We start from the raw sequence: 115,343 nt of genomic DNA, 5'->3' as shown, positions 1-115,343 counted from the left end.
CTCCAGCAGGAGCTCGTACGCCCCGTCCACCGTCGTCGGGGTGGCACCGGGCGGCGGCCACTCGGTCAGACCGGCGGCCGGCAGGCCCGAGCCGCTGACCAGGGTGCCTTCCGCGTGCCGCGTCCAGAGCGGCTCGGTGGAGTTCTCGTCGCGGGAGTGGATGGTGACCGTACGGCGCCCGGATCCGTCGTCCGCGCCGAGCCAGACCTGTACGGCGGCTCCGCCGTGCTCGGGCAGGATCAGCGGGGCGTGCAGGGTGAGTTCCTCGACCGCGTCGCAGCCGACCTGGTCGCCGGCCCGGATGGCGAGCTCGACGAAGCCGGTGCCCGGGAAGAGGATGCTGCCGAGGACGTCGTGGTCGGCCAGCCAGGGCTGGGCGTCGACCGAGAGCCGTCCGGTCAGGACGACCTCGCCGGAGTCCGCGGAGGCGATCGCCGCGCTCAGCAGCGGGTGTCCGACCGTCTCCAGACCCGCGGAGCCGAGGCCGGGGCCTTCGCCGGTCGTGGCCTCCAGCCAGTACCGCTGCTGCTGGAAGGCGTACGTCGGCAGATCGGCCCAGCGGTCCTCGGTGGCACCGAAGTAGGCGGCCCAGTCGACGGGGATGCCCTGGTTGTGGGTGCGGCCGACGGCCGCGAGCAGCTCGCGGGCCTCGGGCCGCCCGCGGCGCAGCGTGGAGATGAAGGCGGTGCCCTCGACGTCGCCTACGGTCGCACTCGCCAGCGCCGTCAGGATCGCGTCCGGGCCGAGCTCGACGTACGTCTCGACGCCGCGGTCCTGGAGGTACCGGACGGTGTCGGAGAAGCGGACGGCCTCGCGCAGGTGGCGGGTCCAGTAGTCGGGGGTGCCCCAGTCCTCACTGATCTCGCCGTGGACCCCGGCGACGACCGGGATCCGGGCGGGCGCGTAGGTCACGGACTCGGCGACGGCGCGGAACTCGGCGAGGGCCGGGTCCATGAGGGGGGAGTGGAAGGCGTGCGAGACCCGCAGCCGGGTCGTCTTGCGGCCCTGCTCGGTGAAGGCGGCCCGGATGGCCTCGACGGCTTCCTCCGTGCCCGAGACCACGATGGAACGCGGGCTGTTGATCGCCGCGATCCCGACCACATCGGAGACGTACGGAAGGACTTCCTCCTCGGTGGCTTCGACGGCGGCCATGGCCCCGCCGGCCGGGAGCGCCTGCATGAGGCGGCCGCGCGCGGTGACCAGGCGGGCGGCGTCCTCCAGCGAGAGGACCCCGGCGGCGTGCGCCGCGGTGATCTCGCCGATGGAGTGCCCGGCCAGGAAGTCGGGCCGCACGCCCCAGGACTCCACCAGCCGGAACAGCGCCGTCTCGATCGCGAAGAGCGCCGGCTGGGTGAACGCCGTGCTGTTCAGCAGCTCCTCGTCCTCGGCGGACTCGCCCCACATCACCTCGTACAGCGGCCGGTCCAGGTGCTCGTCCAGCGCCGCGACCACCGCGTCGAGAGCCTCGGCGAACACCGGGAACGCCGCGTGCAGCTCACGCCCCATCCCCAGGCGCTGCGCGCCCTGGCCCGTGAACAGGAAGGCCGACTTGCCCTCCCGTGCCTGGCCCTGCACCACACCCGCGGCACCACCGCCCTCGGCGAGGGCGGTCAGGCCCGCGAGGAGCTCCTCGCGGTTCTCGCCGATGACGACGGCCCGCTCGTTCAGCCGGGCGCGCCGGGTGGCCAGCGCGCGCCCGGTGACGGCGAGGTCCGCGTCGTCCAAGGTCTCCAGGTGCGTGATCAGCCGCGCCGCCTGCGCGCGCAGCGCCTGCGCCGACCTGCCGGTCAGCGCCCAGGGCACCAGCCCCGGCACGAAGGCGGGGGCCGCGTCCTGCGGCTCGGTCTCCGCCTCGTCCTCGGTCTCGGCGGGCGCCTCCTCGACGATGACGTGGGCGTTGGTGCCGCTGAGGCCGAAGGAGGAGATGCCGGCCCGGCGCGGGCGCTCCCCCGCCGGCCAGGCGACCGGCTCGGTGAGCAGCTTGACGTTGCCGGCCGTCCAGTCGACGTGCGGGGTGGGCTCGTCGATGTGCAGGGTCTTGGGCAGGACCCCGTGGTGGATCGCCTGCACCATCTTGATGACGCCGGCGACGCCGGCCGCGGCCTGGGTGTGGCCGAGGTTGGACTTGAGGGAGCCGAGCCACAGCGGCTTGTCCGCGTCGCGGTCCTGCCCGTAGGTGGCGAGCAGCGCCTGCGCCTCGATCGGGTCGCCGAGGGTGGTGCCCGTGCCGTGGGCCTCCACGACGTCGACGTCGGCCGTCGTGAGGCCGGCGTTCTCGAGCGCGCTGCGGATCACGCGGCGCTGCGAGGGGCCGTTGGGGGCGGTGAGGCCGTTGGAGGCGCCGTCCTGGTTGACGGCGGAGCCGCGCAGGACGGCCAGCACCTGGTGGCCGTTGCGGCGGGCGTCGGAGAGGCGCTCCAGCAGGAGTACGCCGACGCCCTCCGACCAGCCGGTGCCGTCGGTGGCCGCGGCGAAGGACTTGCAGCGGCCGTCCTTGGCAAGGCCGCGCTGGCGGCTGAACTCGACGAAGACCTCGGGGGTGGACATGACGGCGACGCCGCCGGCCAGGGCGAGGGTGCACTCCCCCGCTCGCAGCGCCTGCGCCGCGAGGTGCATGGCGACGAGGGAGGAGGAGCAGGCGGTGTCGAGGGTCACGGACGGGCCCTCGAAGCCGAAGGCGTACGAGACGCGGCCGGAGGCGATGGAGCCCGTCGCGCTGTTGTACGCGTAGTCGTGGTACATCATCCCGGAGTAGACGCCGGTCCGGCTGCCCTTGAGGGTGTGCGGGTCGATGCCGGCCCGCTCGAACACCTCCCAGGAGGCCTCCAGCAGCAGGCGCTGCTGCGGGTCCATGATCAGCGCCTCGTTGGGGCTGATCGAGAAGAGGGCGGGGTCGAAGCGGTCCGCGTCGTGCAGGAACCCGCCCTTGTTGACGTACGTGGTGTTGGGGCGCTCGCCCTCGGGGTCGTACAGGCCCTCGACGTCCCAGCCGCGGTTGACCGGGAACTCCGAGACGCCGTCGCGTCCCTCCTCGACGAGCTGCCACAGGCTTTCGGGAGAATCCACCCCGCCCGGGAAGCGGCAGCTCATGGCGACGATGGCGATCGGCTCGCGCGCGGCGGCCGACAGGTTGCGGTTCTGCGTCCGCAGCCGGGCGGTCTCCTTCATGGATGCCCGGAGTGCGTCGAGCAGTTTCTGGTCAGAATTGGACATCGGCTTCTCACATTCCCTGTATCGCGTCGTCCAGCCCGAGACCGTCGAGCGCCATGTTGATCAAGCTCTCGGCGTCCATGTCGTCGATCGCCTCTTCCTCCGCGGCGACCGCCTTGGACTCCGTGGTGTGCGTGCGTCCGTCGGCGAGTTCGAGGAGCGTGTCCACCAGGCCCAGTTCGCGCAGGCGGGCCATGGGGACGGTCTGCAGCAGGCGGCGGATCCTGCCTTCGTCGGAGTCGGGGTCGAGATCGGAGCCCGCCCCGGCGTCCCCTTCCCTCGGCCGGAGTTCCTCGGCGAAGTGCTCGGCGAGGGACTGGGAGTTGGGGTAGTCGAAGACGAGCGTGGCCGGCAGTCGCAGTCCGGTGGCCTCGGCGAGGCTGTTGCGGAATTCGACGGCGGACAGCGAATCGAATCCGAGCTCCTTGAACTCGCGGCTCTTGCCGATGGACGCCGCTCCCGAGTGGCCGAGGATCGCGGCCGCGTGGGCCCGTACGAGATCGACCAGCTCGTCGGTGCGGGCGGCCTCCGACAGGCCGGACATCCGGCGCCGGAACGCCGCGACGTCGACCGTGGAGGCGGAGTCCGCGCGGCGGCGGGAGCGGGCGGGCACCAGGCTCCGGAACAGGTCCGGGAGGTCGGTGGCGCTCCGCATCGCCTTGGTGTTCAGCAGGATCGTCACGAGGGCGGGTGCGCCGAGGGCGTGGGCCGCGTCGAACACCTCGGTGCCCGCGCCGGCCGTCAGCGGCTCGATGCCGATCCGGCTCATGCGGCCGCTGTCGGCGGCGGCCAGCTCGCCGGCCATGCCGCCGCCGGCCTCCTGCGCCGCCCACGGTCCCCAGGCGAGGGACTGGGCGGGCAGACCCTGTGCGTTCCGGTACGCCGCGAGGGCGTCGAGGAAGGCGTTGGCGGCCGCGTAGTTGGCCTGGCCCGGGTTGCCGAGGATGCCCGCGACCGAGGAGAAGAGGATGAACGCGGCCAGGTCCAGGCCCGCGGTCAGCTCGTGCAGGTGCAGCGCGGCGTCGACCTTGGGCCGAAGGACCGCGCCCACGCGCTGCGGCGTCAGCGAGCCGAGGACGCCGTCGTCCAGGACGCCGGCCATGTGGATGACGCCCGTGAGCGGGTGGGCGGCCGGGATGTCCGCGAGGAGCGCGGCGAGGGCCTCCCGGTCGGAGGTGTCGCACGCGGCGATCTCCGCCTCGGCGCCGAGCGCCGCGAGTTCCGCGACGAGTTCGGCCGCGCCCTCGGCCGCCGGGCCGCGGCGGCTCGTCAGCAGCAGGCGGCGCACACCGCGCTCGGTGATCAGGTGCCGGGCGAAGAGCCGGCCCAGCATGCCCGTACCGCCGGTGATCAGCACCGTGCCGCCGGCGGCGAACTCCGTGCGCTCGGCCGCTTCGGCCTCCGCCGCCCGTACCAGGCGCGGGGCGTGGACGGTCGCGGACCGCAGCGCGACCTGCGGTTCGCCCGAGGCCACCGCGAGGGCGGCGTCCGCGAGGTCCGAGGCGTCCGCCGCGTCCGTGTCGAGGAGGACGACGCGGCCGGGGTTCTCCGACTGCGAGGTCTTCACCAGGCCCCAGACCGCGGCGCCGGCCAGGTCGGCCACCGTCTCGTCCGCCACGGCGACGGCGCCGCGGGTGCGGACGACGAGGGTCGAGCCCTCGAAGCGCTCCTCGGCCAGCCAGCTCTGGAGGACCTCCAGGGCCCGGCCGACGGCGGTGTGCACGGCGGCGGCGTCCGTACCGGCGGGCGCGTCCCAGACGACGGTGTCCGCGACCGTGCCCTCGCCGATCGACTGCCACGGGGCCACGGACCGGCCGTCGGCCGCCGCGGGCTGCGTCTGCGTCTGCGTCTGCTGCTGCGTCTGCCAGTCGATGCGGAACAGGGCGTCCCGGACCACCGAGCGGCCCTCGGCGGCCAGTTGGTCGGCCGCCAGCGGGCGCAGCATCAGGGAGGCGAGCGAGGCCACGGGGACGCCCGAGGCGTCCGCGAGGTCGACCGCGACCGAGCCCTCGCCGCGGGCGGAGACCCGTACCCGCAGGCCGGTGGCTCCCTCCGCGGAGAGCGAGACGCCGGAGAGGGCGAACGGCAGGGCCGCCTCCCCGCCGGTCACCCCGGACAGCGCGACCGGGTGCAGCGCCGCGTCGAGCAGCGCGGGGTGGAGGCCGTAGCCGTCCGGCTCCACGCCGTCGGGCAGGGCCACCTCGGCGTACACGTCCTCGCCGGAGCGCCAGGCGGCCCGCATGCCCTGGAACACGGGCCCGTAGGCGAGGCCCGCCTCGGCCACGTCGGCGTAGAACCCGTCGAGGTCGACCGGCTCGGCTCCGGCGGGCGGCCAGGCCGTCGCGTCGAAGGGGCGTACGGGCTCCGCGGCGGCGGCGCTGAGCGTGCCCACCGCGTGCCGGATCCAGGGCAGGTCCTCGTCCTCGCCGCGGGAGAAGAAGGTCACCGGGCGCCGGCCGGCCTCGTCGGGGGCGCCGACGGAGACCCGTACGGCGACTCCGCCGTGCTGCGGGAGCACGAGCGGCGCCTCCAGCGTGAGTTCGTCCACGGCGGGGCAGCCGATCCGGTCACCCGCCTGGACGGCCAGCTCGATGAAGCCGGTGCCGGGGAAGAGCACGGTCTCGCCGACCTTGTGGTCGGCCAGCCAGGGCTGGGCGGAGACGGCGAGGCGGCCGGTGAGCACGATCCCGTCCGTCTCGGGCGCGGAGATCACCGCGCCGAGCAGCGGGTGGTCGACGGTCGAGAGGCCGAGGGAGGTGGCGTCGCCGCCGCCCTGGCCGTCCAGGATCCAGAACCGCCGGCGCTGGAAGGCGTACGTCGGCAGGTCGACGCGGCGGGCGGCGGTGCCGGCGTAGTACGTCTGCCAGTCGATGCGCGAGCCCGAGGCGTGCAGCTGGGCCAGCGCGCTGAGCAGGGTGCGGGACTCGGGGCGGTTCTTGCGCAGGACCGGTTCGATGACCAGGTCCTGCCCGGGGGCGGACTCGCCGTCGAGGGTCGTACGGGTCAGGGCGGTCAGGACGGCGTCGGGGCCCAGCTCGACGAAGCGGGTGACGCCCAGGCCGTGCAGGTGCTGCACGGTGTCGGAGAAGCGGACGGCCTCGCGCAGGTGGCGGGTCCAGTAGTCCGGGGTCCCCCAGTCCTCGCTGATCTCGCCGTGGACCCCGGAGACCACCGGGATCTTCGGCTGGTGGTACGTCACGTTCTCGGCGACCAGGTGGAACTCGGCCAGGACCGGGTCCATGAGCGGCGAGTGGAAGGCGTGCGAGACGCGCAGGCGGGTGGTCTTGCGGCCGAGTCCGGTGAAGACGGCGGCGATCGCGTCGACCGCCTCCTCCTCGCCGGAGACCACGATCGAGCGCGGGCTGTTGATCGCGGCGATCCCGACCGTGTCGCCCAGGTGCGGCAGGACCTCCTCCTCGGTGGCTTCGACGGCGGCCATGGCGCCGCCCTCGGGCAGGGCCTGCATGAGGCGGCCGCGGGCGGCCACGAGGCGGGCCGCGTCCTCCAGGGAGAGGACCCCGGCCGCGTGGGCGGCGGTGATCTCGCCGATGGAGTGTCCGGCCAGGAAGGCCGGGCGGACGCCCCAGGACTCGGTGAGCCTGAAGAGGGCCGTCTCGATCGCGAAGAGCGCCGGCTGGGTGTAGGCGGTGCTGTTCAGCAGCGCCTCGTCCTCGGCGGACTCGCCCCACATCACCTCGTACAGCGGGGTGTCGAGGTAGGCGTCGAGTGCGGCGACCACCTCGTCGAGGGCCTTGGCGAACACCGGGAAGGCGGCGTGCAGTTCACGCCCCATGCCCAGGCGCTGCGCGCCCTGGCCGGTGAACAGGAAGGCCGGCTTGCCGTCCCGTACCGCGCCGCGGACCGCGCCGGCGCCGGTGAGGGTGGTGGCGGGCGCGCCCTCGGCCAGCGCGGACAGTCCGGCCAGCAGCTCCTGGCGGCTCCCGGCGACCACCGCGGCGCGGTGCTCGTGCGGGGTGCGGGAGGTGGCGGCCGAGTAGGCCAGGTCGGTCAGGGAGAGCTCCGCGTCCTCGGTGACGTGGGCGTGCAGGCGCTCGGCCTGCTCGGCGAGGGCCTGCGGGCTGCGGGCCGACAGCACGACCGGTACGAGGGGCAGTTCGCGCGGCTCACCGGCCGGGGTGGCGGCCGCGGGTGCCTCTTCGAGGATGACGTGGGCGTTGGTGCCGCTGAGGCCGAAGGAGGAGATGCCCGCGCGGCGCGGGCGGCCGGCCCGGGCGGGCCAGGCGACGGGCTCCTGGAGCAGCTTGACGTTGCCCGCCTCCCAGTCGACGTGCGGGGTGGGCTCGTCGATGTGCAGGGTCTTGGGCATCAGCCCGTGGCGCAGGGCCTGGACCATCTTGATGACGCCGCCGACGCCCGCCGCGGCCTGGGCGTGTCCGATGTTCGACTTGAGGGAGCCGAGCCACAGCGGCTCGTCCTCGGCGCGGTCCTGGCCGTAGGTGGCGAGGACGGCCTGGGCCTCGATCGGGTCGCCGAGGGTGGTGCCGGTGCCGTGCGCCTCCAGGACGTCGACGTCGGCGGTGGTCAGTCCGGCGCTTTCCAGGGCGGCGCGGATGACGCGCTGCTGGGAGGGGCCGTTGGGGGCGGTGAGCCCGTTGGAGGCGCCGTCCTGGTTGACGGCGGAGCCGCGTACGACGGCCAGCACCCGGTGGCCGTTGGCGCGGGCGTCCGAGAGGCGCTCGACGACGAGCACGCCGACGCCCTCCGACCAGGCGGCGCCGTCGGCGGCGCCCGCGAAGGACTTGCAGCGGCCGTCCCTGGCCATGCCCTTCTGGCGGCTGAACTCGACGAAGACCTCGGGGTCGGACATCACGGTGACGCCGCCGGCCAGGGCGAGGGTGCACTCGCCGGCGCGCAGGGCCTGGATGGCCAGGTGCAGGGAGACGAGGGAGGAGGAGCAGGCGGTGTCGACCGTCATGGACGGGCCTTCGACGCCGAGGACGTAGGAGACCCGGCCCGAGGCGATGCCGCCGGTGGACGCGTTGTGCGCGTAGTCGTGGTACATCATCCCGGAGTAGACGCCGGTCCTGCTGCCCTTGAGGGGGCGCGGGTCGATGCCGGCGTCCTCGAAGGCCTCCCAGGAGGCCTCCAGCAGCAGGCGCTGCTGCGGGTCCATGATCAGCGCCTCGTTCGGGCTGATCCCGAAGAAGTCGGGGTCGAAGTCGCCCGCGTCGTGGAGGAATCCGCCCCGGGCCACGTAGCTGGTGTCGGGGCGGGCGCCGGTCGGGTCGTAGATGCGGGCCAGGTCCCAGCCGCGGTCCTGCGGGAAGTCGGAGATGGCGTCGACGCCGTCGGCGACGGCCTGCCACAGGCCCGCGGGGGAGGTGATGCCGCCGGGGTAGCGGCAGGCCATGCCGACGATGGCGACGAGGTCGTCCTCGGCGGTCTTGGCCGCGGCCTTGCGGGCGGCGGGCTGCGGGGCCGCCGGCAGCCCGGACACCTCGGTGAGCAGGTGGCGGGCCAGGGCCAGGGGGTTCGGGTAGTCGAAGACGATGGTGGCGGGCAGGCGCAGGCCGGTGGCCTCGGCGAGCCCGTTGCGGAACTCGACGGCGCGCAGGGAGTCGAAGCCGAGCTCCTTGAACGCCCGCTCCGGCTCGATGGCCTGGGTGGAGCTGAAGCCCAGTACGTCGGCGACCTGGCTCAGCACCAGCTCGACGAGCACCTCCTCGCGGTCGGCCTCGGGGAGGGAGGCCAGCCGCTGCTGGAGGGCGCCGGCCTCGATCCGCCCGCCGGCCTTGCGGCGGGCGGAGACCGGGGCGAGGGAGCGGAACACCTCGCGGGCGCTCGCGCCCTGGGCGCGGATCGCGCCGAGGTCCAGCTTGACGGGGACGAGCGTGGCGTCGCCCGCGGCGCGTGCGGCGTCGAAGAGGGCGACGCCCTCGTCGGAGGAGATCGGGTAGACGCCGCCCTGCGAGATGCGGGAGCGCTCGGCGTCCGTGAGGGCGCCGGTCATGGCGCTGGCCTCGCCCCAGAAGCCCCAGGCGAGGGACTGGGCGGGCAGGCCGTGCGCCCGGCGGTGGGCGGCGAGGCCGTCCAGGAAGGCGTTGGCGGCCGCGTAGTTGGCCTGTCCGGGGTTGCCGAGGATTCCGGCGACGGAGGAGAAGAGGACGAAGGCCGCGAGGTCGGCGCCGGCGGTGAGCTCGTGCAGGTTGAGGGCCGCGTCGACCTTGGGGCGCAGGACGGCGTCGAGGCGCTCGGGGGTGAGCGAGCCGAGGATGCCGTCGTCGAGGACGCCGGCGAGGTGCACGACCCCGGTGAGGGGGTGCTCGGCCGGTACGGCGGCCAGCAGGGCGGCCAGCGCGTCCCGGTCGGCGGCGTCGCAGGCGGCGATCTCGACGTGCGCGCCCAGTTCCGTGAGCTCGGCGGCGAGTTCCGCGGCGCCCGCGGCCCCGGGGCCGCTGCGGCTCGTCAGCAGGAGGCGGCCGACGCCGTGTCCGGTGATCAGGTGCCGGGCGAAGAGCCGGCCCAGCATGCCCGTGCCGCCGGTGAGCAGGACGGTGCCGTCCGCGGCGAACGCGGGGGCCTCCTCGTCCCCGGTGGCGGCGGAGCGGACCAGGCGCGGGGCGTACGCGATGCCGTCGCGGACGGCGATCTGGGACTCTCCGGCGGCGTAGGCGGTGAGCACGTCGGCTTCGGTGGCGGCGTCGGCCAGGACGATGCGGCCCGGGTTCTCGGACTGGGCCGACTTGACCAGGCCCCATACGGTGGCGCCGGCCAGGTCGGTGACGTCCTCCCCGGCTCGGGCGGCGACGGCGCCGCGCGTGCGGACGACCAGGACCGATCCGGCGTGCCTCTCGTCGGCGAGCCACTCCCGGGCGACGGAGAGGGCGGCGTGCGCGGCGTCGCGGGCGTCCTCGGCGCCGGTGCCGGCGGGGGCGTCCCACAGGACCACGTCGGCGGGTTCTGCGTCCTCGGAGCGTGCCGCCTCCCACGTCGTGAGCGAGGCCTCGGCGGTGGCCGCCGGGAGCGCCTGCCAGTCGATGCGGAACAGGGCGTCCCGGGTGACGGAGCGTTCCTGGGCGAGCCGGTCGTCGGTGAGCGGCCGCAGGACGAGGGAGTCCACCGAGGCGACGGGCTGCCCGGCGGAGTCGGCCAGGTCGACGGCGACCTCGCCGTCCCCGAGCGCGCTGACCCGGACGCGGACGGCGGATGCGCCCTCGGCGGCGAGGGTGACCCCGGACCAGGCGAAGGGCAGGGCCGCCCCGTCGCCGGTGACGCCGGTCAGCGCGACGGTGTGCAGGGCGGCGTCGAGCAGGGCCGGGTGGAGTCCGTAGGCGGAGCCGTCGGCGGAGTCGGGCAGGGCGGCCTCGGCGTACACGTCCTCGCCCAGGCGCCAGGCGGCGGCCAGGCCGCGGAACGCGGGCCCGTAGTTCAGGCCCTCCGCGGCGACGTTCTCGTAGAAGCCCTCGAGGTCGACGGGCTCGGCGCCGGCGGGCGGCCACACGGTGGTGTCGAAGGAACGGGCGGGGGCGGCGCCGCGGCCGAGGGTGCCGACCGCGTGCCGGGTCCAGGACAGGCCGGTGTCCTCGCCGCGCGAGTGGACGGTCACCGCCCGGCGGCCGGCCGGGTCGGGCGCGTCGACGGTGACCCGTACGGCGGCTCCGCCGCGTGCGGGCAGCACCAGCGGGGCCTCCAGGGTCAGTTCCTCGACGGTGGTGCAGCCGGCCCGGTCGCCGGCCAGGACGGCCAGTTCGACGAAGCCGGTGCCGGGGAAGAAGACCTGCTCGCCGACCCGGTGGTCGCCGAGCCAGCCGTGGGTGGCGGTGGAGAGGCGGCCGGTGAGCGTGAAGCCCTCGCTGTCGGGCGCGGTGACGACGGCGCCGAGCAGCGGGTGGCCGGCCGGGTCGAGGCCGGCGGCCTCGACGTCGCCCGCGGCGGCGGGGGCCGGCGCCCAGTAGTGCTCGCGCTGGAAGGCGTACGTCGGCAGGTCGACGGGGCGGGCGGGGGCGGCGGCGTGGAAGAGGCTCCAGTCGACGGGCGCGCCCGCCACCCAGGCCTCGGCCAGCGAGGTGGCGAACCGCTCGATGCCGCCTTCGCCGCGGCGCAGCGAGCCGACGGGTGCGGCGCTGACGCCGACGGCGGAGACGGTCTCGGCGAGGCCGACGAGCAGGCCGGGGTGGGGGCTGGCCTCGACGAAGACGGTGAAGCCGTCGTCGAGCAGGGCGCGGGTGGTCTCCTCGAACAGGACGGTCTGGCGCAGGTTGCGGTACCAGTAGTCGGCGTCGAGGGTGGCGGTGTCGACGGGGGCGCCGACGACGGTGGAGTAGAAGGAGACGTCGGCGGAGCGCGGGGTCACCCCGGCGAGGGCGGCGCGGACCTCGTCGCGGATCTCCTCGACGAAGACGGAGTGCGAGGCGTAGTCGACGGGGATCTTGCGGGCCTGGACCCCTTCGGCCTCCAGGTGGGCGTACAGCTCGTCGAGGTTCTCGGGGTGGCCGCAGACGACCACCGAGGTGGGGCTGTTGACGACGGCGAGCTGGAGGCGTCCGTCCCAGCGGGCGATGAGCTCGCGGACCTCGGCGGAGGGCAGGCGGACGGACATCATGCCGCCGCGGCCGGCCAGCCCGGTACGGATGATCTTGCTGCGGAGGGCGACGACGCGGGCGCCGTCCTCCAGGGACAGGGCGCCGGCCACGGTGGCCGCCGCGATCTCGCCCTGGGAGTGGCCGACGACGGCGGCCGGCTCCACGCCGAAGGAGCGCCACAGCTCGGCCAGCGAGACCATGACGGCCCACAGCACCGGCTGGACCACGTCGACCTCGTCGTACGTGGGGGCGCCGGGCTCACCGCGTACGACGTCGATGAGGTTCCAGTCGGTGAACTGCGCGAGGGCCTCGGCGCACTCCCCCATCCGCGCGGCGAACACCGGCGAGGAGTCGAGCAGTTCGACGGCCATGCCGATCCACTGCGAGCCCTGGCCGGGGAAGACGAAGGCGACCTGCGGGGAGCCGGAGGCCGTGCCGCGGACCAGGTGCGGGGCCTTGCCGCCGTCGGCGAGCGCGTCGAGCCCGGCCAGCAGGGCGTCCCGGTCGCCGCCGAGCACGACGGCGCGGTGGTCGAAGGCGGTCCGGCGGGTGATCAGGGCGTGGCCGATGTCGCGCGGGTCCTCGTCGGCGGCCTGCTCGCGGACGAAGGACGCCAGCTTGGCGGCCTGTCCGCGCAGGGCCTGGGCGCCGCGCGCGGAGACCGCGTACGGCAGGACCGGGGAGGTGACGGCCGGGGCCGCGGGGGTCTCGGGGACTTCCTCCGCGGCGGCCGGCTCCGGCGCCTCCTGGAGGATGACGTGGGCGTTGGTGCCGCTGAGGCCGAACGCGGAGACGCCCGCGGTCCGCACGTGGTCCTCGGCCTTCGGCCAGGGCAGCGCCTCGGTGAGCAGCTCGACGTGTCCGGCGTTCCAGTCGACGTGGCTGGAGGGCTCGGAGACGTGCAGGGTGCGCGGCATCAGCCCGTTGCGCATCGCCATGACGGTCTTGATGACGCCGCCGACGCCGGCCGCGCCCTGGGCGTGGCCGATGTTCGACTTGAACGAGCCCAGCCGCAGCGGCCGCTGGGCGGTGTGGTCCTGGCCGTAGGTGGCGAGCAGGGCCTGCGCCTCGATCGGGTCGCCGAGGGTGGTGCCGGTGCCGTGCGCCTCGACGAGGTCGACGTGGGCGCCGGGGATCTCGGCGTTGGCGAGCGCCTGGCGGATCACCTTCTGCTGGGCGGGGCCGTTGGGCGCGGTCAGCCCGTTCGAGGCGCCGTCCTGGTTGATCGCCGAGCCCTGGATCACCGCGAGGACCTCGTGCCCGTTGCGGCGGGCGTCGGAGAGGCGCTCCAGGAGGATGACGGCGGCGCCCTCGGCCCAGCCGGTGCCGTCGGCCGAGTCGGAGAACGCCTTGCAGCGCCCGTCGGGCGACAGGCCCTTCTGCTTGCTGAACGCGACGAACGGGGACGCGGTCGACATGATCATCACACCGCCGGCCAGGGCGAGCTTGCACTCGTTCTGGCGCAGCGCCTGCGCGGCCAGGTGGATGGCCACCAGCGAGGAGGAGCAGGCGGTGTCGACGGTGAAGGCGGGGCCTTCCAGCCCCAGGGTGTAGGAGACGCGGCCGGAGATGACGGATGACGCGCGGGAGGTCGCCATGAAGGCCTCGACGGCCTCCGGGACGCCTTCCTCGTAGTCGCCGTAGTCCTGGATGCCCGAGCCCATGTAGACGCCGACCTGGCTGCCCCGCAGGGTCTCCGGGTCGATGCCGGCGCGCTCGAAGGCCTCCCAGGCGACTTCGAGGGTGAGGCGCTGCTGGGGGTCGGTGCCCTCGGCCTCCAGCGGGCTGAGTCCGAAGAACCCGGGGTCGAACATGCCGGCGTTCTCCAGGAAGCCGCCCTGGTGGACGTAGCTCGACCCGGGGGCGTCGGGGTTCGGGTCCATCAGGGCCTCGAGGTCCCAGCCGCGGTCGGTGGGCATGCCCGCCACGGCGTCGCGGCCCTCGGCCACCAGCTGCCACAGCTCTTCCGGCGTGGTGATCCCGCCGGGGAAGCGGCAGCTCATGGCCACGATCGCGATCGGCTCCCGCGTCTGAGCCTCGACGTCCTGGAGCCGCTGCCGGGTCTGGTGCAGATCGGCCGTGACTTTCTTCAGGTAGTCGAGGATCTTCTCGTCATTTGCCATGTCGGGTCTCACCGAGTCCTTTTGATGAATGTGTCGGCTACGTGCTCGGGGCTCGGTCAGGCCAGGCCGAGTTCTCTGTCGATGAAGGCGAAGACGTCGTCCGCCGAAGCGGATTCGAGCTGGTCGCGGACCATCTCGCCGGTTCCCTGGAGGTCGGTGAGCCTGCCGACCAGGGCTTGCAGCCGCGAGGTGATCCGGCTGGAGCGGATCTGCTCGATGTCGAGGGAGGCGGCGAGCTCCTCGAAGCGGTCCAGCTCGGTGAGCACGTCGGCGGGGCCGCCGTCGCCGTCCTGGAACAGCTCGGTGCGCAGGAAGGCGGCGAGCGCGGCGGGGGTCGCGTAGTCGAACACCATCGTGCTCGGGAGGTTCGCCCCCGTCGCCTCGCTCAGGCGCGCCCGCAGTTCGACGGCTGCGACGGAGTCGAAGCCGAGGTCCTCGAAGGCGCGGGTCGGCTCCAGCTCCGCCGGGGAGTCGTAGCCGAGCAGGGCCGCGACCTTGCCGCGGACCAGGTCGAGCAGGGCGCGGGTCTGCTCCGCCTCCGGCTTCGCGGCCAGCGAGGCCACCAGGGCGGACCCGCCGCCCGCCGCCGCGCCCTCGGCGGCGCCCGCGAGGATGTCGCGTACCTCGGGCAGGGCGTTCAGCAGCGGGCGGGGCCGGGCCAGGGTGTAGGTGGGGACGAAGCGCTCCCAGTCGAACTCGGCGACCACGAGGTGGCTCTCGTCGTGCTCGATGACCTGGCGCAGGGCGCCGACGGCGATGGAGGGCCGCATGGCGGGGGCGCCGATCCGGCGCATCATGGCGCCCAGTTCGGCGTCGACCATGCCGCCGTCCCAGGAGGACCAGGCGACCGAGGTCACCGTACGGCCCTGGGCGCGGCGGCGGTGGGCGAGGCCGTCGAGGTGGGCGTTGGCGGCGGCGTAGGCGCTCTGGCCGGCGCTGCCCCAGACGGCCGCGCCGGAGGAGAAGAGGACGAATGCGTCCAGCTCCCGGTCGGCCAGCAGTTCGTCGAGGAGGACGGCGCCGGCGACCTTGGCGTGGCCGACCTCGGCGAACTCCTCCAGGGAGAGGTCGGCGAGCGGGGCGATGCGCTGCATCGCGCCGGCCGCGTGGACGACGGCGGTCAGCGGCAGGTCCGCGGGTACGGAGTCCAGGACGCGGGACAGGGAGGCGCGGTCGGTGACGTCGCAGGCCTCGATGCTCACGCGGGCCCCGAGGGCGGTCAGTTCGGCTTCGAGCTCGGCCATGCCGGCGGCGGCGCGGCCGCGGCGGCTGGTGAGCAGCAGGTGCTCGGCGCCCTCGGCGGCGAACGTACGGGCCACGTGGGCGCCGAGGCCGCCGGTGCCGCCCGTGATGAGGACGGTGCCGCGGGGCTGCCAGGTGCGGCGGGGCTCCTGACCGGCGAGGGGGGCACGGACGAGGCGGCGTACGAAGACGCCCTGCGGGCGGATCGCGGCGGCGTCCTCGCCGGAGGCGCCGGTCAGCAGGGAGCACAGCTGCCGGGCGGCGGCCGCGTCGACGGCGGCGGGCAGGTCGACGATGCCGCCCCAGGTCTGCGGCAGGTCCAGGGCGAGGGCGCCGGCCAGGCCCCACAGGGGGGTCTGGGCGACGGAGGCCACCTCGTGGGAGCCGGCGACGGCGGTGGCCTCGGCGGTGGCGAGCCACAGCGGGGCGGTGAGCCCGGCGTCGCCGTGGGCCTGTACGAGGGTGATGGTGGCGGCCAGGCCCCGGGTGAGGCCGGGGTGTCCGGGGTGGGGCCGCTCGTCGAGGGAGAGCAGCGAGAGCACGCCGGAGGCGGTCCGCGTGCGGAGCGCCTCGGCCAGCGCCGTACGGTCCTCCCCCGCGACCTCGACGGTCTCGGGGGCGGCCCCGCTGTCGGCCAGCGCCGCGAGCACGGCCGCGACCCGGGGGTCGGCCGCGCTCTGCGGGGTCACGGCGACGAGCCAGGTGCCGGTCAGGGCCGGGGCGGGCAGGGCCTCGGGGGCGGGCTGCCAGGCGACGCGGTAGCGCCAGGAGTCGAGCGTGTGCGCGTCGTGGTGGCGGCGGCGCCACTTCGCCAGGGCGGGCAGCACCTCGTGCAGCGGCTCGGCGGCGATCTCCAGCCGGCCGGCGAGGGTGTCGACGTCGGCGTGCTCGACGGAGTCCCAGAAGGCGGTGTCGGCCGGGTCGGCCGCGGCGCCGGCGCCGCCCTGTGCGGCGGCGAGCAGGCCGGGGGTGGCCGGGGCGGCGTCGGCCCAGAAGCTGCGGTGCTGGAAGGCGTAGGTCGGCAGTGCCAGTCGGCGGGCCGGGCGGGCGGCCGGGCGCGCGGCGAACAGGGCGGCCCAGTCCGGGGTGGCGCCGCGGGCGAAGGCCTGGGCGACGGCGGCCAGGAGCGTGCGCTCCTCGTCGCGGCCGCGGCGCAGGGCGGGGGCGACGACCGCGCCGGCCCCGTCCGTGAGCGAGTCGGCGGCCATCGGGGTGAGCGCGGCGTCCGGGCCCAGTTCGAGGAGGATGCGGACGCCGTCGGCCTCGATCGCGCGCAGGGCGTCGGAGAAGCGGACGGCCTCGCGGACGTGGCGGACCCAGTAGTCGGCGCTCTGCAGCTCGCCGTCCGCGGCCGGGCGGCCGGTCAGGTTCGACACGACGGGGATCCGGGCCTCGTTCCAGGTCACGCTCTGGGCGACGGTGCGGAACTCCTCCAGCATCGGGTCCATGAGCGGGGAGTGGAAGGCGTGCGAGACGCGCAGCTCCTTGGTCTTGCGGCCCTCCTGCCCGAAGTGGGCGGCGATGGCGCGGACGGTGTCCTGCTCGCCGGAGACCACCACCGAGCGGGGGCCGTTGATCGCGGCGATGCCCACGCCGTCGGTGAGGTGGGGACGGACCTCCTCCTCGGTGGCCTGGACGGCGGCCATCGCGCCGCCGGCGGGCAGGGCCTGCATGAGGCGGCCGCGCGCGGTGACGAGGCGGGCGGCGTCGGCGAGGTCGAGGACGCCGGCGGCGTGGGCCGCGGCGATCTCGCCGATGGAGTGGCCGGCCAGCACGTCGGGGCGCAGGCCCCAGGAGCGGACGAGCCGGAACAGGGCGGTCTCGACGGCGAAGAGCGCGGGCTGGGCGTAGGCGGTGCGGTTCAGGAGCGCCTCCGCCTCCTCCGAGGGCTCGCCCCACATCACGTCCTTGAGCGGGGTGTCGAGGTGCGCGTCGAGGGCGGCGACCGCCTCGTCGAGGGCCTCGGCGAAGACCGGGAAGGCGGCGTGCAGTCCACGGCCCATGCCCAGGCGCTGGGCGCCCTGCCCGGAGAAGAGGAAGGCGGTGCGGACGTCGGGTTCGGCGACGGCGCGGGCCGCGTCGCCCGGGGTGTCCCCCTCGGCGAGGGCCGCGAGGCCCGCTGCGAGCTCCTCGCGGTCGGCGGCGACGAGGACGGCGCGGTGCTCCAGCGCGGCGCGGGTGGTGGCCAGCGAGTGGCCGAGGTCCCGTACGGGCGCCTCCTGCCCGGCGGCGTCCAGGGAGGCCAGGTGGTCCAGCAGGTTGGCGGCCTGGGCGCGCAGCGCGTCGGCGGTCTTCGCCGAGAGCGGCAGCAGCACGGGGGCGACGGCTTCGGGGGCCTCGTCGCCCTCCGGGGCCTGGTCGCCCTCGGGGGCCTCCTCGGCCGGCGCGGCCTCGATGATGACGTGCGCGTTGGTGCCGCTGAGGCCGAACGCGGAGACGGCGGCGCGCCGCGGCTCCCCGGTCTCGGGCCAGGCGACGGCCTCGGTGAGCAGCCGGATGTTGCCCGCCGACCAGTCCACCTTGGGGCTCGGCTCGTCCACGTGCAGGGTCTTGGGCAGGACGCCGTGGCGGATCGCCTCGACCATCTTGATGATGCCGCCGACCCCGGCCGCGGCCTGCGCGTGCCCGATGTTCGACTTGATGGAGCCCAGCCACAGCGGCCGGTCCGCGACGCGGCCCTTGCCGTACGTGGCGAGCAGCGCCTGCGCCTCGATGGGGTCGCCGAGGGTGGTGCCGGTGCCGTGCGCCTCGACCGCGTCGACCTGGTCGGCGGTGAGCTGCGCGCCGGCCAGGGTCTGCTCGATCAGCCGCTGCTGGGAAGGGCCGTTGGGGGCGGTGATGCCGTTGGAGGCGCCGTCCTGGTTGATGGCGCTGCCGCGGATGACGGCGAGCACCGGGTGGCCGTTCCTGCGGGCGTCGGAGAGCCGTTCGACGACGAGCATGCCGGCGCCCTCGCCCCAGCCGGTGCCGTCGGCGGCCGCGGCGAAGGACTTGCAGCGGCCGTTGGGGGCGAGGCCGCGCTCCTGGCTGAAGCCCACGAAGGAGGTCGGCGTCGCCATCACGGTCACGCCGCCGGCCAGCGCCAGGCCGCACTCTCCGGCGCGCAGGGCCTTGACCGCCCAGTGCAGGGCGACGAGCGAGGAGGAGCAGGCCGTGTCCACGGTGACCGCGGGGCCCTCCAGGCCGAGGGTGTAGGAGATGCGGCCGGAGGCGATGGAGCCGAGGCCGCCGATCCCGCCGTCGGAGGGGTAGTCGTGGTAGACGACGCCCGCGTACACGCCGGTGCGGCTGCCGCGCAGCGAGTGCGGGTCGATGGTGGCGCGCTCCAGCGCCTCCCAGGAGGTCTCCAGCAGCAGGCGCTGCTGGGGGTCGGTCTCCCGCGCCTCCTTCGGGCTGATCTTGAAGAAGTCGGCGTCGAACCGGTCGGCGTCGTGCAGGAACCCGCCTTCGCGGGCGTACGACTTGCCGGGCGTGCCCGGCTCCGGGTCGTACAGCCCGTCGACGTCCCAGCCGCGGTTGAGGGGAAAGCCGGTGATCCCGTCGCCGCCGGAGGCCACCAGGTCCCACAGGTCCTCGGGGGAGCCGATCCCGCCGGGGTAGCGGCAGCTCATCCCGACGATCGCGATCGGCTCGTGCTCGCGGGCCTCGGCCTCGCGCAGGCGCCTTTTGGCGCTCTGCAGGTCGGCGGTGGCTCGCTTGAGATAGTCGCGGAGTTTGTCCTGGTCAGGCATCTGAAGTCAACCAATCTGAAGCCAACTGTGGATCGCGGCGGTCGGGGTCTTTGTCGCGGCGGGTCAGAGCCCGAGCTCCCGGTCCAGTGCCTCGAACAGTTCGTCGTCGGTGACCGCCTGGAAGTCCTGCTCCGGGTCGGCCGGTTCGGTGGTACGGGTGTCCTGCCAGCGGCGCAGCACCGCTTCGAGCCGTGCGGTGATCCGCGCCGGGTCCGCGGCGTCCCGGGCGACGGCCGCGAGGGCCGCGTCCAGCTGGTCCAGCACCTCGGTGACGCCTTGGGTCCCGTCGTTGTCCTCGGGCCGGAGTGCGCCGGCCAGGTAGCCGGCCACGGCCCGCGAGGTCGGGAAGTCGAAGGCGAGGCTCGCCGGGAGGGCCAGTCCGGTGGCCGTGCCGAGGCGGCTGCGCAGTTCGACCACGGCCAGCGAGTCGAAGCCGAGTTCCTGGAAGGACTGGTCGGCGCCGACGGCCTCGGACGAGGCGTGGCCGAGCAGTCCGGCCACCTGCGAGCGCGTCAGCTCCACGAGCAGCCGCTCCCGCTCCTGCGCGTCCAGGCCGGTGAGCCGGCGCCTCAGCTGCTCGGCCTCGTCGGCGCCGCCGCGGCCCGAGCGGCCGGCGGGGGTCCGTACGAAGCCGGCCAGCACGGCCGGAGTCCGGCCGGTGGCGGCGCGGAGGGTGCCGCGGTCGAGGTCGAGGGCGGTCAGGTCCGCCTCGGCGGTGCGCAGCGCCTCGTCGAGCAGGTCCAGTCCGCGTTCGGCGCCCAGGGCGGGCAGTCCGAGCGAGGCCAGCAGCTCCTGCTGGTCCGCGGGGTCCGCGGCGGCTTCCCAGGGCCCGAAGGCGAGGGTGGTGGCGGCGAGTCCGAGGGTGTGGCGGTGGCGGGCGAGCGCGGTGAGGAAGCCGGCCGCGGCGGCCCGGGCGCCCTGTCCGGCGCCGTGCATGAGCCCGGCGGAGGAGGACACGAGCAGGAAGGCCGCGAGGCCGCTTTCGCGGGTGAGCTCGTGCAGGTTCCAGGCCGCGTCGGCGCTGCGCCGCAGGTCGGCGTCGAGTGCGTCCGCGGCCTGCGCGTCGGTGCGGGCCGCGCCGGCCGGGAGGTCGGCGTGGACGACCGCGACGAGCGGGTGCTCGGCGGGTATGGCGGCCAGCAGCGCGGCGAGCGCGGTGCGGTCGGCGGGGTCGCAGTCGGCCACCTCGGTGTCGGCGTCGAGATCGGCGAGGGCGTCGAGTCCGTCGGCGCCCTGCGTACGGGTGAGCAGCAGGCGGGTGGCTCCGTGGCCGGTCACCAGGCGGCGGGCCACGGCCGCGCCGGCGGCGGACCCGGCACCGGTGACCAGCACCGTGCCGGCCGCCAGGGACGGCCGGTCCGCCTCCGGGGCGGCGGCCTTGACCAGCCGCGGTACGAGGACGGTGCCGGCGCGGATCGCGAACTCGGTGAGCCCGGCGCCGAGGGCGGCGGGCAGCGCCTGCCGGGAGGCCTCGGTGTCGTCGAGGTCGGCCAGCAGGAACCGGCCGGGGTGCTCGCTCTGCGCGGCCCGTACGAGACCCCAGACCGGGGCCTGGGCGAGGTCGGCGCCCTCGCCCTCGCGGGCCGCGACGGCCCCGCGGGTGACGACGGCCAGGGGCGCGGTCCGCTCCTCGTCGAGCCACTGCGCGAGCCGGGCCAGCGTGGCCGCGGCCACCGTACGGGCCCGGGCGGCCGCGTCGGCGTCGGCGGCCCCTTCGGGTACGGGGCATTCGAAGAGGGCGGGCGCGTCCTGGGCCGCGGAGCCGGTGGGGGCCTGGCCCCAGGTCAGCCGGTAGAGGGCGCCGGGCTGTTCGCCGGTGCGCAGCTCGTCCGCCGAGACGGCCCGCTGGGCGACCGCGTCCGCCGACAGGACGGGGCGGCCCTCCTCGTCGGCCGCTTCGAGGGCGAGCGTGCCCTGTGCGTCCCGGGTGATGCGGACGCGGAGGGCGGCGGCGCCGGTCCGGTGCACCTGGAGGCCGGTCCAGGAGGCGGTGGCGAGCGGGGCCGCGGCCCCGGTGTCGAGCCGGTCGAGGCGGTCGAGGTGCAGGGCCGCGTCGAGCAGGGCGGGGTGGACGGTGAAGCGGTCGGCCGCGCTCTCGCCGGAGCCCGCGTCGGCGGGCAGCGCGATCTCGGCGAACAGTTCGCCGCCGCGCCGCCAGGCCGCGTGCAGGCCCTGGAAGACGGGCCCGTACCCGTAGCCCGCGGCGAGCAGCCGCTCGTACGCGTCGGCCACCGCGACCGGGGTGGCGCCCGCGGGCGGCCAGGCCGACAGGTCGGCGGGGGTGGACGCGGACGCGGAGGCGCCGGCGGTGGTGAGGGTGCCTTCGGCGTGCAGGCTCCAGCCGGAGTCCGCGTCGCCGTCGGGGGCCTCGGCCCGGGAGTACACGCCGACCGGGCGCAGGCCGTCCTCGCCGGGCGCGCCCACCACCACGTGGAGGGGGGCGCCGCCCTGCTCGGGCAGCGGCAGCGGGGCGTGCAGGGTCAGCCCGGCCAGCCGGTCGCAGCCGAACTCGGCTCCGGCGCGCAGGGCCAGTTCCACGAAGCCGGTGGCCGGGAGGACGACCGTGCCGAGCAGGTCGTGGTCCTCCAGCCAGGGCTGTGCGGAGCGGGCCGGGCGGCCGGTGAAGGTGGCCCCGCCGGTGCCGGGGGCGGGGACGACCGCGCTCAGCAGGGGGTGGTCCACGGCGTCGAGGCCGAGCGAGCCGGCGTCCCCGCCGCGGCGCTCGTCGAGCGCCCAGAAGCGGTCGCGGCGGAAGGCGTACGTCGGCAGTTCGATGCGGCGGGCGCCGCTGCCGGCGAAGAAGCCGTTCCAGTCGACCTCGACGCCGTGGGTGTGCGCCTGGGCGAGGGCGGCCACGAGGGTGTGCTCCTCGTCGCGCTCGCGCCGCGACAGCGCCACGAACACCGGGGTGTCGGCGGAGCCGGAGCCGGAGCCGGTGCCCGGGCCCGCGCCGGTGTCGGTTTCGGTTTCGGCGAGGCAGGCGGGGCCGAGGCCCGCGAGGACGGCGTCCGGGCCGACCTCGACGAAGGCGGTGGCCCCGGCCTCGGCGAGGGCGCGTACGCCGTCGCAGAAGCGGACGGCCTCACGGACGTGCCGGACCCAATACTGCGGGTCGGCGATCTCCTCGGCGGTCATGATCCGGCCGGTCACGTTCGAGACGAGCGGGATCCGGGGCTCCGCCGGGGAGAGCTCGGCCGCGACGGCGCCGAACTCGGCGAGCATGGGCTCCATCAGCGGCGAGTGGAAGGCGTGCGAGACGCGCAGCCGGGAGGACTTGCGGCCCTGGGCCGTGAAGTGCTCCTGGATCGCGAGGACTTCCTCCTCGGCCCCGGAGACGACCACGGACTGCGGGCCGTTGACCGCGCCGATGCTCACGGCGTCGGTGAGGAGCGGCAGCACCTCGTCCTCGGAGGCCTGGACGGCCGCCATGGCTCCGCCGGAGGGCAGGGCCTGCATCAGCCGGCCGCGGGCGGCGACCAGCTTGGCCGCGTCGGCCAGGGACAGCACGCCGCAGACGTGGGCGGCGGTGATCTCGCCGATGGAGTGCCCGGCGAGGAAGTCCGGCCGCACGCCCCAGGACTCCAGCAGCCGGAACAGGGCGCTCTCGAAGGCGAAGAGCCCCGTCTGGGTGTAGAGGGTGCGGCTGAGCTCGCCCGCGTCCTCGCCCCAGACCACCTCGCGCAGCGGCCGGTCCAGGTGCCGGTCGAGCTCCGCGACGGCGGCGTCGAAGGCCTCGGCGAACACCGGGAAGGCGGCGTGCAGTTCGCGCCCCATGCCGGGGCGCTGGGCGCCCTGGCCGGAGAACAGGAAGGCGGTGAGTCCGCCGGTGGCGGCCCGGACGGCGGGTACGGGGGCGGGCGCGCCGGACGCGAGGGCGGCCAGCGCCCGGCGGGCCTGCACGGGGTCGCCCGCGATCAGCGCGGCCCGGTGCTCCATCGGCGCCCGGGTGGTCGCCAGCGAGAACCCGACGTCCCGCGGTTCGGCGGCGGGCAGCGTGTCCAGGTGCCCCAGCAGCCGCCCCGCCTGCCGTACGAGCCCCTCCGGGTCACGGGCCGACAGCAGCCACGGCACGACCCGCGTGGCGGCGGGCGCCGCGTCGGCGGAGTCGGAGGCGGCGCCGTCGGCGGCGGGCTCGGTGCCCGCCGGGGTGGCCGGGGTGGCCGGGGCGTCGGGGGCCGGCGCCTCCAGGATGACGTGGGCGTTCGTGCCGCTGATGCCGAAGGAGGAGACGCCGGCGCGGCGCGGGCGGTCCGACACGGGCCACTTGCGGGCCTCGTCGAGCAGCCGGACCGCGCCCGCCTCCCAGTCGACCTGGGTCGACGGCGCGTCCAGGTGCAGGGACTTCGGCATGATGCCGGTCTGCAGCGCCTGCACCGTCTTGATGACCCCGGCGACACCGGCGGCGGCCTGCGTGTGCCCGATGTTCGACTTGATGGACCCCAGCCACAGCGGTTCCGCGTCGCCGCGGTCCTGCCCGTACGTCGCGAGCAGCGCCTGCGCCTCGATCGGGTCGCCGAGCGTGGTGCCCGTACCGTGCGCCTCGACGAGGTCGACGTCCGCGGCCGACAGGCCCGCGTTGGCCAGGGCCTGGCGGATGACCCGCTGCTGCGAGGGCCCGTTCGGCGCCATCAGGCCGTTGCTCGCCCCGTCCTGGTTCACCGCGCTGCCGCGCAGCACGGCCAGCACCCGGTGCCCGTTGCGCCGCGCGTCGGACAGCCTCTCGATCACGAGGACGCCGACGCCCTCGGACCAGGCGGCGCCGTCGGCCGCGGCCGAGAACGACTTGCACCGGCCGTCCTTGGACAGCCCGCGCTGGCGCGAGAACTCCACGAAGGTCTCCGTGGACGACATGACGGTCACGCCGCCCACCAGGGCCAGCGGGCATTCGCCCGACCGCAGGGCCTGCGCCGCGAGGTGCAGGGCGACCAGCGAGGAGGAGCAGGCGGTGTCCACCGTCACGGACGGGCCTTCGAGGCCGAACGTGTAGGAGACGCGGCCCGAGCCGAGCGATCCGGCGGCGCTGTTGCCCGTGTAGTCGTGGTACATGATCCCGGCGAACACGCCGGTCGAGGTGCCCTTCAGGGAGGCCTGGTCGATCGCCGCGCGCTCCAGCGCCTCGTAGGCGACCTCCAGCAGCAGCCGGTGCTGCGGGTCCGTGGTCAGGGCGTCGTTGGGGCTCATGCCGAAGAACGCGGGGTCGAACTCGTCGGCGTCGTGCAGGAAGCCGCCGTGGCGCACGTACACCTTGCCGGGGGTGCCCGGCTCCGGGTCGTACAGCCCGTCGAGGTCCCAGCCTCGGTTGACCGGGAACTCGGTGATGGCGTCGACCTCGTCCTCGACGAGGCGCCACAGCTCCTCGGGGGAGCGGACCCCGCCCGGGTAGCGGCATGCCATGCCGACGATCACGATCGGGTCGTCGTCGGCCGCCGTGCCCGCCGTGCCCCCCGCTGCGGTCGCGGCCGTGGCGGTGGCCGCCGATCCGGCGAGGAGCGTGTCGAGGTGCCCGGCGACCGCCTGGGCGTTCGGGTGGTCGAAGACGAGGGTCGGGGTCAGCCGCAGCCCGGTCGCCGTGGTGAGCTGGTTGCGCAGCTCCAGCGCGGTGAGCGAGTCGAAGCCCAGCTCGTTGAAGGCGCGCTCCGGTCCGACCTCGGCCGTGGTGGAGTGCCCCAGGATCGAGGCCACCTGGCCGCGTACGAGGTCCAGCAGGGCGCGGCGGCGCTCCTTCTCCGGCAGCGCGGCGAGCTCCTGCCCGCGGGTGGCGGTACGGGCGCCGCCGGTACGGGCCGCGGCGCGGGCGCGCCGGCGGACCAGGGCGGAGAACTGCGCGGGCAGGTCCTCGGCCGCGCGCAGGGCGGCGAGGTCCAGGGCGAGCGGCAGCAGGACGGGATCGGCCGAGGTGGTGGCGGCCTCGAACAGGGCCAGGCCCTCGGCGGCAGACAGCGCGCCGATGCCGGAGCGGCGCATGCGCTGCAGGTCGGTGCTGTTCAGCTCCTCCGCCATGCCGTCGCCGCTGACGGAGCCGCCGTCGCCCTCGGTGGCCCACAGGCCCCAGGCGAGCGACTGGCCGGGCAGGCCCGCGGCACGGCGGTGGGCGGCCAGGGCGTCGAGGAAGGCGTTGCCCGCGGCGTAGTTGCCCTGGCCCGGGTTGCCGAGGACGCCGGCGACCGAGGAGAACAGGACGAAGGCGGACAGCTCCTGGCCGCGGGTCAGCTCGTGGAGGTTCCACGCGGCGTCGACCTTGGGGCGCAGCGAGCCGGCCAGCAGCTCGGGGGTGAGCGAGCCGATCGTGACGTCGCCGAGGACGCCGGCGAGGTGGACCACCGCGGACACCCGGTGGCGGGCGAGCAGCTCGCGCGCCCGGTCCGGGTCGGCGAGGTCGCAGGCAGCCAGGGTGACCTCCGCCCCGAGGCCGGTGAGTTCGGCGTGCAGGTCGGCGGTGCCGGGGGCCTCGGGGCCGCGGCGGCTGACCAGCAGGAGTTCGCGTACGCCGTGCTCGGCCACGAGGTGGCGGGCGACCAGGCGGCCCAGCGTGCCGGTGCCGCCGGCGAGCAGGACGGCGCCGGGGGCGTCGAAGCGGATGGTGTCCCGCGCCGTGGCCCCGGCCGTGGCGCGGACCAGGCGGGGGGCGTGCAGCGCGCCGGACCGTACGACGATCTCGGGCTCGGCGGCGGCCAGCAGGACGGCGGGGTCGACCGGGAGCCCGTCCGAGCCGGGTTCGAGGTCGGCCAGGACGATCCGGCCGGGGTTCTCGGCCTGGGCCGAGCGCATCAGGCCGCGGACCGCCGCACCGGCCAGGTCCGTGACGCCTTCCCCGGCCGCGGCGACCGCGCCGCGGGTGACGACGAGCAGGCGGGATTCGGCGTACCGCTCGTCCGCGAGCCACTCCTGTACGCGGGCCAGGGCCCGGGCCGTGGCCGCGTGCACCTGCGCGGCGGTGTCCCCGGCTGCCACGCCTTCCGAGCCGTCGAGGACCAGTACGTCCCGGGCGGGCCCGGTACGGTCGTCGGCCTCCCACAGCTCCCAGGTCAGCGGGGCGGGAGCGGCGGCGGGGGCCGGCAGCGGCCGGAGCTCCACGGCGAACAGCGCCCCGCCCGGGGCCTGTCCTGCGGTGTCGGCCGGGGCCGCGGGCCGGGAGGTGAGCGATTCGACGGAGAAGAGGGGCAGGCCCTGCGCGTCGGCGCCGTCGAGGGTGATGCCGTCCGGGCCGGAGGGGGCGATGCGCACGCGCAGCCGGGTCGCGCCGACGGCGTGCAGGCGCACGCCCCGCCAGGCGAACGGCAGCAGCACACCGGAGTCGGTGCCGCCCCGGCCGTCGTCGAGCAGCGAGCCGTGCAGGGCCGCGTCGAGGAGGGCGGGGTGGATGCCGAAGCGGGCGGCGTCCTCGTGCGCCTGCTCGGGCAGTTCGATCTCGGCGTACACCGCGTCGCCCTGGCGCCAGGCGGCCGTGAGGCCCTGGAACACCGGCCCGTAGTGGTAGCCGCGCTCCCGGAGCAGTTCGTACGCCTCGCCCACGGCCACCTCGGCGGCGCCCGCGGGCGGCCACGCGGTGAGGTCCGGGCCGGACGCGGCGGGAGCCTCGGCCAGCAGGCCCTGGGCGTGCAGCACCCACGGGGTGTCGGGGAGGGCGTCCTGGGGCCGGGAGTGGATGAGCACGGCCCGGCGGTCCAGCTCGTCCGGGCCGGCGACCGAGACCTGGAGGGCGACGCCGCCGTGCTCGGGCAGGACGAGCGGAGCCTGGAGGATGAGCTCCTCCAGGGCCGGGTGGCCGACCTGCTCACCGGCGTGCAGGGCGAGTTCGACGAAGCCGGTTCCGGGCAGCAGCACGGCGCCGAGCACGTCGTGGTCGGCCAGCCAGGGCTGGGTGTCGATGCCGAGGCGGCCGCTGAAGGTCACCGAGTCCGTGCCGGGAGAGGGGATGACCGCGCCGAGCAGCGGGTGGTCGGCGGGCGCGAGGCCGAAGGCGGTGGCGTCGCCGCCGCCCGACAGGTCGGCGATCATCCAGTACCGCTCGCGCTGGAACGCGTACGTCGGCAGCGCGACAGCCGCCGCGCCGGTCCCGGCGTGGAAGGCGGTCCAGTCGACGGGCGTACCGGTGGCGTGCAGGCGGGCGAGGGTGGTCAGCAGGGTGCGTGCCTCGGGCCGGTTCTTGCGTACGGCCGGCTCGACCACGGCGTCTTCGCCGTCGAGGGCGTTCTGGGTGAGGGCGGTGAGGATGGCGTCGGGGCCGAGTTCGACGAACGTCTGGACGCCCTTGCCGTGCAGGTGCCGGACGGTGTCGGAGAAGCGGACGGCCTCGCGCAGGTGGCGGGTCCAGTAGTCCGGGGTGCCCCAGTCCTCGCTGATCTCGCCGTGGACCCCGGCGACGACCGGGATCCGGGCGGGCGCGTACGTGACGCTCTCCGCGACCGCGCGGAACTCGGCGAGGGCCGGGTCCATCAGCGGGGAGTGGAAGGCGTGCGAGACGCGGAGCCGGGTCGTCTTGCGGCCCCGTTCCGTGAACGCGGCCTGGATGGCCTCGACGGCGTCTTCGGCACCCGAAACGACCACGGAGCGCGGGCTGTTGATCGCGGCGATGCCCACGGCGTCGGTCAGGTGCGGGAGGATCTCCTCCTCGGTCGCCTGGATCGCGGCCATGGCTCCGCCGGCGGGCAGCGCCTGCATGAGGCGGCCGCGCGCGGTGACCAGGCGGGCGGCGTCCTCGAGGGAGAGGACCCCGGCGGCGTGGGCGGCGGTGATCTCGCCGATGGAGTGACCGGCGAGGAAGTCGGGCCGCACGCCCCAGGACTCCACCAGCCGGAACAGGGCCGTCTCGATGGCGAAGAGGGCGGGCTGGGTGTAGGCGGTGCTGTTCAGCAGCGCCTCGTCCTCGCCCCAGATCACCTCGTACAGCGGGGTGTCCAGGTGCTCGTCGACGGCCGCTGCCACGGCGTCGAGGGCCTCGGCGAACACCGGGAACGCCGCGTGCAGTTCACGCCCCATGCCCAGCCGCTGCGCACCCTGGCCCGTGAACAGGAAGGCCGAGCGGCCCTCCCGTACGAGGCCCTGGACCACGCCCGGCTCCGCCGAGCCCTCCGCGAGGGCCGCCAGGCCCGCGAGGAGCTCCTCGCGGTCCCCGCCGACGACGACGGCCCGGTGTTCGTGCGCGGTCCGGGTGGTGGCGGTGGAGTAGCCGAGGTCGGCCAGGGACACGTCCGCGTGCCCGGTGACGTGGGCGTGCAGCCGCCCGGCCTGCTCGGCCAGGGCCTTCGCCGTACGGCCGGACAGGACGACGGGGACCAGCGGGAGGGTACGGGTCTCGCCCTTGTCCTCCGCCGCTTCGGCGGCCGGGGCCTCCTCGACGATGACGTGGGCGTTGGTGCCGCTGAGGCCGAAGGAGGAGATGCCGGCCCGGCGCGGGCGCTCCCCCGCCGGCCAGGCGACCGGCTCGGTGAGCAGCTTGACGTTGCCGGCCGTCCAGTCGACGTGCGGGGTCGGGTCCTCGGCGTACAGGGTCTTGGGCAGCAGGCCGTGGCGCAGTGCCTGGACCATCTTGATGACGCCGCCGACCCCGGCCGCGGCCTGCGTGTGCGCGAGGTTGGACTTGAGGGAGCCGAGCCACAGCGGCTTGTCCTCGTCGCGTCCCTGGCCGTACGTGGCGAGCAGCGCCTGCGCCTCGATCGGGTCGCCGAGCCGGGTGCCGGTGCCGTGGGCCTCCACGGCGTCGACGTCGGCGATGGTCAGGCCGGCGTTCTCCAGGGCGCTGCGGATGACGCGCTGCTGGGAGGGGCCGTTGGGGGCGGTCATGGAGCTGGAGGCGCCGTCCTGGTTGACGGCGGAGCCGCGGATGACGGCGAGGACCTCGTGCCCGTTGCGCCGGGCGTCGGAGAGCCGCTCCAGGACGAGGACACCGACGCCTTCCGAGCAGCCGGTGCCGTCGGCGTTCGAGGCGAAGGGCTTGCAGCGGCCGTCGGCGGCCATGCCGCGCTGGTGGCTGAAGTAGAGGAACATGTCCGGCTCGGTCATCACGGTGACCCCGCCGGCCAAGGCCAGCGTGGACTCGCCGGAGTTCAGGGACTGCGCGGCCAGGTGCAGGGCGACGAGGGAGGAGGAGCAGGCCGTGTCGATCGTCAGGGCCGGGCCCTCCAGGCCCAGGCTGAACGCGACGCGGCCGGTGACCAGGCTGCCGCCGGTGGTCGCCGCGGCTTCCGTGCCCAGCGCGTAGTCGTGGTACATGACGCCGCCGAAGACGCCGGTCCGAGTGCCGCGCAGGGTGTGCGGGGCGATGCCCGCGTTCTCGATGGCCTCCCAGGAGGTCTCCAGCAGCAGCCGCTGCTGGGGGTCGAGCGCCAGGGCCTCGCGCGGGGAGATCCCGAAGAGGCCCGCGTCGAAGTCGCCGGCGTCGTAGAGGAAGCCGCCCTCGCGGGTGATCGTACGGCCGGGCTTGCCCGGTTCCGGGTCGTACAGGGCGTCGGTGTTCCAGCCGCGGTCCTCGGGGAACGCGGAGACCCCGTCCCGGCCCTCGGCCACGAGCCGCCACAGGTCCTCGGGGGAGTTGACACCGCCCGGGTACCGGCAGGCCATGCCCACGACCGCGATCGGCTCACCCGATGACCTGCGCTCCGCCGCGGCGAGCCGTTTGCGGGCCTCACGCAAGTCGGTGGTAGCCCGGCGTAGATACCCGAGAAGCTTCTCCTCGTTGCTCACCGAGCACACCCTCCTATGCCATTCGACGGCGCCCGGGCGAGATGCGCTTTTCCGTGCGGTCCGGGGCAGGAATTTCGGCCTGCGCCCGGTCGGCACGTATGTTCCACAAACTCGCTACGGACTGAGATCTCTCGAAAATTACTTCGGTGGCAGGCGGTCCGCCCACCCCTGAGCACGGCCTCGGGCCCCCTAGGATCACAGCCGTCCCACCCCTCCCCGGCGGGGACCGGCCCTGCCGTGCGCCCCGGCGCCGACTTGACCCCTTGACGCGGGCAACGGCATACCAGGGGTCGGGTTAGGGGTCGATAGGGGTGGCTCCGGAGCAATTCGCTCCGTTAGCGTTCAGTACGGAAACTCTGACAACAGTCAGGCGAATCGCCCATCCGGAAATACGCATGCTTTCAGGGATACAGAAATGCCTCACAAAGGCCCGGCGTTAGCAGCCCGTACCGGCGATCCGCTTTCCGCGCAGGATCTCACTCATATCAATTCCAACGAGCGCCTGGGGTACCACACCCCACGGCGCTCATGCTGTCTTCCGCCGCTCCACGCAGGACCCGTTCCCGCCCCCACCGTTCGCGGCGCAACCCCCCACCGACCCCTCCACCCCCCAACGAGTACGTGACACGCGTGTGCGTACCTGATACGCTCTGCGTGCCGCGTACGCCGAGAGGATATGGACGATTGCCATGACGGAACTGAAGCCCAAGGCAGGAACGAAGGAGTGGATCGGCCTAGGAGTGATCGTCCTGGTCACCCTGCTGGTCTCTGTCGATGTGTCCGTGCTGGGATTCGCGATCGCGCCACTGAGCGAGGACATCTCGCCCACGGCCTCGCAGCTGCTGTGGATCATGGACATCTACAGCTTCGTCCTGGCCGGCACCCTGGTCACCGTCGGCTGGCTGGGCGACCGCATCGGCCGCCGCAAGCTGCTGCTGATCGGTGCCGCCCTGTTCGGCGTGGCCTCGGCCCTCGCCGCTTTCTCCACCAGCCCTGAGATGCTCATCGCCTCGCGGGCGCTGCTCGGCCTCGCCGCGTCGACCCTGACGCCGACGTCGCTGGCGCTGATCCGCAACATGTTCCACGACTCCAAGGAGCGCAAGACGGCCATCGCGGCCTGGGGTGGCACGCTCACCTCGGGTGCCGCCATCGGTCCCGTCGTCGGCGGTCTCCTGCTGAACAACTTCTGGTGGGGCTCGGTCTTCCTGATCAACACCCCGGTGATGGTCCTGGTCCTGCTCTCGGCCCCGTTCCTGCTCCCCGAGTACCGCGACCCGAACCGCGGCAAGCTCGACCTGCTGAGCACCGTGCTCTCCCTGGCCGGCGTCATGACGCTGATCTACGGGTTCAAGGAGCTCGTCATCGAGGGCTACAGCCAGAGCGCGGTCGTCTGGGCCGTGGTCGGCGCCCTCCTGGTCGTCGCCTTCGTGGTCCGCCAGAAGACCGCCGCCAACCCGATGATCAACATCTCGCTGTTCCGCAGCGGCGGCTTCAGCGGCGCGGTCATCGTCAACCTGATGGTCGCCTTCGCCCTGATGGGCAGCAGCGTCCTGACCAACCAGTACCTCCAGCTGGTCCTCGGCTACTCGCCGCTCAAGGCCTCGCTGTGGTCGCTGGCCCCGATGCCCGCCATCGGTGTCGCGGTCGCCCTGTCGGCCTCGCTCGGCCGCAAGATCCGCCCGGCCGCCCTCATCGGCTCGGCCCTGGTCATCATGGCCGCCGGCTTCGGCGTCCTGACCATGGTCGAGGTCGACTCCAACATCGCGGTCGTCCTCGTCGGCGTCGGCCTGCTGGCCGGCGGCATGGTGGCCTCGAAGACCCTGGCCGCCGAGATCGTGGTCACCTCGGCCCCGCCGGAGGAGGCCGGTTCCTCGGTCGCGACGTCCGAGACCTTCACCGAGTTCGGCATCGCCTTCGGCTTCGCCTCGCTCGGCTCCATCGGCTCCGCCGTCTACCGCGACGACATGGCCAAGATCAGCCCCGAGGGCGTCACGGGCTCGGCGCTCGACTCGCTGCGCAGCACCATCGGCGGTGCGGCCGACGTGGCCGCCCACCAGTCGCAGCAGGTCGGCGCCCAGGTGATCGAGGCGAGCCGGGAGGCCTTCACGCACGGCCTCCAGGTGGCCTCGCTCGCCGGTGCGGGCCTCATGCTCCTCACCGCCCTGATCGCCGCCCTCCTGCTCCGCAAGACCCCGATCGAGGCGGCGCTGCCCGGCTCGCTCGAGGCCGCCCAGTCGCAGGAGCCCCAGCACATCCCGACCACCGCGGGTGCGGCTTCCACCCCCGCCGCCGCACCGCACTCTTCGGTCGCCTATCACTGATCCCCGATAGGCCCCGAAGGGCCCGTAAGACGTCCGCCCCGACCACCTCCCGGTGGTCGGGGCGGACGTCTTACGGGCGGACGTCTTACGGGCGGACGCCCCCTACCACCAGGACTGGTTGTTGGGTCCGGTCTGCCACAGGCGGTCGTCGCTCGGGTACGAGTAGTCCAGGCGGACGGTGTCCCACTGGTCGTTGTTGGTGTTCTGGAGGGCCATGGCCACGTCCACGTTCTTCAGCGGACGCCAGACCCACCACCGCTCCGGGTTGCCGCCCTTGGTCTCCAGGCGCAGGCTCCACTTCTGCTGGTCCGAGCCGTCACAGGCGCGTACCACGAGGCGGTTCCCCCGGACCGGGTTGGTCGACTCGGGCTCGATACACCGATTCGCGGCACGGTTGCGCAGGGTCGCCGTCCACAGCTGGTTGGTGCTGTCGTAGGTGCCTTCCCAGTCCCACGCCTCCGTGATGTAGCTGTCCCAGCGGGTACCGCGGAGCGCGATCACCTCGGTCCCTTCCCCGGTGCCGTCCGAGGCCAGCGCCAGGCGGCTGCCGTGCATCTTGTTCACCAGGTCTTGGTTGACGAGCGAATCCGCCGACGCCGGCGAGGCGCCGGCCAACACGATCGGGACCGCCGCACAGACGGCGGCGAGCAGCGAGAACCTGCGCTTGCGCATGACATGCAGTCCTTCCGGAAAAGGGCTTGGCAGCGCAACGACGCAGCCTCGGCCCGGGAACGGCTGGGACGCTTTCACACACGTCTGCGCAATTTCTCCCGCCACGCCCGAACAGGAGTCGCAGAAACGATCCCCTGTACGCACAACGGCTCCACCGGCAGCACACCCGCCCACTCCGCTCGCCGCGGGGACCACGGTGCCCCCGCCGGCGTCGGCAGCGGAGCGGTCAGGCCAGGGGGTTGTCGCCGGCGTTTTTGCGGATCAGGACCTCGATGCCGTCGAGGACCCGCTCCAGGCCGAAGGTGAAGTCGTCGTCCGTCTCCTGGAAGGTGCCGGCCTCGATCAGTTCGCGGACCGCGGGGAAGGTCTCCGCGTCGACGAACTTGTCCATCGCCCGGCCGTAGTTGGCCATGAGCTCTTCCTCGCTCTGGTCCTGGCTGGTCAGCGGCATGGAGACCTGCGCGTTGTTGCGTACGTAGCCGACCATCAGCAGCATCACCGAGAGCTTCTCGTTCGGCGAGAGCCCGGTGCGGCCGAGCGTGCGCAGCCCGCATTCGAGCCAGCTCATCTGGCCCGGCTCCAGCGGCGGCCCGCTGACCGGGACCTGCAGCATCCACGGGTGGCGCCGGAAGATCTCCAGGAACGCGCGGGCCCACAGCTCCAGGCCGCCGCGCCAGTCCTTGTCGCTGCCTTCGAGCAGCGGCGGCTTGCCGTACGCCATGTCGACCATGAGCGAGTGGAGTTCGTCCTTGCTCGACACGTGCCGGTACAGGGACATCGTCGCGAAGTCGAGCCGCTCGGCCACCCGGGCCATCGACAGGGAACCCAGTCCGAACTGGTCCGCGTACTCGATCGCCGCCGTGACGATGCGTGCCGCGCTCAGGCCCGCGCGTGCTCCGCGCTGTTCCCGGCTGCGCAGCTCCCACAGCACGTCGATGCTGCCCGGCAGGCCGCTGCCCTCGTTACTGGTCATGGAGCGTCCCGCCTTCATTCGTCCTCTTCGAGAGATCCGGAGATGCCGTGCGTATCACGCACGCATCTCTGACATGGTATGCGTCACCAGGCCGTTTTCCCGCACCCGAGTACGGGAAAGGCTCCCGCCGCGTTCGGCGGGAGCCCTTCCCGGCCCGGGGCGGTCAGCCCAGGTGCGCGGAGATCTCCCCCAGGACGGCGCCCGCCTGGGAGTTGAGGTAGAAGTGGCCGCCCGGGTAGGTGCGCAGGGCGTACGGGCCGGTGGTGTGCCGCTCCCAGGCCCGCGCCTCCTCGGGGGTCACGTGCGGGTCGCTGTCGCCGGTCAGGACGAAGAGCGGGCAGGCCAGCGGCTGCCCGTCCCGGTACCGGTAGGTCTCGGCGGCCCGGTAGTCGGCGCGGATCGCCGGCAGGATCATGCGGACGATCTCCGGGTCGCCGAGGACCGCGGTGTCGGTGCCGGCGAGCCGGGTGATGTCCGCGAGCAGGCCCTCGTCGTCGCGCAGGTGCACCCGCTCGTCACGGACGGTGGACGGGGCGCGGCGGCCGGAGGCGAACAGTCCGTGCAGGACGGTGCCCTCGGCCTCCAGGCGACGGGCGACCTCGAAGGCGAGGGTCGCGCCCATGCTGTGCCCGAAGAAGGTGACGGGCCGGTCGCACCACGGGCGCACCTCGGCGGCGAGGGCGTCCGCGAGCTCCTCGATGGAGTCGAGGCAGGGCTCGTGGCGGCGGTCCTGGCGGCCCGGGTACTGGATCGCCAGGACGTCCGCGCCCGGGGTCAGTGCCCGGGAGACCGGGAAGTAGAAGGAGGCCGAGCCGCCCGCGTGCGGGAAGCAGATCAGCCGGTGCGCGGCGTCCCGCCCGTCGGGGTGGAAGCGGCGCACCCAGGCGCCGGTCTCCACGGGGACGGGGACGGTCTGTGTGGTCATGCGGTGTACTCCTTCGGCCGTGACCCGATCGCCGCCCGGCCGCGGACCAGCTCCGCGGTGACGGGGTCGAGTTCGCGGGGTCCTGCGTCGAACTTGCACCGGACATGGAAGAGGTCGTTCATGAGGTCGGCCGAGCCGATCTTCCGCGAGGGCCCGCGCTCGGCGATCCCGGCGATCGGGAGCTTGCCGGTGTCGGCCCAGCACAGCCGGCCGCCGGAGTCGATGTAGCTGCGCGCCCGGCCCGCGTTGTCGGGGTGCACGCAGTACGGGACGTCGAGGTAGCCGTGGCGGAAGGCCTTGAGCAGGGCCCGCCCGAGGTCGTCGTCGAGGTTGAGGACGGCATCGACCAGGGCCCGCGCCTCCGCGTAGGTCGGGGTGTCGGCGAAGGTCTCGTCGCGGCCGCGGCCGGTGCGCAGCGCGGTGGTGCTGGCGTATTCGAGGGCCTGGACGTTCTCCGCGACGGTGGGGATGCGGCGGGCCTCGGCGGCGGTCTTGACGATGAGGCGTTCCGCGCCGGTGGTGACGGCGAGCCGGGCCGCGCTGGCGAGCAGCCCGTACGCGCCGTGGTCGGTCTCGGGGTAGACGCCCATGTAGGCGTAGATGACGACGTGCCAGTTGGCGACCGGCAGCATCTCGGCGCACAGCCGGCGCAGCGCGGTGACGGCTTCGCGGTCCTGGACGGGGTCGGTCTGCTGGGCGTAGCTCATGGAGATCGAGCGCAGGCCGCGCTGGGCGAAGAACATCGCTTCGAGGAAGCTGATGGCGACGAGCTGGCTGGGCGGGCACAGCTGGCCCATCATGCAGCCGCCGAAGGTCTCCAGGTGGGGTTCGATGCCGACGTCCTGCATGCGCACGTACAGGTCGCAGCAGTCCTCCCAGTTGCGGATGGCGTCGGCGAGCGGGGTGCGCCCGTAGGGCAGGCAGTACGAGACCGGCCCGCCCTCCGTGGCGTTGAGGTTGAGCCGCATCATCGCCCGGAAGATGTCGATGGGCGTGGCGGAGCCGTGCCGGACCTGCACCGGGAAGCCGTGGTCGCGTACGCCCTCGAGCACGGCGGCGGTGGTTTCGGGCGGGTGGCTGACGACCGGGTAGCCGTTGAGGTCGATGCCGTCGCGCAGGGCGGTCTCGACGGCCTCCAGGTTCCCGACGCGGGTGTAGCTGTCGAGGGTGAGGGTGCCGACGGTGGCGGCGTCGGCGGCCTTGGTGGCGACGAGCCCGGTGCGCATCCGGCCGGGGTCGCCGAAGCCCATGCGGGGCTGGACGACGAGGCGGCCGTTGCCGCCCTCCCTGCGGACGAACTCCCCGAAGTCGACGGGGGCCGGGCCGGCGGGCAGTCCTTCGCGGACGGCGGCGGGTTCGCTCATGCGGAGACCCGTGCGTGGTCCGCGGCCTCCACGGCCGGCCGCCGGGGCTCCGAGGGCAGGGTGGCGAGGAAGGCGTGGAACGCGGCGATCGGGTCCTGGCCGTCCTCGAACACGGCGTCGAAGCCGGCGGCCATCAGCTCGTGGGTGCGGCTGGCGCCCTCGCCGCCGTCGGTGCCGAGCTTGCCGCCGATGACGATGGGCGTCGCGGCCAGCGGGGCGGCGTCCCGGAGCTGTCCGATGACCCGCATCCCGTCCTGGTAGCCGTGGCCGTTGACGCTGCTGATCACGATCATCTCGGGATTGCGGTCGCGGCATTCGGAGACGAGCAGTTCGTCGGGGACGCACGGGCCGAGGTTGACCACGTCGTACCCGCACTCCTCGATGAGCAGTTGGAGGAAGACGAGGTTCCAGGTGTGGGAGTCGGAGGCCAGGGTGGTGACGATCACGGTCCCCTTCGACCGCTCGACGAACGACTCCGTGCCCCTGGCGGACAGGTCATGCATCATCGCCCTCCACGGTCCGGTAGGTGCGTACGTGTTCGATGCGGGAGACGGAGACGACCTTGCCGCCGGAGACGGCGACCTCGGTCGGCGCCGGGCGCCCGAGGAACATCAGGAGGCTCGACGTGGGCCCGTACGCACCGGCGTTGGGGATGCGTACGAGGTCGCCCTCCTCCAGCGGGGGCAGGTCGATGCCGCGGCCCAGGACGTCGCCGGGGGTGCACAGCGGGCCGACCAGGCTCGCCTTCTCGGTCTCCTCCCCCGCCTCGACCTGCACGGACACCGGCAGCAGCCGGCCGAGGCCGGACATCCCGCCGAAGGTGTTGATGCCGGCGTCGAGGATGACGAACTTCTTGCCCCGGCTGACCTTGACGTTGCTGACGCGCGCCACCAGGGTGCCGCTGTCGCCGGACAGGTAGCGGCCGGACTCCACGGCGAGCCGCGGCGCTCCCTCGCGCCACTGCGGGAAGTGCAGGTCGAGCGAGGCCTCCAGCTCGGTGCGGAGCTTGGGGTAGCGGGCCCGCTCGCCGTGTTGCGCGTACGGGACGGAGAAGCCGCCGCCGATGTCGAGCAGGCGCAGCGGGACGCCCAGGTCGTCCTGGATCGCGGCGGCCACCCGGATGGTGTGGGTGAGTTCGCCGATGAGGGATTCCTCGTCGGCGGCGTTGCTCTGGGAGAAGAGGTGGAGTCCGGCGATGCGGGTGCCGGGCACCGAGCGCAGCCGCTCGGCGAGGCCGGCGACGGTCTCGCTGTCGATGCCGAACTGGGTGGGGGCGCCGGTCATCCGGATGCTGGTGGTGGCGCTGGCCGAGGCGCTGTTGATGCGCAGCAGGCAGTCGGCGACGGTGTCGTGTTCGAGGGCGGCGCCGCCGATGTGCTCCAGGTCGCTCAGGGACTCGGCGGAGAAGGTGCGCACGCCGGCCGCGATGGCCTCGTACAGCTCCTCGGGGGTCTTGCCGGGGCCGGTGTAGAGGATGTCGGAGCCCGGGTAGCCGGCTTCGAGGGCGTTGGCGAGCTCACCGGTGGAGCTGATCTCGGCCTTGCAGGCGGGGCCTTCGCCGTCGCGCAGGGCCCGTACGAGGTCGACGTGCGGGTTGGCCTTGAAGGCGTAGAACACCTCGAAGCCCTCGGGCAGCCAGCCGAACAGGTCGCGGCGGGCGCCGCGGGCGCGGTCGAGGTCGTAGACGTAGAGGGGCGTGCCGTACTGGCGGGCGAGCTCGGTCGGCTCCATGGACGGGAAACTCACTTTCCACTTCCTTCGAGCAGCAGGGCCAGCTCTTTGCGGGAGTTCTTGCCGTGCTGGGTGAGCGGGAACTCGCTCAGCACGCGGACGATCGCCGGGACCTTGGCGGGCTCCAGGCGCTGGGCCACGCCCTTGAGCACCTCGGTGGGGGTCAGGTCGGCCTCGACGAAGAGGGCCAGGTCGTGCTTTTCGCCGGGCGCCAGGGCCGCGGCGGCGCGCACTCCGGGGATGTCCATGGCGGCGCCCTCGATCTCGAGGGTGCTCATCCGCAGGCCCTTGCGCTTGAACATGTCGTCGCGGCGGCCCTCGAAGTAGAGGTAGCCGTCGGTGTCGAGGTGGCCGTAGTCCCCGGTGTGCAGGCTGCGCTGCCCGCTGGCGGGGTCGGTGCGGAAGGTGTCGGCGGTGATCTCGGGGCTGTTCCAGTAGCCGGGCATGACGTGCGGGCCGACGGCGACGATCTCGCCGACCTCGCCGGCGGGCAGCTCGTTGCCGTCCGCGTCGACGATCAGCACGCGGGTGCCGGGGAGCGGGAGGCCGACGGCGCCGGGGCGCTCGCGGTCCTCCTCGGGCGGCATGACGGTGATGCGCTTGGCCTCGGTCTGGCCGTACTGGCGCACCACGCGGGCTCCGGGGAAGTGCTCGCGCAGTGCGTCGATGGTGGCGGGCGGCAGGGCGGCTCCGGTGTTGGTGAACATCCGGACCGGGGCCTGGGGCTCGGTGTCCCGCTTCGCCAGGCTGACGATCATGGTGGCGAAGGAGGGGACGATGGGGACCACGGTCGCGCCGGTCTCGCGCATGCGGCGCACCAGCGTGAGGTCGGAGTCCTGGTCGGCGAGGACGATCTCGCAGCGGGCGATGCAGGTCATGACGACCTTGTAGAGGCCGTAGTCCCAGGACATCGGGAAGCGGCAGAAGACGATGTCGTCCGACCGGTACCCCAGTGCCTCGACCAGGCCCCGGGAGGCGAAGGCCACCTGGGCGTGCGGGCAGACGACGCCCTTGGGGGCCGCGGTGCTGCCGGAGGTGTAGATGAGGGTCGCCACGTCGTCGGGGCGTACCTCGGAGGTGATGCGGGCACCCCGCGTGCGCAGTTCCTCGACCTCGGACCACACGTCGGCGAGCAGGTGCACCGCGCCGACGGCCTCCTGCAGGCCCGCGCCGGTCGCGGCGTCGCCGATGGCCAGCTTGGGCCCGGCGTTCTCGCTGACCTGGCGCAGGTGGTACGGCTTCATGGTGGGGTTGAGCGGTACGAACACCGCTCCGGCCCGGGAGGCTCCGTAGAACATGGCGGCCAGCTCGCGGCTGGTCGGCAGCTGGAGCACGACCGGGTCGCCGACGCCGACGCCGCGGCCGCCCAGCCAGGCCGCGAAGGCCTGGCTGTACTCGTCGAGCTCGCGGTACGTCCAGGCACCCGCGGCGTCGCGGATGGCGGGGGCGTCCGGAGCCGCCGCGGCGGCGGCGTCCAGCAGTCCGTGGACGGTTTCCTTTTGGGACGGTCCGTGTCCGGGAGCAATTCCTGCTGCTGCGGATTCTTCGCGTATCGAATACGAGAGGCTGGCCAACGCCCCACTCCTGCCTTGAGTTGTGGCTCGGGTCGTCCCCCCGTGAACCGGCTGGAAAAGACCCGAGGGAGACAGGACATCCTTCTTTTCAGATGTCGCTTGAATTCAGACTGAGTTCGCTTGGAACGACCGGGCAATGTGGTCGGTAACGACCTTCCGGACGTCTTCGGCGTGTTCGTTCAGGAAGAAGTGGCCCCCGGTGAAGACGGTGAGGCTGAACGGTCCGGCGGTGTGTTCGCGCCAGGCCGCCGCCTGTTCCGTGTCCACGTGCGGGTCCTCGGTCCCGGTGAGCACGGCGATCGGCGTACCGAGCGGCGGGCCGGGGCGCCAGCGGTAGCTCTCGGCGGCCTTGTAGTCGCTGCGGATGGTGGGGAGGATCATCCGGACGAGCTCGGGGTCGTCCAGGACGGCCGCGTCGGTGCCCTGCAGGCGCAGGATGCCGGCGACGAGCTCCTCCTCGGTCTCGGCGGCCTCGGCCCGGGCCGATCCGCCGCGGACCCGGGACGGGGCGCGCATGCCGGAGACGACGAGCCCGGCCGGCGGCCGGCCCCGCTCCTCCAGGCGGCGGGCGGTCTCGAAGGCGACCATGGCCCCCATGCTGTGACCGAACAGGGTCACGGGCCGGTCCGACCAGGCCAGGAGCTCCTCGGCGGCGTGCGCGGCGAGCGTCTCGATGTCCTCGACGCAGGGTTCGCTGCGCCGGTCCTGGCGCCCGGGGTACTGCACGGCGAGCACGTCCACCTCGGGGGCGAGCGCCTGCGCCATCGGGAACCAAAAGGTGGCGGCGCCGCCCGCGTGCGGGAAGCAGACGAGGCGGTGGGGGGCGTCCGGCGAGGGCTGGAACCGCCGGATCCATGCACTGGTGCCCTGCAGCGTTTCCGTCATGACTCCTCGACTTCCCTTCCCGGCGACCGGGCGTTGTCCCGAGACCGGGCGGTATCCCGAGCCCCCGCCACCATCGAATCGGGGCGCGGGCACCGGCCGCCATTGCCGCCGCCCCCTGTGACCACCCTTCACCACCCCTAATTTCGCCGGGTCAGCGCCATTCCCATCAGGGGCGCTGCGGCTTAGGGGTTTTCAGCAGGGGTGAAGGACAGCAGCCTGAATGGGGTGAACTCCGGTTGGGGGTCCTTCCGTATGGGGGCACCTCCCGGCGGCAGCCGGGGGGAGAGTCCGGTGGAGGAATGCGCAGGCGTTTTCCGTCAAAGGTGACGCACCGGTGCGTGCGCCCTCCCACCGCCACCCGCCGAGCCCGAACCGAGCCCGACCACGACCCACGCGATCGATCCAGGCCGTGACCGCACACCAGGTGCGGGGCGGATGAGAGAGGGACCCATGACGGAACTCACCACTGCGCGGTCGGAGACGACGGTCCGCGCGTTTCCGCTGCCGCGCACCGGCTGTCCGATGCAGCCGGCGCCGGACTACGCCGTGCTGCGCGAGACGGAGCCCGTCTCCCGCGTGAAGCTGACGTTCAACGGTCGCGAGGCCTGGCTGCTGACCCGCTACGAGGACATGCAGCAGATGCTGCGCGACCCGCGTTTCGAGTCGGACATCGCCGACCCCGGCTACCCGCTCCAGTTCGGCTTCCCCCTGGAGCTGCTGGAGCAGGGCATCGTCCAGCGCACCCTCTTCCACATGGACCCGCCGGTCCACACGCAGCACCGCATGATGCTGATGCCGGAGATGACCGCCAAGAAGGTCGAGGCCATGCGGCCCCGCACCCAGGAGATCGTCGACGAGCTCATCGACGCGATGCTCGCCCAGGGCGGCCCGGTGGACATCATCTCCGCCCTGACGATGCCGCTGCCGTCCGTCGCGATGACCGAGCTGCTCGACGTGCCGCGCGACCAGACGGACCTCTTCTACCGCTGGATCACCTCGCTGGTGACCCAGGGCACCCCGGAGGAGCACGCCGCCGCCAACACCGAGGTCGAGATCCTGCTGCACCGGCTGATCGCCGAGCGCACGGAGAAGCCCGCCGACGACCTGATCAGCAGCCTGATCCTGCGCAATCAGGAGCGCGGCGGCGACCTCGGCCCCACCGACATCAGCGCCCTCGTCCGCACGATGATCGCGGGCGGCCACGAGAGCACCATGAACGGCATGACGATGGCCGTCCTGGTGCTGCTCAGCCACCCCGAGCAGGCGGCGATCCTGCGCGAGAAGCCGGAGCTCGCCGGCCAGGCGGTCGACGAGCTGATGCGCTTCTCCAGCGTCGCCGACCACGGCACCGTCCGGGTCGCGAAGGAGGACGCGGAGATCGGCGGGCAGCTGATCCGCAAGGGCGAGGGCGTCATCTGCTCGCTCACCGCGGCCAACCACGACCCGAGCGTGTTCGCCGACCCGAACACCCTCGACTTCCACCGCAAGGAGGCCGCGCAGAACATCGCGTTCGGCTACGGCCACCACCGCTGCGCCGGCCAGGTCCTGGTCCGGATGCAGATGGAGGTCGTCTTCACGACGCTGCTGCGCCGCATCCCGGGCCTGCGTCTGGCCAAGCCGGTGGAGGAGCTCCCGTTCAAGGAGAAGGCCCTCATCGACGGCCTGCACGAACTGCCGGTCACCTGGTAACGGAGAGGACGAAGATGCTGCAGGTCATTATCGACAAGGACGTCTGCGTCGCCTGTGGGGCCTGTGTGCTCTCGGGTCCGGACGTCTTCGACCAGAACGAGGACGGCCAGGCCATCCTCGTCGTCGACGAACCGGGCGAGTCGCTGCGCGACCAGATCCTGGAGTCCATCGAGGCCTGCCCGGTGCAGGCGCTGAGCCTCGTCGAGCACGCGGTGGCCACGGCCGAGTGACCCCGCCCGTCCGCCCGGAGACGCCCGCCGTCTCCGGGCGGACGACGACTTGTTGTTGCTCCGTCACATCGGAGTCCTTAGGTCCTTACGAACGTCTTTACGTCCTTCCGTCCGCTGCGGACAACGAGTGTGTGGAGTGCTAGATGACTGAGCCCGGAAACTTTGTCTCCGGCACCGACGGTGTGCCGACCGGTCACACCGCGGCGGACGCGGCGACGGAGTCCGCGCTCGTGCGGGACCTCGAGGCGCTTCCGACGACCGAACAGACCCACGTCCTGCTCGGCCTCGTACGCGATCACGCGCTCGCCGTGCTGCGGGCGAAGTACGCCGACGCCCCGGACGCGCTCTCGGGGGCCGGCCTGCCCGTGTCGGTCGACCCCGACCGCTCCTTCAAGGACCTGGGCCTGGACTCCGTCGCGCTGCTGGAGCTCCAGGTGCGGCTGAACGCGGCCACCGGCCTGGCGCTGCCGCCGACCGTCGCCTTCGACCACCCCTCGCCGGCCGAACTCGCCGCGCACCTGCGCACCGAGGTCCTGGGCCTCGCCGACCGCCCCGAGGCGCCGGTGCGCGCGGTGGCGGTGTCGGACGAGCCCATCGCCATCGTCGGCATCGGCTGCCGCTACCCCGGCGGGGTCGCCTCCCCGGAGGACCTGTGGCGGCTGGTCAGCGACGGCGAGCACGTACGGGACGAGTTCCCCGCCGACCGCGGCTGGGACCTGGAGGCGCTGTTCTCCGACGACGCGACGACGCCGGGCACCACGTACGTGCGCCACGGCGGCTTCCTGCCCGACGCCGCCGAGTTCGACGCGGACTTCTTCGGGATCAGCCCGCGCGAGGCCCTCGCGATGGACCCGCAGCAGCGGCTGGTGCTGGAGACCGTGTGGGAGGCCGTCGAGCGGGCCGGCATCGACCCGGCGGCCCTGCGCGGCACCGAAGCCGGCGTGTTCATCGCCGCCGAGCCGCAGGAGTACGCGATGCGGCTGCACGAGGCCCCGGACGGCCTCGACGGCTACCTGTTGAGCGGCAACGCCCCCAGCGTCATCTCCGGCCGCGTCTCCTACGTCCTCGGCCTCGCGGGCCCGGCCCTCACCGTCGACACCGCCTGCTCCGGCTCCCTCGTCGGCATGCACCTGGCGGTCCAGTCGCTGCAGCGCGGCGAGTGCACGCTCGCGCTGGCCGGCGGTGTGGCCGTCATGGGCAGCCCCGGCACCTTCACCGCCTTCAGCCGCCAGCGCGGCCTCGCGCCCGACGGCACCGTCAAGGCCTTCGCGGCCGCCGCCGACGGCACCGCCTTCGCCGAGGGCGTCGGCGTGTTCGTCCTGGAGCGGCTCTCGGACGCGCGGAAGAACGGCCACCCGGTCGTCGGCGTCATCCGCGGCTCCGCCCTCAACCAGGACGGCGCCTCCAACGGCCTGACCGCGCCCAGCGGCCGGGCCCAGCAGCAGGTCATCCGCCAGGCCCTCGCCAACGCCGGGCTGACCTCGCAGCAGGTCGACGCGGTCGAGGCGCACGGCACCGGCACCACCCTCGGCGACCCCATCGAGGCGCAGGCCCTGATCGCCACCTACGGCAAGGGCCGCCCCGAGGACCGGCCCGTGTGGCTCGGCTCCGCCAAGTCGAACATCGGCCACACCCAGGCGGCGGCCGGCTCGGCCGGCGTCATCAAGATGCTGATGGCGATGCGGCACGGTGAGCTGCCGCGCACGCTGCACGTGGACGAGCCCACCCCCAACGTCGACTGGTCGGCGGGCGAGGTCCGCCTGCTGACCGAGTCCCGCGCCTGGCCGAAGGGCGAGGAGCCGCGCCGCGCGGGCGTCTCCTCCTTCGGCGTCAGCGGCACCAACGCACACGTCATCATCGAGGAGCCGCCGGCCGCCGAGCCCGGCGCCGCCGCCGAGGCCGCGCCGCAGGCCGGCCCCGTGCTGCTGCCGGTCTCCGCCGCGAGCGCGACCGCGCTGCGCGCCCAGGCGGCCCGCCTGCTGGCCCACGCCGAGCGGGAGGACGCCCCGGCCGCGGCCGACCTCGGCTACTCCCTCGCCACGACCCGCGCCCGCCTCGCCCACCGCGCCGTGGTGGCCGCCGAGGACGCGGAGGCCGTACGGGCGGGGCTGCGCGCCCTGGCCGAGGGCCAGGAGTCCCCGTACGTCTTCCCGGGCACCGCCGACGGCGGCCGCCTCGCCTTCCTCTTCACCGGCCAGGGCAGCCAGCGCGCCGCCATGGGCCGCGGGCTGTACGACACCGAGCCGGTGTTCGCGGCCGCCCTGGACGAGGCGATCGGCCACCTCGACCTCCAGCTGGACCGGCCGCTGCACGAGATCCTGTTCGCCGCCGAGGACAGCGCCGACAGCGCCCTGCTGGGCGAGACGGTGTACGCGCAGGCGGCCCTCTTCGCCGTCGAGGTCGCCCTGTTCCGGCTGCTGGAGTCCTGGGGCGTGCGCCCCGACCACGTGGCGGGCCACTCGATCGGCGAGCTGGCCGCCGTGCACGTCGCGGGCGTGCTGTCGCTGGAGGACGCGGCGACCCTGGTGGCCGCGCGCGGCCGCCTGATGCAGGAACTTCCGCAGGGCGGCGCCATGGTGGCCGTGACGGCCTCCGAGGAGACCGTGGCCCCGCTGCTCGCGGCCCTCGCCGACCGGGTGGCGATCGCCGCCGTGAACGGCCCGGCGTCCGTGGTCATATCGGGCGAGGCCGAGGCCGTCGCCGAGGTCGCCGCCCGCCTGGAGGCCGACGGCCACCGCACCAAGCGGCTGCGGGTGAGCCACGCCTTCCACTCGCCGCTCATGGAGCCGATGCTCGCGGAGTTCCGCCGCATCGCCGAGATCCTGGACTACCGCGCCCCGCGCATCCCCGTGGTGTCGACGCTGACCGGGCGGGCCGCGACCGCCGCCGAGCTGTGCTCGCCGGAGTACTGGGTCCGCCACGTCCGCGAGGCCGTCCGCTTCGCCGACGGGGTGCGGGCGCTCGCCGAACTCGGCGCCACCACCTACCTGGAGATCGGCCCGGACCCGGTCCTGTCGGGCCTGGGCCGCGACTGCCTCGAAGGCCTCGCAGGCCCCGCCGGATCCCCGGTGTTCGTCTCCGCGCTGCGCCGCGGCCACGAGGACCCGCGCCAGCTGTCGGCCGCGCTGGCCACCGTCCACGCCCGCGGTGCGCGCGTGGACTGGGAGGCGTACTACGCGGACCGCGGCGCGCGCCGCGTCGAGCTGCCCACGTACGCCTTCCAGCGCGAGCGCTTCTGGCTGGCCGCCCCGATCTCGCGCGGCGACGCCGCCGGGCTGGGTCAGGTCGCCGCCGACCACCCGCTGCTGGGGGCGGTCGTCTCCCTCGCCGACACCGGCGCCTCGGTGCTGACCGGCCGGGTCTCGCCGCGCTCGCAGGCCTGGCTGGCCGACCACGTCATCGCCGGCAGCACGCTGCTCCCCGGCACCGCCTTCGTCGAACTCGCGCTGCGTGCGGGCGAGGAGACCGGCTGCGAGCGGCTCGACGAGCTGATCATGGAGGCTCCGCTGCTGCTGCCCGCGACGGGCGCGGTGGCCCTCCAGATCGTGGTCGAGGCCGCCGCCGAGGACGGGCGCCGACCGATCGCCTTCTACTCCCGCGACGAGGACGCCCCGGCCGACGCGCCGTGGGCCCGCAACGCCTCGGGCGTGCTGAGCGCGACCGCCTCCCCGGCCGCCGAGCCCTTCGACGCCTCCGTGTGGCCGCCGCGCGGCGCCCGCGCCGTCGACACCACGCGCCTGTACGAGGACATGGCCGCCCAAGGGTACGGCTACGGCCCCGCGTTCCACGGCCTGAAGGCCGTCTGGCAGGGCGCCGAGGGCGTGGCCTACGCCGAGGTCGCGCTGCCGGCCCACGTCAAGGAGCAGGCCTCCGCGTTCGGGCTGCACCCGGCGCTGCTCGACGCCGTCCTGCAGGCCACCGACTTCGCCTCCCCCGAGCCCGTCGCCGACGGCCCGCGCCTGCCGTTCGCCTGGTCGGGGGTCTCCCTGTCCGCGGCCGGCGCCTCCGCGCTGCGGGTACGGATCACCGCGACCGGCGCAGACTCCGTCGCCCTGGACCTGGCGGGGGCCGACGGCCTGCCCGTCGCCTCCGTGGAGTCGTTCACGGTCCGCCCGGTCACCGCCGAGCAGCTGCGCCCCCAGGCCCACGACGCGCTCTTCCACCTGCGCTGGACCTCCCGTCCGCTGCCCGCGCCGCTGTCCGGGGACGCGCCGGAAGCCGTCGCCCACCACGCCCTGCGGGGCGCCGAGGGCGAGGTCCCCGCGCAGGTGCGCGCCGTGGCCGAGGACGTCCTGACCGCCCTCCGCCAGTGGCTGAACGAGGAGGAGCCGGCCACCGGCCCCCTCGTCGTCCTGACCCGCGGGGCGGTCGCCGTCACCCCGGGCGAGGACGTCGACCTGGCCCAGGCGCCCGTGTGGGGCCTGGTGCGCTCCGCGCAGGCCGAGAACCCGGGCCGCATCGTCCTGCTCGACTCCGACGGCTCGCTGGAGCCCGATGAGCTGCTGCGGATCGCCGCGGCCCTCGACGAGCCCGAAGCCGCGATCCGGGCCGGCGAGCTGTACGTCTCCCGGCTGGCCACGCTGCCCGCCGCCGAGCCGCAGCCCGCGCCGTGGGGCCCGCAGGGCACCGTACTGATCACCGGCGGCACCGGCGGGGTCGGCGCCGCCGTCGCCCGCCACCTGGTCACCGAGCACGGCGTGCGCCACCTGCTGCTGACCGGCCGCCGCGGCGGGGACGCCCCGGGCGTGCGGGAGACCGCCGAGGAGCTGACCGGGCTCGGCGCCCGGGTGACCGTCGCCGCCTGCGACGCCTCCGACCGGGAGGCGGTGGCCGCGCTGCTCGCCGCGATCCCCGCCGACCGCCCGCTGACCGCCGTGGTGCACGCGGCCGGTGTGATCGACGACGGGCTGATCGGCTCGCTCGACGCCGGACGGCTGGACACCGTACTGCGGCCGAAGGCCGACGGCGCCTGGAACCTGCACGAGCTGACGCGGGATCTGGACCTGTCCGCCTTCGTCCTCTTCTCCTCCACCGCGACCCTGCTCGACGGGGCCGGCCAGGGCAACTACGCGGCCGCGAACGGCTTCCTGGACGCGCTGGCCACCACCCGCCGCGCCGCCGGCCTGCCCGCCACCTCCCTCGCCTGGGGCCTGTGGACCGGCGTCGGCGGCATGGGCGGACAGCTCGACGAGGCCGCCCTGCGCCGCATCGAACGCCTGGGCCTCCAGGTGCTCTCCCCCGCCGAGAACCTCGCGCTGCTCGACAGCGCGCTGACCGCCACCGGCGGCGAAGGCGCCGTCGTACCCGTCCGGTTCAACCTGCGCGCCCTCCAGGCGCGGGCCGCCGAGGTCCCGTCCGTGCTGCGCGGACTGGTCCGCCCCGCCCGCCGCGGCGCGGGCACCGGCGCCGTCCCCGTGGAGCAGTCCCTGGCCCGCCGGCTGTCCGGCCTGTCCCGCGCCGAGCGCGGCGAGGCCCTGCTGGACCTCGTCCGTACGCAGGTCGCGGCCGTCCTCGGCCACGAGAGCGGCGACCGGATCAACCCGACGCGCGCCTTCAACGAGATGGGCTTCGACTCGCTCGCGGCCGTCGAGCTGCGCAACCGGCTGAGCTCGGCCATCAGCCTGCCGCTGGCGGCCACCCTCATCTTCGACTACCCGTCGCCGAGCGCCCTCGCCGACCACCTGGCGGACAAGCTGGGCGCCCCGGGCAAGGAGGCCCGCCGCACAGCGCCCGTCACCGCGCTCGCGGCCGCCGACGACGACCCGATCGTGGTCGTCGGCATGGCCTGCCGCTACCCGGGCGGCGTCTCGACGCCGGACGACCTGTGGCGGCTGGTCCAGGACGGGGTCGACGCCGTAGGCGCGTTCCCGACCGACCGCGGCTGGGACTCCGACATCCACGACCCGGAACCCGGCAAGCCCGGCAAGAGCCTCAGCGACAAGGGCGGATTCCTCTACGACGCCGCCGAGTTCGACGCCGAGTTCTTCGGGATCAGCCCGCGCGAGGCGCAGGCCATGGACCCGCAGCAGCGGCTGCTCCTCGAAGTCTCCTGGGAGACCTTCGAGCGGGCCGGCATCGACCCCCACGCCCTGCGCGGCAGCGACACCGGCGTGTTCGCCGGTGTGATGTACCACGACTGGGGCCTGCGCCTGGGCCCGCTGCCCGAGCAGCTCGCGGGCTACCACGGCAACGGCAGCCTGGCGAGCGTGGTCTCCGGCCGGGTCGCGTACGCGCTCGGCCTCGAAGGCCCCGCGGTCACCGTCGACACGGCGTGCTCCTCGTCCCTGGTCGCCATGCACTGGGCGGCGCAGGCGCTGCGGCGCGGCGACTGCGGGCTGGCGCTCGCGGGCGGCGTGACCGTCATGTCCACCCCGGACACCTTCATCGACATGAGCCGGCAGGGCGGCCTGGCCGCCGACGGCCGGTGCAAGTCCTTCGGCAGCGGCGCCGACGGCACCGGCTGGGGCGAGGGCGTCGGCCTGGTGCTCCTGGAGCGCCGGTCGGACGCCGAGCGCAACGGCCACCGCATCCTCGGTGTCCTGCGCGGCTCCGCCGTCAACTCGGACGGCGCCTCCAACGGCCTGACCGCCCCCAACGGCCCCTCGCAGCAGCGCGTCATCCGCCGCGCCCTGCAGGACGGCGGCCTCACCGCCGCCGACGTCGACGTCGTCGAGGGCCACGGCACCGGCACCACGCTGGGCGACCCCATCGAGGCGCAGGCCCTGCTGGACACGTACGGCCAGGAGCGCCCCGAGGACGGCCGGCCGCTGCTGCTCGGCTCCATCAAGTCCAACATCGGGCACACGCAGGCCGCCGCCGGTGTCGCCGGCGTCATCAAGATGCTGCAGGCGATGGAGCACGGCGTCCTGCCGAGGACCCTGTTCGCCGAGGAGCCCTCCCCCCAGGTCGCCTGGGACGCGGGCGCGGTGGAGCTGCTGACCGACGCGGTCGAGTGGCCGGCGGGCGAGCGCCCCCGCCGCGCGGGCATCTCCTCCTTCGGCATCAGCGGTACGAACGCCCACCTCATCCTGGAGGAGCCGCCGGCGGCGGCTCCGGCCGAGACCGCCGCGCAGGCGGCCCCCGAGGCCCCCGAGGCCTTCGGCGGGCCGGTCCCGTGGGTGGTGTCGGGCCGGACGGCGCAGGCCGTACGGGCGCAGGCCGGGCGACTGGTCGAGCACCTGGAGACCCTGGACGAGGCGGACCTCGCGGTGACCGGGCGCGCGCTGGCCACCCGGCGCGCCAAGCTGGCCGAGCGGGCCGTCGTCCTCGGCGAGAACCGCGAGGAGCTCCTCGCGGGCCTGACCGCCCTCGCCGGGGGCGAGAGCGCCGCGGGTGTGGTGACGGGCCGGGTCCAGGAGGGCAAGTCGGCCTTCCTGTTCACCGGTCAGGGCGCGCAGCGCCTGGGCATGGGGCGTGAACTGCACGCCGCGTTCCCGGTGTTCGCCGAGGCCCTCGACGCCGTGGCCGCGGCCGTCGACGAGCACCTCGACACCCCGCTGTACGAGGTGATCTGGGGCGAGGACGAGGCGCTGCTGAACAGCACCGCCTACACCCAGCCCGCCCTCTTCGCCATCGAGACGGCCCTGTTCCGGCTGGTGGAGTCCTGGGGCGTGCGGCCCGACTTCCTGGCCGGCCACTCCATCGGCGAGATCACCGCCGCCCACGCCGCCGGGGTCCTCTCCCTGGAAGACGCCGCCCGCCTGGTCACCGCACGCGGCCGCCTCATGCAGGCACTGCCCGCCGGCGGAGCCATGGCCGCCATCGAAGCCACGGAGGAAGAAGTCCTTCCGTACGTCTCCGATGTGGTCGGGATCGCGGCGATCAACAGCCCGCGTTCCATCGTGGTCTCGGGCACGGAGGAAGCCGTCGAGGCCATCCGGGCCGCCTTCACCGAGCAGGGCCGCAAGACCACCCGGCTCCGCGTCTCGCACGCCTTCCACTCCCCCCTCATGGACCCGGCCCTCGCCGAGTTCCGCGCCGTCGCCGAGTCCGTGACCTACGCGCCCGCCCGGATCCCGGTCGTCGCCGGGGTCCACGGCGAGATCAGCGAGGACTGGGGCACCCCCGACTACTGGACCCGCCACCTGCGCGAGGCCGTCCGCTTCTCCGACACCGTCCGGCACCTGGCCGCCAAGGGCGTCACCCGGTTCCTCGAACTCGGCCCCGACGCCGTCCTGACCGCCCTCACCCGTACGACCCTCGACACCGACGACGAGGTCGTGGTCGAGGCTGCCGTGCGCAAGAACCGCCCCGAGGCGCACTCCCTCCTCGCCGCGCTCGCCCGGCTCCACACCACCGGTGCGCCCATCGACTGGACGGCCTTCTACCGGGCCGCCGAGGACCGCTGGGCCGATCTGCCGACGTACGCCTTCCAGCACCAGCGGTACTGGCTGGAGGGGGCGGCGGCCGGCGGCGGTGCCGGGCTCGGCTCGGCCGGCCTCGAACCGGTCGGCCACCCGCTGCTCAGCGCCGCCCTCCCGGCGGCCGACTCCGGCGAGGTCGTCCTGACCGGCCGGCTCTCCGTCGACACCCAGCCCTGGCTGGCCGACCACGACGTCCTCGGCTCGATCCTGCTGCCCGGCACCGGCTTCGTCGAGCTGGCCGTCCGGGCCGGCGACCAGGTCGGCTGCGACCGCATCGAGGAACTGCTCCTCGAAGCACCCCTGATCGTGCCCGCCCGCGGGGGCGTCGCCCTCCAGGTGCGGGTCGGCGCCCCGGACTCCTCCGGCGCCCGTTCGATCGGCATCCACTCCCGCGGCTCCGCCCCGGACGCCCCCTGGACCCGCCACGCCTACGGCACGGTGGTTCCGGGCGCCCCGGCTCCCGCGTTCGACCTGTCCCAGTGGCCGCCGGCCGGTGCGACCCCGCTCGAGGTGACCGGCGCGTACGACCGGCTGCTGGAGCGCGGGTACGCGTACGGCCCGGTGTTCCAGGGCCTGAAGGCCGCCTGGGTCCAGGGCGACGACGTGTTCGCCGAGGTGGCGCTGCCCGAGACGGCCCACGGCGACGCCGCCCTCTTCGGGCTCCACCCGGCGCTCCTCGACGCCGCCATGCACGCGGACCTGCTCGGCGGCGACGGCGCCGCCGAGGGGGCGACGCTGCTGCCGTTCTCCTGGAACGGGGTCACCCTGCACGCGGCCGGTACGTCCGTGCTGCGGGTGCACATCCGCCGGGTCCGTGGGGACGAGGTGTCGGCGATCATGGTCGCCGACGAGACGGGTGCGCCCGTGGCGACCGTGGAGTCGCTGGTGTCGCGCCCGGTCTCCGAGTCCCAGCTCGCCGCCGCCTCCGGCGGGGCGTCCGCCGCCCTGCACCGCGTCGAGTGGCTGCGTACGGCGCCGGGTGCGGCCGAAGCCGCCGAAGCCTCCGTGTACTTCACCCCCGTCCCGGCCGGCCAGGACGCCGCTGCCCGGGTGCGTGCGGTGGTGCCCGAGGTGCTCGCGAAGGTCCAGGGGTGGCTGGCCGATCCGGAGTCCGGATCCGCCCGCCTGGCGGTGGTCACCCGCGGCGGTGTCGCCGTCCTGGCCGGCGAGGACGCCGATCCGGCGCAGGCCGCCGTATGGGGTCTGGTGCGGGCGGCCGAGGCCGAGAACCCCGGCCGGTTCGTCCTGGTCGACGTGGCCGCCGGAACCCGCGACCCGGGCGCCGACGTGGCCGCCGCGGTGGCCTCCGGCGAGTCCGAGACGGCCGTGCGCTCCGGCGAGGTGCGCATCCCGCGCCTGGCCCGGATCCCCGCCCCCGCCCCGCTCTCCCCGTGGGGTACGACCGGCACCGTGCTGATCACCGGCGGTACCAGCGGCCTCGGCGCGCTGGTGGCCCGGCACCTGGTCACCGAGCACGGCGTACGGCACCTGCTCCTCACCAGCCGCCGCGGCCTCGACGCGCCGAACGCCTCGGCGATCGTCGCCGAGCTCGCGGAGCTGGGCGCCCACGCCTCGGTGGCGGCCTGCGACGTGACGGACCGGGAGTCGCTCGCCGGCGCCCTGGCCGGGATCGACGCGGCCCACCCGCTGAGCGGGGTGGTGCACGCCGCCGCCGTCGCGGGCGGCGGGCTCGTCGGCTCGCTGACCGCCGAGGGCTTCGAGTCCGTCCTGCGGCCGAAGAGCGACGGCGCGTGGAACCTGCACGAGCTGACACGGGACGCCGACCTGTCGGCCTTCGTCCTCTTCTCCTCGGCGGGCGGCTCCGTCCTGGCCGCCGGCCAGGCCGACTACGCCGCCGCCAACTCCTTCCTGGACGGCCTCGCGGCGCACCGCCGGGCCGCGGGCCTGCCGGCCACGGCTCCCGCGTTCGGCATGTGGGAGATCAGCACCGGTCTCGGCGGCGACCTCACCGACGCCGACCTGGAGCGCATGAAGCGGCTGGGCCTGCCGGCGCTGGCCGTCCCGGAGGGCCTCGCCCTCTTCGACGCCGCCGTCGCCGGGTTCGACGCCGTGGTCCTGCCGCTCAAGACCGACGCGGCTGCGCTCGCCGCCCGCGGCGAGGACCTGCCGGCGCTGCTGCGCGGCAAGGTGCGCGGCCCGGTCCGCCGGACCGTGCAGGCGCAGGCGTCCGAGACCTCCGAGCTGGAGCGCCGCCTCGCCGGGGCCTCCGTCCAGGAGCGCGACCGGATCGTCCTGGAACTCGTCCGTACGCAGGTGGCGGCGGTGCTCGGCCACCCGTCGCCGGACGCGATCGGCCCGGAGACGGCCTTCCGCGAGCAGGGCTTCGACTCGCTCGCCGCCGTCGAGCTGCGCAACCTGCTCCAGGCCGCGACCGGTCTGCGGCTGCCGGCCACGCTGGTCTTCGACTACCCCAACTCCCGGGCGGTCGCGGGCTACGTGGTGGAGAAGCTGTCGGCCACCACCGCCAAGGCGGCCCCGGCCGCCGCCGAGCCGCGCGCCACCGCCCCCACCGACTCGGACCCGATCGCGATCGTCTCGATCAGCTGCCGCTTCCCCGGCGGCGTGCGGTCCGCCGAGGACCTGTGGCAGCTGGTCGCCGAGGGCCGGGACGCCGTCGGGGCGTTCCCGACCGATCGCGGCTGGGACGCCGACGCCATCTACGACCCCGAGCCCGGCACGCCCGGCAAGACGTACGCCAAGGACGGCGGCTTCCTCTACGACGCCGCGGAGTTCGACGCCGAGTTCTTCGGGATCATGCCGCGCGAGGCCCTCGCCATGGACCCGCAGCAGCGCCTGCTGCTGGAGGCCGCGTGGGAGACCTTCGAGCGGGCCGGCATCGACCCGCAGACCCTGCGCGGCAGCCGGACCGGCGTGTACGCGGGCATCATGTACCACGAGTACGGCAGCCGCCTCACCGACGTCCCCGAGGACCTCGCGGGCTACCTCGGCAACGGCAGCGCGGGCTCCATCGCCTCGGGCCGCGTCGCGTACACCCTGGGCCTGGAGGGTCCGGCCGTCACCGTCGACACCGCCTGCTCCTCCTCCCTGGTCAGCCTGCACATGGCCTGCCAGGCGCTGCGCTCCGGCGAGATCACGATGGCGCTGGCCGGCGGTGTGACCGTCATGCCGACGCCGGACCTGTTCGTCGACTTCAGCCAGCAGCGCGGACTCGCCGCCGACGGCCGTTCCAAGGCCTTCGCCGGGGCCGCCGACGGCACCGGCTGGGCGGAGGGCATCGGCCTGCTCCTCGTCGAGCGCCTCTCCGACGCGGAGCGGCTCGGCCACCCGGTGCTCGCCGTGATCCGGGGCAGCGCCATCAACCAGGACGGCGCGTCCAACGGCCTCACCGCCCCCAACGGGCCGTCCCAGCAGCGGGTCATCCAGCAGGCGCTGGCCGCCGCCGGCCTCACCACGGCCGATGTGGACGCCGTCGAGGGCCACGGCACCGGCACCCGCCTCGGCGACCCGATCGAGGCCCAGGCGCTGCTCGCCACGTACGGCCAGGGCCGCGACGAGGACAAGCCGCTGTGGCTCGGCTCGATCAAGTCGAACATCGGCCACGCGCAGGCGGCGGCCGGTGTCAGCGGTGTGATCAAGATGGTGGAGGCGCTGCGCCACGGCGTGCTGCCGAAGACCCTGCACGTGGACGAGCCCTCGCCGCAGGTCGACTGGACCGAGGGCAACGTCAGGCTGCTGACCGAGGCGGTCGAGTGGCCGGCGGGCGGGCGTCCGCGCCGCGCGGGCGTCTCCTCCTTCGGCCTGAGCGGTACGAACGCCCACGTCATCCTCGAAGAGGCCCCGCAGCAGGCGCCGGAGCCGGAGCCGCAGGCGCTCGCGCCCGCGGCCGGTGCCCCGGTCGCCCTCACGGTGTCGGCGAAGAGCGCGAAGGCCCTGCCCCGGCAGGCCGAGGCGCTGCGCGCCCACCTGGAGGCCCACCCGGAGCAGTCCCTCGCCGACGTCGGCTACTCGCTGACGGCGTCGCGGGCCGCGCTGGACCACCGCGCGGTGGTCCTCGCCGAGGACCGCGAGGCCGCGCTGCGGGAGCTGGCGAAGCTGGCCGGGGGGACGGAGTCCGCGGACACCGTCACCGGCAGCCGCGCGGACGGGGCGACCGCGTTCCTGTTCACGGGTCAGGGTGCGCAGCGGCTGGGCATGGGGCGTGAACTGCACGCCGCGTTCCCGGTGTTCGCCGAGGCACTCGACGCCGTGGCCGCGGCCGTCGACGAGCACCTCGACACCCCGCTGTACGAGGTGATCTGGGGCGAGGACGAGGCGCTGCTGAACAGCACCGCCTACACCCAGCCCGCCCTCTTCGCCATCGAGACGGCTCTCTTCCGCCTCGTCGAATCCTGGGGCGTGCGGCCCGACTTCCTCGCCGGCCACTCCATCGGCGAGATCACCGCCGCCCACGCAGCCGGGGTCCTCTCCCTGGAGGACGCGGCGCTGCTGGTCACCGCGCGCGGCCGCCTCATGCAGGCACTGCCCGCCGGCGGAGCCATGGCCGCCATCGAAGCCACGGAGCCCGAGCTCCTTCCGTACCTGAGCGACACCGTCGGCATCGCGGCGATCAACAGCCCGCGCTCGATCGTGGTCTCCGGTACGGAGGAGGGCGTCGAGGCGATCCGGGCCGCCTTCACCGAGCAGGGCCGCAAGACGACCCGGCTCCGCGTCTCGCACGCCTTCCACTCCCCGCTCATGGAGCCGGCGCTCGCCGAGTTCCACCTCGTGGCCGAGTCCGTGACCCGCCGCGAACCGGGCATCCCGGTCGTGGCCGGGGTGCACGGCGCGATCAGCGAGGACTGGGGGACCGCCGAGTACTGGACCCGCCACCTCCGGGAGGCGGTCCGCTTCTCCGACACGGTCCAGCACCTGGCGGCCAAGGGCGTGCGGACCTTCCTGGAGCTCGGCCCCGACGCGATCCTGTCCGCCCTCGCCCAGAACACCCTGGACGGCGCGGACGCGGTCATCGAGCCGACCGTACGCAAGAACCGGCCCGAGGCGCGGACCCTCCTCGGCGCCCTCGCCAAGCTCCACGCCACCGGCACGGCCGTCGACTGGGCCGCCTTCCACGCCGGGTCCGGCGCGCGGCTGGTCGAGCTGCCGACGTACGCCTTCGAGCGCCGCCCGTACTGGCTCGACGCCCCCGCGTCGGCCCCGGCCGGCGACGTCACCAGCCTGGGCCAGCAGCCGGCCGAACACCCGCTGCTGAGTGCGGTCGTGGTCTCCCCGGAGGCCGGGGGCGTGGTCCTGACCGGCCGCCTGTCGGTGAAGACCCACGCCTGGCTGGCCGACCACGACGTCCTCGGGACCGTGCTCCTGCCCGGCACCGGATACGTCGAACTCGCCATCCGCGCCGGTGAGGAGGTGGGCTGCGACGTCATCGACGAGCTCACCATCGAGGCGCTGATGCCGATGCGCGAGGACGGCGGCGGCCTGGCCGTCCAGGTCACCGTCGACGCGGCCGACGCCACCGGCCGCCGCTCGCTCGCGGTGTACTCGCGTCCCGACGACGGCCCGGCGGACACCCCGTGGACGCGGCACGCGAGCGGCGTACTGGCCCCCGGGGCGCAGCACCCGCCGGCCCCCGAGTCCTTCGGGGTCGGGACCGGGGTCTGGCCGCCGCAGGGCGCCGAGGAGGTGGACATCTCCGGGGTGTACGACTACCTCACCGGCCAGGGCTACGGATACGGGCCCATGTTCCGCTGCCTGCGCGGGATCTGGACGCGCGGCAAGGAGACCTTCGTCGAGGTGTCGCTGCCCGAGGACAACCTCGCGGTGGGCCACGACTACCGGATCCACCCGTCGATCCTGGACGGCTCGCTCAGCGCGACCGACTTCATGGACGGGCGCCGGCCGCAGGACGTCGGAGGCACCCAGCTTCCGTTCGCCTGGGCCGGAGTGACCCTGCACGCGGCGGGTTCCTCGCAGCTGCGGGGCCGGATCACCGCGGTGGAGTCGCACAAGTCGCAGGGTTCGGACGCCGTCCGGATCGAGCTGTCCGACCTGCGGGGCACGCCGGTCGCGACCATCGACTCCCTGGTGGTGCGCCCGGTCACCGCGGCCCGGGTCAACGCCGCGGCGGCCGCGGGGCAGGGCGAGCGCACCTCGATGTTCCACCTGGTGTGGAACCAGCTGCCGCTGGGCGCCAGCGCCTCGGCGGTCGCCGGCCGCTGGGCCGTCCTCGGCGGATCCGACCACGCCTTCGGCGAGGGCCTGGCCGCGTACCCCGATCTCGCGGCGCTCGCCGCGGACCTGGACGGCGGCGCGGAGCTGCCCGAGGTGGTCCTGCTGCCCGTACCGGCCGGCGAGGGCGAGGTCCCGGACGCGGTCCGGTCCGTGACCGGAGCCGTCCTCGACGTCCTCAAGGCCTGGCTCGACGAACCCCGCTTCGGCCGCTCCCGCCTCGCCGTGGTCACCTGCGGCGCGGTCCAGGCGAAGGACACCGACACCGTCGACCTGGCGCAGGCACCCGTATGGGGTCTGCTGCGCTCGGCGGAGGAGGAGAACCCGGGACGCTTCCTGCTGGTGGACACCGACGGCTCGGCCGCCGCCCACCAGGTGCTGCCCGCGATCGTCGCCACCGGGGAACCGGAGGCGGCCGTGCGCGGCAGCGAGGTCAAGGTCCCGCGCCTGGCCCGGATCGCCTCCAGCCAGGTCGCCTCCGAGCTGCCCTGGTCGGCGGAGGGCACCGTACTGATCACCGGCGGTACGAGCGGCCTCGGCGCCATCACCGCCCGCCACCTGGTGGCGGAGCACGGCGTACGCCACCTGCTGCTCACCAGCCGCCGCGGCCCGGACGCCCCCGGCGCCGAGGAGCTGAGCGCCGAGCTGAGCGCGCTCGGGGCCGAGGTCTCGCTCGTCGCCTGCGACGTGTCGGACCGCGGCGCCGTGGACGCGCTGCTGGCCGCCGTCCCCGCCGAGCAGCCGCTGACCGCCGTCGTCCACGCGGCGGCGCTGATGGACAACGCGCTGACCGCGCAGCTGACGGCGGAGCAGGTCGACGCCGTGCTGCGGCCGAAGGCGGACGCCGCCTGGCACCTGCACGAGGCGACGCTCGGCCTGGACCTGTCGGCCTTCGTCCTCTTCTCCTCCTGCGCCGGACTCGTCGTCGGCGCGGGCCAGGGCAACTACGCGGCGGCCAACCGCTTCCTGGACGGGCTCTCCGCCCACCGCCGCTCGCTCGGACTGCCCGCCACCTCGCTGGCGTTCGGCCTCTGGGAGACGAAGACCGGACTGGGCGGCGGGGTCACCGACTCCGACCTCGGCCGGATGAAGTCGCTGGGCCTGCCGGCCCTGCCGACGGCCGAGGGGCTGCAGCTCTTCGACGAGGCGATGACCCTCGACGAGGTGATGATCGCCCCGATCCGCGTGGACAACGCGGGCCGCGGCGGCGACCCCGGCGCGGCCCCGGTGCTCCTGCGGGACGTGCTGAAGGCCGAACCGGCTCCGCAGCAGCGCCAGGACGTACGTGCCCCGGCCGTGGCGGCGGCCGCCGCCGCCGCCGCGACGGCGGCGGGCTCGGGCTCCCTGGAGGAGCGGCTGGCCCGGATGCGGCCCGCCGACCGGGAGCCGGCGGTCCTGGACCTGATCCGGGCCCAGGTGGCGGCCGTCAGCCACAGCGACCCCGACACCATCGACGTCAACAAGGGCTTCACGGACCTCGGGCTCGACTCGCTGGCCGCGATCGACCTGCGCAACCGGCTCCAGACCGCGACCGGGATGCGCCTGCCGGCGACCATGATGTTCGACTACCCGAGCCCCGTCGTGATGGCCGAATTCCTCCTGGAGGAGATCCTCCCGGCCATCGAGGACGTCGCGGAGCCCGAGCCGGCGGCCGCCGCCCAGGACGAGGACTCCATCCGCGAGGCGCTCTCCTCGATCCCCGTCGCCACGCTGCGCGAGGCGGGCCTCCTGGACGCGCTGCTCAGGCTCGCCGGCCCGGTGGGGCAGCAGGGGGCGACGGCCGCGCCGGCCGCGTCCGGTGCGCCTGCCGACCCGCAGACCGCCGACCGGAGCGAAGAGATCAAGAGCATGAACATCGACGACCTGGTGCGTGCCGCGCTTGCGTCCGCCGAACCGAATTCGAACGAGGGCTGAGGTCATCGTGGAAGCATCAGTGGAACAACTCGTCACCGCTCTCAGACAGTCCATGCTGGACAACGAGCGGCTCAAGCGGGAGAACAGCGCGCTCGCCGAAGAGGCCGACCGGGCCTCCGAGCCGATCGCGATCGTGGGCATGGCCTGCCGGTACCCCGGCGGGGTCAACTCCCCCGAGGACCTGTGGCGGCTCGTGGCCGAGGGCCGGGACGGAGTCTCCGCGTTCCCCGAGGACCGCGGCTGGAACACCGACGCCCTGTACGACCCCGAGCCGGGCAAGCTCGGGCGGACCATCACCCGCGAGGGCGGCTTCCTCTACGACGCCGGCGACTTCGACGCGGCCCTGTTCGGGATCTCCCCGCGCGAGGCCCTGACCCTCGACCCCCAGCAGCGGCTGCTGCTGGAGGCCTCCTGGGAGGCCATCGAGAGCGCGGGCATCGCCCCGCACACGCTCCGCAAGAGCAAGACGGGCGTGTTCGGCGGCGTCATGTACCACGACTACGGTCCCGGTACGAGCGACGGCAGCCTGGTCACCGGCCGCGTCGCGTTCAGCCTGGGCCTGGAGGGCCCGGCCCTGACGATCGACACGGCCTGCTCCTCCTCGCTGGTCGCCATGCACCTGGCGGCCCAGTCGCTGCGCTCGGGCGAGTCCACGCTCGCCCTGGCCGGCGGGGTCACCGTGATGACCGAGCCGGACATGTTCCTCTACTTCAGCCACCAGCGCGGCATGGCCGCCGACGGCCGCTGCAAGTCCTTCTCGGCCGAAGCCGACGGGACCGGCTGCTCGGAGGGCGTGGGCGTCATCGTCCTGGAGAAGCTCTCCGACGCCCGGCGCAACGGGCACGAGGTCCTCGCCGTCATCCGCGGCTCCGCCGTCAACCAGGACGGCGCCTCCAGCTCCATGACCGCCCCCAACGGCCCCTCCCAGCAGCGCGTCATCCGCAGCGCCCTGGAGAACGCCGGCCTGACCATCGCCGACGTCGACGCGGTCGAGGCGCACGGCACGGGCACGACGCTGGGCGACCCGATCGAGGCCCAGGCCGTACTGGCCACGTACGGCCGCCGCCCCGCCGGCGACAAGCCGCTCTACCTGGGCTCGCTCAAGTCCAACCTGGCCCACACCCAGGCCGCGGCCGGGGTCGGCGGCGTCATCAAGATGGTCCAGGCACTGCGCCACGGACTGCTGCCCAAGGTCCTCCACCTGGACGAGCCGACCCCGCACGTGGACTGGGAGTCGGGCAACGTCCGGCTGCTGACCGAGGCCGTCGACTGGCCGGCGGGCGAGCGCCCGCGCCGCGCGGGCGTGTCCTCCTTCGGCCTGAGCGGTACGAACGTGCACGTCATCCTGGAGGAGGCGCCGGCCGCGGAGCCCGCCGAGCAGGAGGGCGGGGCCCGCGAACTCCCGCTGGTCCCGGTCGTCCTGTCGGGCCGCTCGGCGCAGGCGCTGACCGACCAGGCCGCACAGCTGCACGCCCGGGTCGCCGCGGACGAGGAGCTCACGCTCACCGACCTCGGCTACTCCACCGCCACCACCCGGACCCCGCACGAGCACCGGGCCGTCGTCGTCGGCGCGGACCGCGAGGAACTCCTCTCCGGCCTGGCGGCCCTCGCCGAGGGTGCGATCGCCGACGCCGGCGTGGTGGAGGGACAGGTCCAAGCGGGGCGCACGGCCTTCCTGTTCACCGGCCAGGGCGCGCAGCGCCTGGGCATGGGCCGTGAACTCCACTCCGCCTTCCCGGTGTTCGCCCGCGCGTTCGACGAGGTCGCGGCCGCGGTGGACACGTACCTGGACACCCCGCTGTACGAGGTGATCTGGGGCGAGGACGAGGCGCTGCTGAACAGCACGGCGTTCACCCAGCCCGCCCTCTTCGCCATCGAGACGGCGCTCTTTCGGCTGGTGGAGTCCTGGGGCGTGCGGCCCGACTTCCTGGCCGGTCACTCCATCGGCGAGATCACCGCGGCGCACGCCGCCGGGGTCCTCTCGCTGGAGGACGCCGCCCGCCTGGTCACCGCGCGCGGCCGCCTCATGCAGGCGCTGCCCGCCGGCGGAGCCATGGCCGCCATCGAAGCCACCGAGGAGGAAGTCCTCCCGTACGTCGGCGACACCGTCGGCATCGCGGCCATCAACAGCCCCCGCTCCATCGTGGTCTCCGGCGCCGAAGACGCCGTCGAGGCGATCACGGAGGAATTCGGCGGGCGCGGCCGCAAGACCACCAGGCTGCGCGTCTCGCACGCCTTCCACTCCCCGCTGGTCGAACCGGCCCTGGCCGAGTTCCATCTGGTCGCGCAGAGCGTCGCGTACCAGCCGGCGCGGATCCCCATCGTCTCGAACGTGACCGGCCGGCTCGCCACGGACGCCGACCTGGCCTCGCCCGCCTACTGGGTGCGCCACGTCCGCGAGGCGGTCCGCTTCACCGATGCCGTCCGGCACCTGGCCGCGAAGGGCGTCAACCGGTTCGTCGAACTGGGCCCCGACGCGATCCTGACCGCGCTCACCCGCACGACGCTCGACACCGAAGACGCGATCATCGAGCCGGTGCTGCGCAAGAACCGCCCCGAGTCCCGCACCCTGCTGACCGCCCTGGCACACCTGCACGCCGCGGGCGCCGGCGTCGACTGGCAGGCCTTCTACCAGGGCACCGCGGCCCGGCCCGTGGCCCTGCCCACGTACCCCTTCCAGCGGGAGCGGTACTGGATCATCGAGAACCCGCTCGGCGGGGACGCCTCCGCCTTCGGCCTGACCCCGGCCGGCCACCCGCTGCTCGGCGCGGTCATCGCCTCCCCCGACACGGACGGGGTCACCTTCACGGGCCGCCTCTCCGTCGACACGCACGGCTGGCTCGCCGACCACGACGTCCTGGGCAGCGTGCTGCTGCCCGGGACCGGCTTCGTCGAACTCGCCCTGCACGCCGGTGAGCAGGTGGGCTACCCGGCCCTGGAGGAGCTCGTCCTCCAGGCCCCGCTGGTGCTGCCCGACCGCGGCGGCGTCGCCCTCCAGGTCTCCGTCGGCCCCGACGAGCTCGGACGCCGTACGATCCGCGTCCACTCGCGGCACCAGGACGCCCTGCCCGACACCCCGTGGCTGCTGCACGCCGAAGGCCTGCTGGGGACGGCGCCCGCCGCCGCCGGCGCCGACCTGAGCGCGTGGCCGCCGGCCGGGGCGCGGGAAGTGCGCGTGAGCGACGCGTACGAGCTCCTCTTCCGGCAGGGCTACGACTACGGGCCGGTGTTCCAGGGGCTCAAGGCCGCCTGGCGCGAGGGCGACTCGGTGTACGCCGAGATCGAACTGCCCGAGGAGGCGCACGAGGACGCCGCCCTCTTCGGCATCCACCCCGCCCTCCTCGACGCCACGATGCACGCGCTCGGGGTCGGCGAGGGAGTCACCGGCGAGGAGCAGACGGAGCTGCCGTTCTCCTGGTCGGACGTGTCCCTGCACGCGGTCGGCGCCACCTCGCTGCGGGTGCGGATCACCAAGCACGGCGAGAACAACCTGTCGCTGGACCTCGCGGACCGCGGCGGCGCACCGGTGGCCTCCATCGGCTCGCTGACGTTCCGCCCGGTCTCCCCGGAGCAGCTCGGCGGCGGGCGGCAGGACACCCTGTTCGAGATCGACTGGCGTGCGCCGGCGGCGCCCGCGGCAGCGGCCGACGGCTCCGCGTTCCAGGCGTGGGACGAGGTGCCCGCGGGCCCGGTGTCGGGTGCGGTGGTCTTCCCGGTCCCGCGGGCCGAGGGCCCCGTGCCGGAGGCCGTGCGCTCGGCGGCGGGCCGGACCCTGACCGTCGTCCAGGAGTGGCTGGCCGACCCGCGGTTCGAGCAGTCCACGCTGGTCGTGGCGACCCGCGGTGCGGTGGCCGCCGGCACCGGGGAGGGCGTCGACGTGGTGCAGGCCCCGGTGTGGGGTCTCGTACGCGCCGCCCAGGCGGAGAACCCGGGCCGCATCCAGCTCACCGACCTTCCGGCGGGCGGCACCGGCTTCGAGGGCCTGGCGGCTGTCATCGCCTCGGCCGAGCCGGAGAGCGCCGTACGCGAGGCGGGGCTCCTGGTCCCGCGCCTGACCCCGGTCACGGACGCGGCCACCGGCGCGCCGGCCCTCGACCCCGAGGGCACGGTCCTGATCACGGGCGGCACCGGCGGCATCGGCGCCCACCTCGCCCGGCACCTGGTCACCGAACACGGCGCCGGCCACCTCGTCCTGACCAGCCGGCGCGGCCCCGACGCCGAGGGCGCGGCCGAACTGGCCGCGGAGCTCGCCGAGCTCGGTGCCGAGGTCACCGTCACCGCGTGCGACGTCTCCGACCCGCAGGCCGTCGCCGCCCTGCTCGCCGGGATCCCCGCCGCACACCCGCTGACGGGTGTGGTCCACGCGGCCGGCACCGGCGACAACGGGCTGATCGCCACGATGGACGCCGAGCGCCTCGGCGCCGTCCTGGCACCGAAGGCGGACGCGGCCTGGTACCTGCACGAGCAGACCCGCGAGCTGCCGCTGGCCCTGTTCACGCTGATCTCCTCTGCGGGCGGGCTCACCCTGGCCGCCGGCCAGGCCAACTACGCGGCGGCGAACACCTTCCTCGACGCCCTCGCCGCCCACCGCCACGCCGAGGGGCTGCCCGCGCAGGCCCTGGCGTACGGGCTCTGGGCGGCCAGGACGGGACTCACCGAGTCCATCGAGGAGGACATCCGCCTGATGGCGGCCCGCGGCCTGCCCGCCCTCGAGGTCGAGGAGGCCCTGCAGCTGTTCACCTCGGCCCACGCCCAGGGCCGCCCGGCCCTGGTCCCGCTCCGCGTGGACACGGCCACGCTCCGCTCGCGGGCGGACGACCTCCCCGCGCTCCTCAAGGGCCTGGTCCCCCAGCCCACCCGCGCGGCGGCCCGCGCCGCCGATCGCGGAACGGACCCCGCGGCGCTGGTCGCGCGCCTGTCCGCCCTCCCCGCCAAGGAGCGCGAACAGGAGCTGCTGGACGTCGTACGGGCGCACGCCGCCGCCGTACTCGGCCACGCGGGCCAGGACGCGGTCCGTGCGGACCGCGGCTTCCTGGACCTCGGCTTCGACTCGCTGACGGCCCTGGAGCTGCGCAACCGCCTGGGCGCGCTCACCGGCTCCCGGCTGACGCCCACGCTGATCTTCGACTACCCGTCCCCGGTCAAGCTCGCCGCCCACCTCCGCGAGCTCCTGTTCGGCGCCGAGGACCCCGAGGACGACCTGAGCGCCGCCACGGCCGAGGAGCTGTTCGACATCCTCGACGGCGAGGAGATCTTCCAGTAGTCGGCGCCCCGGCGCCCCGCCCCGCACGCCGAATGTCCCCGGTCTCCTCGAGGCCCGGGGACATTCGGCGTTCGTGCGCCGGACGGCGTGTCAGGCCGTGATGGTGGCGACGGCCTGAAGGCCGTAGGTGCGGGCGTAGCCGTTCTCGGTGCCGACGAGGAGGTCGACGACCGTGAAGTAGCGGTCCCAGAAGGGGGTTTCGCGCAGTGCGTCGATGAGGAGCTGGTAGGCCTCGTGGTCGTCGGCTTCCCAGACCCAGACGTCGGTGACACGGGTGGAGTAGAACTCCGTGTCGTAGAAGCGCGAGCGGACCCCGGTGGTCCTGGCCTCGATCGCGGGGACGACCCGGGTCACGAAGGCGTCCATCCGCTCCCGGGGGGTCATGGCGAGCCACTCGGGGGTGGTCTTGATGAGCATGAACGCCGTGACCGGCGGTGTGGTCCTCTCAACGGGCACGGCGGGTGCCTTCCGAGAGGACCGCGGGACCCAGGGTCCGGGCGCACCAGTCGCGGAAGCCGGTGGGGGAACCGGTCGCCGGGGTACGGGCGACGCCCGCGTCGAGGCCCTCGTTCTTGGCCCTCTTCATGTCGACGACGCCCCGGGCGAACGCCTCGTCGAGGCGGTGGCCGAGGAGCTCCCGGTACAGCTCGTCGAGCGGCTGCCGCGCGTAGCGGACGGGGCGGCCCAGCTGCTCCGTCATGATCCGGGCCAGGTCCTCGGGGGAGAGGTCCTCGGGCCCGAGGACGGGGACGCTGCCGCTGCCGGACCACGTGCGGTGCAGCAGCAGGTCGGCGGCGACGGCCGCGATGTCGGCGACGGCGACGCGGGGGGCCTTGAGGCCGGCGTCGACGGCGTCGGTGAAGACGCCCTTCTCCCGGATCGTCTCCGCGTCCTCGAGCAGGTTCTCGAAGAAGGACGGGCAGGCCAGGGCCCGGTAGGCCACGCCGGTGCCGGCGATCAGGTCGTCCATGGCGAGGGAAGCGGTGACGAGTCCGGCGCGATCGGCGACCGGGGTGCCGCGGCCGAGCGCGGAGACGCCGACGACGTGGCCGACGCCGTGGGCCACGAGGGCCTTCGCGGCGGGCCGGGTGAAGCCGCGGTAGGCGTCCTCGGGGGTCAGGGACCCGTCCGGGGGGACGAGCCAGAAGACGGCGTCGGCGCCCTCGAAGGCGCGGTCGACGACCTCGGCGTCGCCGTGCGAGCCGGTGACCACCTCGACGCGGTCGCGCACCGCGCCGGGCAGCCGGGCGGGGTCCCGTACGACCACGCGCAGTCGCTCGTCGCGGGCGGGGGCGGACGCCAGGAGCAGGGACAGCAGGTGGCTGCCGATGTTCCCGGTGGGAGCGGTGATGACGATCATGGAAACCTCATGGGGCGTGCGGATCGGGACGACCCCCATGCTGGGGAGGGCAAGAGCATTGCCACAATGGGAACTTGAGCATGGAATCATTGCCTGGAATGGAACAACGCCCATGAGCAGCAGCGCAGAGCCGGTCATCGACGCCAATCTCGCCGTCGCGCTGGACGCTTTGCTGACCGAGCAGAGCGTCACGCGCGCCGCCGCCCGCCTGCACACCTCGCCGGCCGCCATGAGCCGCACGCTCGCCCGGCTGCGGCGCATCCTCCAGGACCCCCTGCTGGTCCGGGCCGGCCAGAGCATGGTCCCCACGCCCCGCGCCCAGGCCCTGCGCGAGGAGACGGCCGCGGTGGTGCGCCGCCTGGGGGCGCTGCTGGCTCCCGGCGCCGGCGTTGATCCCGCCGTCCTGCGCAGCACCTTCACCCTCCAGGCGGCCGACCTGGTCGGGGCGGCGCTGGCCCCGGGGATGCTGCGGCTGGCCCGGCAGGAGGCGCCGGGGATCGCGTTGCGGTTCCGGGCCGAGGAGCTGGAAGCCGGATCGGCACTGCGCGACGGGCGGATCGACCTGGAGATCGGATCCATCGACCACGTGGACCCCGAGACCCGGGTCGAGGAACTGGTCACCCTCCGGATGGCGGCGGCCGTCCGGCCCGGCCACCCCCTCGCCGAAGGGACCCTGACGCCGGAGCGGCTCGCCGCCGCCGATCACGTGGTGGTCAGCCGCCGCGGCCGGTTCACCGGTCCCCTGGACGCCGCTCTGGCCGAGCGCGGCCTCGGCCGGCGGGTCGCCGTCGTCCTCCCCGGCCACATGGCCGCGATGGCCCTCGCCGCCCGCAGCGACATCGTCTGCCTCGTGCCCACCGCGCCCCCCGGCGGCGTCCCCTCCCCCCTCACCGACGCCGCCACCGCCATGGGCCTGCGCCTCCTCGACATCCCCCTGCCGCTGCCGCCGCTGACCATCGGCATGGCGTGGCACCCCCGTCACGCCGCCGACGGGGGCCACCGCTGGCTGCGCGACGCCGTCCGCCGGACCCTTCACGCACCCGGCGGCCCGGCGCTCTGACGTCACCGCGCCGGTGTCTCCCGGGCGGCGGCGGCCCGAGCCGCCCCGCCCTTACTCCAGCAGCGCCTAAGGGTCCGTCAAGTTCACATGAACATGCTGTGAACAGCCGCCACTGATCCGCAGTGGCGCACCAAGGAGGTACTCCCATGGCCCTGCGTGACGTCCTCAACAACCTGAACGACACCGAGCTCGTCGCCAACCCGACCGAGGCCCGCCTCGCCGGCGAGGGTGTCATCGACCCGGCCAAGGCCGCGGTCCTCAGCAACGACGAGGCGTACGACGCCCCGATGATGGTCCTCAGCCAGATCAACGAGGCCTGATCCCTCGGCAGGCAGCAGATGAGAAGGCCGCCCGGGAGCCTCCCGCTCCCGGGCGCCTCTGGTCCCGAAGGCTCCTCCCGACCGAAAGGCTGGCTCCCCGCATGACCGCAGCCGCTTCCCTGACTGCCACGCTCCGCGACAGGCTGCTGGAAGACGCCTGGGGCGTCTCGCACCGCATCCTCAAGAACGCCGTGGACGTGTCGGATCTCCTCGGCTCCGCCGACATCGAGCGCTGGCTCGACGCGAGCCTGCTGAAGTGGCCGTACTTCACGCTGCTGAAGCACGGCGAAGTTCCCCCCGTCACCTCGTACACGTCGGTGCGCGACGTCATCGGTCAGAAGCGGGAGGGTTTCCCCGACCCGGTCGCCGTCCGCCGCCACATGGAGCGCGGCGCGACCCTCAAGCTCAACCAGCTCCAGGACTGGCACCGCCAGACCCGCGACATCGCCCGCGGGCTCGAGGAGTTCCTGCCGGTCGCGGCGAACTCGTACGTGTTCTGGACCCCCGACGAATCGCGCGGCATGCTCCCGCACCGCGACGCCGCCCACGTGGTCGCGATCCAGCTCGAGGGCCGCAAGGAGTGGCACCTGTACGCCGAGCCCGACCAGGTCGGGGCCGGTGCCGGCCTGGACGTGGACGCCTCCCGCCCCACCCACGTGTTCACGATGGAGCCCGGCGACGTGCTCTACCTCCCGCACGGCTGGCCGCACGACGCGGTCGCGGTGGACGGCCCCTCGCTGCACCTGACGTTCACGCTCACCGACCCGACCCCGGAGAACCTCGTCGAAGCGTTCCTGCAGCGCTTCCTGGAGGACGAGCCGGAGCTCGTGCACCACTTCCACCAGCGCCCGCTGGACGAGCGGACGAGCGCGGTGCGCGCGGCCCTGTACGAGCAGGCCAAGACCCTGGACGGCGCGCGGTGGACGCGCACGGCGGTGGAATCGATGCGGGAGGCGATCGGCTGATGAGTGTCACGACCCACACCCCCGGGGCGGTCCCCGGCACCGGCATCGGCGCCGACGGGGTGCCCACGCTCCTGGAGCATCTGGTGGGCGACCCCGCCGTGTTCTTCCGGGACCACTGGGCGAACCAGCCCGTCGTGCTGCGCGCCCACAGCGAGCTCTCCGGCCTCATCTCCGAGCAGGAGATGTGGGACGAGGTCGAGTGCGGCCTGCTCTCGCGGCCCTACTTCACCGTGTTCAACGAGGGCGTGCGCACCGCGATCAGCGACATGTCCACCAAGCGCCGCGTGGTCGGGCACGACCTCACCGGCTACATCCGGCCCGAGCAGATCCACAAGGACTGGGAGGCCGGCGCGACCTTCAAGTTCAACCAGGCCGAGCACTGGCACCCGCGCATCCGCACCCTCGTCCAGGGCATGCAGCCGCACTTCCGCGGCGGCCTGGAGTCCTTCGTCTTCCTCAGCCCGCCCGGCAAGACCGCCATGCAGGCCCACTACGACGGCGCGCACGTCTTCGTGCTCCAGGTCTCCGGCACCAAGGACTGGGTCTTCGGCCGCATCCACCCCGGCTCGACCGGCGACTCGACCATCCACGAGGGCCCGATCGCCGACGAGGAGCGCGTGGAGGTCACCCTGCGCCCCGGCGACGTGCTGTACATGCCGCACGGCACCCCGCACTACGCGACGGCCCGCGAGGGCAACTCCATCCACATCGCGATCACCGTGGAGGAGCCGACCGCCGAGAACCTCGCCAACGTCCTGCTGGCCTCGTTCATGGCGGACCCGCGCTTCACCGCGTTCGAGGAGAACCACCACCGCCACTCCCTGGCGGAGCGCACGGAGCTGCTGCGCGTGGCCCTCCTCGCCCACCTGGCCGAGGCGGACGAGAAAGCCGTCACCCGGGCCGCCGTCACCCTGCGCAGGGAGCACCGGTGAGCCGGCTGCGGGCCTCCCGCCGTCCGCCCTGGCTGACCGGCGGAGGACCCGCAGCCGTCACCCGGGGCACCTTGCGCAGCAGTACCCCGGAGGAGACCTGGGCCCGGCTGGCCCCGCTGCTCGCCGACCGGGGCATCACGCGGGTGGCCGACCTGACCGGCCTGGACACCCTCGGCATCCCCGTCTGGACGGCGATCCGGCCCGCGGCCGCCACCCTGGTGGCGAGCGCCGGGAAGGGCATCGACCACGCGTCGGCCCGGATCTCCGCGGTGATGGAGTCGCTGGAGGTGGCCGCGTCGGAGCAGGCCCGCCCGGAGCACGCCGCGTACGGCAGCGCCCGGGAGGTGGATCCGGGCTACGGCGTCGCCGAACTGTCCCTGCACCCCGTCTCGCTGGTCGACGACCGTACGGAGCTCGACTGGGTGGCGGGCTGGGACCTGGCCGGCGGCGCCCCCGGTCTGCTGCCCGCGGCGGCCGTCGGCTTGCGCGGCTGGGCGGCCGGACAGTGGCAGCCGAGCACCTTCGTGACGACGACCAACGGCCTGGCCGGCGGCAACGACCACGTGGAGGCGGCCCTGCACGGGCTGCTGGAGCTGTGCGAGCGCGATGCGCTGGCGCGGCTCGGCGAGGCGGACGCCGTACGGGTCGACCCGGACGGCCTCGGCGACCGGCTGGGCCCGGTCGTGGAGCGGATCCGGGAGGCGGGCGGCGAGGCCGTGCTGGAGCGGATCCCGTCGCTGCCCGGAACGTACACGTACACCTGCTGGCTGACGCAGCCGGAGATGTGGCAGGTCTTCGCCGGATCGGGCTGCCACACGGACGCGGCGATCGCGGCCGAACGGGCCCTGCTGGAGGCCGTGCAGAGCCGCGGCTCGACGATCAGCGGCGGCCGCGACGACATCCCGGAATGGACGTTCCGCCTCCAGGGCGCCCCCGCCGGCCGCCCCCGCCCGGTCCCTGCCGCCACCGAGCCCCTCCCGCCATCGGGAGCCGCTCCCCGCTCCCGCCTCGACGAGGTGCTGGAGGAACTGGTCGACGCGGTCCACACCCGGACCGGCCGGCCGGTCATCGCCGTGGACCTCACCCCGCCCGGCCGCCCCTGGCCGGCCGTGGTCCAGGTCTTCGCCCCCGGCCTGGGCCTCGTACTCGAACACCCGCGCCCGCAGGAACTCACGAGCAGGAGCTTCGTGTGACAGCCCCTCCAGCCACTTCAGCCCCTTCAGCCCCTCCACCGCGCAGGATCGCCTTCGTGGGGCCGACGCTGGCCGCGGCCGAGCGGCCGGGGGGCTCCTTCACGTACCTGCCGCCGATCCGGCACGGGGACCTGTTCGCGCTGGACCCGCGGCCCGGGGACCAGGTGCTCGTCATCGACGGCGTCTACCAGCACTTCGCGCCGATCCGGCACAAGGAGATCCTCGCGGTGCTCGCCCTCGGGGTGCGCGTCGCGGGCACGGCCAGCCTGGGCGCACTGCGCGCCGCGGAGCTGGCCGGCTTCGGCATGCGCGGCCTCGGCCACGTCTACACGGCGGCCCGCTGCGGCGAGTTGGTCGCGGATGCCGATGTGGGTGTGCTGCATGCCGCCGACGGCGACGGAGGGCGCCGCCTCACGGTGGCGACGGTCGCCGTCCGGCATGCGGTCGCCGAGTTGACGGCCGCCGGGGGGCTGTCCGCAGCCGAGGGGGAGCAGATCCGCCGGGTGGCGGACTCCCTGCACTTCACGGAACGCTCCGAGCGGGCACTCCTGCACCACGCCGGCCCGGCCCGCCCCGCGATGCGGCGCCTTCTCGACCACCTGGCCGCCCACGGGGACGTGAAGACCCAGGACGCCCGCGCCGCCCTCCGCCTCCTGGAGGCGGAGTTCGCGGCGGAGACCGGCGCGGAACCGGCCGCGCAGTGGGCCGCCGGCGCCTCGGCCGGGGCCGTCTGGGGGAGTTCGTACGGGGCCGAGTGGGCCTTCGAGCGGCGGCCCGTGCGGGGCGGGTCCGCCATCGGGTCGCGGCATGCGCTCGCCTGCCTGCAGTTGTTCGAGGCCGACTTCCCCGAGCGGCACCTCGCCTACGCCCGCCGGATGGCCGCCGACGCCGTCGGCCTGCCGGGCGGCGTGGGCTCCGGGGCCCTGCTCGGCGCCGCCGGGTTCGCGCCCGCGACCCGGCCCGACGCCCGGCTGGCCCGGCCGACCGCCGCCACCGCGCACTGGTCCGCCGAGGACCGGCTGCTGGCCCGTACGTTCCGGCTCCGCCCGGGCCGGCTCGTCTACGCCGACCTGCCCCCGGAGGCACTGGCCGGCACCGGCGCCGCCGAGCTGGAGCAGTGGTGCCTGCGGCTGGCGGCCCCGGCCGGAGGGCCCCCCGTACCGCCCGTCAACTGGCACGCGCTGCTGCGCCGGCTGTGGGGGGTGCGGCGCCCCCACGAGTACCGCCTCGCCGCCCTGGAGCGCGGCTTCCGCGACGAGGCGGAGGCCGCCCGGCTCGCCGCCTCGTTCAACCCGGCGCTCGTCGCCCTGCTCACCGAGAGGGCGGCCGCATGACGACCCCCACCCCCTTCGATCCCGCCACCGCCTTCGTCGAGGCGCTCGCCGCCGAGCCCCGCCCCAAGGCCGTCGCCGCCTACGACGGCGCGGGGCAGCTGCTGCTGCGCGCGGACGCCCCGGACGGCTTCGGCTCGCTCGTGCCGACCCTCGTCGGATACCGGCGCGGCCCCGCCGGGACCTGGGCGGCCGACTGGTCGGTCACCGAGGCCGGCGAGACCATCGGCGTCCCGGGCGGCTTCCTCTACGTACGCCAACGGGCCGTCACCTTCCGCTCCTCCCACGACGGCGCCGAGCGCGTCCTGGCGCACGTGGGCGGCGAGGTGGCCGCCCTGGCCCTGCGGCCCGGCACCGCCACCGTCGCCTGTGTGATCCGTACGGCCGGCCCCCTCGGCGCCCACCCCGAGGGGCTGCTCCAGGGCTCCGACGCCGTCTGGTCGGCCGGCGCCGAGGCGAGCCTGGCGGCCGTACGGCGCCCCGAGGGCGCCTGGGAGATCCGGCTGCTGTCCGTCCCGGCCGAAGGAGACGGCCGCGAGCTGTCCGTCACGGCCGAAGGGGACGGCCGCGAGCTGTCCGTCACCGTGCCGGACGGCGCCTCCCTCACCGGCGAGGCCGCCTGGTCGGGCCCGGACACCCTGCTGCTCGGCCTCGCCCACCACCGCCCCGACGGAACCCGCCGGTTCGGCCTCCTCGCGGTCCGTGCCGAGGACGGCGGGACCGAGCGCAGCCTCCTCTTCGACGGGATCGACCTCTGCTACCCGGTGGCCGACCCGGACGGCGGCCAGGTCGCCTACCTCGGCACCACCGTCCCGACGAACGAGGCGCCGCCGGCCCAGTCCGCCTGCCTGATCGGCCCCGGCTCCTTCGGGCTGACCGTCCTGAAGGCCCCGGCCGGCACCTGGCAGCGCCCGGTCGGCTGGGACGGCCCCGGGCGGCTCGTGTGCACGGCCGAGGACGGCCCGCGGCGCCGCCTGTACGCGTACGAGGTGGCCCGCGGCAGCTGGCGCGAGGTCCCCCTCGCCGCATCGGTGGAGAGCGTGCGCCTCGGCGGCGGCCGGGCCGCCGTACTGGTCTCCGCGCCGGACACGCCCCCGGCCGTCGACGTCGTCCCCCTGGCGGGCGACGGGCCCGCCGAACGGGTGGAGGCCTGCGAACGGCCCCCGCTGCCCGGCACGTTGTCGTACCACCGGCAGGCCGTTCCCGGCGCGACCGGAGCGCTGGCGAGCTGGCTGTGCCGGCCCTCCGGACGCCCGGCGCGCGGGCTGGTGGTGTTCTTCCACGGCGGTCCGTTCAAGAGCTGGACCGAGTGGTCCTGGCGGTGGAACCCGTGGCCCTTCGTGGCCTCCGGGTACGCCGTGGCGCTGATCGAGCCCCCCATGTCGCTGGGCTACGCCTCGGCCGTCCCCGGCGGCTGGGCCAACTGGCGCTCCGGGATCGCCGCCGTGGCCGTGCGCCAGGTGCGGCAGCTGCGGGCCGAGACGGGCCTCGCCGAACTGCCGCTGGCCCTGATGGGCGGCAGCTTCGGCGGCTACCTGTCGCTGAGTACGGCGGCGGCCCTTGAGCCGCGGCTGATCGCCTCGCACGCCGCACCGCTGGACCTCGCACAGGTCGCGGAGAGCAGCGACGTCGGCTGGCAGTGGCTGCGCGAGTACGGCGACCCCGGCACGGCGGACCAGGCGCGCTACCGGGACAACAGCCTGCCGGTGCGGCCGGTGCCGGAGGGCACCCGCGTCCTGCTCTCGCACGGCATGCACGACGGGCTGGTGCCGCCGACCGAGACGCTGCGCGTGCACCGGCAGCTGTCCCGCCAGGGCGTCCGCTCCGAGGTGGCGTTCTTCCGCTCGGAGGCGCATCCGCTGAGCCGGCCGCGCAACATCCGGGCCTGGTACCGGTGGGTGCTGACGGCCTGCGCGGGCGCCCTCGCGGGCGAGGCGGGCAACGACCCGGCCGACGAGCTGACGGGTGAACTGGCTGCGCGGTTCGCCGAGCTGGCGATGGGAGGCCTCGATGACGCGGCATGAGCCCGGCTCCGACCTCCGGCGCGAGGTGGTCACCCGCAGGCAACTCGCCGACGCGATCGCCGCGTTGGGCGTCCGTCCCGGCGGCGTGGCCCTCGTGCACTCCTCGCTGCGCGCCTTCGGCTTCGTCGTGGGCGGTGCGCAGGCGGTGTACGAGGCCCTGCGCGAGGCCGTCGGACCGGACGGCACGCTCGTCATGCCCGCCTTCACCCCGCAGCTGTGCCATCCGGACACCTGGCGGGCCCCCGACCTGGTCCGGACCGATCGGGCCGCCGCGGCGGCCGCGGTGCCGGCCTTCGATCCGCTGCGCACGCCGGTCTCCCGGACCATGGGCGTGCTGCCGGAGCTGCTGCGCGCGCTGCCGGGCAGCCTGCGCTCACCGCATCCGCACGTGTCGTTCGTGGCCGAGGGGCCGCGGGCCCGCGAGATCACCCGCTCGCATCCGGACGCGTACCGGCTCTCGGCGCAGAGCCCGCTGGGCGAGCTGTGGCGACTGGACGCCACGGTCCTGATGCTGGGCACCGGCTGGGACAAGTGCACGGCGCTGCACCTGGCCGAGTACGCCGCCGCCTACCCCGGACGCCGGGCGGGGCTGTGGCCGCTGCCCGTCGCGGGCCCGGCGGGCACGCGCTGGCACGAGGTGCCCGAACTGCTCGTCTGGGAGGGCGACTTCGACCGGCTGGGTACGGCGTACGAGGCCTGCGGCGCCCCACTGGCCCGCACGCTCGTCGGCGCCGCCGTCTGCCGGGCCGTGCCGCTGCGGCCCCTGGTCGACTTCGCCGCGGGCTGGCTGCCCGGCCACCGCGACCTGCGGCGCGGGCTCGCCCCGCCCGGCTGGCGCGAGGTCGTCGACGCCGAGGGCCCGCTGCCGCTGGGACGCGTACCGCAGGAGGTGGCCGCATGACGGCGACCGGCGGAGTGTCGCTGCGCCCCGTCACGGCCGAGGACCTGGACCTGTTCGAGTCGGCCTTCGCCGGCGAAGAGGGCACGGGCCCCTACCAGTGGTTCGGTTTCACGGCCTCGCGGCTGCGCAGGCGCCACGCGGAGGACGGGCTGCTCGGCCCGGACGGCGGGATGCTGAGCGTGCTCGCGGGCCGGGACACCGTCGGGCGCGTGGAGTGGTTCAAGTCCACCTGGGGCCGGATGGACACGTCGTTCTGCTGGACGCTCGGCATCGGCCTGGTGCCCGGCGCCCGCGGCCGGGGCTTCGGCACGCAGGCGCAGCGGCAGCTGGCCCGTACCTGTTCGCGCACACGCGGGTGGAGCGGGTGCAGGCCTGGACCGACGTGCGCAACCTCGCCGAACAGCGGGCCCTGGAGAAGGCCGGCTTCACCCGCGAGGGCGTGCTGCGCGGCGCCCAGTGGCGCGGCGGCCGCTGGCACGACCAGGTGCTGTTCTCGATCCTGCGCGGCGACGAGGAGAAATCATGACGGAGCCGACCGATCCGACGGAGCCGACGGAGCTCACGGACCTGACCCTGGCCAACGGGATGCGGGTGCTGCTCCAGCCGCTGCCCGGCTGCCAGGTCGTGGCCACCTGCCTGCACGTCGGCACCGGCTTCCGCAACGAGCCGGTCGCCGGAGCGGCCCACCTCCTGGAGCACGTCCTGGTCCAGGGCTCCACGGCCGACGGCCCGCTGACCGCCGCGGTCAGCGCCATGGGCGGCACGATGAACGCCCGGACCTCCGCCGACCACACCCAGTACACCCAGATCCTGCCCGCCGACGGGCTGGAGCTCGGGCTGCGCATCGAGCGCGACCGGCTGACCGAGCCGGACCTGAGCCCGGAGCACATCCGCGGCCAGATCGCCGTCGTGCAGGCGGAGATCCGGCGCAACGTGCTCCAGCGTCCGCACGGCGGGCTGGTCCTGTTCGACCTCCCCGAGCTGCTGCACGACACCTGGGAGAACCGGCACAACGGCTACGGCGACATCGAGGCGCTCCGGTCGCTGGGCGCCGCCGAGCTGCGCACCTTCTTCGAGCGGTCCTACTCCCCGGGCAACATCCACCTCGCGGTCGTGGGCGACTTCGACCCCGACCGGGCGCGGGAGCTGGTCGAGCGGCTGCTCGGGCCGGTGCCCGCCCGGCCCACCTGGCAGCGCGAGCCGGCCGTCGAGGCCCCGCTGGCGCGGAGCCGGTACGGGCGGCGCGCGGAGCGGGTCGCGCCCGCGGGCCGTACGGTGCTGGGCTGGCGGGTGCCGGATCCGGAGACCTCGCCCGCGGACCACCTGGCGACCGTACTGCTGAGCGAGCTGCTGGAGACGGTCGGCGGCGACTGCGGCCGCCACGGCGCGGACGCGCACCCCTGGGGGGCGTTCCGGGCCCGGGTGAACCGTACGGGCAACCCCTTCGACGTGGCCCGCGCCTCGCTGTTCGCGGTGGAGTTCCCGCATCCGGCGGACACCTCCCCCGAGGCGGCCGAGGAGTGCCTGCGCTCGGTGTTCGCGCGGATCGCCGACGGCTCCCTGCCGGTGGCCGGGCCGCTGGCGACGCTGCGCCGCCGGCTGGCCATGCACCTGCACGCGGAGCTGGACTCGGTGGCGGGCCAGGCGTCCTGGCTGGGCGTCGGCGCGGCCGTGCACGGGGACCCGGGCCATCTGGCGGGGCTGCCCGCGGCGGTCGACTCCGTGTCGGCGGCCGACGTGGCCCGTCTCGCCGGGGCGTACGCGAGCGCCCCGGCCGCCCGGATCACCAGCCTCCCGGGGGCCGCGGCGCCCGTACCGGATCCGATGCCCACGACCGCTGGAGCCCCGGCATGACGACGGCCACCACCACCCCCGCCACCCCCGCCACCCCCACCACCCCCGCACCGCACTTCACCGCGCCCGCCCACCGGCAGCTGGAGCTGGACCGCGGCACCCTCGTCGCCGTCGACCGGGCCGGCACCGGGGACCTGGCCGAGGCCAGGCTGCTGCTGCCCCTGGTGCCGGGGCCCGCCGCGGCCCACGCCACCGAGGTGGACGTGGCCGCGGAGGCGCTGCGCGAGGCGCTGGAGGAGGCGGCCGGCGCGCTGGCCGTCGTACGGGCGGAGGCCCGCCCGGACCGGATCGTGGTCTCGGCGCGCTGCTTCACCGGCGACCTCGCGCAGGTGTGCGCGCGCATCGGCGCCGCCCTCGGCCCCGAAAGCCTCGAAGGCTCCGAAGGCCCCGAAGGCCCGGCCCCCGGCGCCCTGTTCGGCTCCGGGCGCGTCGACCGGGCCCGGGCCGCGGTCGCCGCCCGGCTCTCCGCGGCGGAGCGGCACCCCACGGTGGTCGCGCGCGGGGGCTTCCTCCGCGCGGTGTACGGCACGCACGCGTACGGGCACACCGCCACCGCCGCCCGGCTGCCCGGCGTGACCGGCCGGGCTCTCGCCGCCCTGCTGGCCGGGTCCCCCGCCGCGGCCCGGCGGGCGGTGGTCGTCGGGCGCGGGCCGGTCGGCGGACTCCTGGACGCGGCCCGGCCCCTGCTGCCCGCCGCGCCGCGGCTCGCCCCGCGGCCGGCCGCCGCCCCGCAGGACCGCCCGGCGGGCGGCACGGCCACGCTGGTCTCCCCCGGCGTGGCGCAGACGCTGATCCGGCTGGGCGGCCACGTGCCGGGGCGGGTCCACCCCGACTATCCGGCGCTCCAGGTGGCCGTGTTGATGCTCGGCGGGTACTTCGGCAGCCGTCTGACGGCCGTGCTGCGCGAGCGCGAGGGCCTGTCGTACGCGCCGCGCGCGGTCCTCGACCCCCTCGGCGGCTCGGCGGCGTTCACCCTGGAGGCCGACGTACGCAGCGACGGGGCCGCGCGGGCCCTCGTACTGATCGACGAGGAGCTCGAGCGGCTGGCGGCCGGGGCCTTCGCCCCCGCCGAACTGCTCGGCGCGCAGAACTTCACCGTGGGCTCGATGGCCATGGCCTGCTCCTCCCGTTCCGGGCTGGCCTCGGTGTTCGCCGGAACGCTGGTCAGCGGCCTGTCCCCGCGGTGGCTCGGCGGCTACGAGGAGCGGGTGCGCGCGCTGTCCGCCGCCGACGTGGCCCGCGCGGCCCGTACGTACCTGCTGGAGCCCGGGCTGACCGGCGTACTGGTGGCCCCCGCCCCGGCCGAGGGCCTGCCGCCCGTCCGCCCGGCCCCCGGACCCGCCCCCCTTCCTCTGCCCTGACGCGTTCGACGATCGGACCTGCCGTGCTGAAATCCTTCCTCCAGAGCAATTTCTCCTCCCTGCGCGGCCCGGCCCGGACGCTGGGCGCGCTGCACTTCGTGGACAGCCTGGGCAGCGGCCTGTTCATGGCGGGCTCGGCGGTGTACTTCGTCGTCGTGGCGGGCCTGCCGATCACCACCGTCGGCCTCGGCCTCTCCCTCGCCGGCTTCAGCGGGTTCGTCTCCAGCATCCTGCTGGGCCGGGTCGCCGACCGGTTCGGGGCCCGGCGGATGCTGGCCGTGCTGCTCACGCTGCTGGCCGGCCTGTACGTGCTCTACCCGCTGGTCGGATCGGCCTGGAGCTTCTTCCCGGTGGTGATCGCCATCGGGGCCCTGGAGTTCGGCTGCGGCCCCGCCTTCGGCGCACTGATCATGGACCTGGTGCCGGAGGCCGACCGGGTCACCGCCCGGGCGGCGCTGCGCTCCCTGTTCAACGTGGGCTTCTCCGGCGGCGCCCTGGCCGCGGCCGCGCTGATCGGGCTCGGCGGGGGCTGGCTGGAGCTGCTGCCGCTGGGCAACGGCCTGACGTTCCTGGCGGCCGCCGCTCTGGTGCTGCGGCTGCCGGCGTCCGGGGTCCGGCCGAACGCGGGCGGCGGCGGGCACTTCAAGGTGCTGCGGGACCGGCCGTTCCTGAGCGTGATCGGCGCGTCCAGCCTGCTGGCGCTGCACAGCGCGGTGCTGCTGGTGGGCATTCCGCTGTGGATCGTGCGCACCACCGATCTTCCGCGGGGCGTGGTGCCGTTGATCCTGGCGGTGAACACGGTGCTGGTGGTGCTGTGCCAGGTCGCCGCCGCCAAGGGCGCGGACACCCTGGACGGCGCCGTCGTCGCGGCCCGCAAGGCCGGCCTGGTCAGCGTGGCGGCCTGCGCGGCGCTCGCGGTGGCCGGGTGGACCGGGGCCTGGCTCACCGGTGTGGTGGCGATCGCGGCCGTCCTGATGTTCACCGCGGCCGAGCTGTGGCAGTCCGCGAGCGGCTTCGGACTGGGCTTCGGGCTGGCCCCCGAGGCGAACCGGGGCGAGTACCTGGGCGCCTTCCACCTGCACGTGGTCGTCCAGGCCACGCTGGGGCCGGCCGTGGTCTCGTTCCTGGTGTCCGTCCACGACTCGCTGGGCTGGCTGGCGATGGGCGCCGTCTTCCTGGCCGGCACGGCGGCCATCGGCCCGTCGGTGGCCTGGGCGCGCCGTACCGCCGACCGCCGCGAGGGCGTGCCGGCCCAGGAGCCCGCCGCCGTCTGAGCGGTGGGGCGCCTCGTCCCGGAGTGCAGCGCTCCTCCAGCGCACCTTGGGACCGTGAGGACTTCACCTCGACAAATCGTCAAGTGGTCAAGTCGTCTTGTGGGAGGCAGCGCATGTCCGCGTCCGTCACCGAGCGCCCCGCCGGAGCCGGTACGCCGGCCCCGGCCGGCGTGCGCCCCGAGCGCCTCGCACGCCCGGGTCTCGCGCTCGCGGTCATCGCGGGCTGCAACGCGATGATCCAGCTCGACGACCCCATCATGAACATCGCCCTGCCCGGCATCCGCGCCGATCTGGGGCTGTCGGCCCTCTCCGCGTCCTGGGTGATCGGCGCCTACCTGCTGGCGTTCGGCGGCCTGCTGCTGCTCGGCGGCCGGGCCGGCGACATCCTGGGGCGGCGCAAGGTCTTCGTCGCGGGCGTGGCGCTGTTCACGGCCGCCGCCGCGGTCCGGGCGGTGGTCCCGAGCGGTGAACTGCTGATCGCCGTACGGGCCGTGGAGGGCGCCGGCGCCGCGTGCGCCGCGGCCAACGGGTTCGTGCTGATGCTGAGCACGTTCGCGGAAGGGCCCGCCCGCAAGCGGGCGATCGCCGTCTGCACCGCGGTCGGCGCGGCCTCCACGGCCGGCGGCCTGCTGCTGGCGGGGGCACTGACCTCGGCGGGCTCCTGGCGCTGGGTGCTGCTGCTCAACGTCCCGATGGGCTTGGGCATCATCCTGCTCGCCCCGCGCGTGATCGCGGAGACCGAGCGGATCCGCGGCCGCTTCGACCTGCGCGGCGCGCTGCTGTCCGCGCTGGGCGCCGCCGCCCTCGTGTACGGGCTGTCGCAGGCGGCCGAACACCCGTGGACCGACGTCCTCGTCGCCGGTCCGCTGCTCGCCGGCCTGGTGCTGCTGTCCGTGTTCGTCGGCACGCAGCGGCGCGCCGCCGAACCGATCGTCCGGCTCGGGCTCTTCCGGGACCGGGACCGGGCGCTGTCCTTCGCGAGCATGCTGGTCCTGCCGGGCGGCCTGATCGGCGCCTACTTCTTCCTGAGCCAGTTCTTCCAGCAGCACCACGGCTGGTCCCCGCTGGAGGCGGCCTTCGGCCTGCTTCCGGTGCCGGTGACGATGGCCGCCATGGCCGGTGTGGGCGTACGGGTGGAGCGGGCGATCGGCCCGAGGCCGATGATGGCGATCGGCACGGCCGCCCTGGTGGCCGAGAACCTGTGGCTCTCCCACCTCGGTGCGGGCGACGCGTACCTGACGGGTGTACTGCCCGGTCTGCTCCTGCTGGGCGCGGGCATGGCGTTCTGCGTGATCCCGCCGACCGTGCTCGCCACGTCGGGGCTGCGTCCCGAGGAGCTGGGCTCCGTGGCCTCCGTGCTCAACGCCCTGCAGTCGGTGGGCGGTTCGCTGTGCATCGCCCTGATGGTGACCGCCTCCGCGGGCCGCGCCGACTTCGCGGACACGATGTCGGCGGGCTTCACCGCCGGCGCCGCCTTCGCGGCGGCGGCCCTCCTCACAGCCCTCTGCCTCCGCCCCCGCCGCCCATCCTGATCGGCGTGCCGACGCGGGCGCACCGGCCGGGTGCGTCACAGCCTCGGCCAGCCCGCTGGAGGGACCAGCAGGGTCTGGAACCGGCACCCACGAGGGTCCTGTCCTGATGAGTCGAGACGTCGAGAACCTCTCTCAACGGCACGGGACCCTCGTGGTCTGCGGACGCCGCCCCGTTCACAGACAACGCCTCGACTACAGAAGCCTGAGACCAGGTGTACGAAGAAAGTGGTCCATGCCCGCCCATTCGAACAGGCATGCGCTCAGGACGGCGTGAACCGTAGGCATGGACAGTTCCCAACTTCCAGCTCTTCTCACACCTCTGAGCTCATCGCCATCCGACAACTCGATACGCAATCCACTGACCGAGAAGACCAAATTGACCACCTCCCCCGAAAGTCGGACCGAGCGTTTCGGGCGGAGGGTATCCGAGTGAGTCGTAATTTGACACGCCTCACCATCCAAGACGGCCAAAACACCCCTCCTGAGCAGCTTGCGTGAAAAGAAGCCAGGCGATGCGAGTCCGCGGACCTTCAACCGCTGCTCTCCCTCAAGGGAGAGGATCCAGTCCTCCCATGCGTCAGCGGCCGACTCGGGATGGCTGCGATCACCTGGGCTTCGAGTCAACGAGACCCGACCGAGAGGCGTGCTTGCGCTGGCATAGACCCCCTCTCGACGAGCTGGCGCGAGCCAGACATCCGAAGGGACTTCCCGAATCAGTTTCAATTTTCCTCAGCCTCCGCCATACCCGCGCCTCACGGCCGCCACGGCTCGCGAGGCACCCCGACCAGCGGCAATGAATGCGACACCGAAGTTGATAGCCTGATGGATTATGGCCCACTTTGTGGGCCAGTTCCCGGCGATGACCGCCCATCCGCGGTGAAGGATCGATTCGCAGACCGACGGCCGTACAGGCCGATGCGGGCGGCGCCCGCCCGGGCGCCTGCCCCCGCCCGGACACGCGTCAGCCCCCGTACGGGTCCCTTGCCGGGGCCGACGGGGGCTGTGCTGTCCGGCGCTACTTCAGCAGGGTCCGGAACTCCTCGAAGTCGAGGACCCCGTCGTGGTTCGCGTCGGCCGCCATGGCCTTCTTGACCTCTTCCGCGAGGTGCCCCTGGGCGCCCTCGGCCTTGAAGCCCTCGGCCAGTTCGACGATGTTGATCCGCCCGTCGCCGTCCGTGTCGATCTCGTCGAACAGCGCCCTGAGTTCGGCCTCGGTCATGACGTTCCCCTCTCGCATCACAGGACCCCGAAGGTCCACACGGCCCACCACCCTGGCAGATCCGCTCCGTGATCATCTGCACCGTACCCCCGAACGGGTGTCACACCCACCTGGACCTGGGGCTGGCCCCAGGTGGAACGGGTGGGTGGCGGGATCGTCCCGCCCGGCCGCGGCCGGACATGCTGGGCCCGGCGGATAGCGCCGGATTCCCGATGATTCCTTAGGAGTTGGCCCGTGCGTGAACAGGAATGGCAGGCTTTTCGTCCCTCCGGCCGGCGGCAGCAAGGTGGCCGGCGCAGAGCGGCGGGGGCCGCGGCGGCCGTGGCCGCCGGCGTCCTGGCGATCGGCGCACTGGCGCCGCCGGCGGCGTTCGCCGCCTCCCGGCCCGACCCCGTCCAGCGGGGTCTGAACTCCCTGGTGCGCGACGACGGCCTGCCCGGCGCGCTGGCGAGCGTCACCGGCCCCGACGGCCGCACCCGTACGTACACCGCGGGCGTCGGCGACCTGGCCACCGGATCGAAGGTGCCCCGGGACGGCCAGGTGCGGATCGGCAGCAACACCAAGACCTTCACCGCGGTGGTCGTCCTCCAACTGGTCGGCGAGGGACGGATCGGCCTCGACTCCCACGTCGACGACCACCTCCCGGGCCTCGTGCGCGGGGAGGGGATCGACGGCCGCCGCATCACCGTCCGCCAGCTCCTCCAGCAGACCAGCGGGCTGCCCGACTACACCCGGGCCGACCTGCGGCCCCGGTACTACGAGCCCCGCGAGCTGGTCGGGTTCGCCCTGCGGTACAAGGCCGATTTCGACCCCGGCGAGCGCTGGGCGTACAGCAACACGAATTACGTCCTGGCCGGCCTGATCGTGGAAGCGGTCACCCACCGCCCCCTCGCGCAGGAGATCGACCGGCGCGTCATCCGGCGCATCGGACTGCGCCACACCTATTTCCCGGCCCCCGGTGACGCGACCATCCGGGAGGTACACCCCCACGGCTACTACCGCGAGGAGCCGGGCGGGCCGCTGCTCGACATCACGGAGACGGACCCCTCCTGGGGCTGGGCGGCCGGCCAGATGGTCTCCACCAACACCGACCTCGCCCGGTTCTTCTCCGAGCTGCTCGCCGGCCACCTCCTCCCGAAGGCCCAGCTCGACCAGATGCGCACGACCGTCCCCGCCGGGCGCCCCTTCGACTCCCGTGCGCGCTACGGACTGGGACTCGTCGGCACGCCGCTGTCCTGCGGCGGCCTGTCCTGGGGCCACGGCGGCAGCTTCCCCGGGTACGAGACCCGGGGCGGGGTCACCGACAGCGGCCGCGCCGTCAGCATCGCCGTGACGGCCAGGCCTTCGGACGGGGCCGCCATGCAGCGCTTGGAGCACCTCGCGGACACGGCCCTCTGCGACCGCTGACCCCGGCCGCCGCCCCCGGGCCCCGCTACGACTCCTGGCGGGTGGCCGCCCACAGGGCCCGGGACAGGTCCTGGGCCGAGGCCGGACTGCCGTCGGCGGTGCCGCCGATCGACACCAGCGGGGCCCGCCAGCCGTGGGCCCCGATGCGCTCGGCCACCTCGTACGCGACGGCTCCGCCGCCGGAGAAGCAGCCCAGCAGCAGCGGCTCGGCCGCGGCGAGGACCGGCCGCAGCGCCCTGAGGCAGGCCGTGGCATCGGCCGGGGCGTCGAGGGTGACCAGCGCCTGCAGTCCGCGGTGGGCCCGCGCCACCGCCGCGTAGCACTCCGCCGGCGCGTCCGGGGGCGGTACGAGCAGCACCGTCCCGGCGCCGGGGTAGGCGGCGGGCCGCAGCGTGACCAGCCGGGGCGCGGCCGCGGGCGGCGCGGCCACCGCGCCCGGTACGGGCAGGCCGTCGAGCAGCGTCAGCGCGTCGGCGACGGTGATGCGGCGGAGGTCGGCCTCGGGGAGCTCGCGCAGCAGCAGGGCGGTCTGGGCGAGGATCCGGGCCGCGTCGGCGTCGGCGAGGCGGGCCCGGTCGCTGTCGGCGGTCAGGACGAGGCCGCCCGCGCGGTCGTGGCGGGCGGTGAGGGCGAACGGCAGCCCGGTGTACGCCTCGACGGACTCCGGCGGGCCCACGCGTACGTCGGCCTCGGCCAGTTCCCCGTCCACCGGATCGTCGGCGTCCGCCCCGGGCCGGGCGGGCACCCGGTCGAAGGTGAGCAGCGTTTCGGTGAGCGGCGCGTGCGCGCGGGGGCCGGCCTGCTCCCGGATCTGCCCGGCGGAGACCCACTCGTAGGCGGCCAGGCCCAGCGCCCGGTCCCGCAGGTCGCTCAGCAGCCGGGACAGCGGGGCCGCCGGGTCCACCTCCACGGACAGCGGGAGAGGGTTGCCGAGCGGGCCGGGCAGCCGGTCGGCGCCTTCGAGGGCGATGCCGCGACCGGACACGGTCACGCCGAAGGCGACGGCGAGGGGCTCGGCGGCGCGGGCCGCGGACGCCGCCCGGTGCAGTTGGAGGGCCCAGGCGGCGTGCAGGGCGGTGCTCTCCGCGACCCCGCACGAGGCCGCCCACCCCCTCAGCCGCGCCGCCTCGGTGGGGTTGAGCCGCTCGACCGCGCGGCCGTACCTGCTGCCGGCCTCGCCGGGAGCGGGCCGGCGGCCCGCCACCGGGACGGCGGGCAGGGTACGGGCCCCGGCGGGCGGGGCGGCCAGGTCCCAGAACGCGCGGGCCGGGCCCGGGTCGCGGGCGGCCAGCCAGCGCAGGTGGTCGGGGAGTGCCGGGCGGCGCTCGCCCCCGGCCGGGCGGCCGTCGGCCGCGTACGCCCGCAGGAAGGAGCGCAGCAGCTGCCGCACGCTCGGGGCGTCGAGCAGGGCCTGGTGGTACGTCAGGACGATGCGGGCGTCGGGGCCGTGGGCGCCGGGCTCCCCGTCGACGCGGCGGATGCGCAGCGGGCCGGGCCGGCCGAGGTCGAAGGCCTGCTCCCGCTCGCTGCGGAGCACGGCCGACCAGGCGGCCGCCCCGCCGGCCGGGCCGGGCGCGCCGTCGGGCTCGTACGGATCGTGCCGGACCGGGATCCGGGCCCGCTCGTGCACGGTGACGACGGGCCCGCTGCCGCCCCGGCCGGGGCCGGGTGCGAACGCGGCGCGCAGCACGGCCTCGCGGTCGGCGACGCTCTGCCAGGCCTCGTCGAACCGGTGCCGGTCCAGCGGCCCGTACCAGCGCAGGTGCAGCTGGCCGAGGTGGAGCGGCGGTCCGGGCGGGGCGGCCATGGCGTCGAGCAGCACCTCGCGCTGGCGGGCGGAGGCGGGCAGCCCGCCGGGGGCTCCGGCCGGGTGCGTCCCACGATCGGGGCGCGGCTGCTGCGGCAGGGCGGCCAGCACCCCCGACCACCAGCCCGGGCGGCCGTCGGCGGCGGCCGGGTCGGTGAGCAGGTCGGCGAGGCGGCCGGCCAGGCCGGGCCGGCCGGCGGGCCGTTCACCGGGCCGGCAGGTCAGCTGGAGCGTGTGGTGGGTGGCGGTGTGCCGGCGCAGCGTCGGCCCGCATGGCGCGGCCATGGCGAGGGCATTGGCAAGGAGCGGGGCGTCGAGGGGCCCGAGCAGGTCGAGTGCGAGCGGCGTGCCGGGCGCGATCACCACCGTCATGGCGCCGTCCATCCGCCCCTCCCCCGTCCCCATTGCATGCCGCAGAAACGCCTCCGAGAAGGACGAGTCAAGTCGAGGTCAATTCTAAGGTAAAAACAAGTCAAACGACATGCCCCAAGCCCCGGAGTGTCTTATTCCACATGGAAGTTGGCGAATTCCGCGTGGAACTGCCCGCATTTCAGGGTGATTCAAGACAGCCGCCCTGATCGGGCCCGCATCAGGCGGGGTCAGGGGGGTCAGAGGGGTCGGCGAGGCCAGGACGGGCTCGGGGCGGATCAGGCCGGCCGGAGCAGCGCCGACACCATGCCGACGAACCCCTCGTCGAGCATGGTGGACACCGAGCTGTCGCGGGACGTGTCCAGCCCGGCGTCGTGGCAGGCGACGCTGAGCAGGTAGCGCCCGGCCACCGGATAGGTTCCGAACGCCCATTCGCCGTGCGTGGCGGGCGAGCCGTCGGGAGTGAGCAGCCCGGTCTCCCCGCTGCTCGCCGTGGCGAAGCCGAACTCGGCGAAGCCCATCCGCAGGCCCAGTCCGAGCGCCTTCGTGTACGCCTCCTTCAGCGTCCACAGCCGCAGCATGCCGGCCGTCTGTCCGCGCTCCCCCAGCGCCGCGAGCTCGGCGCGCTCGGCCGGGGTGCAGACCTGGTCCTGGAGCAGCTCGAAGGACAGCCTGCGGTCGGCCGGTTCGGTGTCGACGCCGATGCGCCCGTTGCGGCTGATGCCGACCGCGATCAGATCGTCGGTGTGGGTCAGGCTCAGGTCGATCTGGTCGAACCCGCGCAGGTAGGGGCGGCCCCCCGGCTTGTACGAGAGGTCCAGCTCGGCGGGCCCGCAGCCGAGCGCCGCGGCGGCCGTGTACCGGATCGCCAGCCGGGAGGCCACGAAGCGGTGCCGGGCGGTGGCGTCGGCGGTGTCCCGGTAGCGCGCCCAGTCGCGGCCCAGCAGGATCCGCAGCGCGGCCCCGGAGCCCGGCTCGGCCGGCCACTCCTTCCAGGTGGTGTACACGGAGGCGTTGCCGCGTCGGGTCATGCCCGCGGCCACCTCCGCCCAGGGCCCGTCGGGCCCCGCCGCGTGGACGGGCACGCTCAGCAGCGGCGAATTGTGCCAATTCATCAGGTGTCCCCTCCGGTCACTGGGCCAGCTCGGCGGCGTCGAGGTCGCAGCTGCGGCCCGCCCGGTAGCGGCGTACGAGCTCCTCCAGCACCTGGCCGAGGCAGTCGTCGGGCAGCTCCGGCACCGGGATGCCGAGCCGGCCGCCGATCCGGGTCAGCGCGAGCACCGCCCAGGCGGGCGAGGCGAGGAAGGGCTCGCTGCCGTCCTGTCCCTCCCAGGTCCCCAGGACCGCGGCGGCCGCGAGCACCAGCGCGTAGCGGTCGCTGAGCACGCACCACGCGGGGTCGGCCAGGGCGGCCGCGCCCGGCGGGATCGCCCGGCACTGCTCGCGCAGCGCCCGCAGTTCGGTGACGAACGCCTCGGCCAGGTCGGCGAGGACGGCGAGTTGCCCGCCCACCCCGCGGACCTCCGCGAGCCGGGCGGCCGAGCCGACGAGGGAGGCGGCGAGGAAGTCCCCGCCGTCGGCGATGCCGAGGAGCCGGTAGTCGAGGTGCGGCAGGCCCGCGCCGGACCGGAAGAGCTCGGACGGCGGCTCCTCCTCCTTGAACCAGGCCCGCTCGGCCAGCGCCCGCAGCTGCGGCACGATCACGGCCTGGCAGGCGGCGGTCCCGGCGTGCCCGAGCCCGGCGACCGGCAGGTCGCGCGAGAGTTTGTCCAGCGCCCCGTACTCGGGCGTGCCGTGCTGGTAGCCGCGCGAGCCGAGTACGGCCGCCAGCTCCTCCAGGCTCTCGCGCAGCAGGTCGGGGACCACGTACTTGACGGCCGCCGCGAGCACGTGGGTTCGGTCGGGCAGCAGGCTCAGGGCGCGCAGCGCGACGGTGGCCATGGAGTCGCAGGCCAGCAGATCGGCGAAGACCCCGGCCAGCGGCTTGTGGAAGCGGCGGGCGACGGGACGGCTGCGGCCGGTGGTGGCGGCCCGTACGGCGGAGTGCAGGACGGTGCCGGCGGCGGCCACGGCGGTCGCGGCGATGACGCAGCGGTTGACCTGGTACGTGCGCAGCGCCAGGGCGACGCCTTCGCCGACGCGGCCGACGAGGGCCCCCTCGGGGACCTCGCAGTCGGTGAACCGCAGTCCGGAGAAGAGGGATCCGCGCATGCCGGCGGTGGCGACGCGCGGCAGCCGGGTCAGGCCGCCGGCGGCGGTGAGCTCGTCCGGGTCCAGCAGGAGGACGGAGTGGCTGAGCGGGCTGCGGGCGCGGTCGGTCCGGGCGTAGACCACGTACGCCTGTGCCCGGGCGGCGTTGATGATGACGTCCTTGCGGCCGTTGAGCGAGAAGCCGCCGCCGGCCAGCGGGGCGGCGGTGAACTCGTCGCGCAGGATGGCGTTCGCGTGGGCCAGCTCGTGGTGGACGATCGAGGCTCGCCCGCCGCCGAGCAGGACGTCGGCGGTGGCCCGGCGCTGGGCCGTGCTCCCGGCCGACCACACGGCGGAGGTCGCGAACAGCGAGGTGATGCCGGAGCCGAAGCCGAGGGCGAGATCGCGGCGGAAGACCGGGCGCAGCACCTTGACGAGCAGGTCGGCGCGGGTGAGCCGGCCGCCGAACTCGGCGGGCACGAACTCCGCGCCCAGGCCCGCCCCGACGAGCAGCCGCTCGGTGGCCGCGGGCGGCTCGCGCCGCTCGTCGGCGGCGAACAGGGCGCCGAGCCCGTGCGGGTTGGCGGGGTCGTACGGGTCGCCGAGCAGGGCTTCGAGGCGCGCGGCCCGGCGCAGCGCCTCGGTCTCCTCGGCGGCGCGCCCGGCGGCCCGGCCCGCGGCACCGCGGGCGTCGGCGCCGCGGGCGGCCCCGTTCTCGGGACGACGCGTGGGGGTCTCGGTGGTGGTGGCCATGGCGGCGGAGATCAGCTCCTTCGTCCGGGACTCTCGGCCTGCTGCGCGCAGTCCGCGGGGCTGGTCCGTCCTCTGTTGCGGGTGTTGCGGTGTCACGGGTCCTGCGGTGTCACGGGTGTTGCGGTGTCACAGGTCCCGCGGTGTCACGGGTCCCTGCGGTGTCACGAGACCTGCCGTGTCACGGCTCCTGCGGCTCTTCAGCGTGCGGGGATCCGCTCGACACCCGCTTGAGGCGTCGTACAGCGGCGTCCGGGAGGCGCCGGAGACCGGCCACCGGGGTCACCGGTGGCGGCCTGCGGCCTGTCCTTCGGTCCGTTCGGGCCCTTCGATGTGCAGCAGCACGGCCCGGGCGGCGCGCAGTTCGCAGCCGGGCAGCGTGTCCTCGGGGTCGGGCCCGCAGGGGTGGGGGCGGGTGAACCCGGCCGCCTCGAGGGTGCGGACGGCGTCCGCGGTACGGATGACCTGGTGGGTCTGGAGCAGCAGCCGTTCGGGCCGCAGGGGGCGTTCGCCGGCGCCCGGGCCGATGGCCCGGCCGGTCGCCGTGCAGACGAGGTGGACGGTCCGCGGCGCGGTGGCGCTCTCGCGGGCCGCCTTCAGGAACTCGGCCTCGGCGGCCCGCGCGGCGCCGGGTGCGGGCCGTGGCGGGACGAGGCGGCCGAGCGCGGCGACGAGCCGGGCCGCGTCGGCCAGGGTGAGCACGCCCGCCACGTGGGCGGCGGAGAGTTCGCCGGCGCCCTGGCCGGCGACGGCGTCGGCGCGCAGGCCCCAGCTCTGCCAGAGCCGGTACACGGCGACCTGGAAGGCGAACAGCGCCGGCTGGGCGAACTCGGCCCGGCGGATCAGGCCCGAGTCCACCCCGCCCTCGGGGGCGAAGACCACGGCGGCCAGCGGCAGCCGCAGCCAGGGGTCCAGTGCGTCGCGTACGCCGTCGTACGCGGACCGGAAGGCGGGGACGGAGCAGTACAGCTCGCGGCCGAGGGCGAGGCGGCGGCCCGCGTGGCCGGTGAACAGGACGGTCAGGGGCGGGGCGGGCGCTCGCCGGGGCGGGCGCGGCCGGCGTGGCCGGCGGGCGAGGAGGGCGGCCGCGTCATCGGACACCGGGCGCCGCCTCCACGGTCTCGTACAGACCGGGCTCGGGGGTGGCCAGCGGGCCGAGGTCCTTGACGAGGGCCTGGAACTGCTCGCTGCGGACGGCGTTGGCGTGGGCCGCGGCGTCCTCCCACACGGCCAGTTCGAGGAAGACCCGCTCGTCGCCGAGGTGGCGCAGGGCCTCGTGTCCGATGTAGCCGGGCTGGCTGCTCATATAGGCGGTCAGCCGGTCCTTGACGGCCAGGAACCGGTCGATGTCACCGTGCACGGTCAGCTTGTTGACGAAGGTCACCATGGGGGCTCCTCGGGTCTGCGGGTCTTGGGGTCCGGGTGCCACGCTCGGCGGCGCGGCTCGAAGAGCCCTGGAAGACGGCTCGACCACTCCTCCAGCCCGCTCGGAGGATCCTTCCCCGGGCGCGGACGGCCACCCCCCTAACTCCGGGAATCAGCCGTACAGGGGGTGTGCGAGGGGGAACCCCAGAATGCGGGGGCCTCCATGGATCCTGCCGGATTTCCGTAATAGCTTGAGGGTTCCTCGACCGCTGGCCCTGGAGGTGCCCGTGCGCATCCGACCGATGCCGGGGGTGCGTGTCGCCTCCGTGGACGCCGACGGCCGCCTGGAGCTGCTGGCCGCGTCCACCGGCGGACCGGAGAGCTACCGCTGCGGCCCGGTGGGCACGGCGATGTGGATCGCCCTGCGCCAGCACGACGGCGACACCGCGGCCGCGGCCGATCTCCTGGCCCGCCTCTGGAACACGGTCCCCGAGAACGCCCGCGCCGACCTGGACATCTGGGTGGAGGAGATGCGCGACGCGGGCCTCCTGCACGCCGTCGCCTGACCGTCAGGCCTTCCGGGCGGACTTCCAGTCCTCGACGAGGAGTCCGAGCAGCACCTCGTCCGCGAACTCGCCGAGCACCCAGGCCGAGGAACGCAGCACGCCCTCGCGGACGAAGCCGTTGCGCTCGGCGGAGCGCAGCATCGCGTCGTTGTCCGACAGCGTCTCGATCTGCAGCCGCTGCAGGCCGCGCACGACGAAGCCGTAGTGGCAGAGCACGGCGACCACGTCGGTGCCGTAGCCCTTGCCGCGAGCGGCCGGCAGCAGGCCCAGCCCGATGTGCGCGGACCGGTTGTGGTTGTCGATGCCCCACAGGTTCGCCATGCCGACCAGGGTGCCGCTCTCCAGATCGACCACGGAGAACGGGACGCGCCCGTGCTCGTTGTCGTCCACGACGAGCCGCGGGTCCTTCGAGCCGGGCGTGATCGGCCGCCACGGCCGTCCTTCGGCCCGCGAGCCGTTGACCACGTCGTCGTAGAGCCCGGTCCGCAGGAGCGGGATGTCTTCCTCGTGCCGGGCCCTGAGCCCGACCTTGGTGCCACTGAGCATGTGAGCTTCCTATCCGACCGCTCCGACCGGCCGCAAACCGATAAGGCGACCGCGCCGCGGCGGCCCCGCGTCAGGGCACGGCCCGGCGCGTCGCGGCCGCCGTCAGGGCGCGGGAGAGGGACTCCGTGTCCGGGGCCACGGCGACCGCGGGCGCGGGCCAGCCGAAGGCCGCCGTGCGGCGGGCGATCTCATGGGCCAGCGGGGCTCCGGCCGGCCGGCAGCCCAGCACCAGCGGCTCGCCCGCCGCAAGGACCGGGCGCAGCGCCGCCAGGCAGCCCGCGGCGTCCACCGGCGTGTCGAGAACGGCCAGTTGCCCGTCCCAGGGATGGATCCGGGCGAGCGCCGAGTAGCAGCCCGCGGGTCCGCCCGGGGGCGGGACCAGGACGACGGCCCCGGCCCCGCGCCGGGCCGCCTGCCGCAGCACGACCAGCCCCGCGGCCCCGGCGGGCTGCCGGTCGGCGGCCGGATGCGCGTCCCCGGGCGGGGGCCAGGGGCCCAGGAGGCGGAGGGTTTCCGCCACCGTCGTCGACCGGCGGTCGGTGGTGGGGAATCCGCGCAGCAGGCGCGCCGTGCCGTGGACGGCTGCGCGGGCGTCCACGAGCCCGGTGCGGTCCTGCACGCCCGTCAGCACCAGGCCGCCCTCGCGGTCGTGGTGCGCCGTCAGGGACAGGGCGTGGCCACCGGGGGTGGCCACCGCCTCCGGTTCCGTCAGGCGTATGCCCTGGGCCGCCAGCTCCTCGTCCAGCGGGTCCGCGTCCGCCGGCGGCGGGGGGTCGAAGGACAGCACGGTCCGCGCCAGTGGCGTGGCCGGGGTCCGGCCGCTCCATGCCCGGACCTGGCCCATCGAGACCCATTCGTACGTCGAGAGCTCCAGCGCCCGGTCGGCGAGATCGGACAGCAGGCGGCTGAACGGCCGGTCGGGGTCCACCTCCACCGACACCGGCAGCGCGGTGGTCAGCGGTCCCGGCAGCCGGCAGGCGCCGTCGAGGGGGATGCCGCGGCCGGACACGGCCGTCGCGAACGCCACCGGGACCGGGCCGCCGGCCGGTACGGACCGGCGCAGCTGGAGGGCCCAGGCCGCCTGGAGGGCGGTGCTCTCCGTCACGCCCTGCCCGGCCGTCCAGTCCCGCAGCAGCGAGGCCTCGTACGGGGCGAGCCGTACCGTCGTGCGGACCCCGGCCGCGCCGCCGCCCCCCGGCGGCAGCGTGGCCGAGCCCGCCGGCGGCGCGGCCGCCGACCAGAAGGCGCGGGCCGGGGCGCGGTCCCGGCCCGCCAGCCAGCGCAGGTGGTCGCGCAGGTCCGGGCGCCGCTCACCGCCGGCGGCACCCCCCTCCGCGAGATAGGCCCGGGCGAAGGCGCGCACCAGCAGCCGTACGCTGCGCCCGTCGAGCGCGGCGTGGTGGTACGTCAGGATCACGCGCGTCGGCCCCGCCGGGCCGGGCTGCTCGTCGAGCAGCGCGATCCGCAGCAGTCCGGGCCGCGTCGGCTCGAAGCCCCGCCGCCGCTCGCCCGCGAGCAGCGCCTGCCAGTCGGCGGATCCGTACGGATGGCGCACCAGCTGCGGCACGACCCGCCGGTGTACGACGACCCGCGGCCCGCCCCGGGCCCCGTACGGCGCGAACGCGGCCCGCAACACGGCCTCCCGGTCGTACACGCACTGCCAGGCGGCCAGGAACCGCCGCGTGTCCAGCGGCCCGTACCAGCGCCAGTGCGACTGTCCGACGTGCAGCCCGGAGTCCGGCCGGGCGGCCATGGCGTCGAGGAGCACCTCGCGCTGCCCGGCGGACGCGGGCAGTCCGGGCCCGGAACGTGCGGGTCCGGGGTGTGCGGGCGGGCCGGCCTGCTCGGAACCGACGCTCATCCTCTCCCCCTCGTCTCGGCCTCGGACTTCAAAGGGGTCGAGTATGCGCGGGGTTCCCACGTTTCGCTGACGCGCTCCTGACACGCCGCCGGAGTTCCGGTGGAGCCGGGCGGTGTCTGCGCACAGTCCCGCCCGGCCCGGCAGGGACCGCAGGACGCGGCCCGGGCTCACAGCATGCGGATGGCGGTCTCCGCATGCCGCTTCGCCAGCCCCAGCGTCGCGAGGCTGTTGCGCCCGAGCGCCTCGCGGACGTACGTCCTGGCCGCGGCCAGGTCCGCGCCCGGTCCCAGCACCCGCTCGACGGCCTCCTCCCGCAGCAGCACGCTGTGCTGCGCGACGGCGGTGACCCCGCTCTCGTCCGGCACCAGCGACCACTCTCCGGTGTGCGCGGCCATCAGGGCCGGGGTCGCGGTCTGCTTGTAGACGATCCGGCCGGCCGCCGGGAAGCACACCCGCACCGACTCCGTCGTGTGCGCGGCCCCGTCGGCGGTCACCGTGTCCATGCTCAGCAGCTGCACCCCGGGCGCGTCCTCCGTCACCGCGACGCGCGAGACGTGCGGGACCCGGTCCGGCCAGTCGGCGGCCTCGTACAGGAACTGGTAGGCCAGATCGGCCGAGCCCTTGATCCGTACGGAGTCCTCGAAGGACAGCAGCAGGCCGTCGAGCCGGGTCCAGCCCTCCGCGGCCTCCTTCAGCGTGGCCAGCTGGGCGCGGCTGTTGGTGTCGGTGGCCTCCTTCGTCCAGTCGACGTCGGCGGGCCGGTCGCCGGCGACCGCGAAGTCGTGCAGCAGGACGAGCCGCGAGCGCGCGGTGCCCCGCGGCTCCACGATCCAGCTGCCGCCCATCGAGACGACGGGGGCGGCGGGGACCTCCTGGCGGAAGTCGATCCGCAGCCGGGTCGCGTCCAGGGTCCGGCGCGAGAGCCAGGACCTGACGGTCCCGTTCGCGGTCACCCACATGTGGAACCGGTCCCGGGATCCGTCGAAGTCGAGCCGCTCGACGTGGATGCTCGACGGGAAGTACAGCGGCCACTGGGTCGTGTCCGCGATCAGCCCGTAGACCACGCCCGCGGGCGCGTTGACGTCCACGGAATAGGACGTGCGGTGCACCTGCTGGACCGACATCGCCACACCTTTCCGTCACAAGTGATCCAGAGTCTGTCCGTCCCGGCCGGAGCTCCGGTCGAGACGACCTGGAGCCCGGTCCGGAACGCGGTCGCCGCGCCTCAGCGCGCGAGCGCCGACTCCGCGTACTGCTTCGCGTACGTCATCGTCGCCGTGCTGTTGCGGCCGAGCGCCTCGCGCACGTACCGGCGGGCCGCCGCGAGGTCGGCCGACGCGCCCAGCACCCCGGCGACCGCCTCCTCCCGGAGCACCACCCCGTGCTGCGAGGTGACCGTCGAGCCGTACGCACCGCCCGTGACCGTCCACACCCCGGTGTGCGCGGACATCAGGGCGGGGGTGCGGGTCTGCTTGTAGACGATGCGGCCGGCGGCCGGGAAGCACACGCGCACCGACTCCGCCGTGTGCGCGGACCCGTCCGCGGTCAGCGTGTCCATGGCCATGACCTGGACCCCGGGCAGCTCCTCGGGCTCGGTGAGCTCCAGCCTCGCCACGTGCGGCAGCAGCCGCGGCCACTGTTCGGCGCGCTCAAGGAAGGCGTAGACGAGCTCCGGCGGGGCGTCCACGCGCACGGTGTCCTCGAAGGACATCACGAGGTCGTCGAGACCGCCCCAGCGCTCGCCGAGCCGTGCCAGGTTGGCCAGCTCCGCCCGGCTGTTGGTGTCGGTGGCGCGCTCGACCCACTCGACGTCCTCGGCCCGGTCGCCCGCGACCGAGAAGTCGTGCAGCAGGACCAGCCGTGAGCGCTCGGCGCCCAGCGGCTCCACGATCCAGGTGCCGGTCATCGCCGACAGCGGGGCCGCGGGGACCTCCTGGCGGAACTCGATGCGCCGCGCCGCCGCGTCGAGCACCCGGCGCGAGGTCCAGGACTTGACCCGGCCGTTCGCCGTCGCCCACATCCGCAGCCGCTCGCTCGCGCCGTCGAACTCCAGGCGCTCCACGTACACGTTGGGCGGGAAGTACAAGGGCCACCGCACGGGGTCCGCGATCAGTCCGTAGACCACGCCCGCGGGGGCGGCCACCTCGGTCTCGTGCACGCTACGGTGCACCCGCTCGGCCGCCATCAGAAGTTGCCCAGCCCGCCGCAGACGTTCAGCGCCTGCGCGGTGACGGACGCGGCGAGGTCCGTGGTCAGGTAGCCGACCATGGCCGCCACCTCCTGCGGGGTCGCGTAGCGCCCCAGCGGGATCTTCGCCTCGAACTGCTCCTGCACGTCCTCGGTCGTGGTGTCCCAGGCCGCCGCGTAGCCGGCCCGCACGCGCTGCGCCATCGGGGTCTCCACATAGCCCGGGCACACCGCGTTGACCGTGATCCCGGCCGGGGCCAGCTCCTTGCCGAGGGCCTTGGTGAAGCCGACCACGGCGTGCTTGGACGCCGAGTACGGGGCGCCGAGCAGGACGCCCTGCTTGCCCGCCGTGGAGGCGATGTTGATGATCCGGCCCCACGGGGCGCCGCCGAGGCCGCCGCGCTTGAGGACCTCCCGGGTCAGCAGGAAGACGCTGTTCAGGTTGGTGTCGATCACGTCGTACCAGAGCTCGTCGCTGATGTCGGCGGTCGGACCGCCGCCGCTGCGCCCGGCGTTGTTGACCAGGACGGAGACCGGGGCGTCCCACTCCGCCACGGCGGCGGCGACCAGCTCCGCGACCGCCTCGCGGGAGCGGACGTCGGCGGCGGCGCCGGCGACGTCCAGGCCCTCGGCGCGCAGCTCCTCGACGGTCCGCTTCACGTTCTCCGGGGTCCGCGCGCACAGGAACACCCGGTGCCCGCGGCCCGCCAGGTCCCGTACGACCGCCAGGCCGATGCCGCTCGTGCCGCCGGTGACGAGCGCGACCGGCTTCCGCGGCGCCGCCGACGGCGCCGACCCTGTTGTCGTCGTGGACGTTGTCGTCATCGGTGCGCCTCCAGTACCCGTGGTGGAACTCCGACCGTGTCGCGGAGCTCTGGAGGTGCGGTGGACGCGGGGTCGAGCCCCGGTACGGGTCCTGCCGCGGCGGGCTCCGCAGCGGCGGCCTCCGCCGGCCGCCCCAGCGGCGCCAGGGCCCGCGCGAGGGCGCGCTCCGTCAGGGCGGCGCCGCCCGCGGCGACGTAGCCGTCGGGCCGGATCAGCAGCCAGCCGCCCGGCCGCAGCCCCAGCGCGCGCCGCAGCACCCCGTCGGGATCGGCCAGCGGACGGGGGCCGTCGGGCACGTCGGGTCCGTCGGGCAGGCCCTGCGTCCCGTCGGGCAGGCCCTGCGCCCCGTCGCCCACCGTCCGTACCGACAGCCAGTCGGGGTGCGCGCGGGCCGTCGCGGCCGCCACCGCCCGCAGGGTCGCGCCCGGACCGCCCGCCTCCCACACCAGGGACCAGCGGGTGTCGCGCAGTTCGGCGCGCAGCGCCTCGGAGCCCGGGTCCCCGCGCCGGGCGGCCGCCGCGGCCGCCCGGGAGCCGACGGGCAGCCCCGCCAGCGGATCGGCGGTGCTCAGCGGGCTGTCCCCGTACGACAGCCGCAGCCCGGACATGCCGCCGAGCACCTTGCGCTGGATGGCACGGCGCAGCGGCGCGATGTTCCGTACGAAGGTGAAGACGACGGGCAGCGCCACCCCGGCGAGGGCGTTCTTGAACTGGACCAGGAAGGTGGCCTTGCGGGTCGATCCGATCAGCGCCTTCCCGATCGGCACCCGCTCCTGCCCGTACGTGGCCAGCAGCTCGGGCCCCGCCTGCCCGCGGGCGGCCATCGCCAGCTTCCAGGCGAGGTTGTACGCCTCCTGGACGCCGGTGTTCATGCCCTGCCCGGAGGCGGGGCTGTGCACGTGGGCCGCGTCGCCCGCGACGAAGCAGCGGCCGTCGTGCATGCGCGGCACCATGCGCTGCTGGAAGGTGAACACGGAGGTCCACTCCGGTTCGCCGACCCGCACCGGGCGGCCGAGCCCGGCGCCGAGCTTCTCCGAGAAGCGCCGCGCCACGTCCTCGCCCTCCGGCCGCGCACCGGGGGCGGTGTCGAGCAGCCGCCAGTACCCCTCGCGCTGGTACGGGACCATCATCAGGGCCTGGCTGCCGGTGTGGACCCAGTAGATGGTGTCGGGCGGCAGGTCGGTGGAGACGGGTGCGTCGGCCAGGGCCCAGGTCTCGCTGGACTCGCCGAGCAGGGGCAGCCCCAGTTGCTTGCGCACGGTGCTGTGGCCGCCGTCGCACCCGACCAGCCAGGGCACCTCGTACTCCTCGATGGCGCCGTCGGGGTGCTCCAGGCGGGCCCGTACGCCGTCCTCGTCCTGGGTGAACGAGTCCAGCCGCACCCCCCACTCCACGGTGACGCCGAGCCGGGCGAGGGCCTCGCGCAGCACGGCCTCCGTCTCGGTCTGGGCGATGATCAGGCTGTACGGGAAGCGGGTGGGCATCGACGCGTAGTCCGCGTCGAGGCGCACCAGCCGGCTGCCCCGCGCGTACATGGTGAAGGCCCGGTTCTTGCGGCCCCGGGCGAGGACCCCGTCCACGAGGCCCATCTGGTCGAAGGTCTCCAGGGTGCGCGGGTGGACGGCCACGGCGCGGCTCTCGCGGGCCGGTCCGGGGGCCCCGTCGACGAGGCGTACGCGCAGCCCCCGCCGGGCCAGTTCATGGGCGGCGGTCAGGCCCACGGGGCCCGCCCCCACCACCAGGACCCGGGCGGACCCGGCCGCCCCGGACGGTGTGCCGGTACTGCTCGCCACGTGGTTGCTCCTCTGCTGTTCGTGCGTACGGAAAGGACGGGCGCGGGCCGCGGGCGCGGGCCGAGGGCCTGGGCTCACCCGGCCGCGGCCTCCGCGGCGGCCCGGCCGCGCAGGCTGAGCCGCAGCGGGCGCCGGTCGGGCTTGCCGACGTGGTTGCGCGGCACGGCGTCGAGCACCTCGACGCGGCGGATCTGCTCGAAGTCGTTCAGGCGGGCGTTGGCGCGCTCCACGATGGAGTCGAGGACGTCGAGCAGGCCGGGCGCGGTGGGGTCGCGCAGCACGATGCCGGTCCACACGAGCGCGCCGTGCACCGGATCGGGCCAGCCCGCCACGATGCATTCGGCGACGCGCGGGTCGGCGCCGATGACGTCCTCGACCCCGCTGGGCGAGACGAGTTCGTTGTCGTACTTGAAGACGTCGTCGAGCCGGTCCACCAGGAACAGCACGCCGTCCTCGCCCAGGTATCCGACGTCCCCGGTGGAGAACCAGCCGTCCGCGTCGACCGGCGGGGGCGCGGTGTCGTCGAGGTAGCCGGCCATCACCTGCGGCCCGCGGACCTGGACCTCGCCGGTGGCGTACACGTCGAGCGGGGTGCTGGTGTCCACGGCGACGATGCGGCATTCGGTGCCCGGTACGGCGGGTCCCACCGAGCCGCTCTTGGGGCTGCGCGGGCTCTGGCAGTGGGAGAGCGGGGAGAGCTCGGCCAGCCCGTACCCCTGGATGACGGGCACGCCGAGGCGGGCGCGCAGGGTCCGGGCGGCCGTCGGGGACAGGGCGGTGCCGCCGGAGAGCACGGCGGTCAGGCGGCGCCCGGCCGGGAAGTCGTGGGTGAGCCGCTCGTCCTGGGCGAGGCGGTGCAGCCGCGCGGGCAGCCCGTAGTAGTGGGTGGCCCCGGCGCGGGCGGAGGCGGCGAGCGAGGCGACGGGGTCGGGGTCGGTGCACAGCACCTGGCAGGCGCCCGCGTACACGCCCGAGTTGAGGTGCATGGTGTGGTAGAGCGGCAGGTGGTTGAGGGTGACCGAGTCGCTGCCGAGGTCGTGCGCGGCGGCGGTCTGGGCGGCGTTCGCCACCAGGTTGCGGTGGGTGAGCCGGACGCCCTTGGGGCGGCCCGTGGTGCCGGTGGTGAACTGGATGCAGGCGTCGGAGTCCAGGTCGACGGTCCCGGGCAGGTCGGTGCGCTCGGGCGCGCGGGCCAGGGCCTCGGCCAGCGGGAGGGCGTCGCCGGGGACCACGCCGTCGGGTGCGTCCGTCACGACGACGGTGTGCAGGTGCGGCAGCCGGTCGCCCGCCTTGACCAGCAGTTCGGCGGTGGCGGTGGGGACGAAGGCCACCTCGGCCGCGGCCGTCCGCAGGACGTGGACCAGGCCCGCCTCCTTCATCAGCGGGTTCACCAGCACGACGGTGTTCCCGCTGCGCACGGTCCCGTAGTAGGCGGCGGCGAAGACGGGGTCGAGGACGCTTGCGACGCCGACCCGGGCCCCGCGGCGGCCGAGGGTGTGCTCCAGGTAGGAGGCGAAGCGGTCGGCCCGGCCGTCCAGTTCCGCGAAGGTCACCGTCTTCGTGACGCCGGCTCCGGTCGCGGTCCGGATCGCCCGGCCGGCGGGGTCGCGGACCGCCGCCCGGCGCAGCAGGCCGTCCAGCGGGAGTTCCGGGTACGCGAATCTCGGCATGGTGCTCTCCTCCTGGCTCCCGAAGGGGTGGCCGCGGCTGCGGCGGCGCCCCTGGACCTGTCGGCCCAGCCTGGGCAGGGACGCTTGAGGAGTCTTCGAAGAGCGCTCGATCTGCGGTGCGGATGCTGTCGGGAACCGATGGAACGGAGTCCCCCGATGACAGCGACGACGACGGCGGCAGTGCGGGAGTTCGGCCTGCTGTACGCGGAGGTCCAGCAGTTCTACTCACGCCAGATGCAGCTCTTCGACTCCTTCGAGGCCGAGCCGTGGGCGCGGACGTTCACCGAGGACGCCGTCTTCGACGTGCCGACGCTGCCCGCGCCGGTGGTCGGGCGCGCGGCCCTCGCCTCGAACGTCCGGCGCAACGCGGAGGTCCAGGCGGGCAGCGGCGAGCAGCTGCGGCACTGGCTGGGCATGCTGGACGCGCGGCCGCAGCCCGACGGCACGGTGCACACCCGCAGCTACGCGCTGGTGTACCTGACCCCGCGCGGCGGTGAGCCGAAGGTGCACCGGGTGTGCGTGATGGAGGACGTACTGGTCCCCGCGCCGGGCGGCTGGCAGGTCGCCCACCGCCTGGTGACGCGCGACGACCTGCCCTGACCGGCGGCGGGCCGCGGGAAGGTCCGCGGGGGCCGGTCCTCGGGGCCGCTCCGCGGGGAGCCGGTCCGCGAGGACCGGCCTACAGCGACCGGTTGACGTGCAGCACCGGGAACAGGTCCGTGCGGACCCCCGCCGGATCGTGGCCGTGCGCGACCTTCCGGGTGATCTTCGCGCCGATCGGGGTGCGGGTGACGACCGCCGCCGCCCGCGCCCGCAGGAACGCGGCGGCCGGCCCGCCCCCGCCGAACAGCGAACGGGCCTGCATCACCTGCATGCGGTGCACGGCGGCCGCCGCCGGGGCGCGCCGGTCCCGGTAGGGCGCGAGGCGCGCCGCCGTCGGCTCCCCGTCGGCCAGCGCGCGGACGAGTACGGGGTGCAGCGCGGCGGCGTCCTGGAGGGCCAGGTTGATGCCCTGGGCGCCGATCGGCCCGTGGGTGTGGGCGCTGTCGCCGAGCAGTACGAGCCCGTCGCGCACCCACTCCTCGGCGTGCGAGGCGAACACGTCGAGCAGGGTCAGGTCGGCCATCGAGGTGATCTGCTCGTGCACGAGGTCGGCGTACTGCGGCAGCACCTCGGCCAGTTCCCACCGGATGTCCTCGATGCCGCGCCGGACGGCGCCGTGCCAGCCGCCGTGCGGCAGGGTCCAGCCGATCCGCAGCCGGTCGGGGTGGGTGTCGTGGACGAGTACGGCGCTGCCCGCCGCGCGGTGCACCCGTACCTGCCCGGTGGCCTGGCCCGGCGCGTGCAGCGAGAACCACACCACGTCGTGGGCGAAGGACTCGCGGCGCCCGGCGTCGATGCCGGCGAGCGCGCGGGTCTTGGAGAACCGGCCGTCGGCGCCGACGACCACCTGGGCCCGCACGGTGACGGGCACCCGGTCGGGGCCGTTGACCACGGCGCCCGTGCAGGGCCTGTCCGGGCGCTTCTGGACGAGCGCGGCGATCCGGTGCCCTTCGAGCAGGGTGAATCCGGGCAGCTCCCGGCAGGCGGCGAGGAGTTCCTCCAGCAGGTGCGGCTGCGGGAGGGCCAGCAGGTGGTCGTACGGGGCGGGCAGCCGCCCGTAGTCGATGTCGAGCAGCACTCGCTCCCGCTCCAGCACTTGGAACCCGCGCAGGCGGGCCGACCCGCGGGCCGTCGCCCCGGCCAGGACGCCGAGCTCGTCGAGGATCCGCTGTCCGCCCGGCTGGAGGATCTCGCCGTGGAACTCGCGGCGGAAGGCGGTGGAGCGTTCGACCAGGGTCACGCGGACGCCGGAGCGCAGCAGCATGAGGGTCAGGGCCAGCCCTGCTGGTCCTGCGCCGATGACGCAGACGTCGGTGTCGAGGGTGGCGGCGGTGTCGGTGGTGGGGGTCTCCTGGATCACGAATCAGACCGCGGCCCGTGCGGAGAGCACCTCGTTGACCATGGCGAGGTAGCGGCGGGGGGTGTCGGCGTCGTCGAGCGCCTCCTCGTCGAGGAGCACGTCGTACTCGCGCTCGATGTACCCGGTGGTCTGCAGGACGGCGAGCGAGTCGTAGCCCAGCTCGAACCAGTTCAGGTCCAGGACGTCGCCGTCGAGGTCGACGCCCTCCTCCTCGCCCGCGCACTCGCGCAGGATGCGCTTCAGGTCGTCGAGTTCCAGCCGGTCCATGGTCTCCCTCTTGTTCTGGTGGGTGGTGCGGGGGTGGATACGGGTCGGGCGCCCGGGTGATGCGGTCGGGCGCCCGGGGGACGCGGTCAGGCGTCCGGGGCCCGTACGACGACGGCGGAGTTGAAGCCGCCGCGGCCGCGGGCCAGGACCAGCGCGGTCCGCAGCGGCAGCCCGAGGGCCGGGCTGGGCGCGCCGGTGACCAGGTCCAGCAGGTACTCCCCGGCCACGAGCTCGGTCCCGGTGGTCGGCGGGATCAGCTGGTCGCGCAGGGTGAGCAGGGCGGCGGCGACGTCGAGGGCCGCGCCTCCGGCGGCGAGCCGCCCGGTCATCGACTTGGGCGCGGTGACGGGCACCCCGTACGGGCCGAACAGCGCGGTGATCGCCTCCGCCTCGGCGCGGTCGGCGGCGCGTTCGCCCGCCGCGTCGGCGAAGACGACGTCGACCTCGTCGGGGTGCACGCCCGCGTCGGCGAGGGCGAGTTCGGCGGCCGCTCCGAGCCGGGAGGTCCCGTCGGCGTCGAAGGTGGCGGCGTGCCCGGCGACGGCGCCGTACGCGCGGGCTCCGCGCCGGCGGGCCTCCTCGGCGCCCTCCAGGACGAGCAGCGCGCCGCCTTCTCCCGCGACGTGGCCGCTCGCGTCCTCGGCGAACGGCAGGTAGGCGCGGGCCGGGTCCTCGCGGTCGGTGAGCCCGCCGCCGGCCAGGTAGGCGGCCCAGCCCCAGGGGCACAGCGCGGAGTCGACGCCTCCGGTGACGACGAGCTCGGCGCCCTTGCGGATCTGGCGGCGGGCGTGGGCCATCGCGTCGAGGCCGCCGGCCTGCTCGGAGACGATCACCCCGGAGGCGCCGCGCAGGCCGTGCCGGATGGAGATCTGGCCGCTGTTGACGGCGTAGAACCAGGCGAAGGACTGGTACGCGGAGACGTGCTGGCCGCCCTTGCTCCACAGCGCCTGGAGCTCCTGCTGGCCGAATTCGAAGCCGCCGAAGGAGTTGGCGGTGACCACGCCGGCGGCGTGCTCGGGCAGCTGCGCGGGATCCGCCCCGGCGTCGTCGAGCGCCTCCTTCGCGGCGGCGAGCGAGAGCCGGGTGACGCGGTCGGTCTGCGGCATGAGCCGGCTGGAGACGTGCTCGGCGTCGACGAACCCGGGCACCTCGCCGGCCAGCTTCGCCGGGTAGCCGCCGGCGTCGAAGCGGGTGATCGGCCGGATGCCCGAGCGGCCGCGCAGGACGGCGGACCACCAGGCCTCGGTGCCGAGCCCGTTGGGCGCGGCGACCCCGATGCCGGTGACGACCGGGGCGGCGGTGCGGGAGGCCGTGCCGGCGGGGGCGGCCGGGGCGGCGAGAACGGTGGTCATCGGTCCGCCTTCGGGCTCGGGCTGGTCAGGATCATCGCGCTCTGGAACCCGCCGAAGCCGCTGCCGACGGTCAGGACGGCGTCGGTGCGCTGCCGGCGGGCGGTCAGCGGGGTGTAGTCGAGGTCGCAGGCCGGGTCCGGCTCGTGCAGGTTCGCCGTCGGCGGGACGGTGTCGTGCTCGATGGCGAGGGCGCAGGCGGCCACTTCGAGGGCCCCGATCGCGCCGAGGGAGTGCCCGATCATCGACTTGATCGAGCTGACGGGGACCTCGTACGCCCGCTGCCCCAGGCTCCGCTTGAACGCCTCGGTCTCGTGCTTGTCGTTCTGCTTCGTGCCCGAGCCGTGCGCGTTGATGTAGTCGATGTCCCCGGGCACCAGCTGTGCCTCGGCGAGCGCGGCCGTGATGGCGGCGGCCATCTCGATGCCGTCGGGCCGCAGTCCGGTCATGTGGTAGGCGTTGGAGCGCGAGGCGAAACCCGAGATCTCGGCGTAGATGTGCGCGCCGCGGGCGCGGGCGTGCCCGTACTCCTCGATGACGAGGACGGCCGCGCCCTCCCCCAGGACGAACCCGTTGCGGGTGCGGTCGAAGGGGCGCGAGGCGGTCTCCGGCTCCTCGTTGCGGGTGGAGGTGGCGCGGATCGCGTCGAAGCAGGCGACGGTGATCGGCGTGATGGGCGCCTCGGCCGCGCCGGTGACCATCACGTCGGCGCTGCCCTCGCGGACGAGGTCGACGGCGTGCCCGATCGCGTCGAGGCCGGAGGTGCAGCCGGTGGACACGAGGGCCACGGGCCCCTGGGCGCCGGCGGTACGGGCCACCTCGGCCGCCATCGAGCTGGGGACGAAGTAGTCGTACAGGTGGGGGACGGCCTTGGTGTGGTCGACGAGCGTACGGGTGCCCCGCTCGCTGACGACCCCGTACTCGGCGTCGAGTCCGGTGGTGCAGCCGAGCGCGCTGCCGAGGGTGACCCCGGTGCGCGCGGCGTCGTACGAGCCGGCCAGGCCGCTGTCGGCGAGGGCCTCGCGGGCGCTGACGACGGCGAACTGGGCGGCGCGGTCCAGGCGGCCGGCCTGCTCGGCGGTGAGCCCGGACTCCCGGGGGTCGAAGTCGGCCTCGGCGGCGATCCTGGAGCGGAAGCCGGAGGCGTCGAAGAGGGTGATGGCGCGGGTGGCCGTACGGCCGTCGGTCAGCAGCGACCAGAATTCCTTGGTGCCCGGGCGGCCCGGGGCCACGACCCCGATGCCCGTGATGACGACTCGTCTCATCGCCCTTCCCCCTGTCCTGTCCGGTCTGTCTGGTCTGCCCGGTCTGTCTGGTCGCGGTGTCCGCGCAGCACGATGCGGGCGGCCCGGCCGAGCATCCGGGGCAGTTCGCCGCCCCGCACGAAGAAGTGGCCGCCGGGCACGGTCCGCCGCACCAGCCGGCCGGTGGTCCAGCGCTGCCAGCCCGCGGCGGACTCGGCGCCGACGAGGGGGTCCTCGGTGCCGGTGACCGCGAGCAGCGGTACGGGCACGGGGCCGGGCGAGGTCGGCGCGACGGCGGCGGCCCGCAGGTTGCGGGCGAGGCGCAGGTCGGCGCGGAGCACGGGGAAGACGGACCGGAACCACACGTCCCCGGGCCGCACGCCGGGCGGCAGCGCGTCGAACCGGTCCAGGACGCGCAGCAGTTCCTCGTCCGGCAGTTCGGCGGAGTTCGCGAGGGCGGCCGGCAGGTCCGGCGGGGGGCTGGCCCCGACGGCGAGCAGCGCGGGCATCGGCAGCCCGTACTCCAGCGCGGCGTGGGCGACCGTGAGGGCGACCGACGCGCCGAGGCTGTGCCCGTAGAGGATGTAGGGGGCGCCGGATCCGTCGGCGATCTGCTCGAACAGCGGTTTGAGGTCGGCCAGCAGCTCGTCGCGGCCGGTCAGCCGGATCTCACGGCGCCGCTCGTCGCGCCCGGGCAGCAGCCAGGGCGTGGTCCTCACCCCGCTCCCGGCGAGCTTGTCCCACCGGTAGAACGAGGACACTCCGGCCCCCGCATGTGCGAAGCAGTGCAGCCGTACGGCCTGTCTGTCGCCCATCGCCACCTCCCAGGAACCGCACCACGTATGCCTCGACACTCACCGACCGCGCTTGAGACCGGCTCGAATCGGTGTGCACGACGGGCGTGGAAGGCACTGGGAGGGACTGGAGGGACCAGAGGGACTGGAGGAACCGGTCTAGGCGGCGTACAGGTCGAACGTGGACCCCCGGCGCGGCCCCGCCACCACGTCCAGCGCCGGATCCACCGTCAGCATCGCCTGGTGCAGGCGCTGCAGCTGCGGGGACGGCTCCACGCCGAGTTCGTCGATCAGGCGGTTGCGCAGCCTGCGGTAGACGTCCAGGGCCGTGGCCTGGCGGCCGGACCGGTACAGCGCGACCATGGCCTGCGAGTGCAGGCCCTCGTGCTGCGGGTGGCGGGCGATCAGCTCGGTCAGTTCGGCGATGACCTCGACGTGGCGGCCGAGCCGCAGGTCCGCGTCGATGCGCCGCTCGACCGTCACGAGCCGGCTCTCCTCCAGCCGCATGACCTCGATCTCCAGGATCGGTCCCACGCGTACGTCGACCAGCGCCGGGCCGTTCCACAGTCCGAGCGCCTTGCGCAGCATGTCCGCCGCGCCCTCGTCGTCCCCGTCCTCGTACGCGTGCTGTCCGCCCACCACGAGGCTTTCGTACGCGTGGACGTCCACGGCGTCCGGCGGTATCTGCAGCAGGTAGCCGCCGTGCCGGGTCGCGAGCACGTCCTTGGCGCTGCCCGGGACGCCCGGCCCCATGGCGGTGCCGAGTCTCCTGCGCAGCTGCAGGATGTACGTCTGCAGCGTCGTGAGCGCGCTCTGCGGGAGGTCGGTGCCCCAGATCTCCTCCATGAGGGTCTGCACGGGCATCACCCGCCCCGGATAGAGCGCGAGCAGCGCCAGGATCTGGCGCGGCTTGCCAGCCGTCGGAACAATCGAGCCCCCGTTGACCTCGGCACTCAACGGACCCAGAACCTGAATCTTCACGGTGTCCTCCGTATTTCGTCGAGTTCCCATCGATTTTCAGCCTTCGACTCCGGCACGGTAGCGGTGTCCAATGCGCCGTCCCGGAATTCTTGAGCAGGTGTCGAGCAGCCCTCCGCTTCAGCCTGTTGCAGGCCGAAAACAAGCTGGTAGATTCCACTCAGGGGATAAAAACCGGCACATATTCCATTTCTGCCGGAAGGGGGTGCGGGAACCATGGGCGAGGACATCGGAACGGACTTCCGCGTCCTGGGTCCGGTGGAGGTGCTCGACCGCCGCACGGGGACGTATGTCGCACCCTCCGGTGCCAAACAGCGGGCGCTGCTCGGCGCCCTGGTGGCCCGGGCGGGCCAGGTGCTCCCGGCCGAGCGGCTCATCCACGAACTGTGGGGCGACCGCCCCCCGGCGGGCGCCGCCAACGCCCTGCACGCCCACGTGGCCCGCCTGCGCCGGCTGCTGCAGGACGCCGCGGGCCACGACCCCATCTCCACCCACGCGACGGGCTACACCCTGGGGCGGCCCGGCACACGGACGGACGCCCACCACTTCCACGACCTCTCTTCCACGGGCCGCGGAACGCTGGCCGCCGACCCCGTACGAGCCGCGGAGCTCCTCGGCGAGGCCCTCGCCCTGTGGCGTGGCCCGGCCCTGGAGGGCAGCGGGCAGGGGCCCCTCTGCGCGAGGGAGGCGGAGCGGCTGGAGGAGCTGCGGCTGACCACGCTGGAGACCCTGTACGAAGCCCGCCTGCGCGGCGGCCGGCACGCCGAGGCCGCCCGGGAGCTGGAGCGGCTGACGGCCCGCCACCCGGTGCGCGAGCGGCTCTACGACCTCCAGATGCTGGCGCTGTACCGCTGCGGCCGCCAGGCCGAGGCCCTCGGCGTGTACGAGCGCGCCCGCCGGCGCCTGGTGGACGAACTCGGCGTGGAACCGGGCCCCGCCCTGCGCGGGCGCATGGAGGCGATCCTCCACCACGCCCCGTCCCTGTCGACGCCGGACCCGGACGCCTCGCTCCACGAACTGAGCGGCGCCATAGCCCGCCTGGGCACCCGGATCGAGGCCCTGGCGCGCGAGCAGCAGAGCCTGGTCCGCCGCCTGAACGGCCTGACCTCAGGCGTGGCACTCCAGGGGGCGCCCGTGGAAGGCGGTCATCTCCGCGAACAGGGCGCCGACGTCGAGGGGTGATCCCTCGGGCAGCAGCCCCCGCGCCTCCGCGTACCCGCGGTGCAGGTTGGGCAGCAGCCGCTCGGAGTCGAGCAGTTCGCCGTACGGCCCCAGGTCGGTGCCGCGGGCCAGCTCCAGCGGACTCACCCCGGCCGCGACGCCCTCCCGGGCCAGCCCCCGCACCCAGCGCAGGTACCGCTCGTTGGCGTCGAACACCTCGGGCCCCGCGACCGGCCCGTGACCGGGAACGACGACCGCGGCCCCCAGCCCCCGCAACTGCTCCAGGGCCCGCAGGCTCCCCTCGACGGACCCCATGACACAGAACGGCGTGACCCCGTTCATGACGAGGTCGCCGGTGAACAGCACGCCCTGGTCGGGCAGCCAGACGACGGTGTCGTCGGTGGTGTGGGCCGCCGGTCCGATGTGGATGAGCTCGGCCCGTACGTCCCCCACGTGCAGCGTCGTCCGGTCCCGGAAGGTCAGCTCGGGCGGGCGGACCTCGATGTCCCCCCAGCACACCTCGGGCCACAGCCCGGCCATGTGCAGCCCGGCGGCCCGGACCATGGCCCGGGTCCGCTCGTGCCCGATGGTGAGGGCCTCGGGAAAGAGGTAGTTCCCGTAGGTGTGGTCCCCGTGGAAGTGCGTGTTGACGAGCGCGCGGGGCGCCCGCCCCGCCACCCGCAGCGCGGCCCTGCGCAGCTCACGGGCCCGCTCCTCGGTGGCAACGGTGTCGACGAGCGCGGCGGACCCGCGGTGACTGATGATCCCCGCATTGTTCAGACACCACCCGCCCTCGGGCTGAACATAGGCGTGGACCCCGTCCCCCACTTCAAGAACGCTCTCCCGACCCACGCCGCACCCCTCGCCATTCTCCGAAATCCCCGGACCCCGAATCCTCTCCCGCCGCACTCGATTCCCGCTGGATTTCGAATGTCCTCGCCGCACGAGAGCCCCGAAACCGCCACCGCTCAATCCCCCGTCAAGGAGATTTCCGACAACCCTGTTCCCATTGCCGACCGCGGACCCGAAACAAAGACCATTTCCCCCGGCTCACGCCCCGGACACGGACGACGTCCGCCGCGTGAACCTCGGCGCCCTGCACCGCCGGCGATACGGGTGGCGAGACCTGCCGACCCCGGGCCGCGGGCACCTGCGGACCTCAGACGCCCGCGGGGGCCGGGAGGACCAGGCGGCGGGGGGCCGCGCGGCCCCAGGGGAAGCCGTGGTGGAGGTGGACCGCGGGAGGGCGCGCGGCGTCGACCTCCACCGCCACCGCGGCCAGCACCTCCGGTACCGGCTCCACCTCCAGGAACCGCCACCGCTGCGCCGAGTCATCGGTCGGCGGCCGGAACGACAGCACCCCCCGGTCCTCGGCCAACGCGAAGGCGAAGGAGTCGAACGGCAGCCCCAGCCCCAGCCCCCGCGCCTTGGAGTACGCCTCCTTCAGCGTCCACAGCCGCAGCGCCCGCCGGTCCCGCGGCCGCCCCGGCGCGGCGCTGGCGATCCAGTCCTGCTCCTCCCCGGAGAAGGTCGCGATGATGTTGTCCAGCCCGCGCTCACCGCGGTCCAGCCGCTCCACGTCCACACCGATCCGCAGCCCCCGCGCAACCCCCAGCAGGTTGTACGCGTTGGCGTGCGAGAGGTTGAAGTCCAGCGCATCGGCCCCGCGCGGCAGCCCCCCGGCCGGCGTCTGCAGGAACGGCCGCCCCCGCGAGGACCGCCAGATGATCGCCTCGGCCTCCGGGATCCCGGTCTCCAGCGCGAGCACCCGCCGTACCAGCGCGTGCGCCACGAGGTACTGCCGGCGGTCGCGTTCGAACAGGAACCGGCCCGCCACCTCCTGCTCGTTCTCGTCCAGCCAGTACGAGGCCAAGGTCGCGGCGATCCCCGGCGCGAGGTCCTCGTTGGGGCAGAACCACAGGTTGACCGGGGCCGGTTCGTTCTCCCCCGGCACCGCCGGGTCGAGCGGCGGCGCCGTCATGCCGGCCCCTCCTCGCCGCCCAGCCACAGCGGTACGCGCAGGAACGCGGAGGCGGGCACCGCCGCCGGCGCCGCGCCGCCGCCCACCGGTTCCAGCACCGCCCAGTCGACGTCCAGCCCGGACAGCCACAGGCCCCGCAGCTGGTGCAGGTGCCCGGCCTGCCAGAGCGCGGCGAGGTACCCGTCCGTCTCCGGTACGGCTCCCAGCCCCAGCGGGTCGGCCCCGCCGCCGCGCAGATCGGCGCAGGGCGCCCCGTCCCGTACGAACTCCTCCAGGACGCGCAGCAGTTCGCCGGTGTCCCCGACGACGGCCGCGAACCGGCAGTCCATGGCGGCCCGGCCGGTCCGCAGGGCCCGCGCGAGCCGCCCGAGCGGCGGCACCGGCCCGCCACCGGCGAGCACCTCGGCGAACCGCCGCGCGGTGGCCGCCAGGTGCGCCGGAGTCGGTGCGGACAGCACGAAGAGCTCGGGGCCCGCGGACGCCCGCGGCCCGGCGGCGTCCGGCGGACACTCCTCCAACACCACCTGGGCGTCCGCGCCCCCGGCGCCCCGCACCCCGACGCAGATCCGCCGCGGCCCTCGCCCCTCGCTCTCCCAGGGCTGCGCGCGGGCGCGACCCGCCCCGGGGGCCAGGACCCGGTGGCCCAGCTGCAGCACGGCCCGGGTCAGCACGGCGGCCCCGGTGGCCGCCCCCGCGTCCCCCACGAGCCCCCGCACGGCGTCGGCGTCCTCGCGCACGACGCCGTCCACCCCGCCCACGCCGGCGACCCGCAGCGCCTCCCGCAGCACCCGCCCGGGCGCGCCGTCCGGGGCGGCCTCCTCGCGGGGCCTCGCGGCCCGGGATCCGCGGCCCGGGCCGGGGGCGGTCGGGTCGGGTGCGGTGTGGCCGACCGCGCTGCCGCGGACCAGGCAGTGGATGCCGTCCCCGTCGGCCAGGGCCCGTGCCAGCGGCTTGAGCAGCAGCGCGCCCACGCCCTCGCCCGCGCCGGGGTGCCGGCTGGAGGGGTGCAGCAGCAGCCGTACGCCGCCGACGAGCGCGGCGGCGCACTCCCCGCGCTGCAGGGCGGCGAGTGCCAGGTGCAGGGCGACGAGCACCGAGGACTCCGCGGTGTCCACCGCCTGGCTGGGGCCGGTCAGACCGAGCAGGGCCGAGAGCCGGTTGGGCAGGCTCCACTGGCCGCCCCGCGGCATCGGACGGGGCCGCTCGCGCCGCCATGTCCGGGCTGCGAGCAGCGCGTAGTCGCCGGGCCCGGCTGCGGTGAACACCCCGACGCTGCGCGGCGTCCCGTCGGCGGCGGTCAGGGCGTCGAGGCGGCCGCCGGTGCAGCCGGCGTCCTCGAGGGCCTCCCACGCGGTCTCCAGGAACAGCCGCTCCTGGGGGTCCATCAGGGCGGCCTCGTGCGCGTCGATCCCGAAGAACTCCGGGTCGAAGTCCTGTACGCGCTCCAGGTAGTGGCCGACCTCGTCCCCGGGCCGGCCGGCCGGCGGGGTCGAGGCGCTGTCGTACCCGCCGCGCACCTGCCGCCAGAAGGCGGCCAGATCGCACGCCCCGGGATAGCGCCCGGCCATCCCGACGACGGCGACGGGCTCGCCGACCGGCCGGGCGGCCCGCTCGGCGACCGGCCGGGCGAGCTGCCCGGTGCCGACCGGCTCCGCGGGCGCGGGACGGGGCCGGAGGTCGGGCAGTTCGAGGACGACGGGTCCCGTCCCGGTGCCGGCGCCGGTCAGCAGCGCGGCGACCTGGGCCCGGTCCAGTTGGCCGTTCTTGAACCGGGTCAGGACTTCCTTCTCGTCCATCTGGACGTGCTCCTTCTGGGGGGTGTCCGGGGAATCGGCTTCAGCCGCGGCGGCCGAGCAGTACGAGGGCCTCGTCCACGGTGAGCCGGTCGTCGCGGATCGCGTCCAGCAGGGCGTCGAGGTCGCCGCCCGGAAGCGGCCGGACGGCCGGCCCGGGAGCGGCAGCGGCGGGGGCCGCGGCGGCGGCCGCCGGGCGGAACTCCGGTTCCGCCGTCCGCGGGGCCGGAGTGAAGTCCCGGGCCACCTGGGCCACCTGAGTCATCTGCGCGGCCTGCGCCACCTGCGCGGCCTGGACCGCCTGCGCCGCCGCCCCCGTCCGCGTCGCGATGTACGCGGCCATGGCGGCCAGGTTCGGGTGCTCGTACAGCAGTACGGAGCGCTCCTGCAGGCCGAAGCTGCGGTTGACGACCGCGATGAACTCAGCGCCCACCATGGAGTCGACGCCGAGCACGTTGAACGCGGCCGTGGTGTTGATGTCCCAGGGGTCGCAGCACAGGATCCCCGCGAGCTGCTCGCGCAGCACCTCCGCGATCCGGGTCGCCGCGGCGGCCGCCGGCGCCTGCCGGGCGGCGGCGGAGACGGGGGCGGAGGCCAGGGGGGCGGCAGGGACCGCGGCCGAAGGGGTGGCGGCCGGCGCATCGCGTCGCGCCGCGACGGGAGCCGGCGCCGCGGCCGCACTGTCGGCCGCCGCCCGCGCGACCTCGCGCGCGAAGGACACCGGGGTCGGGAAGTCGTACAGGTCGGTCGCGCGCACGCGCAGTCCGTACCGGGTGTTCACGACGGCCACGAACTCCACGACCAGCAGGGAGTCGAGCCCCATGGACTGGAAGGTCTGCTCGGGGTCGATCTTCTCCGGCTTGACCCGCAGGACGTCGCCGAGCACCCCGATGAGGTCGGTCAGTACGTCCGCGGGATGTTCCATCGTCATCGCAGGCTCCTCCAAGCCGTAGGGCGGCACACGGTCACAGGCACGGGCACAGGCACGGTCACGGTCACGCGCTGCTGCCCGAGTACACGGGACAGGAGGAGCGGTGCTCGCCCTCGTCCCCGTCCCGTACGTCCCCCACCCGCCCCGGCGCCGTATCGGGATCCGGCATCCCGACCCGGAACTCCCGTTCCGTCCCGTCCGGCACCAGGCTCGGCAGCATCAGGGACCACAGCCCCGACACCCGGCGCTGCAGCTCGGCGTAGGGCATGCCCGTGGCCGCCAGCGCCTCGATGCCGCAGGCCGCCGCCGCGACCAGGGACTCGATGCTCTCCCAGCGGCCCTCGGCGCGCAGTTCGCCCGCGTCCCGGGCCTCGCGCAGCAGCCCGCAGACCTCCGCGAGCCAGATCCGGTGGAAGTCGGTGGCGAGCGCGGGCAGCCCCGCGCACTCCTTGGTGATGCGGAAACTGGCCGGGATCGCGGGCTCCTCGCGCAGGTTGAGCGCGAGCCAGTGCGTCGTGTCGACCAGGGTCTGGAGCGGGGAGCTGCCGGAGGCGCGCAGTTCGCGCACCGATTCGCGCAACAGCTCGCAGCCCCGCAGCTGAACCGCCTGCGCCAGTTCGTCCTTGGAGGCGAAGTGGAAGTACAGCGCCCCCTTGGTCACTCCGGCGAACGCGGCGATCTCCAGGAGCGTCGCGTTCGCGTAGCCGTTGCGGTGGAACATCTCGGCGCCCGCGTGCACGAGCTTCCTGCGGGTCCGCTCCGACCTCTCCTGCACGGCACTGCCCCCTCGGCCCGCGGTCCGGAGGCGCCCCCGGCCCCGGGTCCCGGTCCCGGTCCCGGCTGCGTTCCCGGTTTCGGTGTCGGTGTCGCGTGCGGCGGCCACGTCAGCCCACGCGCGCGAGTCGCTCGCCGTTCGTCTCCGCCGCCAGCGGAGTCTCGGGGCTGGCCATGAGGATCGAGCGCTGCAGCCTGCGCAGGGCGGCCGAAGGCTCCAGCCCGAGCTCCCGCACGAGCGTGGCGCGCAGCCGCTGGTAGACGTCGAGCGCCTCGCCGCGCCGGCCGGAGCGGTGCAGGGCCAGCATGAACTGCCCGTGCAGGTTCTCGTGGGTGCGGTAGCGGCTGGCCAGCACGGTGAGTTCGGCCAGCAGTTCGCGGTGCCGCCCGATCCGCAGGTCGGCCTCGATGCGCTGGTCGAGCGCACAGAGCCGGGTCTCCTCCAGCCGCCGCGTCTCCATGTCCAGCTGGATGCCGCCGTGTACGTCGGCGAAGGCCGGTCCGGACCACAGCGACAGCGCCTCGCGCAGCAGCCGGGCCGCGCCCGGGAAGTCGCCCGCGTCCATCGCCCGGTAGCCCATGCCCGCGAGTCGGTCGAACTCGCGGACGTCGCTGGTGCCGCCGCCGCTGTTGAGCAGGTAGCCGCCGGGCAGCGTGACGAGCACGTCCTTGGCGGTGCGCCGGCCCGCGGGGGCCGCTTCGCCCTCGCCGGCGGCCTCGCCCTGTTCCAGGGCGGTCGCGATGAGGGCCCGCAGCTGCAGTACGTAGGTCTGCAGCGTGGTCCGCGCGCTGCGCGGCGGCGCTCCCTGCCACAGTTCCTCGATCAGAGCCGACACCGGAACGACCTGGTCGGCATGGAGCGCCAGCAGCGCCAGCACCTGTCGCGGCTTCGGGGCGGTCGGCGTCACGGAGATCCCGCGTTCCCGCACCGCCAGTGTGCCCAGTACTTCGATGTCCACGCCGTACTCCCCTGTCCGTGGATGAGCCTTCGCCAGTAAAAAACAGGACCGGCGGTTTGTCAATACGAAACCGACCGCGCTGTTTTGTTTCTTAGCCCAGCTAACCAACCCGCAAATTCCGGCTCTGACCTGGGGTGTTGTCGGAGCGTCAGGGGTCGCCGACCGCTGCAGCCCCACTCCGCACCCCCTCCAGAACAGCCCTAGATTTGGCAAAACAAACCGCTAAGTCTTCGTACGGGCAAGGTGAACAAACGCACCCCGGCCCTCCGCGCTCGTACGCGAAGGGCCGGGGCACAGGAGAAGCAGTGCACGGATCACCGGGACCACAGGGACCACAGGGACCACCGGGACCACAGGGACTGCAGGGACTGCAGGGACTGCAGGGACTGGGACCGCGGACGACTACCCGGGCCGCCGCTTCGTGCCGCCGGCCTCGAAACCGGCGAGCCGGTCCGCCGGTACGAGCGTCGGCAGCAGCAGCCGCCAGAACCGGGTCACCGTCGCCGCCGACAGCCACGCCCCGTCCCGTACGGCGAGCACCTCGAAGCCCACGGTCGCCGCCACCACGGCCGTCACCACGTCCCCGGCCGCCGCCTCGGGGCGCAACTCCCCTTCCACCTCCGCCAGCTGCAGCGTCTCCTCGACCCAGCGGCGCCAGCGTTCGCGCAGGTCCCCCGGGCGCGGCCGGGACAGCTCGCCGCTCAGCGAGAACCCGGCCCGCAGCACCGGATCGCCGCGCAGCGCTCCCGCGAGCCCGTGGGTGACGTCGACGAGCAGCTGCACACGGCTCGTCCCGGCCGGCAGCGCATCCCGCCCCGCCGCCCCTTCCGGACCCCCTTCCGCGTCCTCCATGAGGGCCAGCAGCCGGGTCAGCGCCGACTCCTCCACGGCGTTCGCCAGTGCGGCCTTGCTGGGGAAGTGGAAGTGCAGCGCCCCGTTGCTCACCCCGGCCAGCGAACTGATCGCGGTCAGCGAGGCCACCGAGAAGCCGTCCCGATCGAAGGTCTCGGCTGCGGACCGGATCAGGGTTTCGCGCGTGCGCGCAGCGCGTTCCTGTTTGACCATCGACTGCTCCGTCACTGCGAGGGGTGCCACGCCCGCGAAAGCGGGCGGGCGGGTGCTTGCCGCGGAGCTTCGCGAGGCGGCCGCTCACTCCGGACCCTACTATAACAAACCGTCTGTGCGGTTTTTGAAAAGAGGGCCCGCACGGCATAGCGTCAGCCGAAGTTGGCCGAAGAACACGCCGAGCGACCGAAGACATTCGGACACCGTTGATCAGCGAACTCGAGGATCACTTAGGCCGGACTCGACCCCTCGGGGCCTCCGAAGGGCCCGGCGCGCCGTGACTAGAGCGGGGCAGAGGCTAGAAGAGTGGCCCCGACCAGCGGAAACGTGTTATTCGGAAGAAAATCGTCCGCAGCTTGTACGAGCGGATGGTCGGATACCGCTAGAAATTAAACCGGTTGGTATGTATCTTTCCCAGCCAGAGGCAACAAGCCCTTCTCGCCAGCGGAGCCCAGGGGGAGCAATGTCTGCGAGCACGTTCCGAGTTGAGCGCACAACGGTCAACGACGAGCCAACGGGGGGCTTCTCAGCTGTCACAGCCCAGCCGAGCGGCTTCCGCTTCCCGTCCCTGACCTTCACCGTGCCCAAGGAATTAGTGCATCGAGCCTCCGTCGCCGAGGTCGTCCTGACCGACTGGCAGCGCGTGGACGACACGCACTTCGAGCTGACCGCCCAGTGGCCCCGCGGACACAGCTTCTTCACACCCGTCGCGGACGGCTACCACGATCCGCTGATCGGCTGCGAAACGATCCGCCAGATCGGCATGCTCCTGGGCCACGCGGAGTTCGGCGTCCCGCTGGGCCACCAGTTCATCGTGTGGGACATCGACATAGCCGTACGCCCGCAGCACCTGCGGGTGGGCTGGGCCCCCGCCGCACTCGACATCGAGGTCGTGTGCACGGAGGTCAAGCGGCGCGGCAGGAACCTGTCGGGTCTGCGCTTCGAGGCGGTGCTGCGGCGCGAGGGGAACGTCGTCGCCACCGGGGGCGGTTCGTTCTCCTGCATGGCACCAGGGGTGTACGAGCGCGTCCGCGGCAGCCACAGTCTCGGCGGCGACTGGTACCAGCTCCCGCTCATCAGCCCGGCCGCCCCGCAGAGCGTCGGCCGCATGTCGCCCATGGACGTGGTCCTCTCGCCCACGGGCGAACGCGACCGCTGGCAGCTGCGCGTGGACACGCGCCACCCCATCCTCTTCGAGCACGCGGTGGACCACGTACCGGGCATGGTGCTGCTCGAGGCGGCCCGGCAGGCGACGGCCGCCGCGCTGGGGCGCTCCTCCTACCTCCCGCTCGGCATCGCGGGCGAGTTCAAGCGGTACGCCGAACTGGACGCCCCCTGCATGATCGAGGCGAACCTCCTCCCCGAGCGCGGCCCCGCCGGCGAGCGGACGGTGCTGGTGACCGGGTACCAGGACGGCGCCGTCGTCTTCAGAGCCAGCGTGACGGCAGGTGAGCACGGCCTCTGATGCGCGGTGGCAGGCGGGCGGCAGCGGACCCGCGATGCGCCCTCACGGGGAGGAGAAGGCACGCCGGTGATCCTTCGCCCACCCGCGGAAGGTACCCGCGGGACGGCCCAGCAGCTCCGGAACCGTCCCGTCCACCCCTGCCTTCGCCCCCGCACGCTGCCGCTCCGCACCGGCCAGGAGCGCCTCGACGAGGTCGCGCGGATGGCGCGCGGCCAGTGCGGTGCGCGCCTGCTCGGGACCGAGTTCCTCGAAGCGCAGCGGGCGGCCCAGCACCTCGGCGAGCTGGGCCGTCTGTTCCGCCGCGCTGATCGCCCGCG

Annotated in this window: 63 protein-coding genes and 1 pseudogene (2 of these 64 running past the window's edge); 23 read left to right on the top strand and 41 right to left on the bottom strand. The window is 74.6% G+C overall.

Features of this window, described 5'->3' with window-relative positions:
* From ACFYZS_RS24725 to ACFYZS_RS24710, 4 genes and pseudogenes are all read right to left on the bottom strand, one after another.
* Window positions 1-3,192, bottom strand: partial view of an SDR family NAD(P)-dependent oxidoreductase gene (locus tag ACFYZS_RS24725; protein ID WP_389016474.1) — the beginning only. It extends 8,088 nt beyond the left edge of the window; the window shows 3,192 of its 11,280 coding nt (coding positions 1-3,192); it begins with the start codon at window positions 3,190-3,192; its stop codon lies off the left edge, out of view.
* Between the two features lie 28 nt (window positions 3,193-3,220).
* Window positions 3,221-13,888: an SDR family NAD(P)-dependent oxidoreductase gene (locus tag ACFYZS_RS24720; RefSeq protein WP_389016423.1), complete on the bottom strand. Its 10,668-nt coding sequence runs from the start codon at window positions 13,886-13,888 to the stop codon at window positions 3,221-3,223.
* Between the two features lie 44 nt (window positions 13,889-13,932).
* On the bottom strand, window positions 13,933-18,849 hold the full coding sequence (locus ACFYZS_RS24715) for a type I polyketide synthase (protein ID WP_389016420.1): 4,917 nt from the start codon (window positions 18,847-18,849) through the stop codon (window positions 13,933-13,935).
* Between the two features lie 63 nt (window positions 18,850-18,912).
* Window positions 18,913-29,514: pseudogene (locus ACFYZS_RS24710) on the bottom strand (beta-ketoacyl synthase N-terminal-like domain-containing protein); the annotation flags it as partial.
* Between the two features lie 707 nt (window positions 29,515-30,221).
* Here ACFYZS_RS24710 and ACFYZS_RS24705 point away from each other — a divergent pair.
* The gene (locus tag ACFYZS_RS24705; protein WP_389016417.1) at window positions 30,222-31,853 is read left to right on the top strand and encodes an MFS transporter; all 1,632 of its coding nucleotides are present in this window, start codon (window positions 30,222-30,224) and stop codon (window positions 31,851-31,853) included.
* Between the two features lie 102 nt (window positions 31,854-31,955).
* On the opposite strand, the gene ACFYZS_RS24700 is transcribed toward ACFYZS_RS24705, so the two are convergent.
* The 8 genes from ACFYZS_RS24700 to ACFYZS_RS24665 all read right to left on the bottom strand — a co-directional run bounded on the left by ACFYZS_RS24700 (window position 31,956) and on the right by ACFYZS_RS24665 (window position 39,977).
* Window positions 31,956-32,525: an RICIN domain-containing protein gene (locus ACFYZS_RS24700; protein ID WP_389016414.1), complete on the bottom strand. Its 570-nt coding sequence runs from the start codon at window positions 32,523-32,525 to the stop codon at window positions 31,956-31,958.
* A gap of 226 nt (window positions 32,526-32,751) precedes the next feature.
* Entirely contained in the window at window positions 32,752-33,498 is a 747-nt protein-coding gene (locus ACFYZS_RS24695; protein WP_389016411.1) for a TetR/AcrR family transcriptional regulator, read from the bottom strand.
* 163 nt (window positions 33,499-33,661) lie between these two features.
* Window positions 33,662-34,423 (bottom strand): thioesterase II family protein, encoded by a 762-nt coding sequence (locus ACFYZS_RS24690; RefSeq protein ID WP_389016409.1) that lies wholly within the window; start codon window positions 34,421-34,423, stop codon window positions 33,662-33,664.
* The gene (locus ACFYZS_RS24685; protein ID WP_389016406.1) at window positions 34,420-35,787 is read right to left on the bottom strand and encodes a methylaspartate mutase; all 1,368 of its coding nucleotides are present in this window, start codon (window positions 35,785-35,787) and stop codon (window positions 34,420-34,422) included. The genes ACFYZS_RS24690 and ACFYZS_RS24685 overlap by 4 nt, the downstream gene beginning before the upstream one ends.
* Window positions 35,784-36,293: a cobalamin-dependent protein gene (locus ACFYZS_RS24680; protein ID WP_327136032.1), complete on the bottom strand. Its 510-nt coding sequence runs from the start codon at window positions 36,291-36,293 to the stop codon at window positions 35,784-35,786. Before ACFYZS_RS24680 ends, ACFYZS_RS24685 begins: the two co-directional genes overlap by 4 nt.
* Entirely contained in the window at window positions 36,283-37,518 is a 1,236-nt protein-coding gene (locus tag ACFYZS_RS24675; protein WP_389016471.1) for a type III PLP-dependent enzyme, read from the bottom strand. Before ACFYZS_RS24675 ends, ACFYZS_RS24680 begins: the two co-directional genes overlap by 11 nt.
* A gap of 11 nt (window positions 37,519-37,529) precedes the next feature.
* On the bottom strand, window positions 37,530-38,999 hold the full coding sequence (locus ACFYZS_RS24670; protein WP_389016468.1) for an AMP-binding protein: 1,470 nt from the start codon (window positions 38,997-38,999) through the stop codon (window positions 37,530-37,532).
* A 198-nt stretch (window positions 39,000-39,197) separates the two neighbouring features.
* Entirely contained in the window at window positions 39,198-39,977 is a 780-nt protein-coding gene (locus ACFYZS_RS24665) for a thioesterase II family protein (RefSeq protein WP_389016403.1), read from the bottom strand.
* A 450-nt stretch (window positions 39,978-40,427) separates the two neighbouring features.
* On the opposite strand from ACFYZS_RS24665, the gene ACFYZS_RS24660 reads away from it, so the two are divergent.
* The 4 genes from ACFYZS_RS24660 (at window position 40,428) to ACFYZS_RS24645 (ending at window position 63,640) form a co-directional block, all read left to right on the top strand.
* Entirely contained in the window at window positions 40,428-41,666 is a 1,239-nt protein-coding gene (locus ACFYZS_RS24660; protein ID WP_389016399.1) for a cytochrome P450, read from the top strand.
* 14 nt (window positions 41,667-41,680) lie between these two features.
* A complete protein-coding gene (locus tag ACFYZS_RS24655) occupies window positions 41,681-41,896 on the top strand; it encodes a ferredoxin (protein ID WP_229907090.1) in 216 nt (71 codons plus the stop codon).
* A 143-nt stretch (window positions 41,897-42,039) separates the two neighbouring features.
* A complete protein-coding gene (locus ACFYZS_RS24650) occupies window positions 42,040-58,377 on the top strand; it encodes an SDR family NAD(P)-dependent oxidoreductase (RefSeq protein WP_389016396.1) in 16,338 nt (5,445 codons plus the stop codon).
* Window positions 58,378-58,396: 19 nt separating this feature from the next.
* Window positions 58,397-63,640: a type I polyketide synthase gene (locus ACFYZS_RS24645; protein WP_389016393.1), complete on the top strand. Its 5,244-nt coding sequence runs from the start codon at window positions 58,397-58,399 to the stop codon at window positions 63,638-63,640.
* 90 nt (window positions 63,641-63,730) lie between these two features.
* Here the strand turns inward: ACFYZS_RS24645 and ACFYZS_RS24640 are convergent, their stop codons facing one another.
* Window positions 63,731-64,057 carry a darcynin family protein gene (locus tag ACFYZS_RS24640; RefSeq protein WP_389016465.1) on the bottom strand — a complete coding sequence of 109 codons (327 nt, stop codon included), beginning with the start codon at window positions 64,055-64,057 and terminating at the stop codon, window positions 63,731-63,733.
* Window positions 64,058-64,085: 28 nt separating this feature from the next.
* Window positions 64,086-65,000 (bottom strand): NAD(P)H-binding protein, encoded by a 915-nt coding sequence (locus ACFYZS_RS24635; RefSeq protein WP_389016390.1) that lies wholly within the window; start codon window positions 64,998-65,000, stop codon window positions 64,086-64,088.
* Window positions 65,001-65,112: 112 nt separating this feature from the next.
* On the opposite strand from ACFYZS_RS24635, the gene ACFYZS_RS24630 reads away from it, so the two are divergent.
* The 13 genes from ACFYZS_RS24630 (at window position 65,113) to ACFYZS_RS24570 (ending at window position 79,747) form a co-directional block, all read left to right on the top strand.
* Window positions 65,113-66,060 carry a LysR family transcriptional regulator gene (locus ACFYZS_RS24630; protein WP_389016387.1) on the top strand — a complete coding sequence of 316 codons (948 nt, stop codon included), beginning with the start codon at window positions 65,113-65,115 and terminating at the stop codon, window positions 66,058-66,060.
* A 146-nt stretch (window positions 66,061-66,206) separates the two neighbouring features.
* Window positions 66,207-66,380, top strand: a complete 174-nt coding sequence (locus ACFYZS_RS24625) for a hypothetical protein (RefSeq protein ID WP_159044106.1) — start codon at window positions 66,207-66,209, stop codon at window positions 66,378-66,380.
* Between the two features lie 101 nt (window positions 66,381-66,481).
* Window positions 66,482-67,345, top strand: coding sequence for a JmjC domain-containing protein (locus ACFYZS_RS24620; RefSeq protein ID WP_389016383.1), 864 nt, complete (start codon window positions 66,482-66,484; stop codon window positions 67,343-67,345).
* Window positions 67,345-68,277, top strand: a complete 933-nt coding sequence (locus ACFYZS_RS24615) for a JmjC domain-containing protein (protein ID WP_389016380.1) — start codon at window positions 67,345-67,347, stop codon at window positions 68,275-68,277. The genes ACFYZS_RS24620 and ACFYZS_RS24615 overlap by 1 nt, the downstream gene beginning before the upstream one ends.
* On the top strand, window positions 68,274-69,470 hold the full coding sequence (locus tag ACFYZS_RS24610) for a YcaO-like family protein (protein ID WP_389016377.1): 1,197 nt from the start codon (window positions 68,274-68,276) through the stop codon (window positions 69,468-69,470). The genes ACFYZS_RS24615 and ACFYZS_RS24610 overlap by 4 nt, the downstream gene beginning before the upstream one ends.
* A gap of 56 nt (window positions 69,471-69,526) precedes the next feature.
* Window positions 69,527-70,804: a TfuA-like protein gene (locus tag ACFYZS_RS24605; RefSeq protein WP_389016374.1), complete on the top strand. Its 1,278-nt coding sequence runs from the start codon at window positions 69,527-69,529 to the stop codon at window positions 70,802-70,804.
* A complete protein-coding gene (locus tag ACFYZS_RS24600) occupies window positions 70,801-72,825 on the top strand; it encodes an alpha/beta hydrolase family protein (RefSeq protein ID WP_389016372.1) in 2,025 nt (674 codons plus the stop codon). Before ACFYZS_RS24605 ends, ACFYZS_RS24600 begins: the two co-directional genes overlap by 4 nt.
* A complete protein-coding gene (locus ACFYZS_RS24595; protein ID WP_389016370.1) occupies window positions 72,812-73,726 on the top strand; it encodes an aminoglycoside N(3)-acetyltransferase in 915 nt (304 codons plus the stop codon). The genes ACFYZS_RS24600 and ACFYZS_RS24595 overlap by 14 nt, the downstream gene beginning before the upstream one ends.
* A gap of 364 nt (window positions 73,727-74,090) precedes the next feature.
* On the top strand, window positions 74,091-74,252 hold the full coding sequence (locus tag ACFYZS_RS24590) for a GNAT family N-acetyltransferase (RefSeq protein ID WP_389016367.1): 162 nt from the start codon (window positions 74,091-74,093) through the stop codon (window positions 74,250-74,252).
* Complete coding sequence (locus ACFYZS_RS24585; RefSeq protein WP_389016365.1) at window positions 74,249-75,580, top strand: M16 family metallopeptidase; 1,332 nt, start codon at window positions 74,249-74,251, stop codon at window positions 75,578-75,580. The genes ACFYZS_RS24590 and ACFYZS_RS24585 overlap by 4 nt, the downstream gene beginning before the upstream one ends.
* On the top strand, window positions 75,577-76,941 hold the full coding sequence (locus tag ACFYZS_RS24580) for a M16 family metallopeptidase (protein WP_389016363.1): 1,365 nt from the start codon (window positions 75,577-75,579) through the stop codon (window positions 76,939-76,941). Before ACFYZS_RS24585 ends, ACFYZS_RS24580 begins: the two co-directional genes overlap by 4 nt.
* 23 nt (window positions 76,942-76,964) lie before the next feature.
* The gene (locus tag ACFYZS_RS24575) at window positions 76,965-78,215 is read left to right on the top strand and encodes an MFS transporter (RefSeq protein ID WP_389016360.1); all 1,251 of its coding nucleotides are present in this window, start codon (window positions 76,965-76,967) and stop codon (window positions 78,213-78,215) included.
* A gap of 113 nt (window positions 78,216-78,328) precedes the next feature.
* On the top strand, window positions 78,329-79,747 hold the full coding sequence (locus ACFYZS_RS24570; protein ID WP_389016358.1) for an MFS transporter: 1,419 nt from the start codon (window positions 78,329-78,331) through the stop codon (window positions 79,745-79,747).
* A 1,015-nt stretch (window positions 79,748-80,762) separates the two neighbouring features.
* Here ACFYZS_RS24570 and ACFYZS_RS24565 read toward each other — a convergent pair.
* Window positions 80,763-80,984 (bottom strand): EF-hand domain-containing protein, encoded by a 222-nt coding sequence (locus ACFYZS_RS24565; protein ID WP_385574241.1) that lies wholly within the window; start codon window positions 80,982-80,984, stop codon window positions 80,763-80,765.
* 216 nt (window positions 80,985-81,200) lie between these two features.
* On the opposite strand from ACFYZS_RS24565, the gene ACFYZS_RS24560 reads away from it, so the two are divergent.
* On the top strand, window positions 81,201-82,373 hold the full coding sequence (locus tag ACFYZS_RS24560) for a serine hydrolase domain-containing protein (protein ID WP_389016355.1): 1,173 nt from the start codon (window positions 81,201-81,203) through the stop codon (window positions 82,371-82,373).
* 25 nt (window positions 82,374-82,398) lie between these two features.
* Here the strand turns inward: ACFYZS_RS24560 and ACFYZS_RS24555 are convergent, their stop codons facing one another.
* The 5 genes from ACFYZS_RS24555 to ACFYZS_RS24535 all read right to left on the bottom strand — a co-directional run bounded on the left by ACFYZS_RS24555 (window position 82,399) and on the right by ACFYZS_RS24535 (window position 88,876).
* Window positions 82,399-84,564, bottom strand: a complete 2,166-nt coding sequence (locus ACFYZS_RS24555) for a condensation domain-containing protein (protein WP_389016352.1) — start codon at window positions 84,562-84,564, stop codon at window positions 82,399-82,401.
* A 263-nt stretch (window positions 84,565-84,827) separates the two neighbouring features.
* Window positions 84,828-85,664 (bottom strand): 4'-phosphopantetheinyl transferase family protein, encoded by an 837-nt coding sequence (locus ACFYZS_RS24550; protein WP_389016349.1) that lies wholly within the window; start codon window positions 85,662-85,664, stop codon window positions 84,828-84,830.
* 16 nt (window positions 85,665-85,680) lie between these two features.
* Complete coding sequence (locus tag ACFYZS_RS24545; protein ID WP_389016346.1) at window positions 85,681-87,492, bottom strand: acyl-CoA dehydrogenase; 1,812 nt, start codon at window positions 87,490-87,492, stop codon at window positions 85,681-85,683.
* Between the two features lie 279 nt (window positions 87,493-87,771).
* Entirely contained in the window at window positions 87,772-88,590 is an 819-nt protein-coding gene (locus ACFYZS_RS24540; protein WP_389016343.1) for an acyltransferase domain-containing protein, read from the bottom strand.
* Window positions 88,580-88,876, bottom strand: coding sequence for an antibiotic biosynthesis monooxygenase family protein (locus ACFYZS_RS24535; RefSeq protein WP_389016340.1), 297 nt, complete (start codon window positions 88,874-88,876; stop codon window positions 88,580-88,582). Before ACFYZS_RS24535 ends, ACFYZS_RS24540 begins: the two co-directional genes overlap by 11 nt.
* A gap of 265 nt (window positions 88,877-89,141) precedes the next feature.
* Here ACFYZS_RS24535 and ACFYZS_RS24530 point away from each other — a divergent pair, with 265 nt between their 5' ends.
* Window positions 89,142-89,420 (top strand): PqqD family peptide modification chaperone, encoded by a 279-nt coding sequence (locus ACFYZS_RS24530; RefSeq protein WP_389016337.1) that lies wholly within the window; start codon window positions 89,142-89,144, stop codon window positions 89,418-89,420.
* A gap of 3 nt (window positions 89,421-89,423) precedes the next feature.
* Here ACFYZS_RS24530 and ACFYZS_RS24525 read toward each other — a convergent pair whose 3' ends face one another.
* From ACFYZS_RS24525 to ACFYZS_RS24495, 7 genes are all read right to left on the bottom strand, one after another.
* On the bottom strand, window positions 89,424-89,966 hold the full coding sequence (locus ACFYZS_RS24525; RefSeq protein ID WP_389016334.1) for a GNAT family N-acetyltransferase: 543 nt from the start codon (window positions 89,964-89,966) through the stop codon (window positions 89,424-89,426).
* A 70-nt stretch (window positions 89,967-90,036) separates the two neighbouring features.
* Window positions 90,037-91,827, bottom strand: coding sequence for a condensation domain-containing protein (locus ACFYZS_RS24520; RefSeq protein WP_389016332.1), 1,791 nt, complete (start codon window positions 91,825-91,827; stop codon window positions 90,037-90,039).
* A gap of 167 nt (window positions 91,828-91,994) precedes the next feature.
* A complete protein-coding gene (locus tag ACFYZS_RS24515) occupies window positions 91,995-92,951 on the bottom strand; it encodes an aromatase/cyclase (protein WP_389016329.1) in 957 nt (318 codons plus the stop codon).
* Window positions 92,952-93,052: 101 nt separating this feature from the next.
* Window positions 93,053-93,985, bottom strand: a complete 933-nt coding sequence (locus tag ACFYZS_RS24510; protein WP_389016327.1) for an aromatase/cyclase — start codon at window positions 93,983-93,985, stop codon at window positions 93,053-93,055.
* Window positions 93,986-94,011: 26 nt separating this feature from the next.
* Window positions 94,012-94,839 (bottom strand): SDR family NAD(P)-dependent oxidoreductase, encoded by an 828-nt coding sequence (locus ACFYZS_RS24505; RefSeq protein ID WP_389016325.1) that lies wholly within the window; start codon window positions 94,837-94,839, stop codon window positions 94,012-94,014.
* Window positions 94,836-96,632 (bottom strand): FAD-dependent oxidoreductase, encoded by a 1,797-nt coding sequence (locus tag ACFYZS_RS24500; protein WP_389016322.1) that lies wholly within the window; start codon window positions 96,630-96,632, stop codon window positions 94,836-94,838. The genes ACFYZS_RS24505 and ACFYZS_RS24500 overlap by 4 nt, the downstream gene beginning before the upstream one ends.
* Before the next feature lie 74 nt (window positions 96,633-96,706).
* Window positions 96,707-98,302: a class I adenylate-forming enzyme family protein gene (locus ACFYZS_RS24495; protein WP_389016320.1), complete on the bottom strand. Its 1,596-nt coding sequence runs from the start codon at window positions 98,300-98,302 to the stop codon at window positions 96,707-96,709.
* A 156-nt stretch (window positions 98,303-98,458) separates the two neighbouring features.
* Here ACFYZS_RS24495 and ACFYZS_RS24490 point away from each other — a divergent pair, with 156 nt between their 5' ends.
* Window positions 98,459-98,902, top strand: coding sequence for a nuclear transport factor 2 family protein (locus tag ACFYZS_RS24490; protein ID WP_389016317.1), 444 nt, complete (start codon window positions 98,459-98,461; stop codon window positions 98,900-98,902).
* 79 nt (window positions 98,903-98,981) lie between these two features.
* Here the strand turns inward: ACFYZS_RS24490 and ACFYZS_RS24485 are convergent, their stop codons facing one another.
* The 6 genes from ACFYZS_RS24485 to ACFYZS_RS24460 form a co-directional block, all read right to left on the bottom strand.
* Complete coding sequence (locus tag ACFYZS_RS24485) at window positions 98,982-100,265, bottom strand: FAD-dependent monooxygenase (protein ID WP_389016315.1); 1,284 nt, start codon at window positions 100,263-100,265, stop codon at window positions 98,982-98,984.
* A 3-nt stretch (window positions 100,266-100,268) separates the two neighbouring features.
* Window positions 100,269-100,532: an acyl carrier protein gene (locus ACFYZS_RS24480; protein WP_053692531.1), complete on the bottom strand. Its 264-nt coding sequence runs from the start codon at window positions 100,530-100,532 to the stop codon at window positions 100,269-100,271.
* Window positions 100,533-100,618: 86 nt separating this feature from the next.
* Complete coding sequence (locus ACFYZS_RS24475; protein WP_389016312.1) at window positions 100,619-101,884, bottom strand: ketosynthase chain-length factor; 1,266 nt, start codon at window positions 101,882-101,884, stop codon at window positions 100,619-100,621.
* A complete protein-coding gene (locus ACFYZS_RS24470) occupies window positions 101,881-103,146 on the bottom strand; it encodes a beta-ketoacyl-[acyl-carrier-protein] synthase family protein (protein ID WP_389016309.1) in 1,266 nt (421 codons plus the stop codon). Before ACFYZS_RS24470 ends, ACFYZS_RS24475 begins: the two co-directional genes overlap by 4 nt.
* Window positions 103,143-103,940: a thioesterase II family protein gene (locus tag ACFYZS_RS24465; RefSeq protein ID WP_389016306.1), complete on the bottom strand. Its 798-nt coding sequence runs from the start codon at window positions 103,938-103,940 to the stop codon at window positions 103,143-103,145. Before ACFYZS_RS24465 ends, ACFYZS_RS24470 begins: the two co-directional genes overlap by 4 nt.
* A gap of 138 nt (window positions 103,941-104,078) precedes the next feature.
* Window positions 104,079-104,900, bottom strand: coding sequence for a BTAD domain-containing putative transcriptional regulator (locus tag ACFYZS_RS24460; RefSeq protein WP_389016303.1), 822 nt, complete (start codon window positions 104,898-104,900; stop codon window positions 104,079-104,081).
* A gap of 213 nt (window positions 104,901-105,113) precedes the next feature.
* Between ACFYZS_RS24460 and ACFYZS_RS24455 the strand changes: the two genes are divergently transcribed.
* Window positions 105,114-106,079 (top strand): BTAD domain-containing putative transcriptional regulator, encoded by a 966-nt coding sequence (locus ACFYZS_RS24455; protein WP_389016300.1) that lies wholly within the window; start codon window positions 105,114-105,116, stop codon window positions 106,077-106,079.
* Here the strand turns inward: ACFYZS_RS24455 and ACFYZS_RS24450 are convergent.
* The 7 genes from ACFYZS_RS24450 to ACFYZS_RS24420 all read right to left on the bottom strand — a co-directional run bounded on the left by ACFYZS_RS24450 (window position 106,005) and on the right by ACFYZS_RS24420 (window position 113,591).
* Window positions 106,005-106,910: an MBL fold metallo-hydrolase gene (locus ACFYZS_RS24450; protein WP_389016297.1), complete on the bottom strand. Its 906-nt coding sequence runs from the start codon at window positions 106,908-106,910 to the stop codon at window positions 106,005-106,007. The genes ACFYZS_RS24455 and ACFYZS_RS24450 overlap by 75 nt on opposite strands.
* A gap of 307 nt (window positions 106,911-107,217) precedes the next feature.
* Complete coding sequence (locus tag ACFYZS_RS24445) at window positions 107,218-108,039, bottom strand: 4'-phosphopantetheinyl transferase family protein (RefSeq protein ID WP_389016295.1); 822 nt, start codon at window positions 108,037-108,039, stop codon at window positions 107,218-107,220.
* Window positions 108,036-109,835: a beta-ketoacyl synthase N-terminal-like domain-containing protein gene (locus ACFYZS_RS24440; RefSeq protein ID WP_389016292.1), complete on the bottom strand. Its 1,800-nt coding sequence runs from the start codon at window positions 109,833-109,835 to the stop codon at window positions 108,036-108,038. The genes ACFYZS_RS24445 and ACFYZS_RS24440 overlap by 4 nt, the downstream gene beginning before the upstream one ends.
* A 40-nt stretch (window positions 109,836-109,875) precedes the next feature.
* Entirely contained in the window at window positions 109,876-110,763 is an 888-nt protein-coding gene (locus tag ACFYZS_RS24435) for a phosphopantetheine-binding protein (protein WP_389016289.1), read from the bottom strand.
* A 64-nt stretch (window positions 110,764-110,827) separates the two neighbouring features.
* Entirely contained in the window at window positions 110,828-111,538 is a 711-nt protein-coding gene (locus tag ACFYZS_RS24430; protein ID WP_389016286.1) for a ScbR family autoregulator-binding transcription factor, read from the bottom strand.
* A 109-nt stretch (window positions 111,539-111,647) separates the two neighbouring features.
* Entirely contained in the window at window positions 111,648-112,496 is an 849-nt protein-coding gene (locus ACFYZS_RS24425) for a BTAD domain-containing putative transcriptional regulator (protein ID WP_389016283.1), read from the bottom strand.
* A gap of 402 nt (window positions 112,497-112,898) precedes the next feature.
* Window positions 112,899-113,591, bottom strand: coding sequence for a ScbR family autoregulator-binding transcription factor (locus ACFYZS_RS24420; protein WP_389016280.1), 693 nt, complete (start codon window positions 113,589-113,591; stop codon window positions 112,899-112,901).
* A 565-nt stretch (window positions 113,592-114,156) separates the two neighbouring features.
* On the opposite strand from ACFYZS_RS24420, the gene ACFYZS_RS24415 reads away from it, so the two are divergent.
* Window positions 114,157-115,026: a ScbA/BarX family gamma-butyrolactone biosynthesis protein gene (locus ACFYZS_RS24415; RefSeq protein WP_389016277.1), complete on the top strand. Its 870-nt coding sequence runs from the start codon at window positions 114,157-114,159 to the stop codon at window positions 115,024-115,026.
* Between the two features lie 42 nt (window positions 115,027-115,068).
* Here ACFYZS_RS24415 and ACFYZS_RS24410 read toward each other — a convergent pair whose 3' ends face one another.
* Window positions 115,069-115,343 carry the 3' portion of an SDR family oxidoreductase gene (locus tag ACFYZS_RS24410; protein ID WP_389016274.1) on the bottom strand. The gene runs 571 nt beyond the window's last position, so the window shows 275 of its 846 coding nt (coding positions 572-846); its start codon lies off the right edge, out of view — the gene reads right to left on this strand; its stop codon occupies window positions 115,069-115,071.

It is taken from the genome of Streptomyces sp. NPDC001903, assembly GCF_042891345.1.
Classification (GTDB): Bacteria; Actinomycetota; Actinomycetes; order Streptomycetales; family Streptomycetaceae; genus Streptomyces.
This window is presented reverse-complemented; position numbering and strand designations above follow the sequence as displayed.

Coding starts and splice junctions, on each gene's coding strand:
- ACFYZS_RS24715 (WP_389016420.1), bottom strand. CDS start 18,849: ATGCCTGACCAGGACAAACTCCGCGACTATCTCAAGCGAGCCACCGCC.
- ACFYZS_RS24705 (WP_389016417.1), top strand. CDS start 30,222: ATGACGGAACTGAAGCCCAAGGCAGGAACGAAGGAGTGGATCGGCCTA.
- ACFYZS_RS24700 (WP_389016414.1), bottom strand. CDS start 32,525: ATGCGCAAGCGCAGGTTCTCGCTGCTCGCCGCCGTCTGTGCGGCGGTC.
- ACFYZS_RS24695 (WP_389016411.1), bottom strand. CDS start 33,498: ATGACCAGTAACGAGGGCAGCGGCCTGCCGGGCAGCATCGACGTGCTG.
- ACFYZS_RS24690 (WP_389016409.1), bottom strand. CDS start 34,423: ATGACCACACAGACCGTCCCCGTCCCCGTGGAGACCGGCGCCTGGGTG.
- ACFYZS_RS24685 (WP_389016406.1), bottom strand. CDS start 35,787: ATGAGCGAACCCGCCGCCGTCCGCGAAGGACTGCCCGCCGGCCCGGCC.
- ACFYZS_RS24680 (WP_327136032.1), bottom strand. CDS start 36,293: ATGATGCATGACCTGTCCGCCAGGGGCACGGAGTCGTTCGTCGAGCGG.
- ACFYZS_RS24675 (WP_389016471.1), bottom strand. CDS start 37,518: ATGGAGCCGACCGAGCTCGCCCGCCAGTACGGCACGCCCCTCTACGTC.
- ACFYZS_RS24665 (WP_389016403.1), bottom strand. CDS start 39,977: ATGACGGAAACGCTGCAGGGCACCAGTGCATGGATCCGGCGGTTCCAG.
- ACFYZS_RS24660 (WP_389016399.1), top strand. CDS start 40,428: ATGACGGAACTCACCACTGCGCGGTCGGAGACGACGGTCCGCGCGTTT.
- ACFYZS_RS24655 (WP_229907090.1), top strand. CDS start 41,681: ATGCTGCAGGTCATTATCGACAAGGACGTCTGCGTCGCCTGTGGGGCC.
- ACFYZS_RS24650 (WP_389016396.1), top strand. CDS start 42,040: ATGACTGAGCCCGGAAACTTTGTCTCCGGCACCGACGGTGTGCCGACC.
- ACFYZS_RS24640 (WP_389016465.1), bottom strand. CDS start 64,057: ATGCTCATCAAGACCACCCCCGAGTGGCTCGCCATGACCCCCCGGGAG.
- ACFYZS_RS24635 (WP_389016390.1), bottom strand. CDS start 65,000: ATGATCGTCATCACCGCTCCCACCGGGAACATCGGCAGCCACCTGCTG.
- ACFYZS_RS24630 (WP_389016387.1), top strand. CDS start 65,113: ATGAGCAGCAGCGCAGAGCCGGTCATCGACGCCAATCTCGCCGTCGCG.
- ACFYZS_RS24625 (WP_159044106.1), top strand. CDS start 66,207: ATGGCCCTGCGTGACGTCCTCAACAACCTGAACGACACCGAGCTCGTC.
- ACFYZS_RS24620 (WP_389016383.1), top strand. CDS start 66,482: ATGACCGCAGCCGCTTCCCTGACTGCCACGCTCCGCGACAGGCTGCTG.
- ACFYZS_RS24615 (WP_389016380.1), top strand. CDS start 67,345: ATGAGTGTCACGACCCACACCCCCGGGGCGGTCCCCGGCACCGGCATC.
- ACFYZS_RS24600 (WP_389016372.1), top strand. CDS start 70,801: ATGACGACCCCCACCCCCTTCGATCCCGCCACCGCCTTCGTCGAGGCG.
- ACFYZS_RS24595 (WP_389016370.1), top strand. CDS start 72,812: ATGACGCGGCATGAGCCCGGCTCCGACCTCCGGCGCGAGGTGGTCACC.
- ACFYZS_RS24585 (WP_389016365.1), top strand. CDS start 74,249: ATGACGGAGCCGACCGATCCGACGGAGCCGACGGAGCTCACGGACCTG.
- ACFYZS_RS24580 (WP_389016363.1), top strand. CDS start 75,577: ATGACGACGGCCACCACCACCCCCGCCACCCCCGCCACCCCCACCACC.
- ACFYZS_RS24570 (WP_389016358.1), top strand. CDS start 78,329: ATGTCCGCGTCCGTCACCGAGCGCCCCGCCGGAGCCGGTACGCCGGCC.
- ACFYZS_RS24565 (WP_385574241.1), bottom strand. CDS start 80,984: ATGCGAGAGGGGAACGTCATGACCGAGGCCGAACTCAGGGCGCTGTTC.
- ACFYZS_RS24555 (WP_389016352.1), bottom strand. CDS start 84,564: ATGGACGGCGCCATGACGGTGGTGATCGCGCCCGGCACGCCGCTCGCA.
- ACFYZS_RS24550 (WP_389016349.1), bottom strand. CDS start 85,664: ATGAATTGGCACAATTCGCCGCTGCTGAGCGTGCCCGTCCACGCGGCG.
- ACFYZS_RS24545 (WP_389016346.1), bottom strand. CDS start 87,492: ATGGCCACCACCACCGAGACCCCCACGCGTCGTCCCGAGAACGGGGCC.
- ACFYZS_RS24535 (WP_389016340.1), bottom strand. CDS start 88,876: ATGGTGACCTTCGTCAACAAGCTGACCGTGCACGGTGACATCGACCGG.
- ACFYZS_RS24525 (WP_389016334.1), bottom strand. CDS start 89,966: ATGCTCAGTGGCACCAAGGTCGGGCTCAGGGCCCGGCACGAGGAAGAC.
- ACFYZS_RS24520 (WP_389016332.1), bottom strand. CDS start 91,827: ATGAGCGTCGGTTCCGAGCAGGCCGGCCCGCCCGCACACCCCGGACCC.
- ACFYZS_RS24515 (WP_389016329.1), bottom strand. CDS start 92,951: ATGTCGGTCCAGCAGGTGCACCGCACGTCCTATTCCGTGGACGTCAAC.
- ACFYZS_RS24505 (WP_389016325.1), bottom strand. CDS start 94,839: ATGACGACAACGTCCACGACGACAACAGGGTCGGCGCCGTCGGCGGCG.
- ACFYZS_RS24495 (WP_389016320.1), bottom strand. CDS start 98,302: ATGCCGAGATTCGCGTACCCGGAACTCCCGCTGGACGGCCTGCTGCGC.
- ACFYZS_RS24490 (WP_389016317.1), top strand. CDS start 98,459: ATGACAGCGACGACGACGGCGGCAGTGCGGGAGTTCGGCCTGCTGTAC.
- ACFYZS_RS24480 (WP_053692531.1), bottom strand. CDS start 100,532: ATGGACCGGCTGGAACTCGACGACCTGAAGCGCATCCTGCGCGAGTGC.
- ACFYZS_RS24475 (WP_389016312.1), bottom strand. CDS start 101,884: ATGACCACCGTTCTCGCCGCCCCGGCCGCCCCCGCCGGCACGGCCTCC.
- ACFYZS_RS24470 (WP_389016309.1), bottom strand. CDS start 103,146: ATGAGACGAGTCGTCATCACGGGCATCGGGGTCGTGGCCCCGGGCCGC.
- ACFYZS_RS24465 (WP_389016306.1), bottom strand. CDS start 103,940: ATGGGCGACAGACAGGCCGTACGGCTGCACTGCTTCGCACATGCGGGG.
- ACFYZS_RS24455 (WP_389016300.1), top strand. CDS start 105,114: ATGGGCGAGGACATCGGAACGGACTTCCGCGTCCTGGGTCCGGTGGAG.
- ACFYZS_RS24445 (WP_389016295.1), bottom strand. CDS start 108,039: ATGACGGCGCCGCCGCTCGACCCGGCGGTGCCGGGGGAGAACGAACCG.
- ACFYZS_RS24440 (WP_389016292.1), bottom strand. CDS start 109,835: ATGGACGAGAAGGAAGTCCTGACCCGGTTCAAGAACGGCCAACTGGAC.
- ACFYZS_RS24435 (WP_389016289.1), bottom strand. CDS start 110,763: ATGACGATGGAACATCCCGCGGACGTACTGACCGACCTCATCGGGGTG.